The organism is Siculibacillus lacustris (assembly GCF_004328075.1).
GTDB classification, from domain to species: domain Bacteria; phylum Pseudomonadota; class Alphaproteobacteria; order Rhizobiales; family Ancalomicrobiaceae; genus Siculibacillus; species Siculibacillus lacustris.
On sequence record NZ_SJFN01000022.1, the window covers coordinates 1 to 88,191 of the forward strand.

An 88,191-nucleotide genomic window follows, 5' to 3' on the forward strand; every position below is an offset into this window, starting at 1 on the left:
AGGTGATCGTCGCCATGACCCACACCGCCAAGGGCGCGCCGAAGATCCTCAAGAAGTGCGACCTGCCGCTCACCTCGGTGCGCCGCGTGTCGCTGATCGTCACCGAGATGGCGGTGATCGAACCGACCGCCGAAGGTCTGGTGCTGCGCGAGACCGCCCCCGGCGTCACCGTCGCCGAGGTCGTCGCCGCCACCCAGGCCACCCTGATCATCCCCGACCACGTCCCGGAAATGGCCATCGCCTGATCCCGGACCGCCTTGCGCCCGGCGTCCGCCTCACCGCGGCGCCGGGCGTTTCTTCGTCGCGACCACCCCGACCGAGCCCGGCGGCGCTCGCCCGGCGACCGAACCGGCGCGGAACCGGCACCGACCAGCCCCACCATCTGGAGTTTCGCCCGCCCCTCGGCTAGGAAGAGAATAGGGTCTCCACCCAAGGGAGCTTGACCGCATGACCACCCAGACGATCTCGACCTCGCCGATCCCCGGACAGAAGCCCGGCACCTCCGGCCTGCGCAAGAAGACCGCGGTGTTCCGCACCCCCGGCTATCTCGAGAACTACGTCCAGGCGATCATCGAAGGGGTCGGCGGCGTCGCCGGCCGCACCGTCGTGGTCGGCGGCGACGGCCGCTTCTTCAACGACACCGCCATCGGCGTGATCCTGCGCATGCTCGCCGCCGCCGGTGCCGCCAAGGCGATCGTCGGCCGCGGCGGCCTGCTGTCGACCCCGGCGGCCTCCAACCTGATCCGCAAGCGCCGCGCCTTCGGCGGCTTCGTCCTTTCGGCCAGCCACAACCCCGGCGGCGAAGACGGCGACTTCGGTCTCAAGTTCAACATCGCCAACGGCGGCCCGGCCCCCGAGCCGATCACCGACGCGATCTATGCCGCCACCACCACCATCGCATCTTACGCCATCGTCTCGGAACCGGCCCCGCCGATCGACGTCCTCGGCACCTTCGATCTCGCCGGCATGGCGGTCGAGATCGTCGACCCGGTCGCCGACTACCTGGAGATGATGAAGGATCTGGTCGACTTCGATCGCATCCGCGCCCTGTTCGCCTCGGGCTTCACCCTGCGCTTCGACGCCATGAGCGCGATCACCGGCCCCTATGCCACCGCCATCCTCGAAGGCGAGCTCGGCGCCCCGGCCGGCACCGTGGTCAACGGCGTGCCCCTGCCCGACTTCGGCCACCACCACCCCGATCCCAACCCGGTCCACGCCAAGGAGCTATTCGACATCATGTTCGGGCCGGACGCCCCCGACATGGGCGCGGCCTCCGACGGCGACGGCGACCGCAACATCGTGCTCGGCCGCGGCATCTCGGTGGCGCCCTCCGACAGTCTCGCGGTGCTCGCCGCCAATCTCCATCTCGCCAAGGGCTATACCGCGGGTCTGAAGGGCATCGCCCGTTCGATGCCGACCAGCCGCGCCGCCGACCGCGTCGCCGAGAAACTCGGCATCGGCTTCTACGAGACCCCGACCGGCTGGAAGTTCTTCGGCAATCTGCTCGACGCGGCCCGTGTCACCATCTGCGGCGAGGAGAGCGCCGGCACCGGCTCCGACCACGTCCGCGAGAAGGACGGCCTGTGGGCGGTGCTGATCTGGCTCGACGTCATCGCCACCCGGCGCCTGTCGATCGCCGCGATCATGGCCGACCATTGGGCGACCTACGGCCGCGACTATTATTCGCGCCACGACTACGAAGCCATCGCCAGCGACGTCGCCGATCGCCTGTTCGCCGATCTGCGTGGGAGTCTGGCGACCTTGCCCGGCAAGTCCTTCGCCGGCCTCGAGGTGACCAGCGCCGACGACTTCGCCTATACCGACCCGACCGACGGCTCGGTGTCGACGAAACAGGGCGTCCGCGTCGGCTTCTCGAACGGTTCGCGGGCGATCTTCCGCCTGTCCGGCACCGGCACCGAAGGCGCGACCCTCAGGCTCTATGTCGAGATCTTCGAGCCCGATCCGGCCCGCCACGACCTCGACCCCCAGGCGGTTCTCGCCGAGGTGCTCGCCGCCGCCGACGCCATCGCCGGGATCCGCGAACGCACCGGCCGCACCGCGCCCGACGTGATCACCTGAGATCGATCGATCCCCGAAACGCCGACGGCCGCCGCGATCCCTCGCGGCGGCCGTCGTCGTCTTCGAGCGTGGGGGCGCCGCAGCGCCGGCCGATCATTCCGCCGGCTGTGCCACCACCGGGCGTCCGCCGCGCTGGCCGATGAAGATCCACAGCACCACCGCCGCGACCACGTCGAACAGGAACAGCAGCGCGAACAGCGGCTCGTAGCCGAGCGTCGTCGCCAAGGCACCGACCACCAGGGTGAAGATCGCCCCGCCGAGATAACCGAACATCCCGGCGATGCCGGTGGCGGTGGCCACTTCCGACTTCTCGAACACGTCGCCGACCACCGCATACATCATGCTCGACAGCATCTGATGAGCGAAACCGCCGAGCGAGAAGCACAGGATCGCCGCGACCGGGCTGACCACGAAGCTGATCAGCGCCGGGCCGACCATGCACAGCGCGCCGATGGTGATCACCAGGAGCCGGCAATTGACGATGCCGATGTTCAACCGCTTGTGGAAGAACGGCGCGAGATAACCGCCGCCGATGCAGCCGAGGTCGGAGAACAGGAACGGCAGCCAGGCGAACAGCGCGAACTGCTTGATGTCCATGCCCCGCACCGTGACCATGTAGAGCGGGATCCAGAAGGCGAAGGTCTGCCACGCCGGTTCGGTCAGGAAGCGGGCGATGACCACGCCGATGAATTTCTTCTGGGCGAACACCGCCTTCAGCGACGGCTTGGCGACGGTTCCGTCGACCTTGCCGGAGTTGATGTAGAGACGCTCTTCCGGGCTGAGGCGCGGATGGCTCTCGGGATCGCGGTAGAGCCAATACCAGACCACCGACAGGAGGCAGCCGAGCAGGCCGGTGATCACGAAGGCGGGCTTCCAGCCGTAGGCGGTGGACAGCCAGATCACCAGCGGCGGCGTGATCATCGCGCCGATCGACGAACCGGAGTTGAACCAACCGGTGGCGATCGAGCGCTCCTGCGGCGGGAACCACAGGGTCGAGGTCTTGGTGCCGGTCGGCATGGCGACGGCTTCCGACAGGCCGAGCAGGGCGCGGAACCCGGCCATCGACACCCAGCCGCTGGAGGCGGCGTGCAGCGCCGCGGCGGCACCCCAGACGAAGGCGGCGACGGCGTAGCCGATACGCGGCCCGATCAGGTCGGTGAGATAGCCGGCGACCGGCTGCGAGAAGCTGTAGACGATCTGGAACGCCGAGACGACATAGGAATACTGCTCGGTCGTGAAGTCGAGTTCCTTCTTCAGGACCGGTGCCAGAACGCCGAGGACGTTGCGGTCGACGTAGATCACGATGGTGCCGAGCAGCATCAGCGCCAACATCTTCCATCTCAATTTCGGGATGAATTTCATGGTCTTCTCCCCACACGCCGCCCTTCCGACGCCGTGTCCTGATTGGCCGAGACTGTCTTCGTAGATCGACGAGCGTCCACCGGCGCGGCCGGGTCCCGACGTCCGATCTCCCCGCGGCTCGATCCGGTTCCCCTCTCGGACGGTCGCACCCCCGTTTTCGGGTGATGTCGACCGCGAGCTCGGATCGGAAGCTTCGCGAGTTCGGCCAACCGCCCTGGTGGCCTGACCACTTGACCATTAGATCATTCTGAGAGAATGTCCAGCGACGACGACGTCCGCGGGATCGGTGCGAATACGCAGGATCCCGCCGAAGGTCGCCCTCATCAGTGCGAATACGCATGAAACGGAGGAAACGACTTCCATGACTACCGATCGAGTACTGGAGCGGGTCGCGAGCACGGCCCCCTACGCCCTGCACCCCGACCGTCTGCTGCCCGCCGACCCGGGCACCCGCGCCATCGCCCGCGAGCTCTATGCCTCGGTCGCCGGTCTGCCGATCGTCAGCCCCCACGGCCACACCGATCCCGCCTGGTACGCCGAAAACGCCGCTTTTCCCGACCCGTCGAGCCTGTTCGTGATCCCCGACCACTACGTCCACCGCATGCTCTATTCTCAAGGCATTCGGCCGGAGCGGGTCGGCGTGCCGCGCCTCGACGGCGGCCCGGTCGAGACCGACAAGCGCAAGATCTGGCGCATCTTGGCCGAGAACTTCCACCTCTATCGCGGCACGCCGTCGTGGATCTGGCTCAACCACGCCTTCCAGACCGTCTTCGGCATCGACGAACGCCTCTCCGCCGACAGCGCCGACCGGATCTACGACAAAATCGCCGCCGCCCTCGAGCGCCCCGAATTCCGCCCGCGCGCCCTGTTCGAACGCTTCAATATCGAAGTGATCTCGACCACCGAGAGCCCGCTCGACGACCTCCGCCACCACGCGGCGATCCGTGCCTCCGGCTGGTCCGGCCGGGTCGTCACCGCCTTCCGGCCCGATCCCGTGGTCGACCCGGCCTTCCCCGGCTTCGTCGCCAATCTCGACACCCTCGGGCGGATCACCGGCGAGGACACCAGCTCCTACGCCGGCTATCTGTCGGCCTTGATCAAGCGGCGCAAATACTTCGTCGAGGTCGGCGGCTGCACCTCGACCGACCACGGCCATCCCACCGCCAAGACCGCCGACCTGTCCGCGGAAGACGCCGCGGCGCTCTATGCCCGGGTCCGTTCGGGATCGGCGACGCCGGCCGAGGCCGAGCTGTTCCGCGCTCAGATGCTGACCGAGATGGCGGCGATGTCGGTCGCCGACGGGCTCACCATGCAGATCCATCCCGGCTCGCGCCGCGACCACAACCCGGAGATCTTCGCGAGTTTCGGCAAGGACAAGGGCTGCGACATTCCCGGTCCGACCGACTACGTCGAAGACCTGAAACCCCTGCTCGCCCGTTTCGGCAACCGGCCCGATCTGACCATCATCCTGTTCACCCTCGACGAGACGGTCTACTCGCGCGAGCTCGCCCCGCTCGCCGGCCACTATCCGGCGCTGAAGCTCGGGCCGGCGTGGTGGTTCCACGACAGCCCCGAGGGCATGCGGCGCTACCGCGAGCAGGTCACCGAGACCGCCGGCTTCTACAACACCGTCGGCTTCAACGACGACACCCGGGCGTTCCTGTCGATCCCGGCGCGCCACGACGTCGCCCGCCGCATCGACGCCGGCTTCCTGGCGCGTCTGGTCGCCGAACACCGCCTCGACCGCGACGACGCCTTCGAGGTCGCCCACGACCTCGCCTACCGCCTCGTCAAACAGGCCTATAAGCTCTGAGCGAGAGGCGGGACGACGCGAGCGGCGCCTGCCGCCGACGTCCCGCCTCCGCTCGCCCCCGCCACCGCCGCCCTCGGTGGCCGGAAGCGACGGAGACGACCGCCTCACGGGGAGGCCGTCGCCGTCGCGCTCCGCGCGGCGGTCATCGCCGTTGCGTCGCGGCGGCAGCGATGTGGCGGCTCGAGATTTTCCTCAACTGACGAAGGATCGCCTCACCGGTCGCGCCTCGTGGCGTTCAGACCATCGGGCCGTCGCCGGTCAGCACCGCCAGCACTTGGGCCAAATGGGCGCGCATCGCCGCCGCGGCGCCGTCGGGATCGCGATTCTGTAGGGCCTCGAGGATCGCCGCGTGATAGCGCCGCGTCGGCTCCCAGTTCTCCGGCAGTTGCACCCGCTCGCTGAGAATCTCGAACACCGGCGCATGCTGATCCTGCCACAGTCGCTCGATCACCGTCGGCAGCACCGCATTGCCGGTCGCCGCGGCGATCCCCATGTGGAAGCGCAGATCGGTGTCCTCGCCCGGCACCCCGTCTTCGTGCTCCCGGGTCATCAGTTCGACCAGATCGGCCAGTTCCGCGAGATCGCGCTCGCTCGCCGTGGTCGCGGCGATCCGGGCGATCTCGCCCTCGATCATCAGCCGCGCCGAGATGACGTCGCTCGGGCTGTGACCGACGTCGATCGGTGCGATCGGCGCCGTCGGCCGGGTGGCGCGGACATAGGTGCCCGAACCGGTCCGCACTTCGACCAGCCCGGCGATCTCCAGCGCGATCATCGCCTCGCGCACCACCGGTCGGCTGACCCCCAGCGACTTCGACAGGTCGCGTTCCGGCGGCAGGCGGTGGCCGGGCGGAAACTCGCCGCCGCGGATCATGTCGCCGATCTGATCGGCCACCCGCTGGTAGAGCCGCTGGGAATCGATGGGTTGAAAGGGCATGACGGGCCTCGGAGCGGAAGACGACGGAACGCGGACGATCTCTGACGACGACGCATCGATGAACGGCCGATATCGACGACCGGCTCGCTCGGGCGCCGCCGACGGCGACCTCGGCCGACCGGATCGCTCACGCCACGACCGAAGCGCGGCGGCGATCGTCACGGCATCGTCGCGCCCCCCGGCCGGCTGCCGAAACGCTGCGGTCAAGCGGCCTTGCCGCCGGACCATTCCACGTTCGTCCGACCCTGTCCATAGGTGGGAGTCCCACCGCTCACGGCCGGCGGCGCGGCGCAATCGCCTCGTCGGAAGGCCATTTTTCTCGTGAAATCGCCGGTGTGGCGATCGGACGGGCGGCCGATCCGGTCAGGGAACGCCGGCTCACGGCCCTGCGGCATTTTCACAATTCCTTTCCCCTACGCAAGTCCGCTCGACGACGGACCGTCCGTCCCCCGCCTCCTCCCCCGGCCGACACCCGGGGCGCCCCGCCGACACGATCGCGACCGCGACTCCTCGGTCTGCGCTCGCGCCGTGGTCAGCGTTCGACCAAAGACCAACTTGTAACATGTTACTCTGTGATGATGATGGACGGGACGGCGCAGAGCCCGTCGCGACGGCCGGATCGACGGTCCCGTCGACGGCCCGAAACCGTCGCGACGCGCACTGCACCCGCTCGCCGGCCATCACCGGACGTCCGGCCACGCAACCGCCGGCCGGTGACGCGCCGGGTCGAACCGGCGTCGCCGCGGCGTCACGCCATCGCCTCGCCGCCGAACCCCCCCGGCGTCGCGGGCCGCCGAACATTGCCGCACTCGCCCACCGGCCGGTGCGGAGCAGGAGAACCCTTCGTGAGCACCCTCGACACCTTCGGCGTCTCGGCCGCCCTCACCACCCCCTTCGCGGCCGACGGCACCATCGCCGTCGCCACCCTGGTGGCCCATGCCCGCAGTTGTCTCGACCGCGGCTGCGACAGCGTCACGCTGTTCGGCACCACCGGCGAAGGTGCCTCGATCGGCGAGGCCGAGCGCGCCGCGGTGTTCGACGCCTTCGCCGCCGGCGGCATCCCGGCCGACCGCATCGTCTGCGGCGTCGCCGCCGCCGCCTGGCCCGACGCCGCCGCCCAGGCCCGCGATGGGCTGGCCCGCGGTTGCCGCGCCGTGCTGATCCCGCCGCCGTTCTATTTCAAGAATCCGAGCCTCGACGGGCTCGCCGCCTGGTACGGCGCGCTGATCGGCGCGCTGGGCGCCGACGCCCGCGACGTGATCCTCTATCACATCCCCTCGGTGACCGCGGTGCCGCTGCCGCTCGAGCTGATCCTGCGGCTCGCCCGCGACTTCCCCCGCGCGGTGGCGGCGGTCAAGGATTCCGGCGGCGTCTGGGCCGACACCGAGGCTCTCCTCGCCGCCCGCGGCGATCTGGCGATCCTGGTCGGCGACGAGCGCGATCTCGCCCGCGCCGTCCGCCTCGGCGCGGTCGGGGCGATCTCCGGCATGGCCAATCTCCGCCCCGACCGGCTGCGCGCCATGGTCGATCTCGGCCGCGACGACCCGGGCATGGTCGAGCTCGTGCGGGCGCTGCTCGCCCATCCCGTGACCCCGGCGGTCAAGGCGCTGGTCGCCCACATGACCGGCGACGCCGCGTGGGGCCGCACCCGGCCGCCGTTGGAGGCGACCCCGGCGATCGCCGCCGCGGCGCTTGCCGACCTCTACGATCGGGTGTTCCCTGTCGCCTGACGATGCGAGAGCGACGCGAACGGAAGGGGGGACGGCGTGAACGAACGGGTCGGACCGATCAAGCAGCGGGAGAAGGCCTATGCGCGCTTCACCAAGCACCTGCTCGCCCGCGACGTGCGCCCCGGCCAGTTCGTGTCGCAGCGCGAGCTGGTCGAACTGACCGGCATGCCGCTCGGCGCGATTCGCGAGATCATTCCCCGGCTCGAGGTCGAGGGTCTGATCAAGACCGTGCCCCAGCGCGGCATGCAGGTCGCCCACGTCGACTTCGATCTGATCCGCGAGGCCTTCCAGTTCCGTCTGTTCCTGGAGCGCGAGGCGGTCGCGGTGTTCACCCGCGAGGCGAGCGACGCCGAACTCGCCGCACTGCGCGCCGAGCACGAGGCGATCCTCGCCGAGGCGCTGTCGCCGGAACCGGCGGCCGACCTCGAAGACCGCGCCCAGATGCTCGACTGGGGGCTGCACGACCGCATCATCGATTCGCTCGGCAATTCGATCATCTCCAAGGCCTACCGGGTCAATTCGATCAAGCAGCGGCTGATCGCCCAGGAACGCTCGCGCATCGTCGGCCGCGTCGTGCCGGTGATGCGCGAACATCTCGAAGTGGTGACGGCGATGCAGGCGCGCGACGGCGCGGCCGCGGTCGACGCGATCACCCGTCACATCGCCATGGCTCGGGAGCTGATCTTGAGAGTATGACCACCGCACCGGCGGCGTAGGAACATCGCGACACGACGATGCCGACGCCGGTGTCCTTCAGGGAGGACGTCACATGCACAGTCACTGGTCCCATCCGTCTCGCCGCGGCTTCCTCGCCGGCACCGCCGCCCTCGGCGCCGCCGGTCTCGCCGGGGTCGCCCCCGCGCGGGCCGAGGTGAACTGGCGCAAATACGCCGGCACGACGCTCGAGGTGAACCTGATCAAGAGCCCGCGCGGCGACACGCTGCAGAAGTATCAGGCCGAGTTCGAGGCCCTGACCGGCATCAAGGTCAATTCCGAACAGACCCCCGAACAGCAGCAACGCCAGAAGACCACCATCGAACTGTCCTCCGGCAAGCCGAGCTTCGACGTCGTCCACATCAGTTACCACGTCCAGAAGCGCCAGTTCGAGAAGGGCGGCTGGCTCGCCGATCTCACCAGCTTCCTGAAGGATCCCTCGCTGACCGAGCCGACCCTGGTCGAGAGCGACTTCGCCACCGCCGGCTGGTCCTTCGCCAAGGACAAGGCCGGCCACATCGGCGCCCTGCCGCTGTCGGTCGACTACTGGATCATCTACTGGAACAAGGACCTGTTCGCCGCCAAGGGGCTGGCCTATCCCGAGACCTTCGACGACCTCGTCAAGGCCGCCGAGGCGCTGACCGATCCGGCCGCCGGCGTCTACGGTTTCGTGGCGCGCGGCGCCAAGAATGCCAACACCCCGGTGTTCACCTCGCTGCTGCTCGGATGGGGCAAGGATTCCCTCGACGCCGACGGCCGCCTCGCCACCGACGGCCCCGAAGCGATCGCCGCCGCCGCGCTCTACCAGCGCCTGATGACCAAGTCGGCGCCCAAGGGCGTCACCGGCTTCAACTGGGCCGAATGCCAGTCGGCCTTCCTGCAGGGCAAGATCGGCATGTGGTTCGACGGCGTCGGTTTCGCGCCGCCGCTGGAGAACCCGGAGAAGTCGCGGGTGGTCGGCAAGGTCGGCTACGGCGTGATGCCCAAGGGTCCGGTCACCCGCGCCGCCGCCACCACCGGTGACGGCATCGGCGTCACCGCGGCTTCGGCCCACAAGGAAGCCGCCTATCTCTACTGCCAGTGGGCGATCTCCAAGTCGGTCGGCGCGCGCATGCTCCAGGCCGGCGCCGGCGTGCCCTTCCGCCATTCGATCCTGACCGATCCGGAGGTCATCAAGGGCGTGACCATGCCCAAGGGCTGGATCGACGCGGTGGTCGAGTCCGCCAAGATCAGCCGCCTGACCTTGCCGGTGATCGTCCCGGTCACCGAGTTCCGCGACGTCATCGGCGTCGGCCTGACCAACCTGCTCGGCGGCGCCGATCCGGCGGCAGAGATGAAGCGGGCGACCGCCGAGTTCCGGCCGGTCCTGGAACGTTCCGAAGCCGGCTGAACCCCGGTTGGCGGCGGGGGCTCCCGGTCCCCGCCGCTCCCCCCGTCGCCACACGCCCCGAGGGTCGAGGACCGCGCCCGTGTTCCGATCGAGAGATCCCCTGCAGCCGAGCTATCGGCCCTTCATCGCCCCGGCGGTCGTGCTGATCGCCGCGGTGATCGTCTTTCCCTGGGTCTTCACCCTGTGGATGAGCGTCAACGAATGGACGCTCGGCGGCTCCCAGCACTTCGTCGCCTGGGACAATTATGCGCGCCTCGCCCACGATACCCGCTTCTGGTTGTCGCTGCTGCGCACCGTGATCTACACCACCGCCTCCGTGGTCGCGCCGTTGATCCTCGGCACCGTCGCCGCGCTGGTGTTCCATGCCGAAGTGCCGTTCCGCGGCGCCCTGCGCGGCATCTTCGTGATGCCGATGATGGCCACCCCGGTGGCCATCGCCCTGGTGTGGACCATGATGTTCCACCCCCAGCTCGGCGTCCTCAACTACCTCCTGTCGCTGGTCGGGCTGCCCGCCCAGGCGTGGATCTTCGACCAGGACACGGTGATCGCCTCGCTGGTGGTGGTCGAGACCTGGCAATGGACGCCGCTGGTGATGCTGATCGTGCTGGGCGGCCTCGCCGCCGCCCCGACCGAGCCCTACGAGAGCGCCGAGATCGACGGCGCCAGCCGCTGGCAGCAGTTCCGCTACATCACCTATCCGATGATCCTGCCCTTCATGATGATCGCCGTGGTGATCCGCACCATCGACGCGCTGAAGAGCTTCGACATCATCTATGCCATGACCCAAGGCGGACCGGGGACGGCGTCGGAGACGATCAACATCTACCTCTACAACGTCGCCTTCTCCTATTACGACATCGGTTACGGCTCGGCCATCGCCGTGGTCTTCTTCATCGTCATCATCACCCTGTCGCTGGCGCTCCTGTGGTTGCGGCAACGCAGCCAATGGAGCCTGTGAGGATCCGCCATGACCCTGCGCCGCATCCTGAGGGGCCTCGGCACCGCGCTCGTGCTGATCGTCGTGGTCTCGCCGGCGATCCTGTTCTTCCTGTGGATGTTGTCGCTGTCGCTCAAATACGAGATCGACAACGGCGCCTATCCGCCGATCCTGATCCCCGAACGCTTCGCCTGGTCGAACTACACCCAGATCTTCCAGGCCAACGACTTCCTGCGCTATTTCGTCAACAGCGTGATCGTCACCGGCTCTGCGACCCTCGCGGCGCTGGCCGTCGGCGTGCCGGCCGGCTTCGGCATGGCGCGGATGAAGGCCCGCAAGTCGGCGGTGATCGTGATGATCGCCCGCATGACCCCGGGGCTTTCGTTCCTGATCCCGATGTTCCTGGTGTTCCAGAGCCTCGGCCTGATCGGCACCCTGTGGCCGCAGATCATCATCCATCTGGTGGTGACCGTGCCGATCGTCATCTGGATCATGATCGGCTATTTCGAGACCACCCCGATCGAACTCGAAGAAGCGGCGATGATCGACGGCGCCAACCGCTGGGAGATCTTCATGAAGGTCGCCCTGCCGATCGCCCGGCCCGGCATCGTCGTCGCCTTCATCCTGTCGGTGATCTTCTCCTGGAACAACTTCCTGTTCGGCATCGTGCTGGCCGGGCGCACCACCCGCACCTTGCCGGTCGCAGTCTACAACATGCTGTCCTTCGAACAGGTCAGTTGGGGCCCGCTCGCCGCCGCCGCTCTGGTGGTGACCTTGCCGGTCCTGCTGCTCACCGTCTTCGCCCAGCGCCAGATCGTCGCCGGCCTCACCGCCGGTGCCGTCAAGGGCGGCTGACGTCTTCCGTCCCCACGCGAGAGTAAGTCCATGGCTTCGGTTTCGATCAGACGCGTCGAAAAGCACTTCGGCGCCGCCAAGATCATCCGCGACGTGTCCGTCGACATCACCGACGGCGAGTTCGTCGTGCTGGTCGGGCCCTCCGGCTGCGGCAAGTCGACGCTGCTGCGCATGATCGCCGGCCTCGAGAGCATCAGCCAAGGCGAGATCGCCATCGGCGACAAGGTCGTCAACGACCTGCCCGCCAAGGAACGCGACATCGCCATGGTGTTCCAGAACTACGCGCTCTATCCGCACATGAGCGTCGCCGACAACATGGGCTTCGCCCTCAAGCTGAAGAAGGTCGCCGCCGACGAGACCCGCTCGCGGGTCGGCCGCGCCGCCGAGATCCTCGGCCTCGAGAGCCTGCTCGAGCGTTTCCCGCGGCAACTCTCCGGCGGCCAACGCCAGCGCGTCGCCATGGGTCGGGCGATCGTCCGCGATCCCCGCGTCTTCCTGTTCGACGAGCCGCTGTCCAACCTCGACGCCAAACTGCGCGTGCAGATGCGCTCGGAGATCAAGGACCTCCACCGCCGCCTCGGCACCACGGTGATCTACGTCACCCACGACCAGATCGAGGCCATGACCATGGCCGATCGCATCGTCGTGCTGCGCGACGGCCGCGTCGAGCAGATCGGCCGCCCCCTCGACCTCTACGACCGCCCCGACAACCTGTTCGTCGCCGGCTTCATCGGCTCGCCGGCGATGAACTTCGTCGAAGGCCGCATCGTCACCGACCCGGCGCCGCGCTTCGTCACCGCCGACGGCATCGCCCTGCCTTTGCCCGCCGATTGCCCGATCGCCGCCGACACCCCGGCGATCTACGGCGTCCGCCCCGAGCACCTGCGGGTCACCGCCGACGGCGTGCCGGTCGAGGTCCACGGCGTCGAGCCGACCGGCTCGGAGATGATGGTCCACGGCCGGCTCGGCGCCCAGCCGCTGTTCTGCCTGTTCCGCGACCGCCTCGACCTCGCCCCCGGCGACACCGTCAGGGTCGACGTCGCCCCCGGCTTCGTCCATCTGTTCGATCCGGCGAGCGGCCGCCGCCTGTGAGTCGCGCCCCGAACCCGAGGTTCCGATGACCGATCCCGCCGACTTCGCCGACCGCCTCGTCGAGATGGAAGTGCGCATCGCCCACCAGGATCGGATCATCGAGGACCTCAACGCCGCGCTGGTCGCCCAGTGGCGCTCGATCGATGCCCTGACCCGCCGCCTCGAAGGCCTCGCCGACCGGGTCAAGGAGGCCGAGACCGCGGCGCGTTTCTCCGGCGCCCCCGAACCGCCGCCGCCCCACTACTGACGCCCGCCGCGCATGGCGAAATGCGGGGCGGCCGGCCGCACCGCCCTCGTCGGGGCACCCCGAACCGATTATGATCGCACGGTCTCCGGGCCCGTTCGGCCTCCGGGACGTGGGAGTTCTTCGGCCATGGGGCACGATCCCGATCCGGTTTCCTTCGACGCGGCAGCGGCCGCCGCCGGGCCGCTCGCCGGCCCGATCGACCGCGCCGCGGTGGTCGACCTGCTGCGCTCGCCGCGCGAGGCGCTCTATGCCCGGGCCGATGCGGTGCGGCGCGCCCACATGGGCGACGAGGTGTTCCTGCGCGGCATCGTCGAATTCTCCAACGTCTGCGCCAACGACTGCCTCTATTGCGGCATCCGCCGCTCCAATCCGCATCCCCACCGCTATCGCATCGACGCCGACGAGATCCTCGCGGTCGCCCGCCGCATGGCCGGCTGGGGCCAGACCACCATCGTCCTGCAATCGGGCGAGGTCGACACCCCGGCCGAGAACGACCGCCTCGCCGCACTGATCACCCGCATCCGCGCCGAGACCCCGCTCGCCGTCACCGTCTCGGCCGGCAATCGCCCGCGCGCCGTCTACGCCACCTGGCGCGACGCCGGCATGGACCGCTATCTGCTGCGCTTCGAGACCAGCGACCCGGATCTCTTCGCCCGGCTCCACCCCGACTGCAGCCTCGCCGAACGCCTGCACTGTCTCTCGGACTTGCGCGATCTCGGCGTCCAGGTCGGCTCCGGCTTCATGATCGGCCTGCCCGGCGAGACCCTCGAGCGGCTCGCCGACAATCTGGTGCTGGTCCACACCCTCGATCTCGACATGGTCGGCATCGGCCCGTTCATCGCCCATCCCGACACGCCGCTGGCCGGGCAGGCCAATGCCTGGGCCGACGATCCGGAGATGTGTTTCGCCGCGGTCGCCGCCCTGCGACTGATCGATCCCGACCTGCGCGTCCCCGCCACCACCGCCTTCGACGCGATGTTCCCCGGCGTCGGCCGCGACCTCGCGCTGCAGCGCGGCGCCGACGTGTTCATGCCCAACGACACGCCCGGCCGCTATCGCAAGGACTACCTGCTCTATCCCGACAAGCCCTGCGTCGACGAGGGCGACGGCTCGTGCTCGAGCTGCGCCACCGCGCGCATCTGGAGCCTCGGACGTTTCGTCGGCGAAGGACCGGGGCATTCGCGCAAGGCCCGGCCGACCGCCGGCGCCTGAGGACGCGTCACTCCGCCGCGGCCGCCTCGAAGGCGGCACGCGCCGCCGGAAAACACGCGAGCGCCCGCGGCAACACGCCCTGGACCCGCGAGATGGTGACGCCGTAATTGGTCATCGCCACCCCCTGCTCGGCCGCCCGGCGCTGGCGCAGCAGCACCTGCTTGCGGTTGACCATGCAACCGCCGCACTGGACGATCAGCGCATAGGGCGAGAGATCGGCGGGAAAATCGCGCCCCGCCACGGTCTCGAAGACCAGATCGCCGCCCGCATATTGGCGCAGCCAGCGCGGGATCTTGACCCGGCCGATGTCGTCGGCGAGCGCATGATGGCTGCAGGCCTCGGCGACCAGGACGCGGGCCCCCGGCCGCAATCGGTCGATCGCCGCGGCGCCGGCCGCGAAGGCCACCAGATCGCCCTTGAACCGGGCCATCAGGATCGAGAAGGTGGTCAGCGGCACGTCGTCGGGCGTGTCGGCGGCGGCCTTCAGCACCACTTGCGAATCGCACACCACCAGATCCGGCTTGCGCCCGAGCCGCGCCAGGGTGTCGCGCAACTCGCGTTCCTTGACCACCACGCTGGTCGCGTCGGCATCGAGAATGTCGCGGATCGCCATCACCTGCGGCAGGATCAGCCGCCCCTTCGGCGCGCCGAGATCGATCGGCACCACCAGCACCACCAGGCCACCCGGCCGGATCAGGTCGCCGAGGAGATGCGGCGTTTCGAAGCCCTCGTCGGGGATCACCGCGAGCAGCGCCTCGCGCAACGCCGCCAGTCCCTCGCCCCGGACCGCCGAGACGGCGACCGCGGCGATGCCGTCGCGGGCCAGCCGGTCGCGGTCGGCATCCCGCGGCGGCGCCAGATCGGCCTTGCCGAACACCACGAAGAACGGGGTCTCGTGGGATCGTAAGGCGGCGAACAGAATCTCCTCGTCGGCACCGAGCCCGGCCTCGTCGACCACCACCATCGCCGCGTCGCAGCGCTCCAGCGCCGCGGTGGTGCGGGCCATGCGCAAGGTTCCGAGCTCGCCCTCGTCGTCGACGCCGGCGGTGTCGACGAAGGTCACCGGCCCGAGCGGCGCCAGTTCCATCGCCTTTTCGACCGGATCGGTGGTGGTGCCGGCGATCGCCGAGACGATCGACACGTCCTGGCCGATCAGCGCGTTGACCAGCGACGACTTGCCGACGTTGCGCCGGCCGAACACGCCGATCGTCGGCCGCAGGCTCTTCAGTGTGCCGATCATCGCCGTCTCTCCTCGCCTAACCCCGCCGTCCCAGCGCCGTCGTCGCCTCCGCCGAGAGGAGCCGCCGCAGCGTCGCCTCGTCGACCAACCCTCGAGCCAGCACCACTTCGGCGATCGTCCGTCCGCTCGCCCGCGCCTCGCGCGCCACTGCGCTCGCCTGCGCATAGCCGAGCGTGCCGACCAGAGCGGTCACCACCGCCGACGACCGCCCGACCAGATCGGCGCAGCGCTCGCTGTCGACGACGATGCCCTCGACGCAGCGGGTCGCGAACACCCGGCAGGCCGCGGTGAGGATGGTCAGCATGTCGAGCAGCGCATCGGCGACCAGCGGCAGGAAGGGGTTGAGCTCGAGTTGGCCGGCCGCCGCCGCCGCGGTCACCACCGAATCGTGGCCGATCGCCTTCAACGCCACTTGGCCCACAGCCTCGCAGATCACCGGATTGACCTTGCCCGGCATCAGGCTGGAGCCGGCCTGCATCGCCGGCAGGCGGATCTCGGCAAACCCGGCGTCCGGCCCCGAGGCGAGCAGCCGCAGGTCCGAGGAGATCTTGAACAGATCGACCGCATGGGCCTTGAGGATCCCCGAGACCTCGACGAAGGCGTCGGCGTTCTGGGTGGCGTCGACCAGATTCTCGGCCCGCGCCAACCCGAGGCCGGTGGTGGCGCGCAGCACGTCGACCACCTGGAACACATAGGCGCGCGGCGCGGCGATGCCGGTGCCGATCGCCGTGCCGCCGAGATTGACCACCCGCAGGCGTTCCTCGCATTTCGACACCCGCCAGCGGTCGCGCGACAGCGCCTCCGCCCAGGCCGAGAACACCGCCCCCCAGCCGATCGGACAGGCGTCCTGCAACTCGGTCCGCCCCATCTTGACCACCCCGGCCCAGCGGCTCTCCTGCGCCTGGAACGCCGTCTGGAGATCGGCGATCGCCGGTTCGAGGCGGCCGAGCAGGCGGATCGCCGCGATCTTCAGGGCGGTCGGGAAGGTGTCGTTGGTCGACTGGTGGAGATTGACGTGGGCGATCGGATCGACCCGGCTCGCGGTGCCGCGCCGCCCCCCGAGGATCTCCTCGGCGCGGTTGGCGACCACTTCGTCGACGTTGAGGTTGAGCGAGGTGCCGGCCCCGCCCTGCAGCGCATCGACGACGATCTCGTCGAACAGCGGCCCCTCGGCGATCTCGGCGCAGGCCCGCACGATCGCTCCGGCCACCGCCCCGTCGAGGGCGCCGATCCGCCGGTTGGTCTCCGCCGCCGCCGCCTTGACCGCCAGCATGCCGCGGATCAGCTCGGGATGGACCCGGCGGCCGCTCAGCGGAAAGTTCTCGAGCGCCCGCAGCGTGTGGATGCCCCAATGGACGTCGCGCGGCACGAGGCGTTCGCCGAGCAGGTCGCGCTCGACCCGCCCGCCCGGATCGTCGGTCGACGTCCCGCCGTCCGCCGCTCCGTCAGCGGAAGACATCGCGTTTGCCCGCCCGCACCTTGGCGACCATGGTCTCGGAATACCGGCGGATGCGCGGCTCCATCGAGGCGATCTCGGCATCGATCGCCCGGTCGCCGGCCGCCCGCGTCTCCTCCGAACCGTAGTCGAGGAGATATTCGGCGAAGGACGACAGGCCGTTCGGCCCGCACATCTCGCGGATCAGCCCCGGCCGGGCCAGATCCATGAAGTCGTGGCCGGTCCGCCCCATGCGGTAGCAAGCGGTGCAGAACGACGGGATCCGTCCACCTTCGGCGATGTCGCGCACCACCGCGTCGAGGTCGCGGTGATCGCCGCGTTCGAACTGGGCGGCGTCCTCGTCCTCGGGCGTCGCGTAGCCGCCGGGATTGGTGCGGCTGCCGCCGGAAATCTGCGACACCCCGAGCGCGAAGGTCGCCCGCCGCATCTCGGCGGTCTCCCGCGTGCTCATGATCAGCCCGGTGTAGGGCACCGCCAGGCGCAGCACCGCGACGATCTTCTTGAAGTCGTCGTCCGAGACCGGGTGCGGCGGATGCGAGGCCATCTCCGACCCGACCGCCGGCTCCATCCGCGGCACGCTGATGGTGTGGCAGCCGACCCCGAACACGTCCTCGAGATGGCTGATGTGCTGCATCAGGGCCAGCATCTCGAAGCGCCAGTCGCCGAGCCCGAACAGTACCCCGAGGCCGACGTCGTCGATTCCGGCGTTCATTGCCCGGTCGATCGCCGTGGCCCGCCAGTCGAAGTCCGCCTTGCGGCCGTCGACGTGGACGCGGCCGTAGAGCTCGCGGTCGTAGGTCTCCTGGAACAGCTGATAGGTGCCGATGCCGGCGCCCTTGAGCAGGCGGAACTCGTCGGTGGAGAGCGGCGCCAGATTGACGTTGATCCGCCGGATCTCGCCACGCTCGCGCTTGACCCCGTAGATCGTCGAAATCGCATCGAGGATGTAGCGGAAACCGTCCTTGGGGAAGGCCTCGCCGCCGATCAGCAGCACCCGCTTGTGACCCTGGTCGATCAGCGCCGCGGCCTCCGCGGCGATCTCCTCGAGCGTCAGGATCTTGCGCACCAGATCGCGGTTGGAGCGCCGGAAGGCGCAATAGACGCATTCGTTGGTGCAGATGTTGGAGAAGTAGAGCGGCGCGAACAGCACGATGCGCTGGCCGTAGATCTCGGTCTTGGCCCGCTCGGCGGTGTGGAACAGCTCCGCCACCAGATCGGGATCTCGGACCTGCGACAACACCGCGACATCGGTCGCATCGAGGCCGCCGAGCAGCGCCGCCTTGGCCAGGATCTCGCGGATCCGTCCCTTGTCTTCGCGCCCGGCCTCGGCCAGCGTCGCGGCGATCGCCGCCGGATCGAGCCAAGTCGCCGTCGTCTGTTCTGCCGTCATGCATCCCCCTCGCGCCGGTGGTCCGGCGGTCGTCGCCGTCACACCCTCTCGGAGGCCTTGGCCTTCGGCAGGGCGAGACGGATTTCGCGCCGGATCTCCTTGACCGCCACATCCGCTTCTTTCTTGCGGTCGGTGTACCAGGTGTGCAGCAGGTGATGGGCCCGCTCCGACATCGGCTCGCCGAGGTAGTCGCTGTAGAGGTGCTGGATCTGCGGATTGTTGTGCGATTGGCGGATCACCCGCTGCGCATCGATGTCGAACAGCGTCACCCGCTTCTTCGGCGCCCCGGCCTGATAGGCCTTCTTGTGGCGCAGGTGACCGCCGCCGGTGACGCAGCCGCCGGGGCAGGCCATGACCTCGATGAAGTCGAAGTCGTACTTGCCGGAGAGCACCCCCTCGACCACGTCGCGCGCCGCCTTCAGCCCGTGGCAGATCGCCAGATTGACGTCCGGCAACCCGCCGCCGACCGCGACGGTGGCGGTCCGGATGTTCTCGAAGCTGCGCAGCGCGGTCACTTCCGCATTGGGCAACTCCTTACCGTTGATCAGGAAATAGGCGCTGCGGACGGCCGCTTCCATCACCCCGCCGGTGGTGCCGAAGATCGCGCCGGCGCCGGAATAGCCGCCGAGATGCGGATTGTCGAAGGTGCCGGGCTCGAGCGCCGCGAGATCGATGCCCTCGCGCCGCAGGAGGCGCGCGAATTCGCGGATGGTCAGCACCACGTCGACGTCCGGCACGCCGTTCTTGGCCAGTTGCGGCCGGTTCATCTCGTCCTTCTTGGCGGTGCAGGGCATGATCGAGATCACCCGCATCCGTGCCGGATCGATCTCCATCTTCTCGGCCAGATAGGTCTTGGCGAGACTGCCCAGGCACTGCTGCGGCGAGCGCGCCGACGACAGATGCGGCAGGATGTCGGGATAGTTCTTCTCGACGAAGTTGACCCAGCCGGGGCAGCACGAGGTGAAGGTCGGCCGCTTGCCTTGCCGGATGTGGCGGACGACCTCGGTCCCCTCTTCCATGATCACCAAGTCCGCGGCGAAATTGGTGTCGATGACGATGTCGGCGCCCATCTTCCGCAGCGCCGTGATGATCTGGCCCTCGGCATTGTCGATGCCCAGGCTGTCGGCGAAACCGACCCGGACCGCCGGCGCGAACTGGAACACCGTGACGATGTCCGGATCGTAGAGGTGATCGATCACCCGGTCGGTGTCGTCGCGTTCGGCGAGCGCCCCGGTCGGGCACACCATCACGCACTGGCCGCAACTGACGCATTCGGATTCGCCGCCGACCAGGGTGCCGCGGATCTCGACACAGGTGCCGATGCCGCGTTCGGTGATCGACAACGCGTCGATCCCCTGGACGTCGCGGCACACCGCGACGCAGCGCTGGCAGCGGATGCACTTGCCCATGTCGCGGGTGATCGACAGCGACGAACGGTCGACCGGCCGGCTCTTGGCCCATATCGGATTGGCGAAGCGCGACTGCTGCAGGCCGACGAACTGGGCGACGTCCTGCAGTTCGCAATTGCCGTGGCGCACGCAGGTCGCGCAATCCTGATCATGGTCGGCGAGCAGCAACTCGGTCTGCAGCTTCTGCATCTCGCGGATCTTCGGCGTCCGCGTGAAGACCTCGATGCCCTCTTCCATCGGCGTGTTGCAGGCCGTCACCACATGGGTCGCGGTCTGGCCGGCGCGACGTTCCTCGACCAGACAGACCCGGCAGGTGCCGGGGGCATGGTCGATGTCGGCCAGTTCACACAGGCTCGGAATGTAGCAGCCGACCCGCCGGGCCGCCGTCAGGATCGTGTCGCCGGCTTCGAAGGCGATCGGCTTGCCGTTGATGAGCGCTTCCATGTCCGTCCCATCCTTCGCGTTCGAATACCGCTCAGCGCGTCCCGCCGGGTACCGCCGTCTCGGTGACCACCGAATAGACCCGGTAGCAGCGCAGGCAGCGCGCCGCCTCCCGATAGGCCTCCGCCGCGGTGATCGGCTTCTCCACCTCCTCGAAGGTCCGGCGACGTTCGTCGGGCGAGAGGTTGGGAATGTCGATCCGATACTGGTGGGCCACCGGCACTTCGAAACACTCGCCCGACAGGAGCTTGTTCTCGTTGAGCAGGCGCCGCATCCGGGTGCGCGGGAAGAACCGGGCGTGGCCATGACGCAGATAGTCGTCGATCGCCCGCGCCGCCTTCAGCCCCATCGCCATGGCGTGGATCAGCGTCGAGGCGCCCGAGGCGCAGTCGCCGCCGGCGAACACCCCCATCCGGGTGGTGACCAGGGTCTGCGGGTTGATCGCCACGCAGCCCCACTTGTCGAGTTGCACCCCGTCGCTCGCCGGCAGCGTCTGCTTGTCGACCTGCTGGCCGATCGCCGCCACCACCACGTCGCAGCGGAAGGCGTGCTCGGTGCCGGGGATCGGCTCGACCCCGATCCGCCCCTTCTTGTCGGGCACCGTCTGGCGCATGTCGATCAGATCCATGCCGACGATTCGACCGTCTTCGGACAGGATCCGCGACGGATTGGTCAGGCAGTGGAAGATCACGCCCTCCTGCTTGGCCGCCTCGATCTCCTCGTGGTCGGCCGGCATGTCGGCCTCGGTGCGGCGATAGATCAGGTGCACCTTGGAGGCGCCGAGCCGCAGCGCCGAGCGCACGCAGTCCATCGCCACATTGCCGCCGCCGACCACCGCGACTTCGCCGTGCAGCGCCAGCGGCGCGCCGTATTCGACGTGGTTGTGGACCTCGAGCAGGAAGTCGATGCCGGAGAAATAGCCCTTCAGGCTCGGATCTTCGTCGGCGACGCCGAGCAATGTGCCCTTGGCACAGCCGAGCCCCAGGAACACCGCCTTGTAGCCCTGCTCGAACAGATCATCGATGGTGAAGTCCCGGCCCAGCGCCTGGCCGAAGCGGAAGTGACCGCCCAGTTGCTCGACCGTGTCGGTCTCCGCCTTGAGCACGTCCTTGGGCAGGCGGTAGCTCGGAATACCCGACCGCGCCATGCCGCCCGCCACCTCGGCCGCCTCCAGCACGTCGACGTGGTAGCCGCGCAGCAGGAGGTGATAGGCGCAGGAGACGCCGGCCGGGCCGCCGCCGACCACCGCCACCCGCATCGAGTCGGGCAGGCGGGTGGGGATCATGTCGGGCGAGAAGATCGGCCCGTGCAGGCCGGCCTGTTGGTCGGCGACGTAGCGCTTGAGGATCTTGATGCCGACCGGCTCGTCGATGGCGTTGCGCCGGCAGGCCATCTCGCAGAACCGCACGCAGACCCGGCCGCAGGTCGCGGCCATCGGATATTTGCGCAGAATCACGCCGAGCGACAGATCCGGACGCCCGTCCTTGATGAAGTCGATGTAGCGCGGCACGGCGACCTTCGACGGGCAGGCCTCGACGCAGGGCGCGGTGACGTAGCTCATGCCGTTGTCGACCGGCGCCGGGGCGCCGCCGGGCTTCAGATGTTCGGGAAAATGCTCGATCGCCGCCAGCAGCGCATTGGCGCTCGACTGACCGAGATAGCACAGCGACGTCTCCGCCATCTGGTGGGCGAGCGCGGCGATCCGCTGCCAGCCTTCCTCACTGCCGCGCCCGGCCCGCACTTCGGCGAGCGCATCGCGGATCAGCGGCGCGCCGACCCGGCAGGGCGTGCACTTGCCGCAGGACTCCTCGGCAGCCCGATCCATGTGCCGCCACAGAGCGTCGACCAGATCGACCTCCGGATCGAACACCACGAAGCCCCGGTCGCCGATGAAGGCGCGAATCGGATTGCCGTCGTTGAAGTACTCGAAGCCCTCGAGATCGGGATCGGGGGCGATCTCGACCGGAATCAGGCCGCGGTTGTCCCGTACCACCCCGTCCCACACGCCGTAAGACACGCGTACCATCTTGGCCTCCGATACGGCTCGACGCGAGAGCGGATCGACCTCCACCCCCAGCGCGGCACACCGACCCACGGTCGGCGCCCCATCGGCCGATCCGAAAATTTCGGCCGGCGACAGGATCGTTCATGTGAGCCTGACACGGAGCCCGACCAGCGACAACGACGCAGTCGACGCATGTCTCCATGCATGAACTGAAATATTTCAGAGACCGCATTTGCTGTACCCTGAAATATCTTCATGGATTCATCGAAGTAATTTCCAAGACGAAGGGCGGGCGATTACGTACGTTCATCCCTTTACGACGAATGAATGAAATATCGCCGGCCGCCGCTTGCGACCACGGCGAGCACATCGCGACGCGACGACCCCCGGGAGAAATCGCCCCTCCCACCCGACCGCACCGCCGCACCGGCGGCCGAGCTCACCGCCGCGCGGACCGTATCGGCGCGGATCGCCATGACCGGCGCCGAGAAAACGCCCGCGCGGTCTTCGAGCTGACGCAATCGGATCGGAAACCGCTCCGGACAGACGGGCGGCGCGGCCGCGCGCGGCGCGACCGTGAGGAGACGGCGACATGACCCACCCCGATCCGGACCCGACCTCCGCGCCGCGGCCGCCCGGCCCGCCGCGCAAGCCGTCGCGGCCGAGCATCCTCCCGGCGCTGGTCTTCGCGATCGCCCTGGTCGGCGTCGCCTATTGGCTGATCACCGCCGTCCACGATTGGGATCGGCTCCAGACCTGCGCGCTCTCCGGCCGTCGCGACTGCGCCGCCCCGCGCTGACGCGCGCGCTTCACCCGAGGGCGCCGGCCACCGCCGCCGTCACGGCGTCGGCGAAGGCGCCGGTGCCGAGCGGGCCCCCGAGATCGGCGGTGCGGCACGCCGGATCCGCCAGGACCGTGTCGACCGCGTCCTCGATCACCCGCGCCGCCGTGGCGAGCCGGGCGTCGCCGCTCCGCCGCGCCCGCCAGTCGAGCAGCATCGCCGCCGACAGGATCAGCGAGGTCGGATTGGCGCGATTCTGCCCGGCGATGTCGGGGGCCGAACCGTGCTGCGCCTGGGCCACGCAGACCGTGTCGCCGGCGTTGATCGAACCGCCGAGCCCGAGGCTGCCGGACAGTTCCGAGGCCTCGTCGGACAGGATGTCGCCGAACATGTTGGTGGTGACGATCACGTCGAAGGCGTCCGGCGTGCGGATCAGCCGCGCGGCGGCGGCGTCGACGATCATCTCGTCGAGTTCGATCTCCGGATGCTCGGCGGCGATCCGCCGCACCTCGCGCAGGAACAGCCCGTCGCCGAGCTTCAGCACATTGGCCTTGTGCACCGCCGTGACCTTGCGCCGCCGCCGTGCCGCCAGTTCGAAGGCGGCGCGCGCCACCCGCGCCGACCCCTTGGCGGTGATCTTGCGCAACGACAGCGCCATGTCGGGATCGGGCATGAACTCGCCGGACCCGGCGAACATCGCCCGGTCGGCGTAGAAGCCCTCGGTGTTCTCGCGCACGATCACCAGATCCATCGGCCGCCGCAGGATCGACAGATCGGGCCGCGACCGGCAGGGGCGGATGTTGGCGTAGAGCTCGAACCGCGTGCGCAGCTCCGCCGAGGGGTTGATCCCGCCGGCCTCCCGCGGCGGATAGTCGTAGGTCGAGACCGGCCCGAGGATCACCCCGTCGGCCTGGGGAATCGCCGCCGTCACCGCCGCCGGCAGGGTCGTGCCTTCGGCGGCCAGTGCCGCGAGGCCGATCGCGCGCTCGTCGAGCCGCAGCCCCAGCCCGAGGCCGGCATCGACGGCGCGCAGCACCGAGAGTGTCGCCGCGGTGATCTCCGGGCCGATGCCGTCGCCGGCGAGGACGAGAATATGCATGACGGACCCTCGAGGCGATGCCGGCCGGGTCGGCGCGGCGAAGAGCGGAAGGACGGGCGGAGGCGCGATCAGGGTTCGGCGCGGCGGTCGACGGCGCGGACCAGATCGAGGATCAGATCGAGCCCGTGCGGCCACGGCCCGAAGCCCGATTCGGCGTTGACGTGACCGGCGTCGCCGACGTCGACCAGATCGGCCTGCCACAGCCGGCTCCAGTGTTCGGCCCGAGGAAAGCGCATCACCGGATCGTTGTGGCTGGCGATCACCAGGCTCGGCACCCCGAGCGGCGTCTGCGGCACCCGATCTTCGGCCTCGAACCGGGTCGGCTCGGCCGGCGCCACCAGCATCAGGCCGGCGACCATCGGATGGCCGTCGGCGGCGACGCAGCACGACGCCAGCGCGCCCAGCGAATGGCCGATCAGCAGCGCCGGCCGCCGCCGGGTGGCGAGCAGGCGCTGGATCGCCGCGATCCACAACTCGACGTCGGGATTGTCCCAGCGCCGCTGGGTGATCCGCTGGAAGGCATGGCTCTGGGTCTGCCACAGCGACTGCCAATGTTCCGGGCCACTGTCCTTGAAGCCCGGCACCAGGACGAGATCGTATCGCCGCGAAGCTTCCGCGACGGCCTCCAGAGTCTTGCGGGTGTGGAGTACGATCATGGCGTCGGAGGCCGCGTTCGAGCCGAGGGAAGAGGTCGCGTTTCGGTCAGGGTAGGCGTGGCGCCGTCGGACTTCAACTGCGACGACGCGGCGGCGGATCTGCCGCCAGCGCGGGCAAGCGATGGAGAAACCACGTCAACGCCAGGAGATCGGCGCTGCCGCCGGGGCTGAGGTTGGCGGCGATGAAGGCATCGTCGAGCCGCTCCATCGCCGCGACGAAGTCCGGGGCGTCGATGCCGCCACGCCGCCGCAGCGCCGCCGCCGCGGCCCGCGCGAAGGCCGCGCCTTGCGGCCCGCCACGCGCCACCAGATTGGTGTCCGGGTTGTGCTCGAGCAGATGCAGGAAGGCGGCGTGCAGCGCCCGCTCGGTGCCGACGCCACGATCGAGCGCCGCCGTCAGCACCGGCAGCGAACCGTGGCGCACCGTCGCGAAGCCCGAGGCCGCCTCGCCGCGCGCGCCGGTCAGGCCGAAGCGGCGGTGGATCGCCGCGCCGGCGGTGGTCGCTTCGTGGGTCGGTCCGAGCTCGCGTTCGACCAGCCCCGCGGCGATCGCCGCGACGTCCTCACAAACCGCTTCGGCGTCGAGCGCGTCACCGCGACCGACCACCCGCCCGGCCGCCGCCGCCGCCAGTCCGAAGGCGAAGATCGAGCCCTTGTGGGTGTTGACGCCGCCGGTCGCGGCATACATCGCCCGTTCGGCTTCGAGCCCGGTCGGCCGGAGCGTCGCCAGCACCGCCTCGGCCGGCAGCGCCGCCGCCGCCCGCCCGAGCCGGAAGAAGGGAGCGGCGAAGGGCGCGATCGCCGCCGCGCTGGCCGCGAAGGTCGAGAGATCCATGTCGCGATGCGATCCGGTGTTGCGCCGGTCGACCAGCCCCGGTTTGGGGGTGAGCAGAAATTCCCGCTCCAGCGCCTCATGGGTCAGGGCCGCCACCGCCGCCGCGAGGCCGGCGCCGCGCCGACCCACGACCGCCGACCGCCGGGCGGGCCGCGGTTCAGGTGCGCGGGTCGGGATCGTCGGCATGCGCTGCATCGAGCCTCTCCTCCATCACCGTCAACAGTTGGTCCAGCGGATGCGCCTGCGACCGCGCGCAGGCGTGCCCCGGCGCATCGCAGACCAGACAGCGCCGCGGCGCCGCACCGAGATCGCGCCGCGACAAGGTGGCGCCGTCCGGCCCGGTCACGTCGATGTCCCACAACCGCCCGAGCGGATGGCCGTCCTCGAGGGCGACCGTCGCCCGCTTGACCGCCAGCGGCTCGGCCGCCACCGCGAAGATCGCTTCGAAGCCGGTCGCCGCACTCTCCGTGCCGACCGTCGCGTGGGCCCACCCGGCCTCGGCGAACAGATGCGCGAGCGCGGCGAGCGCGGCGCTTTGCGCGTCGCTGGCAATTCCGCACAGTTTGACCGGACCCGGCATCACCGGTGTGACGACCACCACCGTGGCCGCCCCCGCCGCCAGCGCCGCATCCCGTCGCGCCACCCGCCGTTCGCGGGCGGCGAGCACCGCCGCGAGCGGCGGCACCGGCCCGGCCCGACGATCGCGCGGCGCGTCCGTCATCCCTTCACCTGCCGCACCGCGTCGATCACCGTGCCGTCGCGATAGCGGATCAGCCCGACCACCCGGTCGAGGAACTCGATCGGTTGCGGCTTGCCGGTCAGCGAGATCGCCCGGGCATAGAGCTCCTCGATGGTCATCACCGGCAGACCTGCCGCCTTCAGCCGCTCGGCGACCTCCGGCCGGTTGGGATTGACCGCGATGCCGTGATCGGTGACCAACACGCCGATGGTCTCGCCCGGCGTCACCACCGTGGTGCATTTCTCGACCACCGTCGGGATGCGCGAGCGGATCAGCGGCCCGACCACGATCGCCAGCGCCGCCCCGGCCGCCACGTCGGAATGCCCGCCCGAGGCGCCGCGCATGACGCCGTCCGACCCGGTGATGACGTTGACGTTGAAGTCGAGGTCGATCTCCAGCGCCGACAGGATGACCATGTCGACCCGGTCGCAATAGGCGCCCTTGGAGGTCAGGTTGGCGTAGGTGTTGGTCGAGATCTCCCAGTGCTCGGGATTGACCCGCAGCGATTCCGCCGCCACCGCGTCGAAGCTCTGGGTGTCGATGATCCGGCCGATCAGCCCCTTCTGGTGCAGATCGACGATCGGGCCGGTGATGCCGCCGAGCGCGAAGGCCGCCTTGATCCCCTTCTTGACCATCCGGTCCTCGAGGAAACGGGTGGTCGCGGTGGCCGAACCACCGGTGCCGGTCTGCAGCGAGAAGCCCTCTTCGAACAACCCGGCGTGTTCCATCACCTCCGCCGCCAGACGGGCGATCAGCAACTCGCGCGGGTTGGAGGTCATCCGCGCCGCGCCGACCGAGATCTTCGAGGGATCGCCGATCTGGTCGACCTTGACCACGAAGTCGACCTGATCCTGCCGGATCGACGCCGGGGCGTTGGGGAAGGGCACGATCTCCTCGGCGAGCAGGATCACCTTGCCGGCCCGCGCCGCATCGACCATCGCATAGCCGAGCGAGCCGCAGCGCGACCGCCCGGAGATGGCGTTGGCATTGCCGAAGACATCGGCCGTCGACACGCCGAGGAAGGCGACGTCGAGGGTCAATTCGCCGCGGTCGATCAGATGCACCCGGCCGCCGTGCGAATGCACGTTGATCGGCGTCTCCATCAGGCCGTGCGAGATCGCGTCGGCGAGCTTGCCGCGCATGCCCGAGGTGTAGATCCGCCGGATCACCCCCGACTTGATGTGCTCGATCAGCGGAAAGTTGCAGGACAACAGCGACGACGGCGCCAGCGTCAGGTCGCGGAAGCCCATCGCCGCGAGCTTGTCGACCACGAAGTTGATGGTCTTGTCGCCTTCGCGGAAGGCGTGGTGGAACGAGATGGTCATGCCGTTCTTGAGCCCCGAGGCGCGGATCGCGTCCTCGAGACTGGCGGCGAGCTTGCGGCCGTGCTTCTGGGTCTGGGTGGCGAGATGCGGCGCCCGCGCCGTCACGCCCGAGAAGGCCTCGAGGCCGGCGGGCAGGGACACGTCGGCGAGCCGGGCTTCGGTCGAATGGGTCATCGGTCGGTCCTCGATCACTTGCGCACGCCGGAGGCTTCGGCCCGGCGCAGCACGACGCGCGCATGGTCGATCACCGGGGCATCGATCATCTTGCCGTTGAGCGAGACGACACCGAGCCCCTGCCGCTCGCCGGCGGCGGCCGCGGCGACCACCCGGCGGGCATAGTCGACCTCTTCCTCGGTCGGCGCGAAGGCGTTGTGCAACAGCTCGATCTGGCGCGGATTGATCAGCGACTTGCCGTTGAAGCCGAGCCGCTTGATCAGATCGACCTCCTTGAGGAAGCCGGCCTCGTCGTTGAGATCGCCGAACACCACGTCGAAGGCGTCGATCTTGGCGTAGCGGGCGGCGTGCAGCACGGCGCAGCGCGCGTAGAACAGCTCGGTGCCGTCGCCGCGTTCGGTCTGCATGTCCATGACGTAGTCGAACCCGGCCAGCGCGATGCCGATCAGCCGCTTCGACGACGTGGCGATGGCCAGCGCATTGACCACGCCCGAGGCGCTCTCGATCGCCGCCATCAGCTTGGTCGAGCCGACCTCGCGACCGCATTCCCGTTCGATCCGTTCGACCTCGGCTTCGAGTGCGTGGACGTCGGCCGCGGTATCGGTCTTGGGCAGGCGGATGACGTCGGCCCCGGCCCGCACCACCGCTTCGAGGTCCTTCATGCCGAAGGGCGTCGACAGGGGGTTGATGCGGACGACGGTCTCGATGTCGCGGTAGATCGGCATCTGCAGGGCGTGGAACACCAGCATCCGCGCCGAATCCTTCTCGCGCAGCGAGACGGCGTCCTCGAGGTCGAACATGATCGAATCAGGCCGATAGACGAAGGCGGTCGACAACATCGCCGCGTTCGAGCCCGGCAGGAACAGCATGCTGCGGCGCAGTTTCATGACAGCGCACTCCATTCGGCGGTCCATTCGTCCACGGCGCGCTGCACCGCGGTCTGCACCCGGGCGCGGATCACGCAGTCGAGCGCGCCCTTGTCCTCGATCACCACCAGACCGTCGACGATGGCGAGCTTGGCCAGCGTCTCGCGCACCACCGCCTCGATCTGGGTGCCGAACTGGTGGATCACCTCGCTCTGCAACACCACCTCGAGCCCCTCCTCGCGGGGGGCGATGCGCACCATCAGGTCGCTCGACTCGAGCGTCCCGGCGAGCGCCTCTCTCACGATCTTCATCTGCGAAGTCCCTCTTCTCGTCGATCAGGCGGAGGCGCGGTTGACCGCGGCCTCGCCCGGGCCGCCACGGGCGGCGGAAGGTCGATCCTGACGGTATTTGGCCATCAGGAGGGCCAGAGTGGCCGGCGGCACCAGGCCGCCGATCCGGGCGAAATCGCCGGTCGCCAGCAGGCGGCGGACCTCGGAGGCCGAGATCGGCACCTCGTCGTGGACCACCCGCGGGATCTCGACGACCGCGATCGCCGGCGCCGGCGAGACGTCCTCTCGCAGCCAGTGCTGCATGTCGGCGTTGTACTTGTGGGTGGTGCGGCAGAACGGCTCGGTGCCGACGAAGCGATGGGTGATGCCCAGCGCCGGGGCGATCCAGTTGCGGAAGAGCAGCAGGTCGATCGCCGTGAAACAGTCGCCGACCACCCCCTTCTCCTTGAAGAAATAGGCCGAGAAGGTCGCCCGCGACACCATGTATTCCGAGCCCGGATGCAGGGTCAGGTGCGGGATCCCCTCGATGCCCGACTTCACCAGGGCGAAGCGGTCGCGGTAGCTGATCAGCGAGGCGTCCTCGGCGACCACGAACACGTGGAGATGATCGCAGGCCGCCGCCGCCCGGTCGACCAGATAGCGGTGGCCGCGGGTGAACGGGTTGGCGTTCATCACGATCGCCCCGATCACCGCGCCGTCGTGGCGCAGCCGCCGCAGCCCGTCGCAATAGCTGCGGATGCCGATCGGGGTGTTCTCCATCAGCGTCACGTAGCCGGGCACTTCGGCCAGCGGATAGAAGCCGCAGGAGCGGAAGAAGTCGACGTTTTCGGGTTTGGTGTAGAGGAAAAGATGGCTGTGGCCGCGCTCGTGGGCGAGGTGGACGACCTCGGTCAGGAGGCGCAGGCCGAGCGCCTCGCCGCGCAGCTCCGGATCGATCGCCGTGCACTTGACGACGTTCTTCTCGAGGCCCGCACAGGCGATCAGCCGACGCGCCCGCCGGAACACGACGAAGGCCTCCACGCCCTGCTCGTAATCGAGGCCGGAGCGCGCCAGCAGGGCACAGACCTCGTCGCGCTCGTCCGACTGAAGCGCCGGATCGATGGCGTAACTTATGATTTCTTCCGTCATGTTGCCGTCTTTCGAGGTGGCGCGAACATAATGGCCGATTCGACGAAAGTCATTACTGCATTTCACATACGGCAATGAGAATTCTCTTCGTCATATCGTCATCTGTCGGCCGCCACGCCGGTCCGTCGACGGGCGCGACCGGCGCCGTCGATCGGGGTCCGGCCCACCACTCCGCAAGGAGCCGGCGGGCCGGACCAGGTCGAAATCACACGATCCGCGAGAGGACGATCAGCACCACCGTCACGGTGATGGCACCGCCGATGCGGGTGGCGATCTGGGCGAAGGGCATCAGCCCCATGCGGTTGGCGGCGGTCAGGATGGCGACGTCGCCGGTCCCGCCCTGGCCCGAGTGACAGGCGTTCACGATCGCCGATTCGATCGGGTACATGCCGATCCGGCGACCGACGAAGAAGCCGGTGGCCATCAGCGTCACCACCGTCGAGACGATGATCGCCAAGTGGGTCGGGTTGAAGGCCGCCACCAGCTTGTCCCAGGGGGTGATCGACACGCCGACCGCGAACAGCAGCGGGAAGGTGACGGCGACCTGGAAGAACTTGTAGACGATGCCGGCGCCGGCCTGGAGCCGCGGCGACACCGCGTGGCCGAGCTTGATCGCCACGGCGAGGAACAGCATCGCCACCGGACCGGGCAGGCCGGTCAGTTTGAACACCAGCATGCCGACCAGATAGAAGGTGCAGGCGGTGACCAGCGCGCCGGCGATGGTGGCGATGTCGATCGACGCCGGGTCGACCTTCTCTTCCGACGCCGCGATGTCGTTGGACACGCCGGGCTGCAACTGGCCTTCGCCGGTCAGGTGCGGATAGCGCTTGCCCAGGGTGTTGAGGGCGCCGGACAGCAGAATCGCGGTCAGCGAGCCGAGCATCACGCAGGGCAGCACGGTGGCGAACAACTCGCCCTGCGGCTGATGCAGGATCTCCGAATAGCCGATCGACAGCGGGATCGCGCCTTCGCCGACGCCGCCGGCCATGATCGGCACGACGATGAAGAAGAAGGTCTCGTAGGCCGTCTTGCCGAGCGCCATGCCGACCATCGTGCCGACGAAGCCGGCGACGATCGAGCCGACCGCCAGAGGGATGAAGATCTTCAGGAAGCCCTTGATCAGCACCTGCCGATCCATGGCGAAGATCGATCCGACGATGATCGCCGCGATGAACAGGTAGAGGAACTGGCTCTGCTTGGAAAATTCTGTGGTCACCCGCACGACTTCCGCCGGCAGGATCTTGTAGAAGGCCAGCGCCGACGGGATGAAGGTCGCAAAGATCGCCGCCGCCCCGACCTTGTTGAGGATCGGTGTGCGCTTGCCGAGCTCGCCGCAGGCGAAGCCGCCGACCGCCAACAGGCCGATCGCCATGGTGATCTCGCCCGACAGCTTGCCGATCCAGGAATAATAGCCGATCAGCCCGACCAGGATCACGAAGATCGGCAGCGGCACGATGCCGATCTTGAAGTCGACGATCTTCCACCAGCCGCGCGGCCAGAACTTCTCGGGGACGGCCTTGGCCGCTTCGGTCTTGCTGTCGCTGATCAGCGACCCGTCCATGGGTAGGGTCATCGATTCCTCCTGACGATCTCTGGTCTTCTTGATTTCGCGCCTCGCCTCGCCCCGGGCGTGCGATCGGCCCGAATCCGCGCGGCGACGTCGGATCGACCTTCTCTCCAGCAACCGACATGCCACCTGCCCGATCGCCGCCGAGCCCTTGACCGACAAGGACTTTTCGGCGATCGGCGAGGTTGCGGCCGGGGTCCGCGGACGGGTTTCCGGAAATGCCGTCCGGACCGCTTCCGGAAAACCGGAAATCCGCGCGACGGGCCGCGCCGCCCCGATTGCGCCGGCCGGACAGCGGGCTCTATCATCGCGCCGCGGCGCATGCGGCCGCGGCCGGCCGCGATCCGGCGAGGAGGACGACGTGAGCGTGATCGCCGACGTGACCATCCGCACGCGACTGATCGTCGCGATGGCGGTCAGCCTGATGCTGCTGGTCGCCGTCGGTCTGTCGTCGCTGACCGCCATGACCACCGTCGACCGCGCCACCGAGGAGCTCTATGGGCGCTGGCTGCCGTCGGTGCGGATTCTCGCCGAGATGAAATACACCATGGCCAGCCACCGCCTGCGCTTCGTCCGCGCCATCCTGACCCCCGAGCCGGAAGACCGCGCCGAGGTCTTCGCCATGGCCGACCAGCGTGTCGCCGACGTCGGCGGTCTCGCCCGCGTGTTCGAAGCCCGTCTCGTCGACCCCGAAGAGCGCCTCGGCTTCACCGCCGCGATGGAGCGCTGGCAGATCTACCTCGGCGAAGAAAAAGCCGTCCGAGAGAACCTCGCGCGCCTCGGCGCCGGCGAACTCTCCGCCCTGGTCAACGGCCGCACCCGCCTCGCCTTCGACGACGTCAATGCCGCGGTCAACGCCGCCATCGCCTACAACGACCGCGGCGCCGATCGCTCCGGGGCGGCGGCGGTGGCGACCTTCGATCGCGCCATGCGCCTCAACCTGTCGCTGTTCTGCGCCGCGCTGTTGTTGATGGTCGGCTTCGTGGTGATCGTGGTGCGTTCGATCAGCCGGCCAATCGACCGCATCACCGAGACCATGCACCGCCTCGCCGAGGGCGACCGCACCGTCTCGGTGGCCGGCCTCGAAGGGTCGAACGAGATCGGCCGGATGGCCGCCGCGGTCGACGTGTTCCGCAACTATCTGATCGAACGCGACTCCGCCCGCGCTGCGCTGGAGCGGGTCAACGAGGCGCTGGAGGAGAAGGTCGAAGCCCGCAACGCCGAACTCAGTGCCGCCAACCAGCATCTCCAGGCCGAGATCGTCGAACGCATCCAGGCGGCGCAGCAGTTGAAGGCGATGCAGGAAGAGTTGATCCGCACCGAGAATCTGGCGGTGATCGGCCAGCTCTCCGCCGGCATCGCCCACGAGCTCAACCAGCCGCTCGCCGCGCTCGGCACCCTGTCGCAGAACGCCGTACGCTTCTTCGATCGCGGCGACCACGACACCGTGCGCTTCAACCTCGAACGCATCGGCCATCTGGTCGAGCGCATGGGCGTGCTGACCGGCCATCTGCGCTCCTTCGCGCGGCGGTCGAGCGGCGACCTCGAGGACGTCGACATCGCCCGCTCGGTCGACAACGCCCTGGCGCTGCTCGGCCACCGCACCAGCCGCGAGGCCGCCCGCGTCGTGGTCGATCCGCCGGCGACGCCGGTCTCGGCCCGCGCCAACGCCATCCGCCTCGAACAGATCCTGGTCAATCTGGTCGGCAACGCCCTCGACGCCACCCGCGGCATCGCCGACGCCCAGGTCCGCGTGTCGTGGGAGGCGGTCGACGGCCGCACCGTGGTCCGCGTCGTCGACAACGGCGTCGGCCTCACCCCCGACATGGAGACGCGGGTGTTCGAACCCTTCTTCACCACCAAGAAGAGCGGCGACGGCCTCGGTCTCGGCCTCGGTCTGGCGATCTCCGCCGACATCGCCCGGGCCTTCGCCGGGACCCTCAGCGCCACCGGGCTCCCCGACGGCGGCGCCCTGTTCACCCTCGACCTGCCCTCGAGCGAAGAGGCGAGTGACACCCGTGACTGATCTCCAGGTTCTGGTCATCGAAGACGACGAAGACGTCCGCCTCGGCTGTCTCCAGGCGCTGATCCTCGAAGGCCTGCGCGCCGAGGGCGTCGGCTCGGTCGAAAAGGCCGAACGCCGCATCGGCCCCGACTTTCCCGGCGTCGTGGTGTCCGACATCCGCCTGCCCGGCCGCGACGGCCTCTCCTTCATGCGCGAGCTGGTCGCCCGCGATCCGACCTTGCCGGTGATCCTGATCACCGGCCACGGCGACGTCGCCACCGCCGTCCAGGCGATGCGCGACGGCGCCTACGACTTCATCCAGAAGCCCTTTTCGTCGCAGATCCTGGTCGACGTGGTCCGCCGCGCCGTCGACAAGCGCGGCCTCGCCCTCGAGGTCCGCGATCTGCGCCGCCAGCTCGCCGCCTTCGGCGGTCTCGACAGCCGGATCATCGGCCGTTCCGAACCGATGCGGCGGGTCCGCGACACCATCGCCGGGGTCGCCAAGAGCCGCGCCGACGTGCTGATCCGCGGCGAGACCGGCACCGGCAAGGAGCTGGTCGCCCGCTGCCTGCACGATCTCTCCGGGGCGCGCGGCAACTTCGTCGCGCTCAATTGCGGCGGCCTGCCCGAGACGCTGTTCGAGAGCGAGATCTTCGGCCACGAGGCCGGCGCCTTCACCGGCGCGGTCAAGAAGCGCATCGGCAAGATCGAACACGCCGCCGGCGGCACCTTGTTTCTCGACGAGATCGAGAGCATGCCGATGGCCATGCAGATCAAGTTCCTGCGCGTCCTGCAGGAGCGCGTCGTCGAACGGCTCGGCTCCAACAAGGAGATCCCCGTCGACTTCCGCATCGTCGCGGCGACCAAGGCCGACCTCGCCGAAGAGGGCCGCCAGGGCCGCTTCCGCTCCGATCTCTATTTCCGCTTGGCGGTGGTGACCATCGATCTGCCGCCCCTGCGCGCCCGGCGCGAGGACGTGCCGCTGCTGTTCGACGGTTTCGTCGCCCAGGCCGCGCTGCGCCACGGGCGCGAACCGCCGGAGATCGACGACGCCACGGTGCGCGATCTGATGGGCTACGGCTGGCCGGGCAACATCCGCGAATTGCGCAATCTCGCCGAACGCCACGTGCTCGGCATCGGCCTGCCGCTCGGCTCGCCGGTCGCCGACCGGCCGGTGCCGCTCGGCGAGGCGGTCGACGCCTTCGAGCGCTCGCTGATCACCGAGGAGTTGCGCCGCCAGAACGGCAACGTGCTGAAGACCGCCAAATTGCTCAACGTGCCGAAGTCGACCCTGTTCGACAAGATCCGCAAATGCGGCCTGGAGAGCGCCGACTGACGGGCGTGGCCGTGGAAAGACCACGCCCGCCGGCGACGGACCGCCGCCGCACCCCCGGGGCGAGCGAAGGGTGCGGCCGCGGGTCCCCCCCGTCGGTTCAGATCACCATCGTCGGCACTACCGCCGGGATGATCAGCGTCGCCCCGGTCGCAGCGATCACGTCGGCGATCGACACCCCCGGCGCGGTCTCGCGCAGCTCGAGCCCGGCTTCGGTCGGGACGATCACCGCCAGTTCGGTGACGATCAGATCGACCCGCCGCTCGGAGGTCAGCGGCAGCGAGCACTGCGCGACGATCTTCGGCGCGCCCTTGGCGGTATGGGTCATGGCAACGATCACCCGCCGGGCGCCGGTCACCAGATCCATCGCCCCGCCCATGCCCGGCACCATCTTGCCCGGCACCATCCAGTTGGCCAGACGCCCGGCGGCGTCGACCTCGAGGCCGCCGAGCACCGTGACGTCCATGTGGCCGCCGCGGATCAGCCCGAAGGACATCGCGCTGTCGAAGGCCGAAGCCCCGGCGACCGCGCCGATCGGCGTGCCGCCGGCGTCGATCAGGTCGTCGTCGGCGAGCCCGGCCTCGGGCAGCGATTCCATGCCGATCAGGCCGTTCTCGGACTGGAACGACACGTCGATTCCCTTGGGCAGATGGCGCGCCACCAGCGTCGGCAGGCCGATGCCGAGATTGACCAGCATCCCGTCGGTCATTTCGCGGGCGACCCGCGCGGCGATCAGGGTCTTCTCATCCATGGCTCTGTTCCTTGGCGACGAGGTGGTCGACCAGCACGCCGGGGGTGACGATCTGGTCGGGAGGGATGCAGCCCACCGGCACGATGTCCTGGGCCTCGGCGATCACCGTGTCGGCGGCCATGGCCATCAACGGGTTGAAGTTGCGGGCGGTCAGGGCGTAGTCGAGATTGCCCTTGTGGTCGGCGTGTTTGGCGGCGATCAGCGCGAAATCGGCGCGCAGCGGCGTCTCCAGCAGGAAACGCCGACCGCCGACCTCGATCACCGGCTTGCCGTCCTCGACCAGCGTCCCGACCCCGGTCGGGGTGAGGATGCCGCCCAGTCCGACGCCGCCGGCACGGATCCGCTCGGCGAGCGTGCCCTGGGGCACCAGCTCGACCTCGATCTCGCCGGCCAGGAGCTGGCGCTGGGTGTCGGCATTGGTGCCGACGTGGCTGGCCACCACCTTGCGCACCGCACGGGCGGCGATCAGCCGACCGACCCCGAGGCCGGCGCGGTTGGTGTCGTTGACGATGATCGTCAGATCCTTGCGGCCCTGGCGGACCAACTCGCCGATCAGGCGCAGCGGCGCGCCGACGGCGAGGAAGCCGCCGATCATCAACGTCGCTCCATCGGGGATGGTCTCGACGACGTCGGCGAGACGAATGACTTTGCTCATGTGGACGTTCCCGTTGCTGTTCTTCGCCCGTTCGGCAGTGCGAAAGCTGAAACCGCACATGCGGAATCGCCTCCGGGCTCGAGATCGAACCTCGAAGTGTGGGACTTATTGAGAGAACCACGAGGCTTCGGTAAAACCCTTACGTTTTCGCCGCAGGCTCAGCCTGCGATGTACGAATGCGTACGTTCAACCGTGAGATCAGAACCAGTGACGTCTTCTTAGAGGCGATCGTGAACATTGGACAGATCAGAAGTGAATGCATGGATGCATGGCCACGTGCATCAGCGATGCATGACCACATGCATTGCAGTTCGCGTTTATTTTGTGGAATGCCACACCCTTCGGCGCTATCGATACCGCCATAGTGCAACGCAACATCGACGGCGCCGCTTCCGACCTTCCGACCGCGCCCGTCCGATCCGAGGATGTCCACCATGAACGGTGTCGTCGCCCGCCCGCAGGAACCGATCGTCCTCCTCCCCGAGATGATGGAGAACGTCACCTACGACGAACTCGAGATCGGCCGCTCGGCGTCCGCCACCCATCTCGTCTCGACCCGCGACATCCTGCTGTTCGCGGCGGTGTCGGGCGACGTCAATCCCGCCCATCTCGACGCCGACTACGCCGAGGCCTCGATGTTCAAGGGCGTCATCGCCCACGGCATGCTCTCGGCCGGCTGGGTCTCGGCGCTGCTCGGCACCACCCTGCCCGGCCCCGGCACCATCTATCTGCAGCAGGATCTGCGCTTCTGCCGTCCGGTCCGGCCGGGCGACACGGTCACCGTCACGGTCACCGTCGCCGCCAAGAACGACGAGAAGAAGCAGATCACCTTCGACTGCCGCTGCACCAACCAGGCCGGCAAGGACGTGATCCTCGGCACCGCGCTGGTGATCGCCCCGGCCGAAAAGATCCGTCGCCCGCGGCCGCAGCTGCCGACCGTGCGCATCGACGCCACCCTGTGAATTCCGTTCGCCGGCGCCCCGACGCGCCGCGCCCTGACCTGGAGACTCCCATGCTCGATACCGTCACCGTCCTCCCGCAGGCCCTCGCCGCCCTCGCCCCCAGCCTCGCCGGCAAGAAGGGCCTGGTCGTCGGCATCGCCAACGACCAGTCGATCGCCTGGGGCTGCGCCAAGGCCTACCGCGCCATCGGCGCCGACCTCGCCATCACCTATCTCAACGAGAAGGCCGATCGCTTCGTGCGGCCGCTCGGCGAAGAACTCGGCGCCGAATTGATCCTCCAGGCCGACGTCACCAAGCCCGGCGAGATCGAGGCGGTGTTCGCCGAGATCGAAGCCAAGTGGGGCCGTCTCGACTTCCTGCTGCACGCCATCGCCTTCGCGCCGATGGCCGACCTGCACGGCCGCGTCGTCGACTGCTCGCGCGACGGCTTCATGCTGGCCATGGACGTCTCCTGCCATTCGCTGATCCGCATGGCCAAGCTCGCCGAGCCCTTGATGCAGGAGGGCGGCGCGATCCAGACCGTCAGCTACCTCGGCGCCGAGAAGGTCGTCGACAACTACAACCTGATGGGCCCGGTCAAGGCCGCGCTGGAGAGCGTCACCCGCTATCTCGCCGCCGAACTCGGCCCCCAGGGCATCCGCGTCAACACCCTGTCGCCCGGCCCGCTCAAGACCCGCGCCGCCAGCGGCATCGGCAACTTCGACGATCTGATCAGCAAGGTCATCGAGCGCACCCCGACCCATCAGCTGACCTCGATCGACGAAGTCGGCGCCCTGTCGGCCTTCCTGATGACCGACCTCGCCCGTTCGGTGAACGGCGAGTTGGTGCACATCGACGGCGGCTACAACATGATGGCCTGACGGCCGGCGCGGGGCGTCGCACGGCGCCCCGTTCCTCACCGATCGAGACGGATCGGGGCGCTCACGGCGGCCCGGTCCGCGTCGTCGTCCAATCGACCTCGGCAAAGATGGCGATCAGTTTTTCGGCGATCTCGCGTACGTCGGCACGCCGCGCCGCGGCCCGCCGCGTCACCTTCCACAGATCGAGATAGATCGGCGCATCCTCGAGCGGCAGCTCCCGCAACGAGGGATTGAGGCAGGGCGTGTAGACCGGCAGCAGCGCCAGCGCCGCCCCCGACAGCACCAGCCGTTCGCTGACGCTCGACCATTCGACCACCGTCGCCCGCTCCCCGGCCTTCTCGACCACCGCGAACCACCGCCCCCAGGCGTTCCAATCCTCGGTGCCGGCGAGCCGCGGCAGGCTGACCAGCATGTGGTCGCGCGCCAGATCGTCGAGCACCCGCGGCACCGGCCGGCGTCCGTCGGCAAAATAGGGGTCGGTGTAGAACACCCCGTAGCGCAGCCGCGCCAGCCGCCGCACCTTGTCGTCGGGATCGGCCTCGGGCGTCGCCCCCGGCGCGCTCCACACCAGCGCGATCTCCGCCTCGCCGCCGGCTTCGGCGCTGACCAGCCGGATCCCCGGCATCAACAGGTCGGGCCGACGCGCCATCACCTCCTGCAACGGCCCCATGTGCACGCCGGTGACCAGCGGCGTCAGCATGTAGTTGTAGACCCGTTCGGTCGCCTTGATCCGCACCGCGCCGTTGGCGGTCCTGAGACTCTTCAGCGCATCGGCGAATTCGTGCGCCTGACGGCGGATCCGCGCCGCGATCTCGGCCAGTTCCTGCGCCTCGGCCGCCAGCGCCGCGCCGCCGCCGGAGCGCTCGAACAGCGCCGTGCGGGCGCAGTCTTCGAGCCGCGCGATCCGCCGGCTGACCGTCGCCTGGTTGACCCCGAGAACCTGGGCGGCCTCCGAGAAACTGCCGGTATCGACCACTTCGGCGAAGGTTCGGATCTCGTCCCAGTCGAGATCGTCGCGTTCGAAAGTGCCGGTTCGATCGGAGTTGCGCTGCATGGTCGGTCCCGCCCTGGCCCCATCGATCGAGCCGCGGCCGACGGGGTGGAATCTGGTAGCAGACCCGCATCGAGCCGCCTATCCCGACAAGGGATTACGCCCGCGGGCGCGGTCCGCGCCCTCTTCGCCGGCTGCGGCGGATTGCGCGGGGGGATGTGGCGATTTCACGCGAAGTCCGATCGCGGCTCGGGCTAGACTGCGGGCGACGCAAGTTCGGAGCTCCTCATGTTCGAATCCCTCGCAGACCAGCCGCCCGACGCCCTCCTCGCCCTGATCGGCCTGCATCGCGCCGACCCCCGGCCCACCAAGCTCGACCTCGGGGTCGGCGTCTATCGCGACGAGACCGGCGTCACGCCGATCATGGCGGCGGTGCGCGAGGCCGAACGCATCCTCCTCGACACCCGCACCACCAAGTCCTACCTCGGTCCGGAGGGCGATCCGGTCTTCGTCGATCTCCTGAAGCCGATCGTCTTCGGCGTCGATCCCGGTCCCCGTCTGCTCGGCGTCCAGACCCCCGGCGGCACCGGTGCGCTGCGGCTCGGCGCCGAACTGATCGCCGCCGCCCGTCCCGGCGCCCGTGTGCTGATCGGCACCCCGACCTGGCCCAATCATGCGCCGATCTTCACCGCCGCCGGCCTGACCCTGGTGCCCCACCGCTTCTTCGACGTCGCCGGCCAGCGCCTCGACATCGACGCGCTCGCCGCGGCGCTGGAGAGCGCCGGCCCCGGCGACGTGGTGCTGCTGCACGGCTGCTGCCACAACCCGACCGGCGGCGATCTCGACCGCGCCGCCTGGGCCCGCGTCGCCGCTCTGGTGCGCGCCCGCGGAATTCTGCCCTTCGTCGATCTCGCCTATCAGGGCCTCGGTGAGGGCCTCGACGAAGACGCCGCCGGGGTCCGCGCCCTCTTCGCCGATCTCGGCGAGGGCCTCGTGGCCTATTCCTGCGACAAGAACTTCGGCCTCTACCGCGACCGCGTCGGCGCCCTGTTCGGCCTCGCCGCGACCCCCGCCGCGGCGGAGGTGATGCGCTCCAACATGATCGCGCTGGCCCGCGTCAACTGGTCGATGCCGCCCGACCACGGCGCGGCGATCGTCCGCACCGTGCTCGAGAGCGCGACGCTGACCAGCCTGTGGCGCGACGAACTACTGCGCATGGGCACCCGCGTCCGCGCCGTCCGGGCGGCTCTCGCCGCCGCCGACCCGCGCCTCGCCTTCCTCACCACCCAGCACGGCATGTTCTCGACCTTGCCGATCGATCCGGCCCGAATCGCCGCGCTGCGCGCCGACCACGGCGTCTACATGGCCGGCTCCGGCCGCATCAACGTCGCCGGCCTGCAGGTCGGCGATGCCCCCGCCTTCGTCGCCGCCCTCGCCGCCGTGGGCTGGTCCGTCTGACGCATCCGAACCCGCGCCGGCGCTCCCTGCGGGGGGCGCCGTGCCGGAGGCTTCCCGATGTTCATCTCCTCCGAGCCCCGCATCCTCACCGCCGGCGACGCCATCGTCGAAGCCCTGATCGCCAACGGCATCGACGCCGTCTACGGCCTGCCCGGCGCCCAGCTCTATCCGCTGTTCGACGCGCTGGCCCGCCGGGCCGACCGCATCCGCACTTATTCGGCCCGCCACGAACAGACCTGCGGCTACATGGCCTTCGGCCACGCCCGTTCGACCGGCCGCCCCGGGGTGTTCGCGGTGGTCCCCGGACCCGGCGTGCTCAATGCCGGCGCGGCCCTGGTCACCGCCCTCGCCACCTCGACCCCGGTGCTGTGCCTGACCGGCCAGGTGCCCTCGGCCTTCCTGGGGCGCGGTCGCGGCCACCTCCACGAGATTCCCGACCAGCTCGCCACCTTGCGCGGCCTGACCAAATGGGCCGCACGGATCGAGCGCGTCGAGGACGCCCCGGCGATCCTCGACGAGGCCTTCGTGCGCATGCTGTCCGGCCGACCCGGCCCGGTGGCGGTCGAGATCGCCTGGGATACGCTCGGCCAGTCGGCGCCGATCCGCGCCCTCGGCCCGGCGACCCTCCCCGCCCCGCTCGCCCCTTCGGCAGACGCGGTCGAAGCCGCCGCGCGCCTCTTGGTCGCCGCGGAACGGCCGATGATCTTCCTCGGCACCGGGGCGCGGCACGCCGGCGACGCGGTCCGGGAACTCGCCGAACTGCTCGACGCGCCGGTGACGGCGTTCCGCGGCGGTCGCGGCATCGTGCCCGAGAGCCATCCGCTCGGCATCTCGGCGGTCGCCGCCCATGCCCTGTGGCCGGAGACCGACGCGCTGATCGGCATCGGTACGCGGCTCGAGCTGCCCTACATGCGCTGGACGGGCATGATGCGACTGATCGACCGCCCGGTCGCCCCGCCCCATCTCGTCCGCATCGACGTCGATCCGGAGGAGATGACTCGTCTGGTCGCCCATGCGCCGATCCTCGCCGACGCCGAGACCGGCACCCGTGCGCTCGTCGCCGCCGTCCGCCGCCTCGCCGCCGATCGCCCGGCCCGCGACGGCGGCGCCCGCCGCGCGGTGATCGCCGCCGCCAAGACGCAAGCCCGGGCCCGCATCGAAGGCGTCCAGCCGCAGCTCGGCTTCCTCGACGCGATCCGCCGCGCCCTGCCCGACGACGGCTTCCTGGTGCCCGAGCTCTGCCAGGTCGGCTTCACCTCCTACATCGGCTTCGACGTCCGCCGCCCCCGCACCTATGTCTCGGAAGGCTACCAGGGCACGCTCGGCGCCGGCTTCCCGACCGCGCTGGGCGTCAAGGCCGCCCATCCCGACGCGCCGGTGATCTCGGTGACCGGCGACGGCGGCTTCCTGTTCGGGGTCGGCGATCTCGCCACCGCGGTCCAGGAAGGCCTCGCCCTGGTGGTGGTGGTCTTCGACAACGGCGCCTATGGCAATGTCCGCCGCGATCAGAAGACCGCCTTCGACGGGCGCGTGCTCGGCTCGACCCTGACCAACCCCGACTTCCCGGCGCTCGCCCGGGCCTTCGGCGTCGACGCCCGCACGGCGATCACCGCGGCGGATCTGGAGCGGGAACTGGTGTCGGCGCTCGCCGCCCGGCGACCGACGGTGATCCACGTGCCGATCGAACCGGACAGCGAAGTCTCGGCCTGGCCCTTCATCCACCCCAGGTGAGCCGACCCGGCCGCGCTTCGGCGCGGCCGCTCAGATCGAGCCGTCGGCGACCCGGTGGCAGGCGACCCCGTCGAGAAGCGCCGGCACCTCGCGGCGGCAACGCTCGACGACGTGCGGGCAACGCGGATGGAAGTGGCAGCCCGTGGGCGGATCGATCGGGTTGGGGATCTCGCCGCGGGCCGGATCGCGCACCACGCTCGGCGCCTCGAGATCCGGCACCGCCTCGATCAACATCCGCGTATAGGGATGGCGCGGATCGTCGAACAGCGCCCGGGCCGGCCGCACCTCGACCAGCCGGCCGAGGTAGAGCACGCCGATGCGGTCGGCCATGTGCCGGACCACCGCCAGATTGTGGCTGATGAACAGATAGGTCAGACCGAGTCGATCCTGGAGATCGGCCATCAGATTGAGGATCTGCGCCTGGACCGAGACGTCGAGCGCCGAGGTCGGCTCGTCGCAGACGATGAACGCCGGTTCCGCCGAAAGCGCCCGGGCGATGGCGATGCGCTGGCGCTGGCCGCCGGAGAACTGGTGCGGATATTTGACCCGATCGGCCGGCGCCAGACCGACCAGCGCCAAGAGCTCGCCGACCCGCCGCTCGATCGCCCGGGAATCGGTGAGCACGCCGAAGGTCACCACCGGCTCGGCGACGATGCGCCCGACCGTCCAGCGCGGATTGAGGCTGGCGTAGGGGTCCTGGAAGATCATCTGGATCTTGCGCCGCAGCGCCTGCCGCTCGGCGCGCGGCGTCGCCGGGTCGTCGACCGCGGTGCCGTCGATGGTCACCCGCCCGGCGGAGCGCTCCAGCAGGCCGACCACCATCCGCGCCACCGTCGACTTGCCCGAGCCCGATTCGCCGACCAGCGCGAAGGTCTCGCCCCGGCCGATCTCGAAAGTGACGTGATCGACCGCGGTCACCAGCCGTCGCGGTGCCCCCGACATCATCCGTTCGAGCGCCGACGCCGAGACGTCGAACACCTTGCGCAGATCGGAGACCCGCACCAACGGCGGGACTTCGGCGGGCGGCACGGCCGCGGCGATGGGGGTCTCGCCCTCGCTCATGCCCGCACCTCCGCGTCGTGCCCGAGGATCGGGTCGAAACACGCCGCCGCGGTGCGATCGAACGACGCCAGTTGCGGCCGCTCGACGCGACAGCGGTCGAGCACCCGGTCGCAGCGCGGATTGAAGGCGCAGCCTTGCGGAATCGCGTCGAGCCGCGGCATCGAGCCGGGGATCTGGCGCAAGCGGGCGTGATCCGAGCGCAGGCTGGGGATCGAGCCCATCAGTCCGGCGGTGTAGGGATGGTGCGGCCGGCCGATCACCTCGCGCACCGGCCCGATCTCGACGATCCGCCCGGCATACATCACCGCCACCCGATCGGCGATCTGGGCGATCACTCCCATGTCGTGGGTGATCAGCATCACCGCCATGCCGTGGTCCCGGGTCAGGCGGCGGAGCAGCGCGATGATCTGCGCCTGCACCGAGACGTCCAGCGCCGTGGTCGGCTCGTCGGCGACCACCACGTCGGGCCCGGCGGCGAGCGCCAGGGCGATCACCACCCGCTGGCGCATGCCGCCTGAGAACTCGTGCGGATGAGCCATCAATCGTTCCGCCGCCGCCGGAATCCCGACCTCCTCGAGCAGGAACACCGCACGGTCGCGGGCCTGCGCCCAGGTCATGGCGGCATGGGTGCGGATGGTCTCGATCAGCTGGTCGCCGATCTTCATCAGGGGATCGAGGCTGGTCAGCGGATCCTGGAAGATCATGCCGATCTGCTTGCCGCGCACCTTGCGCATCTCGTCGCGCGGCAGATTGTCGATGCGCCGCCCGGCGAGGCGGATCTCGCCCGAGGCGATCCGCCCCGGCGGTTCGACGAGACCGATCACCGCAGTGCCGGTCAGCGACTTGCCGGCCCCCGATTCGCCGACCACGCCGAGCACTTCGCCCTTAGCGATGTCGAAGGAGATGCCGTCGATGGCGCGCAGCGGTCCGCGACGGGTGGCGAATTCGATCACCAGATCGCGCACCGAGAGAACGGAATCGGTCATGTCGTCCCTACTCATCGCAGCTTCGGATTGAGCGCTTCGCGCAGCCAGTCGCCGAGGATGTTGACCGCCAGCGCCAGTCCCGCCAGCACCACCCCGGGGAAGAACACGATCCACCACTCTCCCGACATCAGGAAGTCGTTGCCGACCCGGACCAGGGTGCCGAGTGAAGGGTGACTCGGCGGCAGGCCGACTCCGAGGAAGGACAAGGTCGCCTCGGTGATGATCGCCAGCGCCAGATTGATCGTGGCGATCACCGTCACCGGCCCGAGCACGTTGGGCAGGACATGGCCGGTGAGGATCTTCCACGACGGCACGCCGATCAGCCGCGCCGCCTGGACATAGTCGCGATGCCGCTCCTGCAGCGTCGAGGCGCGCACCGTGCGGGCATATTGGACCCAGAAGGCCAGCCCGATCGACACCACCAGCACCCAGAATTCGCCGCCCTGCAGCCGCTGATCGCCGAGCAGCGCCCGAGCCGCACCGTTGACCAGCAGCGCCGTCAGGATCGCCGGGAAAGTCAGCTGCACGTCGGCGGCGCGCATGATCAGCGTGTCGAACAGCCCGCCGAAATAGCCGGAGATCAACCCGAGAGTGACCCCGAGCAAAATCGCCACGCCGACCGCCGCGAGGCTGATGCCGATCGACATCTGCGCGCCGTAGAGCAGCGCGGAGAGGAGATCGCGGCCCTGATCGTCGGTGCCGATCAGGAAGCGCGGGTCGCCGCCCTCCATCCAGGCCGGCGGCAGGCGCGAGTCCATCAGATCGAGGGACGCCAGATCGAGCGGATTGGTCGGGGCGATCCACTGCGCGGCGAGCGCCGCGGCGATGATCGTCACCGCGAAGACCGCGGCGATCATCACCACCCACGAGCGGGTGAAGGAATAGAGCAGGTGGGACTCGGCGATCGCCGCGAACCGCCGGAGAATCGCCGCGGCGAACCCGGCGTCCGGATCGGGGGTCTCGGCCATCACACTCTCCCCGACATGCGGATGCGCGGGTCGATCGCCCGATAGATCAGGTCGACGATCAGGTTGATCGTCACGAAGATCACCGCGGTCAGCAGAAGATAGGCCGCCATGATCGGAATGTCGGCGTTCTGCACCGCCTGGATGAACAGGAGCCCCATCCCCGGCCACTGGAACACCGTCTCGGTGATGATCGAGAAGGCGATGATCGAGCCGATCTGCAGGCCGATGATCGTCACCACCGGCACCAGGGTGTTCTTCAGCGCATGGCGGAAATGGATCGCCCGGTCGGTCAGCCCACGGGCGCGGGCGAAGCGGATGTAGTCGGTGCGCAGCACCTCGAGCATCTCCGAGCGCACCAGCCGCATCACCAACGTCAGCTGGAACAACCCGAGGGTCACCGCCGGCAGGATCAGGGCGCGCAGCCCCGAGCCGGTGAGGAATCCGGTCTGCCAGAAGCCCAGCGACACCACCTCGCCACGGCCGTAGGACGGCAGCCAGTGCAGGGTCACCGAGAACAGGTAGATCAGCAGGATGCCGATCAGGAAGGTCGGCAGCGACACGCCGATCAGCGATCCGGCCATGATCAGCCGCGACAGGGCGCCGTCGCGATGGATGCCGGTGTGGACGCCGAGCGGGATCCCGGCGGCGATGGCGAAGATCGAGGCGGCGAGCGACAGTTCCAGGGTCGCCGGCAGCCGCGCCGCGATCAGGTCGGTGACCGGGGCGCGGAACTTGTAGGAGATGCCGAAGTCGAAATGCAGGGCGTTCCAGATGAACCGCCCGCACTGCACCAGGAGACCGTCGTCGAGCCCGAGTTCGGCCCTCAGCCGATCGCGCTCGGCGATGCCGATGTCCTGACCGACCATCTGGTTGACGGGGTCACCGACGAAGCGGAACAGCGTGAAGGCGACGATCGCCACCACCACCATCACCAGGATCGCCTCGAGGAGACGCCGCACGAGATAGGACGACATGAGGGCCTTTCGCAAACCGCGCGAGGAGGGGCACCCGGCCGGAGCCCGGCCGGGTGGATCGCGGGGGAGATCGATCAGTCCTGCTTCTGAGCCCAGGCGAAGATGATCGAATTGTCGGCGCGCTGCGGGATCTTGACCTTCTTCGACACGCCCCAGGCCAGCGCCTGCTGGTGCAGCGGGATGAAGGCGACCTCGTCGATCAGGATCTTGAAGGCGTCGTAGATCAGCGCGTCGCGCTTGGCGGCGTTCGTCTCGACCAGCACCTGCTTGGCCAGTTCGTCGACCTTCGGGTTGCAATAGCCGCCGTAGTTGAACGGCCCGCCGTTGCCCTTCTCGTCGCGACAGCCGGCATTGTTCTGCAGGATGTTGAAGCTGTCGAAGGAGCTCGGGGTCCAGCCCAGCATGCCGAAGGAGGTGTCGTAGCCGCCGGCCGGTCCGGCGCGACCGAAGAACTGCGCCTTGGGTTGGGCCTGCAGCGTCACCTTGACGCCGATGCGAGCGAGCATCGAGGTCGCCGCTTGGCAGATCGCCTCGTCGTTGACGTAGCGATCGTTGGGGCAGTGCATGGTCAGCTCGAAGCCATCCGGGTAGCCGGCTTCGGCGAGCAGCTTCTTGGCGTCGGCGGGATCATAGGCGAGACGCTTGAACTCCGCGCCGCGCGAATAGAGCAGGGGCGAAATCATCAGGGCGCTCGGCACCGCCAGATTGCGCATGACCTTGGACTTGATCGCCTCGATGTCGATCGCCTCCATGAAGGCCTTGCGGACGCGCACGTCCTTGAACGGGTTCTTGCCCTTGACGTTCGAATAGAGCAGTTCGTCGCGCTTCTGGTCCATGAAGAAGTGGATGGTGCGCAGCTCCGGCCCGGTCAGCACGTCGGTGGTCGGGTTGTCCTGGATGCGCTTCATGTCCTGGACCGGCACCGGCTCGATCAGGTCGACCTCGCCCGACAGCAGCGCCGCGACCCGGGTCGCCGGTGACTTGATGGTGGTGAACACCACCTCGTCGACGTTGTGCTTCTTGTTGGCCTTGTCCCACCAGCCGGCGAAGGGCTTGTAGACGGTCTTCACCCCCGGCTCGTGGGAGACGATCACGAAGGGCCCGGTGCCGTTGGCCTTCAGCGCGAAATTGTTGAGCTCCTTGCCGGTCTGCGGCTGCGGTTTGGTTGCGCCGTTGGCCTCGGCCCAGGACTTGGACATGATCGACCAGCTGTCCCATTCCGCATTGAGGATCGGATTGGGCGAGGCGAGGACGAAATCGACGGTGTGGTCGTCGACCTTGACCACCTTGGCGTCGGCCGGCAGGCGGGTCGCCAGTTCCGAACCCGGCAGTCGCACGCGCTCGGCGGAGAAGACCACGTCGTCGGCGGTGAAGTCCTCGCCGTTGTGGAACTTGACGCCCTTGCGCAGATGGAAGCGCCACTTGAGCGGATCGACGATCTCCCAACTCTCGGCGAGCGCCGGAACGATCTTGAGGTTCTCGTCGCGCCGGGTCAGCCCCTCGTAGACGTTGGCGAGGGCTCCGAGCGAGAAAGTCTCGTTGAGCGTATAGGGGTCGAGCGAATTGAGATCACCCTGGAACGCGTAACGGAACGTCGTTGCCGCCGCGGGTTCGACCCCCAACGTCACGCTCGACAGACCCGCCGCCAGCAACGCCGCCAAAACGACTTTCCGCATGCGCATCACGAACCTCCGGATTCGACCACTGGACATCGAAAACGACCACGGCTTCGCGAAAAGCCGCCGCGATCTACCATTTTTCGACCTGACCGGCAGTCTATGTCTAGATTTAATCGCTTTCCAGTGCGAAATATGGGCGTGGCGCGCTTATGGTCATTTTTCCCGAATGCCACCCCTGCCCCGACGCGGTTGCCAAGCCGGCGAAATCGCGCTCGACTACCCCTTCGGCGACATGGTGTCGCTGCCGCGACGGGCGCTCTCCCGCCTTGACACTTCCGAGGACTCCCTACCCATGCCGATCATCAACCGGGTCGCCGAGATCGCCGACGAGGCCGCCGAATGGCGCCGCGACTTCCATCGTCACCCGGAACTGCTCTACGAGGTCCATCGGACATCGGCCCGGGTCGCCGAGCTGCTGACGTCCTTCGGCTGTGACGAGGTGGTCACTGGTCTCGGCCGCACCGGCGTGGTCGCCGTGGTGCACGGCCGCGCCCCCGGCCGCACCCTCGGCCTGCGCGCCGACATGGACGCCCTGCCGATCACCGAGACCCGCGTCTCCGACCACGCCTCGACCGTGCCCGGCCTGATGCATGCCTGCGGCCACGACGGCCACACCGCCATGCTGCTCGGCGCGGCACGCCATCTCACCGAGACCCGCAACTTCGCCGGAACTGCCGTACTGATCTTCCAGCCCGCCGAAGAAGGCGGCGCCGGCGCCAAGGCGATGATCGACGACGGCCTGATGGAGCGCTTCGGCATCGAAGAGGTCTACGGCATGCACAACATGCCGGGCCTGGAGCTCGGACGCTTCGCCACCCGCACCGGGGCGATCATGGCCGCCTCGAACACCTTCGAGATCCGCCTCAAGGGCCACGGCGGTCACGCCGCCAAGCCGCACATCTGCATCGATCCGATCGTCGCCGGCGCCCACATCGTCACCGCCCTGCAGGCGATCGTCGCCCGCGGCGTCGATCCGGTCGACAGCGCCGTCGTGTCGATCACCCGCTTCCACGCCGGCACCACCGCCAACAACATCATTCCGCAGACCGCGGTGATCGGCGGCACGGTGCGCACCCTGCAGGAGGAGACCCGGACCTTCATCAAGCAGCGTTTCGCCGACGTCGTCGAAGGCACCGCGCGGGCCCATGGCGTCGAGGTCGAACTCGACTATGAATGGGGCTATCCGGTCGTCGTCAACCACCCGGAAGAGACCGAATTCGCCGCTTCGGTGGCCCGCGGCATCGTCGGCGTCGACGAGGTCTCGACCGAGATGGATCCGTCGCTCGGTGGCGAGGACTTCGCCTACATGCTGCAGGCCCGCCCCGGCGCCTTCCTGTTCATCGGCAACGGCCCGACCGCCGGCCTCCATCATCCCGACTACGACTTCGACGACCGCCTGCTGCCCTACGGCATCAGTTTCTGGGTGAAGCTGGTCGAGACCGCCCTGCCGACCTGACGGCGCCGCGACCGCTCTCGCGGCTCGACCGGGGTCAGGCCCGGCCGAGCCGGATCAGGAGGTCGGCGACGATCTCTTCGGGCGTACCGGCGATGTCGACCACCAGCGCGTCCTGCGGATCCTCGAGGGTCGCGAACTGGCTGCCGAGCAGCGTCGGGTTCATGTAGTGGCCCTGGCGGGCGGCGAGCCGCGCCGCGATCACCGCCGGATCGCCCTTCAGATGGACGAAGGTCACGTCGCCCGCGGGCGACAGAATTTCGCGATAGGCCTGTTTCAGCGCCGAGCAGGCGATCACCCGATCGACGCCCGCCGCCTGCCAGCCCTCGATCGCCGCCCGCAGCGCGAGGAGCCACGGCCGCCGATCCTCGTCCTGGAGTTCGATGCCCGCCCGCATCTTCTCGACGTTGGCCGGCGGATGGAACCCGTCGGCGTCGGCGAAGCCACAGCCCAGACGGTCGGCCAGCATCCGGCCGACCGTCGACTTGCCGGACCCCGCCACTCCCATCAAGATCACGATCATCGACCCCTCCCCCACTCCGACCAGGTCTGCGGCGTCTGCGCCCCGGCCATCTTGGTGCATTCCTCGATCGACCAGAAGCCGCCGTCGTCGACGGCGCCGAAACGCCACCGCCCGGGACGCGAGGCGACCCGGGCGGCGCGAGACGAAACGGGAGAGGTGTCAGAAGCGATAGGCGAGACCCCCGCCGATCACCAACGGATCGAGCTGCACCTTGGACGACACCGGCAGGCCGTAGAGCGTGCCGGTGGTGTTGGTGTGGAGATAGGCCTTCTTGACGTCGAGATAGGCGCCGAGTTGCTCGGTGAACATGTAGTCGGCGCCGACCTGCGCCACCGCGCCGACCGCCGCGTCGGTCTGCATCGCCTTCAGCGCGCGGCTGTGGTTCTCGAACATCAGCATGAACATCGCACCGGCCCCGACATAGGGCCGGAAGGCGCCGAGTTCGGTCAGGTGATAGTGCCCGGTCAGCGCCGTCGGCCCGTAGACGATCGTCCCGAGGGTGCCGAGCGACTGGACCGATCCCGCGCCCTTGATGGTCGGCGACGGCGGGAACCCGCCGGTGAAGGACACCGCCCAGTTGGGGCTGAAATAATAACCGACTTCGACGCCGAGGGTGGCGTGGTCGTTGATCTCGATGGTGCCCTTCGGCACGATCGAGCCGTTGAGACTGATGTGGGCACCCTCGTTCAGAAACAGTCCGGCCGGACCGATGTGCACGAAGAAGTTCTTGTCGTCGGCTCGGGCGCTCGCGACGCCGGCACTCAAGCCCACCGCCACCGCGAGGGTCAGGCATTTCCCGGTCAAGACCGATCCTCCTCGTGACTCCCGCCCACCGCGAAGGGTCGCGAAGAGGGGTCTCGATGTGCACGAATCACATTGTGGAAGAATCGGCCGGAACCCGGCTCCATGCAAGGGATTTCGCCACTTTCCGCAGGGTCGGTGTTCGCCCTCGTCCCGCCTGTTCGAGGCTTCCGCAGGGTCGGCGATCAGGCGGCCGGACGCAGGCAGGCGCCGATCTTGCCGAGCAGGCGTTCCATGTCGACCGGTTTGGTGTCGAAGTCGGCACAGCCGACCGCCAGACTCTTGGCGCGATCGCTCGACAGGGCATGGGCGGTCAGCGTGATCACCGGGATATGCGCGGTATCGGGATCGGCCTTGATGATCGTGGTCGCCTCCCAGCCGTCCATGTCGCCGAGCGCCACGTCCATCAGGATCACGTCGGGCGCCTCGGATTTGGCCATCGCCACCCCCGCCGGCCCATCGACCGCCAGACAGGTCACGAACCCGTGGCGCGCGAGGCGGCGCGACAGCATGTCGCGATTCAATTCGTTGTCTTCGACGATCAGGATCTTAGCCATTCGCCACCATCGCCATCACTGGAGTGTCGCTCTCGGCATCGTCGTCGATGCTCTTCGAATACCGCTGGGCGCCGGCCAACTGGCCGACCGGGGTCACCGCCGGAGCCGCGCGTCCCGCCGGCAGGACGATCGTGAAGCGACTGCCTTTTCCGACTTCGGTCTCCACGCTCACCGACCCGCCCATCAAGTGGCACAGCTTCTGGGTCAGGGCCAGCCCGATCCCGGTGCCGCCGTATTTGGCGTTGGTCAGGTCGTCGCCGACGCTGAACTGTTCGAACAGCCACGGCAGTTCGCCGGCCGGGATGCCGGGGCCGTCGTCGACCACTTCGAAGGCCACCGCGTCGCCGTCCGGCCCGTCGATGCGTCGGACGATCACGTCGACATGACCGTCGCGGGTGAACTTCACGGCGTTCTCGATGACGTTGAGCAACACGCACTGGATCTTCGGCATGTCGCCGATCATCAGCTCGGGGCTGCCCTCGAGATGCAGGCCGATCCGGTTGCGGTGCTCCTGCGCCAGCGTCTCCAGCCCATCGACGACCGAGGTCAGGAGCTTCTTCACCGCGAAGGTCTCGTTGAAGAACTCGACGTGCCCGGCTTCGAGCTTGGAAAGATCGAGGACGTTGTTGACCAGCCGCAGCAGGTGCTGGCCCGACGACAGGATCTTGCGGAAGTCGCTCGAATTCGAATGGTCGCCGGTGTCTTCGGCTTCCTCGAGCAGCATCTGGCTGTAGCCGATCACCGCATTGAGCGGCGTGCGCAACTCGTGACTCATCTTGGCCAGGAATTCCGATTTGGCGGTACTGGCCCGCTCCGCATCGGCCGCGGCGCGCCGCAGGTCGCTCGCCGTGTCGAGATGGCGCCGCATCTCCTGCTCGATCTCCGACTGCGAGGCCAGCGCCCGCGCGTAATAGACCGCCATCATCGACACGTAGAGCGCCGAGGCGCAGGTCGAGATCAGGCCGAGGACCTGGATGTCGGCGAGCGGGATGCCGTTGTCGGGCGGCGGCAGGACATAGTAGGTGACGCCGAACACTGCCAGGTTGGCGAAGAACTGGATCAGCACGGCGTTGCGCAGCTTGCGCGAATTGCCGATGTAGAAGAACGCCAGCAGCGGGATCGTCAACACCCACGACAGGGTCGGCGACGTCACCGCGCCGTTGAAGTAGCAGCTCCACAGGATGCAGAAGATCAGGTTCTCGATCGACAGCATCGCCAGCAGATCGTAGCGCACCTTCATCTTCAGCAGCGGCGGGAACACCCAGAATCCGGTGATCGACGCCGCCAGCACGACGATGTCCCACCCGGGTGTCGGGCTGACGATCCACAGCGAGATCGGCACCGTGTTGCCGAGGAACGGCCCGCACAGATGGCTGATCAGGAACAGTCGCGCGAGTTTGCGCTGATTCTTGTCGTTGGCCATCGTCGGCGGAATGAACCAGTCGACGATGTGGCCCAACCGCGCCGCGACGGTATGTGAATAGGAATCCATCGTCCCCGCCTCTCGCTCGCCCCCCGGGCCCGCAGGCTTTGGACGATCGGAGCACGCCCTCACTTAAATTCGAGTAAATCCGCCGCAAATCGGCCCCGAGCGGCGGCCCGCCGGCGCGCCCTCGGCGGCGGCCGGCGGCGGTCGGGCGATTCGTCCTGCGGGTCAGCCGACAGGATGACCCAGGGTATTCGAGCAAGTTGACGTGGTAAATATTAATCATTCAAAAAACGAGCGGATCCATTTAACTCTCGTTTAAGTGGACCTAGCGTAATGATCACCCACGTCGAACGCAAAACGGGACGGAGTTGGAAAAAATGATTAACACGCGCTTCATCAAGACAAATCCCGAAGCTCTCACGGGAAGCATGCGCGATTTCCGCGTCCAGTCTGGGGCCGATCTACTTCAGCGCGGTGACAAGTTCTTCCACTGGCAGAATACCCGCCGTGAAAATGGCCTGTGGCCCTTCTCGCGCTCCACCCAGGCCGGCCCCGGCACGGTCTGCGATGCCGCCGACGATCGTGGCAATCCCATCCACGGCGTGAACTTCGCTTCGCAGGACTACCTCAGCCTGTCGGCCCATCCGGTGATGCGGGCGGTGGCGATCGAGACCATCCGCAGCCACGGCGTCCACTCCGCCGGCTCATCGGCCCTGGTCGGCAACACCAATCTGTCGGTCGAGCTCGAGCGGCGCATCGCCGACTATCTGCAGATGGAGGAGGCGATCCTCTACCCGACGGGTTGGGCCGCCGGCTACGGCATCATCCGCGGCCTGGTGCGCTCCGCCGACCACATCGTCATGGACCAGCTGAGCCACGTCTGTCTGCAGGAGGGCGCCAACGCCGCCACCCGCAACATCCATCAGTTCCGCCACCTCGACGTCGAGCATTGCCGCCGCAAGCTGGCCGGCATCCGCGCCTCCGACACCGAGAACGGCATCCTGGTGGTGACCGAGGGTCTGTTCTCGATGGACTCCGACACCCCGAACATCGCCGCCCTGCAGGAGGTCTGCCACGAATACGGCGCCACCCTGGTGGTCGACGTCGCCCACGACTTCGGCGCCCTCGGCGACGGCCGCGGCCACATCGGCCTGCAGGCCATGCTCGGCCGGGTCGATCTGGTGATGGGCAGCTTCTCCAAGACCTTCGGCTCGAACGGCGGCTTCGTCGCCTGCCACAGCCGGGCGATCAAGGAATACCTGCGCTTCTACAGCCCCTCGGCGACCTTCTCCAACGCCCTGTCGCCGATGCAGGCGGCGGTGGTCCTGAAGGCCCTCGACATCGTCGACTCCGCCGAAGGCGTCGAACTGCGCGCCAAGCTGCTGCACAACGTCAACCTGCTGCGCAGCACCCTGACCGCCAACGGTCTCGAGTACTACGGCGATCCCTCGGCGATCGTCGCCGTCAAGATGGGCACCGAAGGTCTCGCCCGTCTGGTCAGCCGCCGGCTGCCGGTGCTCGGCCTGCTCTCCAACCTGGTCGAGTACCCGGCCGTCGCCAAGGGCGCCGCCCGCTTCCGCATGCAGGTGATGGCCGGCCACACCGAGGACAACATCGTCCGCGCCGTGGCGATCATGAAACAGGCGGTGACCGAGGCCCGCGCCGAGCTCGAACAGGTCGGCGAGACCCGCGCCGCCGCCGCCTGAGCCGCGACATCGCAACCCTCTCGAAACGGCAAAGCCCCCGACGCGATGCGGCGGGGGCTTTCGGCCGTCGATTCAGGGTCGATCGATCAGAACTTGTAGGCGAGCGACAGGTGCAGCGTGTCGGCGACCTGGGCATGGATCCCGGTCAGGCCGGGGAATGCGACCTGCGAGACGTTGTGGGTCTTGCCGTAGTCGGAATGGCGATAGTCGACACCGGCGATCCAGTTGTCGGTCAACGCCAGATCGGCACCGCCGCCCACCGTCCAGCCGGTGCGCGTGTTGGTGAAGGTCTCCTTGGTCGACGTCGGCAGATAGACGTAAGTGTTCTCGATGTTGGCGAAGGCCACGCCGCCGGTGCCATAGACCAGCACCCGCTCGAAGCCGACACCGAGACGCCCGCGCACCGACCCTTGCCAGTGGGTGTTGTCGCGGCCCTTGCCGATCGGCGCATCGCGGAAGCCGCCGTTGACGTTGGTCGCTTCGAAGTCGCCTTCGATACCGGCGACGAACAGCCCCAACTGGTAATTGGCGCCGAGGCGGGCGCCGATCGAGCCGCCGGTCGGGTTGAAGTCGTAGACCAGTCCGGTCGGCGCACCGTTGGCGGTGTAGGTCTCCACCGCGTGATCGTTCTGCCAGGTGTGGCCGGCGATCAGCCCGCCGTAGACGCCCGACCAGGAGAACGGTTCCGGCGCCACGGGCACCACCTTCGGCCCGCGCAGGGCGAGATCGGCGCCTTGGGCAGCGGTCGAAGCGAGAGCGAACGTCATCGCGACCCCCGTCAAGATCGCCGCGAGGTGGCGGCCACAATGGGCAATGTCCGATCGACTCATCCGTGTCACTCCGATCTTCTCGTGTGACCCGATCCTAGGGTGACATGGTTAACGGGAGCTTTACGCGCTCGCGCACAGTCGCCGTTCCGCGGAAATCCGCCACGGATCCCCGACCATCGACCCACCACCTGACGTCGCGTCCACGCAGACGATCGCGGAAGCTGTGCCGTTCGTCGTCGCACCACACGAAATTTTAAACTTCGTCTATTTAAATGTGACCGTCGTCTCGGACCATCAGCGAAGTCAGGCACCGATGTTGAATCAGGCTCTGTGGGTCATCGACTCGTTCATTCCCGGCAAGGCGACGATGGAACGCGCCGACCTCAGCGTCGCGCGCAATTTCGTCTTCACACACCTGATCGGGCCGACCCTTTCGCAGGTCATCGGCGTCTATCTCTACCGCACCGATCCCGAGCCCGGCTTCGCCTGCTGGACGATGATCACCTGCATCACCCTGTTCTGGGTGCTGCCGGTCATCTACCGCTGGACCGGAAATCTGCCGATGGTCTCGATTCTGTCGGTGCAGTTGCTGACCTTCACCTCGCTGTTCGGCACGTTCAACTACGGTGGCGTCAGTTCACCGTTCCTGCCGTGGCTGAGTGTCGCCCTGTTGCTCGGCTTCTTCTATCTCGCCGGCCGCACCCTGATCGTCCTCGGCCTGTTCGCCGTGAACTTCCTGGTGTTCGTCATCGCCTATCTGCACTTCGGTTTCCCCGAGATCGTGCCGCTGACCCAGCTCGAGAGCGTCGGCTGGATCTCGATCCTGTCGGCCACGGTCTACATGTCGTGGATGGCGATCTACTACGCCAACATCATGTCGATGCGCTCCGAACTCGAAATCGAGATGGAGCGCCATCGCAAGACCACCGAGAATCTGGTCGAGACCAAGAGTCGCGCCGACGACGCCAGCCGCGCCAAGTCGATCTTCCTCGCCAAGATGAGCCACGAATTCCGCACGCCCTTGAACGCCATCATCGGCTACAGCGAACTGGTGTTGGAGACCCTCGAATTCGAGGCCGGCTCGCCCCAGACCGTGTCAGACCTCAACCGCATCAACGCCTCCGGCAAACATCTGCTGGCGCTGATCAACGACATCCTCGACCTCTCCAAGATCGAGTCCGACACCGTCGAGTTGACCGCCGTCGAATTCAGCCTCGACCGCTTCTGCAACGACCTCGCCCAGACGGTCGAGCCGATGGTCGCCAAGAACTTCAACACCCTGTCGCTCCAGGGCGTCGGCCGCCTCGGCACCGTCGTCGCCGACGAGACCAAGCTGCGCCAGATCCTGCTCAACCTGCTGAGCAACGCCGCCAAGTTCACCAACCGCGGCGCGGTCACACTGGGGGTCAAGCGGCAGAAGATCAGCGACCTCGACTGGGTCGAGTTCCGCGTCGTCGACACCGGCATCGGCATCGCTTCGACCGAACTCCAGAAGCTCTTCGCCAATTACCAGCAGGCCTCGGCCTCGACCTCGCGCAAATACGGCGGCACCGGCCTCGGTCTGGCGATCAGCCAGCGGCTCAGCGCCTTCATGGGCGGCAGCATCGCCGTGACCAGCGAGCCGGGCCGCGGCTCGTGCTTCACCGTACGGGTGCCGGTGACCGGCCCGGCCGAGCCGACGTCGTCCCTGTTCTTCGACTCGTCCCCCAAGTCTCTTGCCACAGTGATTTGACCCCATGTCCTTGCAAACCGCGATCCGATCGTCCGTCGCGCCGACCGAAGCCCCGAGCACCGGCCTCGACGCTCCGCCGCGCCTGTTGATCGTCGACGACATCGGCGACAACCGCACCATCCTGTCGCGACGCTTTCTGCGACGCGGCTATGAGGTGATGGAGGCCGAGAGCGGTGCCGAAGCGCTGGCGCTGATCGACCGCGAATCCTTCGATGCGGTGCTGCTCGACGTCATGATGCCGGGCATCGACGGCATCGAGGTGCTGCGGCGCATCCGGTCCACCCTGTCGCCGCTCGATCTGCCGGTGATCATGGTGACCGCCAAGAGCCAGAGCGAGGACATCGTCGAGGCCCTCGAGCTGAAGGCCAACGACTACGTCACCAAGCCCGTCGACTTCGCCGTGGCGCTCGCCCGGGTCACCGCCCAGATCGACCGCAAGCGCGCCGAAGACGAGATCAAGCGCGCCAACGCCAGCCTCAAGGACGTCAACGACAGCCTGGAGAAGCGCATCGCCGAGCGCACCGTGGCGCTGGTCGAGGCCAATCGCCAGCTCAAGGAAGAGATCCAGCAGCGCCAGCGCTCCGAGGCCGAGATCCGCCAGCTCGCCCTGCACGACGCTCTGACCGGGCTCGCCAATCGCGTGCTGTTCCGCGACGAGTTGGAGAAGGTGCTGGCCACCGCGACCGGCGACACCGAACGCCTCGCCGTGCTGTTCATCGATCTCGACGGCTTCAAGGGGGTCAACGATTCCCTCGGCCATTCGATCGGCGACGTCCTGCTCAAGGACATCGCCCAGGATCTGCGCGGCCTGATCGCCGGTCGCGACGTCATCGCCCGCCTCGGCGGCGACGAATTCGCCATTCTCCACCATTGCGACGGCCGCCCCGACAGCGCCGCCCGCCTCGCCGAGCGGATCATCCGCACCGTCGCGGCCACCCGCAGCATCGACGGCCAGATGTTGGCGGTCGGTGCCAGCGTCGGCATCGTCGTCACATCGGGCGCCGGCAAGACTCCGGAAGAGCTGCTGCGCAACGCCGACCTCGCCATGTACAAGGCCAAGGCCGACGGTCGCGGCATCTACCGCGTCTTCGATCCGGCGATGGACGCCATGGTCCAGGAACGCCGTCAGCTCGAGGTCGAGATGCTGACCGCCTTCGTCCAGGGCCAGTTCCGCGTCTATTACCAGCCGCTGATCTCGCTCGGCAGCAACCGCATCTGCGGCTTCGAGGCGTTGCTGCGCTGGCAGCATCCGGAACGCGGCCTGATCTCGCCGGTCGACTTCGTGCCGGTCGCCGAAGACACCGGGCTGATCGTCCAGCTCGACGACTGGGTGCTGCGCGAAGCCTGCATGGAAGCCGCCAAGTGGGGCGACGACATCCGAATCGGCGTCAACGTCTCGCCGGTCCAATTCACCCGCGGCAACATCGTCAATTCGGTGATCGGCGCCCTCGCGGTGTCCGGTCTCAAGCCGAGCCGGCTGGAGATCGAAATCACCGAATCGGTGCTGCTCGAAGGGTCCGAGCAGACCCTCAAGATGCTGACCCAGCTCCGCCAGATCGGCGCCCGCATCGTCATGGACGACTTCGGCACCGGCTATTCGAGCCTCGGCTATCTGCGCGCCTTCCAGTTCGACAAGATCAAGATCGATCAGTCCTTCGTCCGCGACATCGCCGGGACCACCGGCAACGGCGCGATCGTCCAGGCGATTGCCGAACTCGGCCGCAAGTTCGGCATCGCCACCACCGCCGAAGGCGTCGAGACCCAGGAGCAGTTGCAACTGGTGATCAGCGAGGGCTGTTCGGAGGCCCAGGGCTGGATCTTCAGCCAGCCGATCCCGGCCAGCAAGATTCTGGCGCTCCTGACCATGCAGAGCGCGGTCAACGTCGAACTGCTGAAACAGTGCGTCGGGCTCGCCTGAGCGCCGCCGATCACCGCGCCGGTTCGATCGTCAGGCACCGCTTGCCGTCGTGACCGCAGGTCGCACCCGCGGCGAGTTCGATCGCCAGCGTCAGCCGTCCCGCGGCCAGCATCGGCCCGATCGCCGGATCCGCGGTGAGTGCGGCTCGCGCCGCGGCGATCACCGCCTTCGACCGCCACGGCGCCGGCACCCCGAGCGTCAGCCGCAGCGCCGCCGGTGCGCCCGGCGTCAGCGCCGCCGCCACGTCGCAGATCTGCGGCAGGTCGAACAGCACCGCGTCGAGCCGGGCGAGCGTCGGGGTCGCCCCGGCGTCTCCCATCGCGCCGTCGTCGAGCCGCCCGGTCGGCTCCAGTCGCCGCAACACCGAGCCGCAGGCGCAGGGGCCGGCGACGAGGTGGCCGCGATCGCCGGTGCGGTAGCGCACCAGCGGCGTCGCCCGCCGCGAGAGCGTGGTCACCACGATCTCGCCCTCGACGCCGTCGGCGAGCCGCTCGCCACTCCTCGGATCGACCACCTCGATCAGCAGATCGGCCTCGCGCAGGTGCAGGCCCCCATGGGCCGCGCAGTCGACCGCACCGCCCCAACCGGTCTCGGTCATCCCCCAATGGTCATGGACCTCGGCGCCCCAGGCCGCAGCGAGGCCGCGCCGCAGGCTCGCCGCCGCCGGTTCCGAACTGGTCAGCACGGCGCGCAGCCGGATCGGCGTTCCGCCGTCGGCGAGCGACACCCGCGCCGCCGCCAGCAGTCGCACCGGCGGCCCGGCGGCGACCGTCGCGCGACCCTCGCGCAGGATCCCCGCGACCTCTTCGGCGCTCGCCGCCGCCGGAATCGCCAGGGCCGTCGCCCCCAGCCGCGCCACCGCTTCGGTGAGCGTCGCCCCGACGCTCGCCGGTCGTTCGCCGGCAAACAAGATCGCCACCCGGTCGGAGGCCGCGGTGAACAGTCCGAGGCCGTGGGCGAAGAAATCGAGGGTCGCCTCGCGATCCTCCGCGGTGAAGCCGATGCGCTTGGGGGCCCCACGCGACCCCGAGGTCGGCAGCGTCACCACCCGCTCGACCATCCCTTGCGACACGGTGAGGAACGGCGGGTCGCCGCGCGCCAGATCCTCGGGCGTGGTGAAGGGCAGCCGCGCGAGATCGTCGAGCGACGCGAGGGGGGCGGCGAGCTCCGCCGCCCGGCGGCGGTAGAACGGGCTGTGGACTCGGGCATGGGCGATCGTCGCGTTCAGCCGGGCGAGCTGCGCCGCCTCGAGGCGCCCCCGATCGAGCGGCCCGGCGAGCCCCAGCCGCACCGCCACCCAGGCGTCGAGGGTGGCCATCGGCGCCACCGTCACGCCCCCGCCTCGGCCGGAGACCGATAGAGGCTGCGGCCGTCGGTGGCGGTGAGGTTGTAGGCGCAGAACGGGATCAGGCGCCCGCCGTCGGCGACCACATGGACGTGGCACGACCGCAGCCGCTCGAGATCGAGGGTCCAGGCGTCCTGGAAGGCCATGCCCGACAGTCCGAGGGTGCGGGCCCGGTCCACCAGCACCGCGTCGAAGCCGTCGCGCGGCCCCTCCGCCGCGGCTGGCGGCAAGGTCCATTGCCCGGCGACCGCGCGCCGCGCCCGCGCCACGTCGGGGCTCGCCCGCACCGACCCGTCGTCGGCCGCGCCACCGCAGCACGACGTCGTCACGGCGGGGGCCGGCGTGCCACAGCACGCAGCGCGCATCCCCGGCCGCGGCGCCAACCGCCCGGCGTCGTCGACGCGGAAGCGGCCGCTGAACGAACAGAACGGATTCTCCGCCGACCCCGCCCGGAAATCCTCGAAGCGCAACGCCCCGCCGGCATGGGCGACCAGCGCCTCGACGATCTCCGGCAAGGTGATCCGTGCCGCCGTCGCCGGTTCGCCGCGGCAGCGTCCGAAATGCGCCACCGGCTGGAAATGCACCGCCCGCACCGTCGGCATGTGGGCGATCGCGAAGTCGACGATCGCACCGATCTGCCCGTCGTTGACCCCCGGCACCACCGTCGGCACCAGCACCACCCCGACCCCGGCCTCGCCGCAAGCGGCGATCGCCCGGGCCTTGAGCCGCATCAGCCGGGCGCCGCGCAGGGCCCGGTGTACGCCGTCGTCGACGCCGTCGAACTGCAGGAACACGCAATCGAGCCCGGCCGCCACCAGATCGCGCAGATAGTCGGGGTCGCAGGCCAGCCGGACGCCGTTGCTGTTGATCTGCACGAAGTCGAAGCCGCGCGCCCGGATCCGTCGGACGATCTCCGGCAGATCGTCGCGGATCGTCGGTTCACCGCCGGAGAGCTGAACATGGACCTGCCCGCCGGCCGCCACCAGCGTGTCGAGCCGCGCATCGATCTCGGCGAGCGACAGATCGCGGCCGCCCTGCCCTACCGCCGCGTAACACACCGGGCAGGCGAGATCGCAGCGCGAGGTGACCTCGAGCAGCACGCAGCAGCTCTGTTGGCGATGATCGGCGCACAGGCCGCAGTCGTGGGGACAGCCCCGCTCGACCGGCGTGGCGACCGCCCGCGGCCGCGCCGCGGCGACCGAAGCCGCGCTCCAGGCGCGATGGCTGGCGAGCCCGCGCCATACCGGCGCCGAGAAGGAACCGTGGTCGGGACAGGTCTTGACCAGCACGATGGCGTCGCCCTCGACGCACCGCTCGGCCGGGACGGTGGCGAGGCACACCGGGCAGACGCTCTCGGTGGCGCTCGGGGCGAGGGCGTCCGCGCTGGCCGGCGGGGCGGGAAAATCGATCAAGGTCATGGGCTCGCCCTCCGGTCGGCGGCCGTCGTCACCGCGGTGACCGCCCGCAGCATCGCCCGCGCGTCGTCGTGTCGCCGCCGCGCCCCGGCGAGCGCCGCAGGGTCGTCGCGGAAGCGAGCGAAGGCGGCGGCGAAGCGCGCCTCGAGCGAGGTGTCGGCGGTGCCGGCGACCAGTTTGTCGGCGAGATGGACCACCACCGCGGCGTCGATCGGGTCGCCGTCCGCAAACGGCAGCGTCATGTGCCGCGCCACCACCGCCGCCACGCCCGCGAACCCGAATTCCGCGAGGATCCGCGCCCCGGCCTCGGCGTGATCCGGCTGCCCTTTGGCGAGATCGTGCAGTTCGGCCGCCGCAGCGATCAGGTCGCGGTCGAGAATCACGCCGGCGTCGGCGAGCCCGTCGGCGATCGCCACCGCCCGCGCCGCGACCGCCCGCCCGTGGGCGCGCACCGGAGCGGCGACCGCGCAGCGATCGAACAGCGCCGCGATCTCGGCCGGATCCAGGAGATCGCGCCGCCGCGCCGCCGCGGCGAGCCGCGCATGGTCCTCCGGCCGGTCCATGTCCCACAGGCAGGCGTGATCGATCACCGGAAGGTCGAGCGATTGGGCGGCGTGCCGGGCCAACACCGCGGCGAGCCCGCCGACCCCGTCGCCGCCGAGGATCTCGGCGAACAGCCGCCGGTCGATCGCCGGCGGATGACCGCGCTGGCCCTCGAAGGTCGGATGGACCACCAGGACATCGCCCCGCGCCGCCCTCGCGGCGATCGCCGCGAGGGTCGCCGGCCGCACCAAGGGCACGTCGACCGGCAGCACCAGCGCCGCTGTGATCGTCGCCGGCAGCGCCGCCAGCCCGCAGGTCAGGCTCGAATACATGCCGCGATCGGGATCGGGATTGACCACCGCGCTCACCCCGAGGTCGGCGAGCACCGGCGCCAGCCCCGCCGCGCGATGGCCGATCACCACCCGGATCTCGTCGATGCCGCCGGCCCGCAGCGCGGCGACGACATGGCCGATCACCGTGGTGCCGGCGAGCGGCAGCAGCGGCTTGAACGCCCCCATCCGCGACGATCGGCCGGCCGCCAGCACCACCGCGGCGACCGGCGCCGCGCCGGCACCTGCCCCGCTCATCGCCGGCCCTCCGCGTCGGGCGGTTCGGCGACGTCGAAACCGTGGTCGGCGAGGGTGTCGCAGAGCTGCTCCCACACCTCCAGGATCAGCGCCGGGCAGCGCTCGGCCTTGAGGACCGGATCGAACTTCATGATGTCGGCGCAGTCGATGCCGCCCCAGCGCTCGTGGGCGGCGGCATGGAACCAGCCGGTGAAGGCATCGAGCGCCGCCGCGAAGCGCGGATCATCGGCCTCGCTCTCCCCGGCCCGCCCGGCGACCAGACCGAGCACACAGCAGCCGCCCGACAGGGCGCCGCAGTTGAAGCCCTGGCCCATGCCGTTGGCCAACCCCGACATGGCGCGCACCAGATCCGGATCGTCGCGTCCCTGCGCCTCCAGCGCCAGTCTGACCAGGACGTGGCTGCACCTGAGGCCGGAGAGCAGCAACTCGGCGATGCGGAAGCCGGCGTCGGTCATGCCCTCCCCTCCCCGGCCGCCGACGTCGCGCGCGGGGCGTCGTCGCGATCGACGATCGCCAGGAAATAGCCCGGCGCCGCCAGCCGCACCGCTTCCGCGGTCAGGCCGCAGGACCCGCCCCACAGCGCTTCCAGCGATCCGTTGGCGAAGACGAAGCGGGCGACCCAGTCGCGCAGCACTTCCGAGCGATCCTCGAACCATTCGACGCGGAACCCGGCCTCGGCGAGATCCCCCGACAGCCGGTGCCAGGAGACCAGCGGCGACAGATCGGCGCTGGCCGTCACCTGATCGGGCCCGGCGGCCCGGCGATAGACGTCGCTCAAGGCCAGCCGCCCGCCCGGTCGCAGCACCCGGCGCCATTCGGCGAGCGTCCGCCGCCGGTCGGCCATGGTCGACAAGGCGCATTCGGAGACGATCCCGTCGACGCTCGCGGTGGCGAAGGGCAGTGCGTCGCCCGAGGCGAGCAGGATGCCGGCGCCGCCGACCCGCCGCCGCGCCGCTTCCACCGCCGCCGCATCGACGTCGACTCCGACCGCCAGCAGGCCGCGCCGCATCATCGCCGCGACGCTGCCCCCCTGACCGCAGCCGACGTCGACCACCAGAGCGTCGTCGTCGAATCCGGCGAGGTCGAGCAGGGCCTCTGTCAGGGCCGCGCCGCCCGGGCGCAACGGCAACCCGTCGGCCCCACACACCAGACCGCTGCCCCAGATGCTGCCGGAGGCGGCAGAGCCGACGCTCGTCATTTGTCCTCCAGCGCCTGTTCGACCGCGAGCATCTTGCCGCCCGCGAGGTCTTCGGAGACGTACACGAAGCCGCAACCCGGGCAACGCGGCAGATCGACCGGAAAACTCTGGCCGAGATAGGAGGCCCGCACCCGGCCGACGACCAGCGGCCGATCGCAGGCGGCGCAGATCAGACCGGCGGTCTCGGCGCCGCCCTCGGGCGCGGTCGGGGTCATGGCTCGGCCTCCACCTGCATGCGATGGGCCCAGGCACGCGCGACCACGAAGCCGCCGTCGGCGACGGCGTAGTCGACCCAGAAGGTCACCTCACCGATTCGATGGTTGGCGACGAAGCGGCCGGTCTCCGGGGTCTTCAGCTTGGCCCCGGTCGCTTCCGCCCGGGCGATCACCTGCGCCACGTCCTCGATCAGGATCAGCTTGCGTTCCATGTCGAGGCGCACCGCGTCGGGCACGGTCAGAGCGAGGCTCGGCGACGGTTCGTCCATGGTCTCTCCCCAACGCTCGCGCTTCAAACGGCGCACCAGCCCGAGACGGGCGGCACGCCGCGCCGACGGTCCGGGATCCGGCCGGCCGGCCGGATCGGCGCCCGCCCCGGCAAAGATCAGGTCGCCGAGATGGAGCGTGCGCTTGCCGGCGCGCGCGAAGACGTCCCGACAGGTGGCACAATAGGCGAGATAATCCAATGCGCTCTCGCCGATCCGCCGCGCCACGATGCGATCGGCGACCGGCCGGTCGGCGAATTCGGCGAGTCCGCCGAAGCCGCAGCAGGGCCCGAGATCGGCGCCGCCGAGTTCGACCACCTCGACCCCGAGCGTCGCCGCCAGCCCCCGCACCGCCCGCTGCACCGCCGGCACACCGCGCGTGGTGCAGGGGTCGTGGATCGCCAGCGGCGCGGGAACCGCCGGCCGCGGCCCGTCGGGCAGGCCGACCGCGGCGAGCACCGTCCACAGCGACTCCGCTGCGATCTCGGGATGGTGACGCGTGAACATCTGCAGGCAGGTCGAACAGGCGGTGATCACCCGCGGCCGGCCGAGGGCTTCCCAGCTCGCCGCGAGGCTCGCCCGCACCTCCGCATGGAGCACCACTCGGCCCGCCCACTCGGCCGGCGCGCCGCAGCAGTCGAGCATCAGCCCGACGCCGCCGGGAAGCCGCGCGTCGAGATGGTCCCACGCCGCCACCACCTGATCGGGCGCCGACGCGGTGAGCTGGCAGCCGGGGAAGAACACCGCGGCGCTGGTTCCGCGTCCCGGCCGGTGACGGGCGAGCGTCGCGGCCGGCGAGCGGGCGAAGGCCATGGCGCGCAGCGCGAAGTCGTGATGCGACGGCGGCATCTTGTCCCGCGCCACCATGCTCCGCCGCGCGTCGAGGCAGACTTCGCCCATGTCGAGCCCGGTCGGGCAGATCTCGGCGCATTGTCCGCACAGGGTGCAACCGTCGATCATCCGGTTGGACTTGCGGTTGCCCATGACGATGCCGTCGTTGTTGTAGATCTCGCGGACGTAGCGCTTGGGATAGCTGCCGTGGTGGGCGAGATAGTCGCAGGCCTTGACACATTCCAGGCAGCGGCAGGGGAAGCAGCGCGCCGCTTCCGCCATCGCTTCCGTGCGGTCGAAGCCGCGGCTCGGATCGGCCGCCACCACCGGCGGCACCGAACCATGGGCGGCGATGTTCACGTGGAGCGACGACGGCCCCGCGCCTTCGTCGCTGCGCGCCGCGGTCAGCGACGCCCCTTGCAGGAAGCGTTCGATCGATTCGCCGGCCCGCCGCCCGTCGTGGACCGAACGGATCGGCGAATAGGCGCCGTCCGATCCGAGCAGCCGGCCGGTCGAGAACACCTTCGGCAGGACTGTCGCCGACGTGGCCGGATCGGCGGCGATGCGGCCGTCGCCGTCGAGCGGCAGCGATCCGGAAAAAGCCAGCGCCGGCCCCGGGCCGAGCGCCAGCAGCACCGCGTCGTGGGCCTCGAGCAGCGTGTCGAGCCCGAGCGGTCCGTCGCCGGCGCCGATCCGCGACCGGCAGCGGATCTCGACCCCGAGCATCGCCAGTCCGCCGAGGTCGGCGGCGATCGCCGAGGGCGGCAACCGGTCGGCATCGAAGTCGCGGTGCAGGCGTTCGAGCGGATGGGCGTCGGCTTCGAACACCGTGACGGCATGGCCCTTGAGCGCCAGATCATGAGCTGCGGCGAGGCCGGCGAGACCGGCTCCGACCACCGCCACCCGTTTCGGGCGACGGTTGCGCTGCGGCTGGCGGCGGCTGCCGACATGGGCCTCTTCGACGCAGGCCCGTTCCAGGGCCGAGATCGCCAGGCCGCCGCCCGCCTCGGCGCGCCGACAGGACGCCTCGCACGGGTGGTCGCAGACATGGGCGACGATCGCCGGGAAGGGGATGAACCGGGCATAGACCGCGAAGGCCCCGGCGAAGTCGCCGGCCGCGGTCTTTCCCATCATCGCCCGCACGTCGAGATGCAGCGGACAGGCCGCGACACAGGCCGGCGGCTGCTCTTCGACGCAGCGTCCTTCCCACAGCTTGACCTGTTCGGCGTCCATCGTCCCCTCCGCCGGGCCGGGAAGCCCGGTCCGGATGGCCGTGGGGCGCACGGCGGGCACGACCGCCCGCCGGCCCCGGATCCGGCCGCACGCCTAAGCGGTCGCGCGGCCGGTCGACCGGTGAGGGCTCAGTGCAGTTCGTGCTGCTTGGCGGCGGCCGCACCGGCCTTGGCCTCGAGCCCCATCTTGATCACTTCCGGCAGCGCCGGAACCCGGAACACCCGGACGCCGACGGCATTGTTGATGGCGTTGAGGATCGCCGGATGGGGCGCCGTCAGCGGCGCCTCGCCGACGCCCGCCGCGCCGAAGGGGCCGAGCGGCCGCGGCGTCTCGAGATAGAGGATCTCGATGTCGTCGGGGACGTCCTTCGGATAGGGGATGCCGCAGTCGAGCAGCGTGGTGTGCAGCTCGAGATCGTCGAAGTCCTCGGTCAGCGCCAGACCGATGCCCTGGGCGAGACCGCCGTAGATCTGACCATCGACGGTCGCCCGGTTGATGATCGTGCCGACGTCGACCGCGGTGGTGAACTTCACCACCTTGGCCTGACCGCTCTCCAGGTCGATCTCGACCTCGGGCATGAACACCTCGTACATGTAGACTGGGAACGGCGCGCCCTGGCCGGTCTCCGACGAGCACGCGGTGCAGGCCGCCGCCACCCACTTGCCGTCATAGGCGAGCGGGATCTTCTCGGCGACCATCTCGGCGTAGCTGCGATAGCTGCCGTCGCTCTTCTTCAGGGCGTTGAGCAGCATCTCGGCGGCGATCCGGGTGGCGTTGCCGGTGAAGACGTTGGAGCGCGAGCCGCCGGCCGGACCGGAGTTCGGGCCGTTGGTGTCGTTCATCACCAGCCGGATCTGCTCCGGCTTGAAGCCGGCGACGCGCAGCACCTCGTGGGTCAGGGTCAGGGCCGCGAGATCGGCGCCCTGGCCGTGATCTTCCCAGGCGTTGTACACGGTGACCCCGGTCGGGGTCAGTTCGATCCGCGCCTCCGAGGAGTCGGGGCCGTCGAGACCGCAGCCGTAGATGCCGAGCGAAATGCCGACGCCGCGCTTCTTGCCGGGGACGTCGAAGTCCGCGCAGCGCTTCTTGGCCTCCAGATACTTCGGCCGCAACAGGTCGAACAGCTGGCGCAGCACCAGCACGTCGGGCTTCTGGCCGGTCGGGGTGGTCGCGGTCTCGTCGTAGAGGTTCTTGTAGCGGAACTCGAACGGGTCCTCGCCCATCTTCTCGGCGAGCATGTCGACGGCGATCTCGGAGGCGAGGAAGGCCTGCGGGCTGCCGTAGGCGCGGAAGGCCGAGCCCCAGGCATGGTTGGTGGCCACCGTCCGGCCGCGACCGCGGATCGCGTCGAGATGGTATCCGGCGCCGAGGAACTGGGCTTGGCGGATGGTCAGGAGGTCGCCGAACTCCGAATACGGGCCGTGATCGATCCACCAGTCGGTCTCCATCGCCGTCAGCTTGCCGGCCTTGTCACAGGCGAGCCTGATGTTGACGTTCCCCGGCGAGCGTTTTCCCGTGTAGGTGATGTTCTGGTACTGGTCATAGACCAGCGACACCGGCTTGCCGGTGGCCAGCGCGGCGACGCCGAGCAGCGCCTCCATGGTCGGCGAGAACTTGTAGCCGAAGGTGCCGCCGGTCGGGTTCTGGATCAGCCGCAGCTTGGCCGGCTCGACGCCGAGGCCGGGGCAGATCATCGCGTGATGGAGATGCACGCCGATCGACTTCGACTGGATGGTCAGCACGCCGTCGTCGTCGGTATAGGCGATGCCGCAGTCCGGCTCGAGATGGAGATGGGGCTGACGCGAGCAGTAGGTGGTGATGTCCACCGACGCCGCGGCACTCGCGAACAGCGGCTCGGTGTCGGGACCCTTGACCACGCCCTGCTCGTAATAGGCGTTGGGCACGCCGGGATGGATCTCCATCGCGTCCGGCTCCAGCGCCGCGAAGCCCGACATGTAGGCCGGCAGCACGTCGAGGTCGACGGTGACCGCGGCCGCCGCGGCGCGGGCGTGTTCGACCGTGTCGGCGGCGACGATGGCGATCGCGTCCCCGAACTGGAAGATCTTGTCCTTGCACAGGATCGGCCGATCCCAGCCGTCGCCCTTGTTGGTCGGGAAGGTGATCAGGCCGGTGATCGCGTTGCGGCCCTTGACGTCCTTCCAGGTGATCACCTTGGCCACGCCCGGCATGGTCTCGGCGGCGGCGGTGTCGATGCCCTTGATCAGCGCATGACTGACCTTGGCCTGGACCAGCGCCAGCCGCAGCGTGCCTTCCGGCATGCGCAGGGCGAGATCGCCGCCGAAGTCCCAGGTGCCGGTGACCTTGGCCACCGCCGACGGCCGCGCCCAGCGGGTGCCGAGGATCGAGCCGTCGGTCTTCGGCTTGGCCAGCACCTCGTCGGCGGTCTTCTCGCCGCGCAGCATGGCGGCGGCGTCCATCACCGCGTCGATCAGCGGCTTGTAGCCGGTGCAGCGGCACAGGTTGCGATTGCGGTTGAACCAACCGCGCACCTGTTCGCGGGTCGGATTGCGATTGCCGTCGAGCAGCACCTTGGCCGACATGATGAAGCCGGGGGTGCAGATGCCGCACTGGGCGCCGCCGTGGGCCATCCAGGCGGTCTGCAGCGGATGCAGGTTGCCGGGAGTCCCGAGCCCTTCGATGGTGGTGATGCGGGCGCCGGGCGCCACCTTCTCCATCGGCGTGACGCAGGCGCGCACCGGCTTGTCGTCGATCGCCACGGTGCAGGCGCCGCACTGGCCGTCCTCGCAGCAGATCTTGCAGCCGGTGAGCAGCATCTGCTCGCGCAGCACCTCGGCGAGGTTCGCCTTGACGTCGGCGACCACCCAGCGATCGATTCCGTTCACGTTGAGACAGAGACGTTTCATGGTGGGTTTCCTCCGCTGGCCCGATCTGCGCGCCGCACCCGGGCTTCGTGTCGTTGGGATCGGTGACGCCGCGAGGGGCCGGCGGCCCGCCGCGGCGACGAGTCAGGATGCTTCCTTGTGCCGCGACCGCTCGGCGAGCGTCGCCATGTTGCGCATGATCGGCCGCACCCCGGCCGCGCCGCGCCGCCAGGCGATCATCTCGGCGACCACCGAGACGGCGATCTCCTCGGGAGTCTCGGCGCCGATGTCGAGGCCGATCGGCGCATGCACCCGCTCGAAGGCGGCGGCCGGCACGCCCTCGCCCTGGAGCCGGGCGAACACCGTCAGAATCTTGCGCTTCGAGCCGATCATGCCGATGTAGCCGGCCTCGGTGCCGAGCGCCCAGCGCAGCACCTGCCCGTCGAGCTCGTGGCAGCGGGTGGCGATCACCACCATCGCCCGCCGGTCGGGCGTCAGACGCGCCATCGACTCCTCGAAGGACCCGCTGAGGATCAGTTTGGCGTCGGGGAACCGTTCGGCGTTGGCGAACTCCGGCCGATCGTCGACGATCACCGTGTCGTGGCCGGACAGCCGCGCCATCCGCGCGGTGACCAGCCCGACGTGGCCGGCCCCGAACAGATGCACCACCGGCGCCGGCACGATCGGCTCGACATAGACGTCGAGACTGCCGCCGCACACCATGCCGCTGTCGAGACGGGGATCTTCGTGCAGCGCGAAGGAGATCATCTTCGGCTTGCCGGTGGTCAGGACCTCGCGGGCGGCGAGGATCACCTCGGCCTCGGCGGGACCGCCGCCGACCGTCCCGACGATCGAGCCGTCCTCGTGGACCACCATCTTGGCGCTGGCATGGGACGGGATCGAGCCCTGGACGGCGACGATCGTCGCCAGGGCACAGGGGCGGCCCGCCGCCCGCTCGCGTATCAGGTCTTCATAGACGTCCATCGTCCGCCTCCGCGGGTCGCGTCACGCCGCGGCCTCCCTCGGGAGTAGACGGCGGATCACCCGACCGAAGGTCATCGGCGACGATCGAAGGTCGTCGTCGACGATCTGCGATCTCGACCCCGTGACCATACCCGTGTTCGCGGGCTCTCGCGCGATCGATTATGCTCCGATTATCATAACGGACGAGTTGTCGCAGCCCCGACGGTCGTCGCACATTGCGACGCACCTCTATGGAAGCAGTCCCGGGAGAAGAAATATTTCAGCGGGCGAGACGAAGTCGCGCGCAGCGCGGGAGCCCCCGCCGGGCGCTCCCCTCAACCGGTCGGGCGGTCCTTGGCGAACACCCGCCGATAGAGCGTCGAGCGGTGGATCCCGAGCCTCCGGGCGGCCCGCGAGACGTTGCCGCCTTCGGCCTCCAGCGCCGCGTGCATCGCCGCGAGCGTGATCGTGTCGAGGCCGATCTCGACGTCGAGACCGACCGTCGCTTCCGCCGCGGCCACCGCCGCCGGCTCGCCGGCGACGCGGATCTCCGCCGGCAGGGCGTCGCGGCCGAGGCTCTCGCCGGCCTCGGCGAGCACCACCAGGGCCCGCAGCGTCGCCAGGAGCTGGCGCTGATTGCCGGGCCAGTCGTAGGCGGCGAGGGCCGCCGCGGTCTCCGCCTCGAGACGGCTGCGCAGCGCCGGCGGGGCGATCCGCGCCCACAGCGCATCGATCAGGCCGCGCCGGTCGGGATGGTGGCGGAGCGGCTCGAGATCGACCGTGTAGGCCCCGATCCGCAACAAGAGATCCTGGCGGAAGGCGCCGCGCGCCACCCGCTCGGCGAGCCCGGTGTGGGTCGTCGCGACCAGGGCGAAATCGACGGCGATCCGCGGCTCGCCGCCGCTCACCCCGGCGCGCGCCGCGAGCCAACCGGCCAGCCGCGCCTGGGTGGCGAGCGGCAGGGCCTCGATCGCCTCGAGCAACAGCACGCCGCCGGCCGCCCGGCGGATCGCCGCCGCCTCGTCGGCGTCGGTGCCGCCGAACAGCAGTGCCTCGATCGCCGCCGGATCGACCGCCGAACAGTCGATGGTCACGAACGGCCCTTCGCGCCGCCGCCCGGCGGCATGCAGGCGTCGGGCGAAGATCTCCTTGCCGGAGCCGATCTCGCCCTGGATCAGGATCGCCACGTCGCTGTCGGCCAGCCGCACCGCCCGCTCCAGCGACTTGGTCACCCGCGCGTCGAAGATCGGCACCGGGTCGATCGGCACCGCTTCCGGCCGGCGATCGGCACTCGGGGCGACCATCGACCGCCGCGGCGGCTGCAGCCGCGCGAACATCGTCGAGCCGCGCAGCGTCCGCACCCGGTTCTCCTCCGGCGGCCGATCGCCGATCAGCGTGCTGCGTTCGGCGTCGAAGATCTCGCGGAACGACAAGAGCCCCAGCGCCGACCAGTCGAGCCCGAGCAGGTCGAGCCCATAGCGGTTGGCGCCGACCAGCCGCTCCGCTTCGAAGGCCAGCAGCCCCTCGTGCGGCCCGTCGACCAGACTCGGATCGGCGTGGAAATGCATCTGCTCGTGGCCGCCGAAGCGGCTCTCGAACAGGCGGCGTTCGATCTCCTGGACCGCCCGCTTGACCAGCGCCAGGGTGTGGGTCTGGGCCAGTCGGGAATCGTTGGTGAAGTCGAGGACGCCGATCACCGCCCCGCCGGGATCGAGGATCGGCACCGCCGAGCAACTGAGGATGTGGTGGGCGTCGAAGAAGTGCTCGGCGCCGCGCACCGACACGTGGTGGCGTTCGGCGATCGCCGTGCCGATGGCATTGGTGCCGATCGTCGCCTCACCCCAATCGACGCCGGGGCGCAGCGACACCCGCGACGCCCGTTCGGCGAAGTCCATGTTGCCGACCGTCGCCAGCACCACGCCGCCGGGATCGGTCAGGATGACGATGCCACCGGTGACCCGGGCATCCTCGTGCAGGGCTTCGATCTCGCCGCGCGCCGCCCGCAGAAGCGCCTCGTTGCGCTCGCGCACGTCGCGCAGCTGCGCCTGCGACAGCGCCTCGACCGACGGCTGCCGCTCCATGTCGAGCCCGTGGGCGGCGCTGCGCTGCCACGACCGGACGATCGACGCCGGCACCTCGTCGCCGGGCCGCACGCCTTCCTGAAGGAATCGACGGCGGACGGCGATCAGCGGCGGCGGTTCGCGATGTGCGCCCCGGCCTCCGCCCGCCCCACCCGGCCGCCGCGGCGGCGGTCGCGCGACCATACTGCTCGTCTCCCCGGCTCGGCGGCCTTCGGCCGTCCGCGGACCCTCGCCGCAGACGCGACGGCCCTGTTTCCGGTTCATCATGCACCCGATCGGCGATCGCGAACAGTCGACCGATCGTCGCCCGCCCCTCGTCTTTGGCAGGGAGGGCGGCAGCCGCGGGCTCACACCACCGCAGCGGGCAGATCTTCGCCGGCGTAGAAGGCGGCGAGGCTGCGCACCACCACCGACCCCATCTCCAGGCGGGTCTCGCGGGTGGCGCTCGCCTGATGCGGCTCCAGCACCACGCCCGGCAGATCGAGGAGCGCCGCCGGCACCCGCGGCTCGTCGGCGAAGACGTCGAGCCCGGCGCCGCCGAGCCGCCCCTCGACCAGCGCCGCCACCAGTTCCGGCTCGTCGACGACGCTGCCGCGCGCCACGTTGATCAGCACCCCCTCCGGACCCAGCGCGTCGATCACCGCCCGGCCGATCAGGCCGCGGGTCCCCGGCCCGCCGGTCGAACAGACCACCAGCACCTCGCTCCAGCGGGCGAGCTCGACCAGATCGCCGACGAAACGCCCCGGCGCCTCGGCGACCGGCGCCAGATCGGTATAGGCGATGTCCATCCGGAAGCCGCGCGCCCGCTCGGCCACCGCCCGGCCGATCCGCCCGAGCCCGACGATGCCGAGCCGCCGGCCGGTCGCCTTGCGCCCGAGCGGAAAGCCGCTCTGCGGCCAGGACCCGGCCCGCACGAAGCGGTCGCCCTGGGCGAGGCGGCGCAACACCGAGAGCGTCAGGCCGAGCGCCATGTCGGCGACGTCGTCGGTCAGCACGCCCGGCGTGGTGGTCACCCGGATGCCGCGGGCCCGCGCGTCGACCAGATCGACCGCATCGGTGCCGACGCCGTTGATCGCCACGATCCCCAGGCGCGGCAGCGCCGCCACCAGATCGGCCGGCGCCCCGGTCGCTCCGCCGGTGACGATCGCCGTGACCGTCGGGGCGACGGCGGCGATCATCGCGGCGCGATCGGGCGCGCGGTGCAGGCGATGGACCACATAGGCGGCGTCGAGCGCCGCCTCGATCTCGGCCATCATCGGCTCGAGCATCAGGATTTCGGGCTTCATGGGCGGGGTCCCAGGGGTGGAGAGACGGAGCGGGCGGCGGTCACACCAGCCGCAGGGTGATCGTCCCGAGGCCGGGATAGGTGGCGATCGCCACCGCGCCGGCCTCGATGAACAGGGTGCCGGTGCACGAGCCGGTGGTCACCGTGTCGCCGGCCTTGAGGCCGCCGAAGCTCCGCGCCCCCTCGTCGGCCATCCACATCAGCAGGCGCAGCGGATCGCCGGCCGAATTGCCGCCGACCACGTCGGCGACCCGGCGCCCGTCGATGTCGAGGGTGATCGGCTGATCGGCGAAGCCGCGGGCGATGCGCGCCGCGTCGACCGGGGCCGCCGCGCCGACGATCAGCGCGCCGTGGCTGCCCTGGTCGGCGAGATGGGACAGCGAATCCTGCGAACCGAAGGCTTCGAAGCGGGTGTCGCAGATCTCGAAGGCCGGATGCACCGAGCCGATCGCTGCCACCACCTCGTCGCGGGTCCACGGCGCGTCGCGGACCGGCAGATCGCGGGCGAAGCGGAACACGATCTCCGCCTCGATGCCGGCGACGAAGAAGGCGTCGCGCGGCAACTCGTCGACCTCGACGTGGAGCGTCGACGCGAGGATCGGCGAGCGCATCGGCCGCGCCGTCGGGCTCGGCGCCCCGACCTTCCAGGCCACCACCGGACCGAGCCGGCGCGCCACCTCGTCCTCGATCGCCTCGGCGTCGGCGACGTCGCGCGGCCGCGCGCCCTCGGGCAACGCGGCGAGGCGCAGGCCGGCGGTGCGGGCTTCGAGGAGGGCGGCGACGGCGGCGGCGCGGTCGCAAGAAACGGACGGCGAATCGGTCATGGTCGGTCTCCGGCGCGACGACCGGTCCCGCGGGACGCCCGCCGTCGTCCGGTCCGTCGCAGATCTCGAGGGCGCGCGGGCCCCCTCGGGCCCGACGCGTCGGCGACCTTCCGGCGGAACCGCGCGGACTGCAAGAGGATTTCGCCACTCGGCCGGAACCCGCGCCACGGGGACCCGCCGGCCGAGGCGGCGAGGCGCGGGCCGGATCCGACCGGCGTCGGCGCCCGTCGAATCGGCGGGTTCAGCTCAAGTCTTCGCCGAGATGTTTATTTTCCGTCAATTCACCGGCGATGTTGTAATCGCCTCCCATGCGCCCTATTTCTCAGGAGTCGATAGACGGCCGAAATGCTTTGTATGTGCCCGACCTGGTCGGGTGCTCTCGAAAATTTCTCCCCTGAAAATGCGATTTCGACAGCCGGCGCGAAAACCGGCGAGCTGCCAAGTGCTTTCGAAAGGAATACCCATGCCCACCGGCGTCGTGAAATGGTTCAATTCGCAAAAGGGCTTCGGCTTCATTCAGCCCGACGACGGCGGCAAGGACGCCTTCGTGCACATCTCCGCCGTCGAACACAGCGGTGTCGGCGAGCTCTATGAAGGCCAGAAGCTGAGCTTCGAACTGGTCACCGACCAGCGCACCGGCAAGACCTCGGCCGATCGGCTCGTCATCCTGCCGTGATCGCGACGCCGCCCGCGTGACACTGCCGCCGCCACGCCGCGGTGCCGATGCAGGGCGACCGGCCCGCCTCCCTCCTCCCGAGGGGGCGGGCCCATTTCTTCCTCGGACGTCGCCGCCCGGCGGCAAGGAGCCTTCCCATGGCCGATGGACACAGCCGCAAGGGTCGTGAAGACCGCAAGCCCAAGGCCGAAAAGCCCAAGGCGGTTCCGGCCGCCGCCGCCAACGCCAACCTGGCGATGATCGCGGCGATCAACAACGGCCCCAAGAAGAAGAAGTGAGTCCGCTCCGGCGCGCCGAGGATCTTCGGCGCGGCGGACCCGATCGCCGACCGAGCGGCCCTTTCCGCTCGTGACCGCCCCGCCCGATCGCGCCGGGCGAGGAGACGTTCCCATGCGTTGGCTCGGTAAACTCACCGGCAACGGCGAACTCAGCTGCGACGGCACCCCCGTCGGACGCGTCGCCTACGAATTCGACGGCTACGCCCAGGGCGGCCGCGAGATTTCCAGCAGCGGCGAGATCCGCTTGGCCTCGCTCGAACTGCGTCAGGTGTTCGGACGACGCGGCGTGCAGCTGCGCACCGACGACGGCCGCCTGCTCGGCCTGCGCTTCTCCGACAAGGGCCTGCGCGGCGACCTCGACGTCGCCCATGTCGACGTCACCGGCGATCTGCCGGCCACCGAGAAACAGTGGCGCCACTGATCGGCCCGAGCGGCCGACGAGGCGCCCGGCCCGCGGGACACCTCGCCGATCCCCCGTCCGTCCCGGGGTCAGCGGGCCGCACTCACCTTGTGCGAGACGCACAACCGGTCGATCTCCGCCCAGTCGAGATCGACGCCGAGCCCCGGACCCTGCGGCACCACCGCATTGCCCAGCGCATCGATCGGCAACGACCCGAGCATCGGGAACTGGAACGCCGATTCCGGCACGAACAGCTCGAAATATTCGCAGTTGCGGATCGCGCAGGAGACGTGGAGATTGGCCACGTCCATCAACCCCATGGTCGTGGTGTGGATCTCGCAGTTGAGGCCGAAGGCCTCCGCGAGATGGGCGATCTTCATCGTCCCGGTCACTCCGGCCTTCCACGACACGTCGGCGCGCACGATGTCGGCGGCGCGTTGGGCGATCGCCTGCGCCACCCCCCAAGGACCGCCGCGCGTCGTCTCGGTCGCGGCGACCGGAATGTCCAGCGCCTCGCACAGCGCCTGATACTTGTAGAGTTCGAAGTCGCGGAACGGCTCCTCGAACCACACGTAGTCGAGCTTCTCCAGATCGCGGCCGACCCGGATCGCCTGATCGAGGGTGTATTCGCCGACCGGATCGGAGAACAGCAGATAGTCCGAACCGACCGCCTCGCGCAGCGCCCGATGCACCTCGATGTCGCGCCGCCACGGCCCGGGGCCGTGCACCTTGTAGCCGGGGATGCCGCGCTTCTGGTAGGCGAGCGCCTCGGTCACGTATTCGTCGGTGGTGTCGTGGAACAGGCCGCTGGCATAGGCCGGCAGCCGGTCCCGATAGGCCCCGAGATACTTGTAGAGCGGCAGATTGGCGGCCTTGGCGGCGAGATCCCACAGGGCGACGTCGAGCGGTCCCGGCAGATAGACCGGGAAGAACGTCAGGTGACGATCGAGGGTCCACAGATCGTGCCAGATCTTCTCACGGTCGACCACGTCGCGGCCGAGCACCACCGGGGCGATCGTCTCGTGCAGAAAGGCTTCGGTGATCCGCCCCGACCGCGCGGCCAATGCCGAGGCATGCCCCGACAGCCCGGTATCGGTGCCGACCCGCAGCACCACCACGTCCCACGGCATGTTGGCGCCCGCCCGGCTCTCCGGAAACAGCGTCAGGTCGCGCTTGCAGTGCCAGGTTTCGATTTCGGTGATCTTCATGCTCGTCGCTCGCTCTCCGGGATCGCGCTCGTCCTGTCAGACAGGTTCTACAGGCGGCGGTGCGACCCTGGCAAGAGCGGAGTTTCCCGTCGCTGCAGCCCTTCGCGGCGCGCAGAGCAGCCGGCGCGGCGGTCGGACACGGCCGCGAAACCGACCGGCATCGACCCTGACCACCCCGGCCTTTACCGAAAGCCAACCTTCCGAGCCTAAGGATCGAGCTCCGACGAACGTCGTATCATCGCGTCACAGGTGGCCCATGCCGACTCCCCGAGTTGCACTTCCGAAGCCGCCGGCGCGGGCCGGCGACGCCGCGGCGATGTTCGATCTCGCGCCGGTGTCGCTGTGGGTCGAGGACTACAGCGGCGTCAAGCGCCTGTTCGCCGAATGGCGCGCCGCCGGCGTGACCGACCTCAGGGCCTTTCTCTGCGAAGATCTCGACCGGATCCGCACCTGCGCCGGCCTGATCCGCATCGTCGAGGTCAACCGCAAGACGCTGTCGCTGTTCGAAGCCGAAGACCAGATCCGCCTCATCGCCAATCTCGACGTGGTGTTCCATGACGACATGCTGGTCACCCATCTCGACGAGCTGGTGCAGCTGTGGAACGGGCAGACCGAGTTCTCCGGCCTCACCGTCAACTATACCTTGACCGGGCGGCGGCTCGACATCCGCCTGAACGGCGCGATCCTGCCCGGCTACGAAGACGACTGGGCCCGCGTCCTGGTCGCGATCGAGGACGTCACCGAGCGCGAGGCCGCGCGCCGGGCGCTGGCCGACAGCGAGGCCTATGCCCGCGGCCTCTTCCAGCATTCGCCGGTGTCGCTGTGGGTCGAGGATTTCTCGGCGGTCAAGCACCTGCTCGACGACGTCCGCGCCTGCGGCATCACCGATCTCCGGACCTTCACCGACGTCCATCCCGAATTCGTCCAGCGCTGCATGAGCGAGATCCGGGTGATCGACGTCAACGCCTGTACGCTGTCGCTGTTCGGCGCGGCCGATCGGGCCGACCTGCTGCTCCACCAGCACCAGATCTTCCGCGACGCGATGCAGCGGCCGTTCCGCGAACAGCTGATCGACCTGTGGCACGGCGAGTTGCTGCAGCACCGCGAGGTCGTGAACTATTCGCTGGCCGGCGACGAACTGCATCTCCTCATGCAGTTCTCGGTGCTGCCCGGCCACGAACGCGACTGGTCGCTGGTCCAGATCGCCCTGACCGACATCACGGCGCGCAAGAAGGCCGAGGCCTATCTCGAATTCCTCGGCAAGCACGACGTCCTGACCAAGCTCTACAACCGATCGTTCTACGTCGACGAGATCAACCGCCTGGAGCGCGCCGGCCTGTCGCCGACCACCGTGGTGATCGCCGACCTCAACGGCCTGAAGATCGCCAACGATCGGCTCGGCCATGCGGTGGGCGACCAGCTCCTGCGCCGCGCCGGCGAGATTCTCAAGGCCGCGGCCCCCGAGCCGGCGCATGCGGCGCGGATCGGCGGCGACGAATTCGCCATTCTGCTGCCGGGCACCGACGAGCGCGGCGGCCAGGCGACGATCGACGACATCCAGCGACTGGTCGAGGTCAACAACCAGTTCTACGGCGGCGGCACCCTGAGCTTCGCCCTCGGCATGGCCACCAGCACCCCCGGCGAACGCCTCGAAGAGGTGATCAAACGCGCCGACGCGATGATGTACCGCGCGAAACGGGCGTATTACGCGGGCCGGGGTGGAAGGGAGTGAGGGGCGAGGGGGGGGGGAAGCGCACATAGGTCCGTGGTGGAGAAGCGTCTCAAGGGCGGCGGCACGTGAGCGGTAGGCGGGAATAGCCGAGATCGTCGGCGAGAACCAGGTGATCGGATTGGAGCCGTATCCGGTGATGCGGGCGGCGGAAGGGCGGGGCGTGAATGCGTTGGGATCCGCTAAGCGCCGACAGCGGTCATTGCACGCAGCAGACGAAGCAGCTAGCATGATGTCAAGATGGTAGCAACACTTGCAATAACAACGGCATATTCGATTATCAATATTGAGAGGCAGCATGATTTCCCTACTCCACACGCTGTTGGAACTTGGCCACTCCACTTCGAAAAACTTGGAATTCGCCCATTCTCCTGATGTAAAGGTCAGCTATGGAGAAGAGACGATTACTGAAACGAATTTGCTGGAAATCAGGCGGCGCCATGCGCGCGAAGTAACACTTCTGACATTTTCAAAATCGCAGGAAAGCAAGAACACCGGAGCCGACTGGGAGTGGCACATTATCGGAAGAGTCTACACCCTGAAGATGCGTGTGCAAGCCAAGAGAATTCATAAGGCCGGTGGAATTGGAAACCTGAAACAGATGGGGAAAGGAGCCAGCCAGCCGCAGATAGATTTGCTCATTGAAGATGCCAAGGCGAACGACCTCTTCCCTGCGTACTGCTTTTATTGCGCCGAACCCCAAAGATCTTACTGGATAAAAGGAACCGTAAAAGAAAAATTCGAATCGTTCGAAACTGGCTGTCTGATTGCGGACGCTGAAACTGTGAAATCAAAAGCGCCAAAAAAACTCGATGATATCGAAAACGATACCGTCCCCTGGCATTTTTTATGTACGAGACACAAATTCTCGACGAGGCAGAACCCCTACCTTCTACGATTTCAGGAAGATCTTCCGATCGAGCGATATATAGAAGAAATCATCCCGTCCCCTGAAGACCGCGCAACCGATATTGGGCTGCCTACGATCTTCCAACTGAACGAAGGGCGCTCCAGGCTTGACGAGAGGAAAGGGATATCGCGCACGCCTGAGGCCGTTGGCGAAGAGATCACTCCAGAGGACTTTAAAAAGCGCGGAATAACCAGATTTCTAAAGATCGACATGCGCGCACCGGATCTGTTTGCAATAAGACGCTGACCATCTGAGCTATCAAGCTAGGCGCAATGCAGGCCGCCACATCGTCGGATATCTGTATTCCGGAAAAGTTATGGGGCGGCTTCCGGTCGAACCGCGACATTGCGCGCACCGGCGACGCCGCGATTTCAACCGCGCCTCGATCGGGTGCCATGTGACCGAGAGGTGACCGAGCCCTCTCGGCGCCTCTGGGAAACCCGCGACCTCAACCTCTGAAACTCACCCCCAGAAACGACGAAAGCCGCGGTTTCCCGCGGCTTTTCGATCGTCATTCCCTCTGAGAGAGAATGGAGCGGGAGAAGGGATTCGAACCCTCGACCCCAACCTTGGCAAGGTTGTGCTCTACCCCTGAGCTACTCCCGCATCCGATGGGGTGACCGGCGTCGCCGCCGGACGGACGCTTCTATGCCTCAGGAGCGGAGCCGACGCAAGACGGAATCTGCACGAACGCACCCGAACGCCGCGAAGACCTCTGGAAAAGTGGAATTTCGCCAGCGTCGTCAAACCCTTGCGACGGATCTCTCGGTGATTTTTTCCGCTCTCGTGCGCCTTCGCGCCGTTGCGCGGGCGCGGCCAGCGCTCTAGAAGACCGCATTCCGCCGCTTCGGCGCGACGCCCCGAACGGCCGGGGCCGCGTCCGCCCGCGCCCGCCGTCGGACCTCGCCAATGCCCTGGACCCGCGCCGATCTCCTCGCCCGCCTCGCCGAACTCGGCATCGCCACCACCACGCACGACCACCGCGCGGTGTTCACCGTCGCCGAGAGCGAGGACGTCAAGGGCGCCATCCCCGGCGGCCATTCCAAGAACCTGCTGCTCAAGGACAAGAAGGGCCGGGTGTTCCTGGTGGTCGCCGAGAGCGACGCGGCGATCGACCTCAAGGCCATCTCCGAACCGATCGGCGCCTCCGGCCGCGTCACCTTCGGCAAGCCCGAGCTCCTGATGGAGCTGCTCGGCGTCACCCCCGGCTCGGTCACCCCCTTCGGCATCGTCAACGACGCCGAGGGCCGGGTGACGGTCGTTCTCGACGCGCCGCTGCTCGATCACCCGATCCTCAACTTCCACCCGCTCGAGAACACCGCGACGACCTCGATCGGTCGCGACGATCTCGTCCGCTTCCTGACCCTCTCGGGCCATCCGCCGCGCATCGTCGCGGTCTCCGACGGCCGCATCGCCCCGGCGCCCGACGCCTGAGCGTGGCCGCCCCGCCGCGATCGGGCGAGCCCGCGCGGCGATCGAATCCACCACCGTCGGATTGCGGATCGACGGCTTTGACCCCATCTTGGGGGCGACCCCACCGTGATCGGCCCGTGCGCGCCGGTCGCGCCCCGCCACTCGGAAAGACCACCATGACCGGCCCCAGCTTCACCTACGGCAACGGATATCCCCAGATGAAGGCGACCGTCGCGACGTCGGCGACGCCGGCCGCCGCACCCGCCGGCGACGACCTGATCCGCGAGACCTCGACCCGCGACTTCATGAAGGACGTCATCGACGCCTCGGTCGACACGCCCGTGCTGGTCGACTTCTGGGCGGAATGGTGCGGCCCCTGCAAACAGCTGACGCCGATCCTCGAGAAGGTCGTGCGGGCCGGCAAGGGCCGGGTCAAGCTGGTCAAGATGAACATCGACAACCATCCGGAAGTCGCCGGCCAGCTCGGCATCCGCTCGATTCCCGCGGTCATCGCCTTCAAGGGCGGCCAGCCGGTCGACGGCTTCATGGGCGCCGTGCCGGAGAGCCAGATCCAGACCTTCATCGACAAGATCGCCGGCCCCGGCGGCCCGTCGGAGATCGACGTGCTGGTCGCCGAGGGCGACGCGGCGGCGGAAGCCGGCGACCTCGCCGAAGCCTCCAAGCTCTATGCCGCGGCGCTGCGCCTCGAGCCGGCCCATTTCGGCGCCACCGTCGGGCTCGCCGGGGTCTATGTCACCGCCGGCGAATTCGCCCAGGCCGAGCAGTTCCTCACCACCCTCCCGGCCACCGCCGCCGGCGATCCGCGCGTCGCGGCGGTGCGCGCCCGCATCGCGCTGGCCAATCTGTCGAGCGCCGTCGACGACGTCCTCGCCCTCGAGGCGCGCCTCGACAAGGATCCCGCCGACCATCAGGCCCGTTTCGACCTCGCCCTGGCGCTGGCCGGCAAGGACCACCGGCAGGCGGCGGTCGATCATCTGATCGAAATCATCCGCCGCGATCGCGCCTGGCAGGAGGACGGGGCGCGCAAGCAGCTCCTGCAGTTCTTCGAAGCCTGGGGCCCCAAGGATCCGGCGACCCTGTCGGGACGCCGGCGTCTGTCGTCGGTGCTGTTCGCCTGACCCTCGAGGGGAGTGCCATGACCCGGGCCGGCAACCGCATCTACGAGACCGTCGAGGATCTCCCGCTGGTGGTGCCGGTGTTCCCGCTGCCGGGCGTGCTGCTGCTGCCGCGCCGGACCTTGCCGCTGGAGATCTTCGAGCCGCGCTATCTGGCGATGACCGACGCGGTGCTCGCCGGCGAGCGGCTGATCGGCATGATCCAGCCGCGCCTCGACGTCCTCTCCGTCGCGCTCGCCGGCCGGCCGCCGCTGGAGGCCGTCGGCTGCCTCGGCCGCCTCACCCGCTACGTCGAGAACGGCGACGGCCGCCTGTCGATCACCCTGACCGGCGTCAGCCGCTTCCGCATCGCCGAGGAACTGGCCACCACCACGCCCTATCGGCAGGTGCGCATCGACGTCGAGCCCTTCACCGCCGACTTCCGCCCCGGCACCGGCGAGGCCGGGGTCGATCGCGGCGCGGTGCTCGCCACCTTGCGCGCCTTCGTCACCGCCCATCGCCTCGACGTCGAATGGAGCCGGTTCGAGACCGCCTCCAACGAGGCGCTGGTCGACGGTCTGGCGATGATGTCGCCCTGCGGGCCGCGCGAGAAACAGGCGCTGCTCGAAAAGCCCAGCCTCGCCGCCCGCGCCGAACTGCTGATCGCGCTGACCGAACGCGCCCTCGGCGAGGCCGAAGGCGGCGGTGGCGGCGGCCCCCTGCAATGATCCCCGGAGAGTCCCCCGTGACCGACGCCGCCCCGCCGCCCGAAGACCGCCAGCGCGGCCGGATCGATCCCAAGCTCCTGGAACTGCTGGTGTGCCCGCTGACCAAGGCGCGGCTCGACTACGACGCCGACCGCCAGGAACTGGTGTCGCGCTCCGCGCGCCTCGCCTATCCGATCCGCGACGGCATCCCGATCATGCTGCCCGACGAGGCCCGCCCGATCGACTGATCGGGCGCCCGTGAGGCTGTCCGAGCGGGCGATCAGCCGTGCCGGTCGAGCCCGGCGATCGCCCGCGCGAAGTCGCCGGCATCGAAGGGCTCGAGGTCGTCGACCCCTTCGCCGACCCCGATGTAGTGCACCGGCAGACCGAAGGTGTCGGCGATCGCCACCAGGATGCCGCCGCGCGCCGTGCCGTCGAGCTTGGTCATCACCAGTCCGGTGACCCCGGCGACCTTGCCGAAGATCTCGACCTGATTGATCGCGTTCTGCCCGGTGGTGGCGTCGAGCGTCAGGATCACGTCGTGCGGCGCCGTCGGGTCCTGCTTCTTCAGCACCCGCACCACCTTCTCGAGCTCGGCCATCAGCTCGGCGCGGTTCTGCAGCCGGCCGGCGGTGTCGACGATCAACACGTCCGAGCCGGCGGCGCGTGCCGCGACCAGCGCGTCGTAGGCGAGGCCGGCGGCATCGGCCCCCGGCTCGCCGGCGATCACCCGGGCGCCGGTGCGGGCGCCCCAGATCTTCAGCTGTTCGACCGCCGCGGCGCGGAAGGTATCGCCGGCCGCCAGCGTCACCTTGCGGCCCTCGCGGCCGAGCTTCATCGCGAGCTTGCCGATCGTCGTGGTCTTGCCCGAACCGTTGACCCCGACCACCAGCACCACCCGCGGCAGATCCGACGGTGGCAGCACCAGGGGACGGGCCACCGGCGCCAGCACCTTCTCGACTTCCGCCGCCAGCACGGCACGGACCTCGGTGTCGGAGATCTCCTTGTCGAAGCGGTCGCGGCGCAGCGTCGCGGTGATTCGCGCCGCCGTGGCGAGACCGAGATCGGCCTGGATCAGGATGTCTTCGAGATCCTCGAGCGTCGCCTCGTCGAGCCGCCGCTTGGTGAAGATCGCGCCGATGCCGCCGCCGAGCGCGGTCGAGGTGCGCGACAGGCCGCTCTTCAGCTTGTGCCACCACGAGGCCTTGACCGGCGCGGCGCCGGGTTCGGCCGCCGGTTCCGGCTCCGGGGCGACCGGCGCGATCGCCGGCGCTTCTTCGACCACCGGTTCGGCGACGCTCTCGGCCGGCTCCGGCGCGGCCTCGGCCTCGATCGCCTCCGGCGGCGCGTCGCGCTCGATCACCTCGACCGCTTCGGTCTCGGCGACCGCTTCGGGCGGCCGGGCCGGCGCCTCGGGCTTGCCGCCGCCGAACAACCGACCGAACAATCCGCGCTTGCCGCCGTCGCTCATGCTCTGTCCTTCGATTGTCCGGGCGTCGTCGCCTCGGCGATCAACACCGTTCCGTCGCGGCCGATCACCCGGGCGGCGACCACGTCGCCCGGCGGCAGGTTCGACACCCCGCCCGCCGCGACCCGGATCGCCGCGAACTGCTCGGTATGGCCGACGTCGTCCTTCTCGATCAGCACCTGCTCGACCGCGCCGATCCGCGAATCGAGATGGGCCGCGAGTGCCGCCTCGCCGACCGCCCGCAGTCGCGCCGCCCGGTCCTTGACCTCGGCGCGGGCCACCTGCGGCATTCGCGCCGCCGGCGTGCCCGGCCGTGGCGAGAACGGGAAGACGTGGGTGAAGGTCAGGCCGCAGTCGGCGACCAGATCGATCGTGTTCTGGAACATCGCCTCGGTCTCGGTCGGGAAACCGGCGATCAGGTCGGCACCGAAGACGAGGTCCGGCCGCCGCGCCCGCATGTCGGTGCAGAAGCGCAGAGCGTCGTCGCGGGAATGGCGCCGCTTCATCCGCTTGAGGATCATGTCGTCGCCCGACTGCAGCGACAGATGGAGATGCGGCATCAACCGCGGCTCCGAGGCGATCAGGTCGATCAGCTCCGGATCGGTCTCGATCTGGTCGATCGACGAGATCCGCAGCCGTTCGACCCCCGGCACTTCGCGCAGGATCGCCCCGACCAGCCGCCCGAGCCGCGGCGTGCCCGGCAGGTCGTGGCCCCAGGAGGTGATGTCGACCCCGGTCAGCACCACCTCGCGATAGCCGCCGTCGGCCAGCCGCCGGATCTGTTCGACCGCCACCCCCGCCGGCACCGAGCGCGAGGCGCCGCGGCCGTAGGGAATGACGCAGAAGGTGCAGCGGTGATCGCAGCCGTTCTGGACCTGGACGAAGGCGCGGGTGCGGGCCTCGAAGCCGGCGATCAGGTGGCCGGCAGTCTCGCGCACCGAGAAGATGTCGTTGACCTTGACCTTCTCGCTGGCGTCGATGCCGAAGGCGGCGATCGCCCCCCAGCTCGCCGCCTCGAGCTTGGCGTCGTTGCCGAGCACCAGATCGACCTCGGTCATCGCCGCGAAGGTCTCCGGCTCGATCTGGGCGGCGCAGCCGGTGACCACGATGCGCGCGTCGGGCCGCTCGCGCCGGGTCCGGCGGATCGCCTGGCGCGCCTGGCGCACCGCTTCGGCGGTGACCGCGCAGGTGTTGACGATCACCACGTCGTCGAGCCCGGCCGCGGCGGCCTGCTCGCGCATGGTCTCCGATTCCGAGGTGTTGAGCCGACAGCCCAGGGTGACCAGTTCGACGCTCACTCCGCGGCCCCTCGGACCGCGCCGTCGCGGGTCCACGTCAGCGTCGCCCGGTCGATCGTCCCGGCAAATTCCGTCTCGACGTCGCCGGTCATCAGCACGTGATCGTCGCTCGCGCGCCAGTCGATCGCCAGCACCCCGCCCGGCAATGTCACCGCCACCCGCCGCCCGGTGCGCCGGGTCCGCGCCGCCGCCACCGCCGCAGCGCAGGCGCCGGTGCCGCAGGCCCGGGTCAGCCCGACGCCGCGCTCCCACACCTTGAGCGTCAGGCTGTCGGCCGAGGTGACGTGGGCGAGCGAGATGTTGGCGCGCTCGGGGAAGATCGGATGATGTTCGAGCATCGGCCCGATCCGCGCGAGATCGTAGGCCTCGACGTCGTCGACCCAGAAGATCGCGTGCGGATTGCCCATGTTGACCACCGCCGGCGAATGCAGGATCGGCGCATCGATCGGCCCGATCTGCAGTTCGATGGCGCGGGTGTCGGCGAAGGGTTCGGCGAGCGGGATCTCGTCCCAGGCCAGCCGCGGCACGCCCATGTCGACGGTGACCCGCTCGCCCTCGCCGGTCTCATAGGCGCGCAGCAGGCCGGCGCGGGTCTCGATGGTCACCGCCTCGCGGCCGGTCTCGCCGATCAGCAGTCGGCCGATGCAGCGCGTCGCGTTGCCGCAGGCGTCGACCTCGCCGCCGTCGGCGTTGTCGATGCGCATGAAGGCGTCGGCCCCGGCCGGCGAGGCCTCGATGGTGATCATCTGATCGAAGCCGATGCCCGTCGCCCGGGAGGCCAGCGCGGCGATCTCGTCGGGCCGCAGCCGCGGCACCCCCGCGCGGGCGTCGAGCACCAGGAAGTCGTTGCCGAGCCCGTTCATCTTGCGGAAGCGAAACGCCGTGGTCATGCCTCGTCCTCGTCGGCCCCAACGGGCGTCGCAGAAATTTTCGTCGCGCCGCGGGCGCCGCGCCCCTTGGTCGCCTTTCCGCCCGCCGCAGTTCTCGCTTATATGGCGAAACCGCGGGCAAAAGACCAGTCCGGGAAGGATCGCCGCCGACATGAGCCACCACGCCTCGGTCCATCCCGCCCCCCGCGGCCCCAGCCGTCCGTCGCCCTGGGTGCTGCGGTTCCTCGCCGGCGCGCCCGCCGGCGGCCCGGTCCTCGACGTCGCCTGCGGCGGTGGGCGCCATCTGCGCGCCGCCCTCGACCGCGACCATCCGGTCGTCGGCCTCGACCGCGACCTCGGCGGCGTCGCCGATCTCGCCGGCCGGCCCGACGTCACCCTCGTCGCCACCGACCTCGAAGCCCCCGACCGCGGCCCCTGGCCTGTCACTGGGCGCCGCTTCGCCGCGGTGGTGATCACCAAATACCTCTATCGGCCGCTGTTTCCGGAGATCCGCGCGGCGGTCGCCGACGACGGCGTGTTGATCTACGAGACCTTCGCCCGCGGCCAGCCGCGCCACGGCCACCCGGCCCGCGACGTCTTCCTGCTCGGCCCCAACGAGCTCCTCGCGCCGGCTCTGATCGACGGTCTGGTGGTCGTCGCCTTCGAACAGGGCGAGATCCCCGCCGACCCGGTCACCGGCCGCATCCCGGAGATCGTCCAACGCCTGTGCGCGGTCGGACCGGCCCACCCCTGGGTCCTCGAACGACCGCGTCCGATCGATTGACGGCCGCCCCGGCGGTGTCCCATGGTCACGTCCGAAGCAGCGGCCGTTCGGCCGGAATCGCGGACAGGAACCGAACCCCGCCGGTCGCCGACCGGCCACCAGGAGCGACGACGATGACGTCCCGAGTACGCAGTCCGTCCATGGCGGTGTCGTTCGGCATCGGCGCCCTGCTGCTGGCCACCGCCCTGCCGGTGACCGCCGCCGAAACCCCGACCGCCGGCGAGACCCCCGCCGCCGCCTCGACCGAATCCCCTCCGGCCGCGGTCACCCCGCCGCCGGCTCCGACGGTCGAGACGCCGCCGCCGACCACGCCCACCCCGGTCACCACCGAGACCCCGGCCGCGCCGCCCACCGCTCCCGCCGAACCGCCGGCCGTCGTCGCTCCCGCCCCGGCCGCATCGCCGGCCGCGGCGACCCCCACCACGCCGGTCACCACCGAGACCCCGGTCGTCGCTCCCGTCGCGCCGCCGACGCCGATCGCGCCGCCCCCGGCACCCGAATCGCCCCCCGCTCCGCCGGTGACACCGCCGACCCCGACTCCGCCCCCAGCTGCCGAGCCCACCCCGGCGCCCGCGCCGGTGCCGCCGGCGCCCGAACCCGCGACCCCGCCCGCTCCGCCGCCGGCTCCGGTCGTGCC

The 88,191-nt window shown here is 69.3% G+C and carries 79 protein-coding genes and 1 tRNA gene; 34 read left to right on the forward strand and 46 right to left on the reverse strand.

Annotated elements, in window-relative coordinates; all coding sequences use genetic code 11:
- Both EYW49_RS14590 and EYW49_RS14595 read left to right on the forward strand, forming a co-directional pair.
- A partial coding sequence (locus EYW49_RS14590; protein WP_323052994.1) for a CoA-transferase occupies positions 1-245 on the forward strand: 245 nt, incomplete at its 5' end.
- A 202-nt stretch (positions 246-447) separates the two neighbouring features.
- The gene (locus tag EYW49_RS14595; protein WP_131310327.1) at positions 448-2,079 is read left to right on the forward strand and encodes an alpha-D-glucose phosphate-specific phosphoglucomutase; all 1,632 of its coding nucleotides are present in this window, start codon (positions 448-450) and stop codon (positions 2,077-2,079) included.
- Between the two features lie 93 nt (positions 2,080-2,172).
- Here the strand turns inward: EYW49_RS14595 and EYW49_RS14600 are convergent, their stop codons facing one another.
- A complete protein-coding gene (locus EYW49_RS14600; protein WP_131310328.1) occupies positions 2,173-3,441 on the reverse strand; it encodes an MFS transporter in 1,269 nt (422 codons plus the stop codon).
- Positions 3,442-3,802: 361 nt separating this feature from the next.
- On the opposite strand from EYW49_RS14600, the gene uxaC reads away from it, so the two are divergent.
- Positions 3,803-5,254, forward strand: a complete 1,452-nt coding sequence (uxaC, locus tag EYW49_RS14605) for a glucuronate isomerase (protein WP_131310329.1) — start codon at positions 3,803-3,805, stop codon at positions 5,252-5,254.
- A gap of 235 nt (positions 5,255-5,489) precedes the next feature.
- Here uxaC and EYW49_RS14610 read toward each other — a convergent pair whose 3' ends face one another.
- Entirely contained in the window at positions 5,490-6,188 is a 699-nt protein-coding gene (locus EYW49_RS14610) for a FadR/GntR family transcriptional regulator (RefSeq protein WP_165498266.1), read from the reverse strand.
- Between the two features lie 845 nt (positions 6,189-7,033).
- Between EYW49_RS14610 and EYW49_RS14615 the strand changes: the two genes are divergently transcribed.
- From EYW49_RS14615 to hydE, 8 genes are all read left to right on the forward strand, one after another.
- Positions 7,034-7,918 (forward strand): dihydrodipicolinate synthase family protein, encoded by an 885-nt coding sequence (locus EYW49_RS14615; RefSeq protein ID WP_228259620.1) that lies wholly within the window; start codon positions 7,034-7,036, stop codon positions 7,916-7,918.
- Between the two features lie 36 nt (positions 7,919-7,954).
- Positions 7,955-8,614 (forward strand): GntR family transcriptional regulator, encoded by a 660-nt coding sequence (locus EYW49_RS14620; RefSeq protein WP_131310332.1) that lies wholly within the window; start codon positions 7,955-7,957, stop codon positions 8,612-8,614.
- 73 nt (positions 8,615-8,687) lie between these two features.
- The gene (locus EYW49_RS14625; RefSeq protein WP_131310333.1) at positions 8,688-10,022 is read left to right on the forward strand and encodes an ABC transporter substrate-binding protein; all 1,335 of its coding nucleotides are present in this window, start codon (positions 8,688-8,690) and stop codon (positions 10,020-10,022) included.
- Positions 10,023-10,101: 79 nt separating this feature from the next.
- Positions 10,102-10,980, forward strand: a complete 879-nt coding sequence (locus EYW49_RS14630) for a carbohydrate ABC transporter permease (protein ID WP_228259621.1) — start codon at positions 10,102-10,104, stop codon at positions 10,978-10,980.
- A 9-nt stretch (positions 10,981-10,989) separates the two neighbouring features.
- On the forward strand, positions 10,990-11,814 hold the full coding sequence (locus EYW49_RS14635) for a carbohydrate ABC transporter permease (RefSeq protein ID WP_131310334.1): 825 nt from the start codon (positions 10,990-10,992) through the stop codon (positions 11,812-11,814).
- A gap of 30 nt (positions 11,815-11,844) precedes the next feature.
- The gene (locus tag EYW49_RS14640) at positions 11,845-12,906 is read left to right on the forward strand and encodes an ABC transporter ATP-binding protein (RefSeq protein ID WP_131310335.1); all 1,062 of its coding nucleotides are present in this window, start codon (positions 11,845-11,847) and stop codon (positions 12,904-12,906) included.
- A 25-nt stretch (positions 12,907-12,931) separates the two neighbouring features.
- A complete protein-coding gene (locus EYW49_RS14645; RefSeq protein WP_131310336.1) occupies positions 12,932-13,153 on the forward strand; it encodes a SlyX family protein in 222 nt (73 codons plus the stop codon).
- A 126-nt stretch (positions 13,154-13,279) separates the two neighbouring features.
- The gene (gene hydE / locus EYW49_RS14650; RefSeq protein WP_131310337.1) at positions 13,280-14,365 is read left to right on the forward strand and encodes a [FeFe] hydrogenase H-cluster radical SAM maturase HydE; all 1,086 of its coding nucleotides are present in this window, start codon (positions 13,280-13,282) and stop codon (positions 14,363-14,365) included.
- 7 nt (positions 14,366-14,372) lie between these two features.
- Here the strand turns inward: hydE and hydF are convergent, their stop codons facing one another.
- The 5 genes from hydF to EYW49_RS14675 are packed head-to-tail and all read right to left on the reverse strand — an operon-like array spanning position 14,373 to position 22,327.
- Entirely contained in the window at positions 14,373-15,605 is a 1,233-nt protein-coding gene (gene hydF, locus EYW49_RS14655) for a [FeFe] hydrogenase H-cluster maturation GTPase HydF (RefSeq protein WP_131310338.1), read from the reverse strand.
- Between the two features lie 16 nt (positions 15,606-15,621).
- Positions 15,622-17,064 carry an aspartate ammonia-lyase gene (locus EYW49_RS14660; protein ID WP_131310339.1) on the reverse strand — a complete coding sequence of 481 codons (1,443 nt, stop codon included), beginning with the start codon at positions 17,062-17,064 and terminating at the stop codon, positions 15,622-15,624.
- The gene (gene hydG, locus EYW49_RS14665; protein WP_131310340.1) at positions 17,051-18,451 is read right to left on the reverse strand and encodes a [FeFe] hydrogenase H-cluster radical SAM maturase HydG; all 1,401 of its coding nucleotides are present in this window, start codon (positions 18,449-18,451) and stop codon (positions 17,051-17,053) included. The genes EYW49_RS14660 and hydG overlap by 14 nt, the downstream gene beginning before the upstream one ends.
- Before the next feature lie 38 nt (positions 18,452-18,489).
- A complete protein-coding gene (locus EYW49_RS14670; RefSeq protein ID WP_131310341.1) occupies positions 18,490-20,304 on the reverse strand; it encodes a 2Fe-2S iron-sulfur cluster binding domain-containing protein in 1,815 nt (604 codons plus the stop codon).
- Positions 20,305-20,335: 31 nt separating this feature from the next.
- On the reverse strand, positions 20,336-22,327 hold the full coding sequence (locus tag EYW49_RS14675; protein ID WP_131310342.1) for an FAD-dependent oxidoreductase: 1,992 nt from the start codon (positions 22,325-22,327) through the stop codon (positions 20,336-20,338).
- A gap of 179 nt (positions 22,328-22,506) precedes the next feature.
- On the opposite strand from EYW49_RS14675, the gene EYW49_RS14680 reads away from it, so the two are divergent.
- Both EYW49_RS14680 and EYW49_RS14685 read left to right on the forward strand, forming a co-directional pair.
- Positions 22,507-22,902, forward strand: coding sequence for a hypothetical protein (locus EYW49_RS14680; protein WP_131310343.1), 396 nt, complete (start codon positions 22,507-22,509; stop codon positions 22,900-22,902).
- Entirely contained in the window at positions 22,899-23,105 is a 207-nt protein-coding gene (locus EYW49_RS14685; RefSeq protein WP_131310344.1) for a hypothetical protein, read from the forward strand. Before EYW49_RS14680 ends, EYW49_RS14685 begins: the two co-directional genes overlap by 4 nt.
- Positions 23,106-23,115: 10 nt before the next feature.
- Here EYW49_RS14685 and EYW49_RS14690 read toward each other — a convergent pair whose 3' ends face one another.
- From EYW49_RS14690 to EYW49_RS14730, 9 genes are all read right to left on the reverse strand, one after another.
- A complete protein-coding gene (locus EYW49_RS14690) occupies positions 23,116-24,186 on the reverse strand; it encodes an isocitrate/isopropylmalate dehydrogenase family protein (RefSeq protein ID WP_131310345.1) in 1,071 nt (356 codons plus the stop codon).
- A 68-nt stretch (positions 24,187-24,254) separates the two neighbouring features.
- On the reverse strand, positions 24,255-24,842 hold the full coding sequence (locus EYW49_RS14695; protein ID WP_131310346.1) for an RBBP9/YdeN family alpha/beta hydrolase: 588 nt from the start codon (positions 24,840-24,842) through the stop codon (positions 24,255-24,257).
- Between the two features lie 73 nt (positions 24,843-24,915).
- On the reverse strand, positions 24,916-25,872 hold the full coding sequence (gene citG / locus EYW49_RS14700) for a triphosphoribosyl-dephospho-CoA synthase CitG (RefSeq protein ID WP_228259622.1): 957 nt from the start codon (positions 25,870-25,872) through the stop codon (positions 24,916-24,918).
- The gene (gene citX, locus EYW49_RS14705; RefSeq protein WP_131310347.1) at positions 25,835-26,398 is read right to left on the reverse strand and encodes a citrate lyase holo-[acyl-carrier protein] synthase; all 564 of its coding nucleotides are present in this window, start codon (positions 26,396-26,398) and stop codon (positions 25,835-25,837) included. Before citX ends, citG begins: the two co-directional genes overlap by 38 nt.
- Complete coding sequence (gene citF / locus EYW49_RS14710; RefSeq protein WP_131310348.1) at positions 26,395-27,915, reverse strand: citrate lyase subunit alpha; 1,521 nt, start codon at positions 27,913-27,915, stop codon at positions 26,395-26,397. Before citF ends, citX begins: the two co-directional genes overlap by 4 nt.
- A 14-nt stretch (positions 27,916-27,929) precedes the next feature.
- Complete coding sequence (gene citE / locus EYW49_RS14715) at positions 27,930-28,802, reverse strand: citrate (pro-3S)-lyase subunit beta (protein WP_131310349.1); 873 nt, start codon at positions 28,800-28,802, stop codon at positions 27,930-27,932.
- Positions 28,799-29,092, reverse strand: a complete 294-nt coding sequence (gene citD, locus EYW49_RS14720; RefSeq protein ID WP_131310350.1) for a citrate lyase acyl carrier protein — start codon at positions 29,090-29,092, stop codon at positions 28,799-28,801. Before citD ends, citE begins: the two co-directional genes overlap by 4 nt.
- Before the next feature lie 24 nt (positions 29,093-29,116).
- Positions 29,117-30,199 carry a [citrate (pro-3S)-lyase] ligase gene (gene citC / locus EYW49_RS14725; protein WP_131310351.1) on the reverse strand — a complete coding sequence of 361 codons (1,083 nt, stop codon included), beginning with the start codon at positions 30,197-30,199 and terminating at the stop codon, positions 29,117-29,119.
- 205 nt (positions 30,200-30,404) lie between these two features.
- The gene (locus EYW49_RS14730; RefSeq protein WP_323052995.1) at positions 30,405-31,772 is read right to left on the reverse strand and encodes a 2-hydroxycarboxylate transporter family protein; all 1,368 of its coding nucleotides are present in this window, start codon (positions 31,770-31,772) and stop codon (positions 30,405-30,407) included.
- Positions 31,773-32,127: 355 nt separating this feature from the next.
- Here EYW49_RS14730 and EYW49_RS14735 point away from each other — a divergent pair, with 355 nt between their 5' ends.
- Together EYW49_RS14735 and EYW49_RS14740 are read left to right on the forward strand one after the other, a co-directional pair.
- On the forward strand, positions 32,128-33,792 hold the full coding sequence (locus EYW49_RS14735) for an ATP-binding protein (protein WP_131310352.1): 1,665 nt from the start codon (positions 32,128-32,130) through the stop codon (positions 33,790-33,792).
- Positions 33,785-35,107 carry a sigma-54-dependent transcriptional regulator gene (locus EYW49_RS14740; protein WP_131310353.1) on the forward strand — a complete coding sequence of 441 codons (1,323 nt, stop codon included), beginning with the start codon at positions 33,785-33,787 and terminating at the stop codon, positions 35,105-35,107. Before EYW49_RS14735 ends, EYW49_RS14740 begins: the two co-directional genes overlap by 8 nt.
- Before the next feature lie 97 nt (positions 35,108-35,204).
- On the opposite strand, the gene EYW49_RS14745 is transcribed toward EYW49_RS14740, so the two are convergent.
- Both EYW49_RS14745 and EYW49_RS14750 read right to left on the reverse strand, forming a co-directional pair.
- On the reverse strand, positions 35,205-35,855 hold the full coding sequence (locus EYW49_RS14745; RefSeq protein ID WP_131310354.1) for a 3-oxoacid CoA-transferase subunit B: 651 nt from the start codon (positions 35,853-35,855) through the stop codon (positions 35,205-35,207).
- Positions 35,848-36,510 carry a CoA transferase subunit A gene (locus EYW49_RS14750; protein ID WP_131310355.1) on the reverse strand — a complete coding sequence of 221 codons (663 nt, stop codon included), beginning with the start codon at positions 36,508-36,510 and terminating at the stop codon, positions 35,848-35,850. The genes EYW49_RS14745 and EYW49_RS14750 overlap by 8 nt, the downstream gene beginning before the upstream one ends.
- 434 nt (positions 36,511-36,944) lie before the next feature.
- On the opposite strand from EYW49_RS14750, the gene EYW49_RS14760 reads away from it, so the two are divergent.
- Both EYW49_RS14760 and fabI read left to right on the forward strand, forming a co-directional pair.
- Positions 36,945-37,472, forward strand: coding sequence for a MaoC/PaaZ C-terminal domain-containing protein (locus tag EYW49_RS14760; RefSeq protein ID WP_228259623.1), 528 nt, complete (start codon positions 36,945-36,947; stop codon positions 37,470-37,472).
- A 50-nt stretch (positions 37,473-37,522) separates the two neighbouring features.
- The gene (gene fabI, locus EYW49_RS14765; RefSeq protein ID WP_131310356.1) at positions 37,523-38,332 is read left to right on the forward strand and encodes an enoyl-ACP reductase FabI; all 810 of its coding nucleotides are present in this window, start codon (positions 37,523-37,525) and stop codon (positions 38,330-38,332) included.
- Positions 38,333-38,393: 61 nt separating this feature from the next.
- Here fabI and EYW49_RS14770 read toward each other — a convergent pair whose 3' ends face one another.
- Entirely contained in the window at positions 38,394-39,386 is a 993-nt protein-coding gene (locus tag EYW49_RS14770; RefSeq protein WP_131310357.1) for a LysR family transcriptional regulator, read from the reverse strand.
- Between the two features lie 225 nt (positions 39,387-39,611).
- Between EYW49_RS14770 and EYW49_RS14775 the strand changes: the two genes are divergently transcribed.
- Positions 39,612-40,781, forward strand: a complete 1,170-nt coding sequence (locus tag EYW49_RS14775) for an amino acid aminotransferase (RefSeq protein WP_131310358.1) — start codon at positions 39,612-39,614, stop codon at positions 40,779-40,781.
- A gap of 57 nt (positions 40,782-40,838) precedes the next feature.
- Positions 40,839-42,512: a thiamine pyrophosphate-dependent enzyme gene (locus EYW49_RS14780; protein ID WP_131310359.1), complete on the forward strand. Its 1,674-nt coding sequence runs from the start codon at positions 40,839-40,841 to the stop codon at positions 42,510-42,512.
- 30 nt (positions 42,513-42,542) lie between these two features.
- Here EYW49_RS14780 and EYW49_RS14785 read toward each other — a convergent pair whose 3' ends face one another.
- From EYW49_RS14785 to EYW49_RS14805, 5 genes are all read right to left on the reverse strand, one after another.
- A complete protein-coding gene (locus EYW49_RS14785) occupies positions 42,543-43,574 on the reverse strand; it encodes an ABC transporter ATP-binding protein (RefSeq protein WP_131310360.1) in 1,032 nt (343 codons plus the stop codon).
- Positions 43,571-44,560, reverse strand: coding sequence for an ABC transporter ATP-binding protein (locus tag EYW49_RS14790; RefSeq protein WP_131310361.1), 990 nt, complete (start codon positions 44,558-44,560; stop codon positions 43,571-43,573). Before EYW49_RS14790 ends, EYW49_RS14785 begins: the two co-directional genes overlap by 4 nt.
- Positions 44,561-44,571: 11 nt before the next feature.
- A complete protein-coding gene (locus EYW49_RS14795; RefSeq protein WP_131310362.1) occupies positions 44,572-45,528 on the reverse strand; it encodes an ABC transporter permease in 957 nt (318 codons plus the stop codon).
- Positions 45,528-46,502 (reverse strand): ABC transporter permease, encoded by a 975-nt coding sequence (locus tag EYW49_RS14800; protein WP_131310363.1) that lies wholly within the window; start codon positions 46,500-46,502, stop codon positions 45,528-45,530. The genes EYW49_RS14795 and EYW49_RS14800 overlap by 1 nt, the downstream gene beginning before the upstream one ends.
- 74 nt (positions 46,503-46,576) lie before the next feature.
- Positions 46,577-48,184 carry an ABC transporter substrate-binding protein gene (locus tag EYW49_RS14805; protein WP_206365478.1) on the reverse strand — a complete coding sequence of 536 codons (1,608 nt, stop codon included), beginning with the start codon at positions 48,182-48,184 and terminating at the stop codon, positions 46,577-46,579.
- A 289-nt stretch (positions 48,185-48,473) separates the two neighbouring features.
- Between EYW49_RS14805 and EYW49_RS14810 the strand changes: the two genes are divergently transcribed.
- The gene (locus tag EYW49_RS14810) at positions 48,474-49,637 is read left to right on the forward strand and encodes a M20 aminoacylase family protein (RefSeq protein WP_131310365.1); all 1,164 of its coding nucleotides are present in this window, start codon (positions 48,474-48,476) and stop codon (positions 49,635-49,637) included.
- Between the two features lie 34 nt (positions 49,638-49,671).
- Here EYW49_RS14810 and EYW49_RS14815 read toward each other — a convergent pair whose 3' ends face one another.
- The 4 genes from EYW49_RS14815 to EYW49_RS14830 all read right to left on the reverse strand — a co-directional run bounded on the left by EYW49_RS14815 (position 49,672) and on the right by EYW49_RS14830 (position 53,007).
- Positions 49,672-50,157, reverse strand: a complete 486-nt coding sequence (locus EYW49_RS14815; RefSeq protein WP_131310366.1) for a gluconokinase — start codon at positions 50,155-50,157, stop codon at positions 49,672-49,674.
- 159 nt (positions 50,158-50,316) lie between these two features.
- Positions 50,317-50,961, reverse strand: coding sequence for an OmpW/AlkL family protein (locus EYW49_RS14820; RefSeq protein ID WP_165498268.1), 645 nt, complete (start codon positions 50,959-50,961; stop codon positions 50,317-50,319).
- 182 nt (positions 50,962-51,143) lie between these two features.
- Positions 51,144-51,515 (reverse strand): response regulator, encoded by a 372-nt coding sequence (locus tag EYW49_RS14825; protein WP_131310368.1) that lies wholly within the window; start codon positions 51,513-51,515, stop codon positions 51,144-51,146.
- The gene (locus EYW49_RS14830) at positions 51,508-53,007 is read right to left on the reverse strand and encodes a sensor histidine kinase (RefSeq protein ID WP_131310369.1); all 1,500 of its coding nucleotides are present in this window, start codon (positions 53,005-53,007) and stop codon (positions 51,508-51,510) included. Before EYW49_RS14830 ends, EYW49_RS14825 begins: the two co-directional genes overlap by 8 nt.
- 365 nt (positions 53,008-53,372) lie before the next feature.
- On the opposite strand from EYW49_RS14830, the gene EYW49_RS14835 reads away from it, so the two are divergent.
- The gene (locus EYW49_RS14835; protein ID WP_131310370.1) at positions 53,373-54,650 is read left to right on the forward strand and encodes an aminotransferase class I/II-fold pyridoxal phosphate-dependent enzyme; all 1,278 of its coding nucleotides are present in this window, start codon (positions 53,373-53,375) and stop codon (positions 54,648-54,650) included.
- An 86-nt stretch (positions 54,651-54,736) separates the two neighbouring features.
- Here the strand turns inward: EYW49_RS14835 and EYW49_RS14840 are convergent, their stop codons facing one another.
- A complete protein-coding gene (locus EYW49_RS14840) occupies positions 54,737-55,417 on the reverse strand; it encodes an outer membrane protein (RefSeq protein WP_165498269.1) in 681 nt (226 codons plus the stop codon).
- Between the two features lie 316 nt (positions 55,418-55,733).
- Here EYW49_RS14840 and EYW49_RS14845 point away from each other — a divergent pair, with 316 nt between their 5' ends.
- Both EYW49_RS14845 and EYW49_RS14850 read left to right on the forward strand, forming a co-directional pair.
- Positions 55,734-57,152 carry a sensor histidine kinase gene (locus tag EYW49_RS14845; protein WP_131310372.1) on the forward strand — a complete coding sequence of 473 codons (1,419 nt, stop codon included), beginning with the start codon at positions 55,734-55,736 and terminating at the stop codon, positions 57,150-57,152.
- A 4-nt stretch (positions 57,153-57,156) separates the two neighbouring features.
- Positions 57,157-59,070 carry a putative bifunctional diguanylate cyclase/phosphodiesterase gene (locus tag EYW49_RS14850; protein ID WP_131310373.1) on the forward strand — a complete coding sequence of 638 codons (1,914 nt, stop codon included), beginning with the start codon at positions 57,157-57,159 and terminating at the stop codon, positions 59,068-59,070.
- A gap of 10 nt (positions 59,071-59,080) precedes the next feature.
- Here the strand turns inward: EYW49_RS14850 and EYW49_RS14855 are convergent, their stop codons facing one another.
- The 12 genes from EYW49_RS14855 to EYW49_RS14910 form a co-directional block, all read right to left on the reverse strand.
- On the reverse strand, positions 59,081-60,403 hold the full coding sequence (locus tag EYW49_RS14855) for a DVU_1553 family AMP-dependent CoA ligase (protein ID WP_131310374.1): 1,323 nt from the start codon (positions 60,401-60,403) through the stop codon (positions 59,081-59,083).
- Entirely contained in the window at positions 60,400-61,833 is a 1,434-nt protein-coding gene (gene trsS / locus EYW49_RS14860) for a radical SAM (seleno)protein TrsS (protein ID WP_131310375.1), read from the reverse strand. Before trsS ends, EYW49_RS14855 begins: the two co-directional genes overlap by 4 nt.
- The gene (locus EYW49_RS14865) at positions 61,830-62,960 is read right to left on the reverse strand and encodes a DVU_1551 family NTP transferase (protein ID WP_131310376.1); all 1,131 of its coding nucleotides are present in this window, start codon (positions 62,958-62,960) and stop codon (positions 61,830-61,832) included. Before EYW49_RS14865 ends, trsS begins: the two co-directional genes overlap by 4 nt.
- Positions 62,957-63,415: a DVU_1555 family C-GCAxxG-C-C protein gene (locus EYW49_RS14870; RefSeq protein WP_165498270.1), complete on the reverse strand. Its 459-nt coding sequence runs from the start codon at positions 63,413-63,415 to the stop codon at positions 62,957-62,959. Before EYW49_RS14870 ends, EYW49_RS14865 begins: the two co-directional genes overlap by 4 nt.
- A complete protein-coding gene (gene trsM, locus EYW49_RS14875) occupies positions 63,412-64,158 on the reverse strand; it encodes a DVU_1556 family methyltransferase (protein WP_131310378.1) in 747 nt (248 codons plus the stop codon). Before trsM ends, EYW49_RS14870 begins: the two co-directional genes overlap by 4 nt.
- Positions 64,155-64,373 (reverse strand): DVU_1557 family redox protein, encoded by a 219-nt coding sequence (locus EYW49_RS14880; protein ID WP_131310379.1) that lies wholly within the window; start codon positions 64,371-64,373, stop codon positions 64,155-64,157. The genes trsM and EYW49_RS14880 overlap by 4 nt, the downstream gene beginning before the upstream one ends.
- The gene (locus tag EYW49_RS14885) at positions 64,370-66,703 is read right to left on the reverse strand and encodes a pyridine nucleotide-disulfide oxidoreductase/dicluster-binding protein (protein WP_131310380.1); all 2,334 of its coding nucleotides are present in this window, start codon (positions 66,701-66,703) and stop codon (positions 64,370-64,372) included. Before EYW49_RS14885 ends, EYW49_RS14880 begins: the two co-directional genes overlap by 4 nt.
- Before the next feature lie 128 nt (positions 66,704-66,831).
- Positions 66,832-69,588, reverse strand: coding sequence for a molybdopterin-dependent aldehyde oxidoreductase (locus EYW49_RS14890; protein ID WP_131310381.1), 2,757 nt, complete (start codon positions 69,586-69,588; stop codon positions 66,832-66,834).
- Between the two features lie 102 nt (positions 69,589-69,690).
- Positions 69,691-70,530 (reverse strand): XdhC family protein, encoded by an 840-nt coding sequence (locus EYW49_RS14895; RefSeq protein ID WP_131310382.1) that lies wholly within the window; start codon positions 70,528-70,530, stop codon positions 69,691-69,693.
- Positions 70,531-70,844: 314 nt separating this feature from the next.
- Positions 70,845-72,662 (reverse strand): sigma-54-dependent Fis family transcriptional regulator, encoded by a 1,818-nt coding sequence (locus EYW49_RS14900; RefSeq protein WP_165498271.1) that lies wholly within the window; start codon positions 72,660-72,662, stop codon positions 70,845-70,847.
- Positions 72,663-72,937: 275 nt separating this feature from the next.
- A complete protein-coding gene (locus tag EYW49_RS14905; RefSeq protein ID WP_131310384.1) occupies positions 72,938-73,876 on the reverse strand; it encodes a 2-hydroxyacid dehydrogenase in 939 nt (312 codons plus the stop codon).
- Positions 73,877-73,916: 40 nt separating this feature from the next.
- Positions 73,917-74,699, reverse strand: a complete 783-nt coding sequence (locus EYW49_RS14910) for a 2-keto-4-pentenoate hydratase (RefSeq protein ID WP_131310385.1) — start codon at positions 74,697-74,699, stop codon at positions 73,917-73,919.
- A gap of 463 nt (positions 74,700-75,162) precedes the next feature.
- On the opposite strand from EYW49_RS14910, the gene EYW49_RS14915 reads away from it, so the two are divergent.
- The 3 genes from EYW49_RS14915 (at position 75,163) to EYW49_RS14920 (ending at position 76,074) form a co-directional block, all read left to right on the forward strand.
- Positions 75,163-75,375 (forward strand): cold-shock protein, encoded by a 213-nt coding sequence (locus EYW49_RS14915; protein WP_131310386.1) that lies wholly within the window; start codon positions 75,163-75,165, stop codon positions 75,373-75,375.
- A 137-nt stretch (positions 75,376-75,512) separates the two neighbouring features.
- On the forward strand, positions 75,513-75,653 hold the full coding sequence (locus EYW49_RS23025) for a hypothetical protein (protein WP_165498272.1): 141 nt from the start codon (positions 75,513-75,515) through the stop codon (positions 75,651-75,653).
- A gap of 112 nt (positions 75,654-75,765) precedes the next feature.
- Positions 75,766-76,074 (forward strand): hypothetical protein, encoded by a 309-nt coding sequence (locus EYW49_RS14920; RefSeq protein ID WP_131310387.1) that lies wholly within the window; start codon positions 75,766-75,768, stop codon positions 76,072-76,074.
- A 68-nt stretch (positions 76,075-76,142) separates the two neighbouring features.
- Here the strand turns inward: EYW49_RS14920 and EYW49_RS14925 are convergent, their stop codons facing one another.
- Positions 76,143-77,261 carry an enolase C-terminal domain-like protein gene (locus EYW49_RS14925; RefSeq protein ID WP_131310388.1) on the reverse strand — a complete coding sequence of 373 codons (1,119 nt, stop codon included), beginning with the start codon at positions 77,259-77,261 and terminating at the stop codon, positions 76,143-76,145.
- A gap of 316 nt (positions 77,262-77,577) precedes the next feature.
- On the opposite strand from EYW49_RS14925, the gene EYW49_RS14930 reads away from it, so the two are divergent.
- The gene (locus tag EYW49_RS14930; RefSeq protein ID WP_228259624.1) at positions 77,578-78,993 is read left to right on the forward strand and encodes a sensor domain-containing diguanylate cyclase; all 1,416 of its coding nucleotides are present in this window, start codon (positions 77,578-77,580) and stop codon (positions 78,991-78,993) included.
- Between the two features lie 295 nt (positions 78,994-79,288).
- Positions 79,289-80,146, forward strand: coding sequence for a DUF6615 family protein (locus EYW49_RS14935; protein ID WP_131310390.1), 858 nt, complete (start codon positions 79,289-79,291; stop codon positions 80,144-80,146).
- Positions 80,147-80,431: 285 nt separating this feature from the next.
- Here EYW49_RS14935 and EYW49_RS14940 read toward each other — a convergent pair.
- Positions 80,432-80,506: transfer RNA gene (locus EYW49_RS14940), tRNA-Gly, on the reverse strand.
- Positions 80,507-80,809: 303 nt separating this feature from the next.
- On the opposite strand from EYW49_RS14940, the gene EYW49_RS14945 reads away from it, so the two are divergent.
- From EYW49_RS14945 to EYW49_RS14960, 4 genes are all read left to right on the forward strand, one after another.
- Complete coding sequence (locus EYW49_RS14945) at positions 80,810-81,334, forward strand: prolyl-tRNA synthetase associated domain-containing protein (protein WP_131310391.1); 525 nt, start codon at positions 80,810-80,812, stop codon at positions 81,332-81,334.
- Positions 81,335-81,489: 155 nt separating this feature from the next.
- Entirely contained in the window at positions 81,490-82,452 is a 963-nt protein-coding gene (gene trxA, locus EYW49_RS14950) for a thioredoxin (RefSeq protein ID WP_165498273.1), read from the forward strand.
- A 17-nt stretch (positions 82,453-82,469) separates the two neighbouring features.
- The gene (locus tag EYW49_RS14955) at positions 82,470-83,156 is read left to right on the forward strand and encodes an LON peptidase substrate-binding domain-containing protein (protein WP_131310392.1); all 687 of its coding nucleotides are present in this window, start codon (positions 82,470-82,472) and stop codon (positions 83,154-83,156) included.
- 17 nt (positions 83,157-83,173) lie between these two features.
- Positions 83,174-83,383, forward strand: coding sequence for a Trm112 family protein (locus EYW49_RS14960; protein ID WP_228259625.1), 210 nt, complete (start codon positions 83,174-83,176; stop codon positions 83,381-83,383).
- A 32-nt stretch (positions 83,384-83,415) separates the two neighbouring features.
- Here EYW49_RS14960 and ftsY read toward each other — a convergent pair whose 3' ends face one another.
- Genes ftsY through dapF form a run of 3 tightly spaced genes read right to left on the reverse strand, consistent with a single transcriptional unit; the run spans position 83,416 to position 86,791 of the window.
- On the reverse strand, positions 83,416-84,606 hold the full coding sequence (gene ftsY / locus EYW49_RS14965) for a signal recognition particle-docking protein FtsY (protein WP_131310394.1): 1,191 nt from the start codon (positions 84,604-84,606) through the stop codon (positions 83,416-83,418).
- Positions 84,603-85,901 (reverse strand): tRNA (N(6)-L-threonylcarbamoyladenosine(37)-C(2))-methylthiotransferase MtaB, encoded by a 1,299-nt coding sequence (gene mtaB, locus EYW49_RS14970; protein WP_131310395.1) that lies wholly within the window; start codon positions 85,899-85,901, stop codon positions 84,603-84,605. Before mtaB ends, ftsY begins: the two co-directional genes overlap by 4 nt.
- The gene (gene dapF, locus EYW49_RS14975) at positions 85,898-86,791 is read right to left on the reverse strand and encodes a diaminopimelate epimerase (RefSeq protein WP_131310396.1); all 894 of its coding nucleotides are present in this window, start codon (positions 86,789-86,791) and stop codon (positions 85,898-85,900) included. Before dapF ends, mtaB begins: the two co-directional genes overlap by 4 nt.
- 151 nt (positions 86,792-86,942) lie before the next feature.
- Here dapF and EYW49_RS14980 point away from each other — a divergent pair, with 151 nt between their 5' ends.
- Both EYW49_RS14980 and EYW49_RS23270 read left to right on the forward strand, forming a co-directional pair.
- Complete coding sequence (locus EYW49_RS14980) at positions 86,943-87,554, forward strand: class I SAM-dependent methyltransferase (RefSeq protein ID WP_131310397.1); 612 nt, start codon at positions 86,943-86,945, stop codon at positions 87,552-87,554.
- A 140-nt stretch (positions 87,555-87,694) separates the two neighbouring features.
- The coding region (locus EYW49_RS23270) for a hypothetical protein (protein ID WP_206365479.1) at positions 87,695-88,191 on the forward strand (497 nt) is incomplete at its 3' end.

Excerpts from the sequence above, each read along its gene's own strand:
- EYW49_RS14595 (WP_131310327.1), top strand. The coding sequence starts at position 448 with ATGACCACCCAGACGATCTCGACCTCGCCGATCCCCGGACAGAAGCCC.
- EYW49_RS14600 (WP_131310328.1), bottom strand. The coding sequence starts at position 3,441 with ATGAAATTCATCCCGAAATTGAGATGGAAGATGTTGGCGCTGATGCTG.
- uxaC (WP_131310329.1), top strand. The coding sequence starts at position 3,803 with ATGACTACCGATCGAGTACTGGAGCGGGTCGCGAGCACGGCCCCCTAC.
- EYW49_RS14610 (WP_165498266.1), bottom strand. The coding sequence starts at position 6,188 with ATGCCCTTTCAACCCATCGATTCCCAGCGGCTCTACCAGCGGGTGGCC.
- EYW49_RS14625 (WP_131310333.1), top strand. The coding sequence starts at position 8,688 with ATGCACAGTCACTGGTCCCATCCGTCTCGCCGCGGCTTCCTCGCCGGC.
- EYW49_RS14635 (WP_131310334.1), top strand. The coding sequence starts at position 10,990 with ATGACCCTGCGCCGCATCCTGAGGGGCCTCGGCACCGCGCTCGTGCTG.
- EYW49_RS14640 (WP_131310335.1), top strand. The coding sequence starts at position 11,845 with ATGGCTTCGGTTTCGATCAGACGCGTCGAAAAGCACTTCGGCGCCGCC.
- EYW49_RS14645 (WP_131310336.1), top strand. The coding sequence starts at position 12,932 with ATGACCGATCCCGCCGACTTCGCCGACCGCCTCGTCGAGATGGAAGTG.
- hydE (WP_131310337.1), top strand. The coding sequence starts at position 13,280 with ATGGGGCACGATCCCGATCCGGTTTCCTTCGACGCGGCAGCGGCCGCC.
- hydF (WP_131310338.1), bottom strand. The coding sequence starts at position 15,605 with ATGATCGGCACACTGAAGAGCCTGCGGCCGACGATCGGCGTGTTCGGC.
- EYW49_RS14660 (WP_131310339.1), bottom strand. The coding sequence starts at position 17,064 with ATGTCTTCCGCTGACGGAGCGGCGGACGGCGGGACGTCGACCGACGAT.
- hydG (WP_131310340.1), bottom strand. The coding sequence starts at position 18,451 with ATGACGGCAGAACAGACGACGGCGACTTGGCTCGATCCGGCGGCGATC.
- EYW49_RS14670 (WP_131310341.1), bottom strand. The coding sequence starts at position 20,304 with ATGGAAGCGCTCATCAACGGCAAGCCGATCGCCTTCGAAGCCGGCGAC.
- EYW49_RS14675 (WP_131310342.1), bottom strand. The coding sequence starts at position 22,327 with ATGGTACGCGTGTCTTACGGCGTGTGGGACGGGGTGGTACGGGACAAC.
- EYW49_RS14680 (WP_131310343.1), top strand. The coding sequence starts at position 22,507 with ATGCATGAACTGAAATATTTCAGAGACCGCATTTGCTGTACCCTGAAA.
- EYW49_RS14685 (WP_131310344.1), top strand. The coding sequence starts at position 22,899 with ATGACCCACCCCGATCCGGACCCGACCTCCGCGCCGCGGCCGCCCGGC.
- EYW49_RS14690 (WP_131310345.1), bottom strand. The coding sequence starts at position 24,186 with ATGCATATTCTCGTCCTCGCCGGCGACGGCATCGGCCCGGAGATCACC.
- EYW49_RS14695 (WP_131310346.1), bottom strand. The coding sequence starts at position 24,842 with ATGATCGTACTCCACACCCGCAAGACTCTGGAGGCCGTCGCGGAAGCT.
- citG (WP_228259622.1), bottom strand. The coding sequence starts at position 25,872 with ATGCAGCGCATGCCGACGATCCCGACCCGCGCACCTGAACCGCGGCCC.
- citX (WP_131310347.1), bottom strand. The coding sequence starts at position 26,398 with ATGACGGACGCGCCGCGCGATCGTCGGGCCGGGCCGGTGCCGCCGCTC.
- citF (WP_131310348.1), bottom strand. The coding sequence starts at position 27,915 with ATGACCCATTCGACCGAAGCCCGGCTCGCCGACGTGTCCCTGCCCGCC.
- citE (WP_131310349.1), bottom strand. The coding sequence starts at position 28,802 with ATGAAACTGCGCCGCAGCATGCTGTTCCTGCCGGGCTCGAACGCGGCG.
- citD (WP_131310350.1), bottom strand. The coding sequence starts at position 29,092 with ATGAAGATCGTGAGAGAGGCGCTCGCCGGGACGCTCGAGTCGAGCGAC.
- citC (WP_131310351.1), bottom strand. The coding sequence starts at position 30,199 with ATGACGGAAGAAATCATAAGTTACGCCATCGATCCGGCGCTTCAGTCG.
- EYW49_RS14730 (WP_323052995.1), bottom strand. The coding sequence starts at position 31,772 with ATGACCCTACCCATGGACGGGTCGCTGATCAGCGACAGCAAGACCGAA.
- EYW49_RS14745 (WP_131310354.1), bottom strand. The coding sequence starts at position 35,855 with ATGGATGAGAAGACCCTGATCGCCGCGCGGGTCGCCCGCGAAATGACC.
- EYW49_RS14750 (WP_131310355.1), bottom strand. The coding sequence starts at position 36,510 with ATGAGCAAAGTCATTCGTCTCGCCGACGTCGTCGAGACCATCCCCGAT.
- EYW49_RS14760 (WP_228259623.1), top strand. The coding sequence starts at position 36,945 with ATGAACGGTGTCGTCGCCCGCCCGCAGGAACCGATCGTCCTCCTCCCC.
- fabI (WP_131310356.1), top strand. The coding sequence starts at position 37,523 with ATGCTCGATACCGTCACCGTCCTCCCGCAGGCCCTCGCCGCCCTCGCC.
- EYW49_RS14770 (WP_131310357.1), bottom strand. The coding sequence starts at position 39,386 with ATGCAGCGCAACTCCGATCGAACCGGCACTTTCGAACGCGACGATCTC.
- EYW49_RS14775 (WP_131310358.1), top strand. The coding sequence starts at position 39,612 with ATGTTCGAATCCCTCGCAGACCAGCCGCCCGACGCCCTCCTCGCCCTG.
- EYW49_RS14780 (WP_131310359.1), top strand. The coding sequence starts at position 40,839 with ATGTTCATCTCCTCCGAGCCCCGCATCCTCACCGCCGGCGACGCCATC.
- EYW49_RS14785 (WP_131310360.1), bottom strand. The coding sequence starts at position 43,574 with ATGAGCGAGGGCGAGACCCCCATCGCCGCGGCCGTGCCGCCCGCCGAA.
- EYW49_RS14790 (WP_131310361.1), bottom strand. The coding sequence starts at position 44,560 with ATGACCGATTCCGTTCTCTCGGTGCGCGATCTGGTGATCGAATTCGCC.
- EYW49_RS14795 (WP_131310362.1), bottom strand. The coding sequence starts at position 45,528 with ATGGCCGAGACCCCCGATCCGGACGCCGGGTTCGCCGCGGCGATTCTC.
- EYW49_RS14800 (WP_131310363.1), bottom strand. The coding sequence starts at position 46,502 with ATGTCGTCCTATCTCGTGCGGCGTCTCCTCGAGGCGATCCTGGTGATG.
- EYW49_RS14805 (WP_206365478.1), bottom strand. The coding sequence starts at position 48,184 with ATGCGCATGCGGAAAGTCGTTTTGGCGGCGTTGCTGGCGGCGGGTCTG.
- EYW49_RS14810 (WP_131310365.1), top strand. The coding sequence starts at position 48,474 with ATGCCGATCATCAACCGGGTCGCCGAGATCGCCGACGAGGCCGCCGAA.
- EYW49_RS14815 (WP_131310366.1), bottom strand. The coding sequence starts at position 50,157 with ATGATCGTGATCTTGATGGGAGTGGCGGGGTCCGGCAAGTCGACGGTC.
- EYW49_RS14825 (WP_131310368.1), bottom strand. The coding sequence starts at position 51,515 with ATGGCTAAGATCCTGATCGTCGAAGACAACGAATTGAATCGCGACATG.
- EYW49_RS14830 (WP_131310369.1), bottom strand. The coding sequence starts at position 53,007 with ATGGATTCCTATTCACATACCGTCGCGGCGCGGTTGGGCCACATCGTC.
- EYW49_RS14835 (WP_131310370.1), top strand. The coding sequence starts at position 53,373 with ATGCGCGATTTCCGCGTCCAGTCTGGGGCCGATCTACTTCAGCGCGGT.
- EYW49_RS14840 (WP_165498269.1), bottom strand. The coding sequence starts at position 55,417 with ATGACGTTCGCTCTCGCTTCGACCGCTGCCCAAGGCGCCGATCTCGCC.
- EYW49_RS14845 (WP_131310372.1), top strand. The coding sequence starts at position 55,734 with ATGTTGAATCAGGCTCTGTGGGTCATCGACTCGTTCATTCCCGGCAAG.
- EYW49_RS14850 (WP_131310373.1), top strand. The coding sequence starts at position 57,157 with ATGTCCTTGCAAACCGCGATCCGATCGTCCGTCGCGCCGACCGAAGCC.
- trsS (WP_131310375.1), bottom strand. The coding sequence starts at position 61,833 with ATGACCTTGATCGATTTTCCCGCCCCGCCGGCCAGCGCGGACGCCCTC.
- EYW49_RS14865 (WP_131310376.1), bottom strand. The coding sequence starts at position 62,960 with ATGAGCGGGGCAGGTGCCGGCGCGGCGCCGGTCGCCGCGGTGGTGCTG.
- EYW49_RS14870 (WP_165498270.1), bottom strand. The coding sequence starts at position 63,415 with ATGACCGACGCCGGCTTCCGCATCGCCGAGTTGCTGCTCTCCGGCCTC.
- trsM (WP_131310378.1), bottom strand. The coding sequence starts at position 64,158 with ATGACGAGCGTCGGCTCTGCCGCCTCCGGCAGCATCTGGGGCAGCGGT.
- EYW49_RS14880 (WP_131310379.1), bottom strand. The coding sequence starts at position 64,373 with ATGACCCCGACCGCGCCCGAGGGCGGCGCCGAGACCGCCGGTCTGATC.
- EYW49_RS14885 (WP_131310380.1), bottom strand. The coding sequence starts at position 66,703 with ATGGACGCCGAACAGGTCAAGCTGTGGGAAGGACGCTGCGTCGAAGAG.
- EYW49_RS14890 (WP_131310381.1), bottom strand. The coding sequence starts at position 69,588 with ATGAAACGTCTCTGTCTCAACGTGAACGGAATCGATCGCTGGGTGGTC.
- EYW49_RS14895 (WP_131310382.1), bottom strand. The coding sequence starts at position 70,530 with ATGGACGTCTATGAAGACCTGATACGCGAGCGGGCGGCGGGCCGCCCC.
- EYW49_RS14905 (WP_131310384.1), bottom strand. The coding sequence starts at position 73,876 with ATGAAGCCCGAAATCCTGATGCTCGAGCCGATGATGGCCGAGATCGAG.
- EYW49_RS14910 (WP_131310385.1), bottom strand. The coding sequence starts at position 74,699 with ATGACCGATTCGCCGTCCGTTTCTTGCGACCGCGCCGCCGCCGTCGCC.
- EYW49_RS14915 (WP_131310386.1), top strand. The coding sequence starts at position 75,163 with ATGCCCACCGGCGTCGTGAAATGGTTCAATTCGCAAAAGGGCTTCGGC.
- EYW49_RS23025 (WP_165498272.1), top strand. The coding sequence starts at position 75,513 with ATGGCCGATGGACACAGCCGCAAGGGTCGTGAAGACCGCAAGCCCAAG.
- EYW49_RS14920 (WP_131310387.1), top strand. The coding sequence starts at position 75,766 with ATGCGTTGGCTCGGTAAACTCACCGGCAACGGCGAACTCAGCTGCGAC.
- EYW49_RS14925 (WP_131310388.1), bottom strand. The coding sequence starts at position 77,261 with ATGAAGATCACCGAAATCGAAACCTGGCACTGCAAGCGCGACCTGACG.
- EYW49_RS14930 (WP_228259624.1), top strand. The coding sequence starts at position 77,578 with ATGTTCGATCTCGCGCCGGTGTCGCTGTGGGTCGAGGACTACAGCGGC.
- EYW49_RS14935 (WP_131310390.1), top strand. The coding sequence starts at position 79,289 with ATGATTTCCCTACTCCACACGCTGTTGGAACTTGGCCACTCCACTTCG.
- EYW49_RS14945 (WP_131310391.1), top strand. The coding sequence starts at position 80,810 with ATGCCCTGGACCCGCGCCGATCTCCTCGCCCGCCTCGCCGAACTCGGC.
- trxA (WP_165498273.1), top strand. The coding sequence starts at position 81,490 with ATGACCGGCCCCAGCTTCACCTACGGCAACGGATATCCCCAGATGAAG.
- EYW49_RS14955 (WP_131310392.1), top strand. The coding sequence starts at position 82,470 with ATGACCCGGGCCGGCAACCGCATCTACGAGACCGTCGAGGATCTCCCG.
- ftsY (WP_131310394.1), bottom strand. The coding sequence starts at position 84,606 with ATGAGCGACGGCGGCAAGCGCGGATTGTTCGGTCGGTTGTTCGGCGGC.
- dapF (WP_131310396.1), bottom strand. The coding sequence starts at position 86,791 with ATGACCACGGCGTTTCGCTTCCGCAAGATGAACGGGCTCGGCAACGAC.
- EYW49_RS14980 (WP_131310397.1), top strand. The coding sequence starts at position 86,943 with ATGAGCCACCACGCCTCGGTCCATCCCGCCCCCCGCGGCCCCAGCCGT.